This window comes from Pseudomonas sp. Y24-6 (assembly GCF_020295325.1).
Lineage (GTDB): Bacteria > Pseudomonadota > Gammaproteobacteria > Pseudomonadales > Pseudomonadaceae > Aquipseudomonas > Aquipseudomonas gregormendelii.
Genome location: NZ_JACBXG010000001.1, coordinates 566,933 through 680,429, shown reverse-complemented (window position 1 = coordinate 680,429; position 113,497 = coordinate 566,933). Strand labels below are relative to the sequence as shown.

Genomic DNA, 113,497 nt, shown 5'->3' with positions numbered 1-113,497 from the left:
GTGAAAATCGAACTGCCCAAGGTCGCCAGCGAAGCACTGGCCAATGACAGCCGGCAGCAGATCCTCACCCTGTCGGTGAAAGCCGAGGGCGGTTACTACTGGAATCTTGGCGGCGAACTCGACACCCGCAACCAGACCGACAGTGCGGTGAGCCTTGCAGACATGCAGGCCAAGGTAGCGCAGGTGGTCGCTGAGCGGCGAGACACCCAGGTCTACATTCGCGCCGACAAGGACGCCGGCTACGGCAGCGTGGTCGCGGCGATGGCGGCGTTGCAACAGGGTGGGGTCAGTAACCTGGGACTGGTAACCGAGGCCCCGCAATGACGGCGATGACCTTGCACAGGCCTTACCTGGCGGCTGCGCCGGTCGATCGCAGCGGGCTGTGGCGCAATGGCCTGGCTGCGAGCCTTGCGGTCGGGTTGCACGTGATCGTGCTGGGGTTGCTGGTGCGGGGTTGGGTGGCCGAGATGGCTCCGGCCGAGCAGCCGGCGGTCTTGCGTACCCAACTGGTGATCCTGGCGCCGACGCCCGAGGCACCTGCGCTTCAGGCACCGATACCGTCACCCATACCGGTGCCTGCCGTGGTGCAACCGCTTGAGCCTGTGGCCGCGACGCCGGCGCCGAGCAAGCCGGCTGTCGACCCGCAGGTCCAGGTGCAGAAGTTGCAGCAGGCGGCCTTGGCTCGCAAGCGGGTCGAAGAGAAAAAGCGTGAGCTCCAAGTCGAGCAAAACCGTGAGCGCCTGGAGTCGCAAAACCGCGCTCGCGAAGTCGAACAGCAGCGCCTGGCGCAACAGCAATCACAGCAGGCCGAACAGGCGCGCCTGAGTGCCGAGCGAGGCCGTCAACAGGCGGCTGCCCAGGCCGCTGCCGACACTCGTCAGTACCTGCCATTGAGCAAGGAAGCGCCCGACTATCCACAACGCGCGCTGGATAAGAACCTGGAGGGCGATTGCACGGTGGAGTACACAGTCAATCCGCAGGGCAAGGTCGAGAATCCGAAGGTGCTTGAGGGTTGTCACCCGATGTTCATGCGACCGTCTCTGGCCGCTGCCGATACATTTCGTTATCAGCCGCGGATGATTGATGGCAAGGCGGTGTCGGTGCCGGCAGTGCGCAATACCTTTCACTATCGAATCAAGTAACTCTTTTTATTCCAAAAAGGCATAGATAGATAATTATATATTCCTTTTAATGTTGTTCCGCTCGGTGCACTTTGGGGGCCTGCACATGTGTGCCAGCCAACAAGACTCAGACAGGAAGCCTTAACATGACCATCAAAGCGATCAACGTGCGGAACCAGTTCAAGGGTGTCATCAAGGAAATCGTCCAGGGCGAAGTGGTCTCCGAGATTGATGTGCAGACGGCGTCCGGGATTGTCACCTCGGTGATTACCACCCGCTCGGTGCGGGACCTGGAGTTGCGGGTGGGGAGTGAGGTAATTGCCTTTGTTAAATCGACTGAGGTTTCGATCGCGAAGCTTTGATGAGCGCTTCCCGAGGATCTGCCCCACCTGTTTTGACGGTGAAACTATCCCGCTGTTAGAGGTGAAATTGTGGGAGCAAGCCTTGCTCCCACAAGGTGCAGCCAATCAGCCAATCAGCCAATCGGCCAATCGGCCAATCACTGATCCTTCTCGCAGTTCACCATCCACGCCACTCCAAACCGATCCTGCAACATGCCAAACCGTGCCGCCCAGAACGTCGGTTCCAGCGGCATTTGCACGCTGCCATCTTCGGCCAATGCACTGAACACCCGCTCGGCCTCTGCAATGCTGTCGACGTTCAGCGATATCGAACAGCCGGCCATGTCATCCGTGGGTCGATCCGGGGTGGTGTCCGAGCCCATGATGGCCTGGTCACCTATCGACAGGCGGGTGTGGATGATCAGGTTGTGCAGGTCGGCGGGGACGTTTTCGCGGGCGGGGCTTTCACCGAAAGTCATCATGACGTCGATGCTGCCGTTTAACGCCTGGGCGTAGAACGTGAAGGCGGCTTTGCAGTCGCCGTTGAAGATGAGATAGGGATTGATTTTCATGATTCAGCTCCCGGTCATTGAAGATGATTGACCCGGGTAGCAAAGCGCTAAATCGCGGCGATTGCCGAGGTTTTTTTAGATGTTTTTTCTATGGATGTAGCCAGGCTTATCGCCTCACTCGAGCGACGCGGTGCCAGCAGCCTTTCGATGGCGCCGCTGACCATGTTCTCCAGCAGCTCGTCGCGCTCGGTTTCGTCCAGCGGGTGATGAGTCAACCAGGTGGGGGCGCTGTTGAGCAGCGAGGCGATGGCATGCCCGGCGGCGAGCAGGCCCTGCTCGCTAAAGCGCGAGCGCACCCCAAGCATTTTCAGCAGTTTGCGCTCGTACTGCTCGCGCAGCTGCTGCACTCGCACTTGCTGCTCATCGTTAAGGCAACCGCTGTCGCGCTCTACCAGGCGAAAATGCCAAGGCATGTCCTCATGCAGATTCAGGTGGGCGCGGATCAGGCTGTTGAGGCGCTCGCGCTTGGCCGGAGCCTTCTGTTCGACGCGGCCCAGGGTAGCCAGCAGCTCTTCATAGAATTCCTCGATCAGATCGAGGAGCAAGTGCTGCTTGCTCGGATAATGGTGATACAGCGAGCCCGGGGCGAGCCCCAGGCAGGTGGCGAGTTCACGCATGCCGACCTGGCCGAAACCCTTGCTGGCAAACAGCTCCAGCACCTTGTCCCGGTATTCGGCAAAACGTGAACAGCGCTCAGGCATAGGCATGGAAGCCACGCCCCGTTTTACGTCCCAGGTAGCCGGCGGCGACCATTTCCTTTAGCAGTGGAGCAGGGCGGTATTTGCTGTCGTTAAATCCATCGTAGAAGGCTTCGAGAATTGCCAGCACGGTGTCCAGGCCGATCAGGTCTGCCAATGCCAGAGGGCCGATCGGTTGGTTGCAGCCCAGGCGCATGCCGGCGTCGATGTCCTCGACGCTGGCCAGGCCCTCCTGGAACACCAGGATCGCTTCGTTGATCATGGGCACCAGGATCCGGTTCACCACAAAACCCGGGCGGTTGCCGGCAGTGATCGCGGTCTTGCCCAGGGTAGTCGCCATCTCCAGCGCGAGAGCGTGGGTCGCGTCGCTGGTTTGCAGGCCGCGGATCACCTCGATCAAGCCCATCACTGGCACCGGGTTGAAGAAGTGCAGGCCGATGAAACGCTCGGGCTGACTGACACTGGCGGCCAGTTGAGTGATGGACAGCGACGACGTGTTGGAAGCGATCACGCATTCGCTGCCCACTTGTGCGGCGATCTGTTGCAGCACCCGCAGTTTCAGTTCGAGATTTTCGGTCGCCGCCTCGATCACCAGCTGCACGGCCTGCAGGCTGCTGTAGTCAGTGCTGGTGCGGATCCGGGCAAGGGTCGCGAGCTTTTGTGCTTCGCTCAGCATTTCCTTGGCCACCTGCCGATCGAGGTTCTTGCCCACCGTCGCCAGCGCTTTTTGCAGCGCGCTCTCGCTGATGTCGAGCAAGATCACATCGAAACCGGCCTGAGCACACACCTGGGCGATGCCATTGCCCATGGTGCCCGCGCCGATTACGCCAATATTTTGCAGATCCATGTTCCAGTCCTTGCGCTCAAAACCTTGCGATACCTTGGCCGTCGAGGCGGCCAAAAGCGTACTATTGGCCCCGAGTCTAGAGCGGGCAGGGCAGTTGTCCTATGCCGCAACTGTTCAACGCAACTGGTGTTTTTTGCCATTCGAATACTGGGGAGTGAAGCGTTCACATGCGGGAAAAGGATTCGGTCGCCGCCTACTTTGTGCAAGCCATGGTCCAGGAGCTGGGCGCCGATCCGTTGCGTCGCGAAGCGCTGCTGCTACAGGCCGGCATCGACCCGTTGCTGGTGCGGCAGCCCACAGCGCGAGTGCCTGCCAGCGCGTTTGCCGCGCTATGGCTGATCCTGATCCGCGAGCTCGATGATGAATTTTTCCTGCTCGACTCCCATGGCATGCCGCCGGGTGCGTTCGCCCTGATCTGTCGGGCATTGATCCAGGAACCCGACCTGCACAAGGCGATGCGCCAGTGCCTGGCCAACTTCGGCCTGTTCCTGCGCGATTTTCGCGGCACGCTGACCGTACGTGGCAAGCGTGCGGTCATTAGCCTGGAATCCCGGGCGAAGAACCCTGAAGTCAGTCGATTTGGCGAGGAGACCTTCCTGGTGCTGATGATCAGTCTGTTGTGCTGGCTCGGTGGCCGGCGCATTCCGATCGACCGTGCCGACTTTCGCCATGCCCGGGTAGCCCTCAGCGATGACCGACTGCTCTGGGGGCCCAACCTGACACTGGGGGCCGAGCGCACCGAGATCGAGTTCGCCAGCCATTACCTGCGCCTGCCTGTGGTCCAGGACCTGGCCTCGCTGAAGGTGTTCCTGCGCACGGCGCCGCAGTGGCTGGTGATCCGCTTCCGCAATCAGCATGGCCTGGCCTCGCAAGTGCACCAGCGCCTGCGCAACAGCCCATACAGCGACTGGCCGACCCTGCAGGCTTTTGCCCTTGAACAGCACCTGAGCCCCAGCACCTTTCGCCGCAAGCTGGAGCGCGAAGGCTGCTCGTACCAGGAAATCAAGGACGAAGTACGGCGTGGCGTGGCGTTCGAGCAGTTGCGCGAAAGCCGTGCAAGCATCGGCGACATCGCCGAGCGCCTGGGTTTCCAGGAGCCGAGCGCGTTTCATCGGGCGTTCAAGAAGTGGACCGGGGAGAGCCCGGGCAAGTACCGGTCGCGTTTCCAGGGGGCATTGGCGAAAGATCTGACGGACGCTTCTGATTAAGCTCGGCCCCGATGTTTTCCTGCGTTTGGGCCTGTACAGTCGTTGTACCTGCCCCCATGGAACTGGAGCCTGTCGACGTGACCGATATCGAAAACATTCCCCCGCGTACTGCCACCCCCGATCGTTTCAAACAGTTGAGCCAGTGCCTGCTGTGGCTCAACGAGCGCGCCTGGCCGCTGACCGTGGGCATTCTGCTGATGGCCGGGGTGTACCTGTACCAATACATCCAGGAAGAAAAAATCCCGCTGAGCATCACCTCGTCGGCGGTCATCACGGCGTTGCCGGTGATGTCGGCGATTCTGATCTTCATCATTTCGATTCTGCTGGCGTTTGTATTGCTGCCGATCTTTGTACTGTTTCATCGATTCAATGATTCGCAGCGGCGCCTGAGTGACGAGCTCACCCTCGGCCCGGCCACCGCGCAACAGCGCAAGCGCCACAAGCGCATGCTGGGACGTTGGGCGGCCAGCCTGGTGGTACTCGGGACGTTCTGCGCGTTGCTGAGCGTGATCGGTTCCCAGGTGTCTGCCACCTGGTACTGGACCCTGCTGGCGGTCGTGGGCACGGTGCTGACCATTGCCGCCTACTACTGGTTGATGACATTGGGTATCGACGGCCCCATGTCGATGGACTTCCGATTTGCCTGCCTGATGTCGGCCTTCGTGCAGATGGGCGTGATTCTTAATGTCACCATCGTGGCGATCGACATCGCCGGCCGCTATGTGAGCAATCTGTGGTGGATGGTGCCGTTGATGCTGGTGGAGTTGCTGGTGCTGTGGATCATCCAGCTGCTGGGCGCCCTGTTCGTAGTGAAGATGCGCAGCCACGACAACCCCCTTGCCATGGTGGCGTGCGCGGTGATGGTGCTGGTCATGGTGCTGGGATTTTACCCTGCCTCGGGCGCCAGGCTCGGCGGCTTCGCCTTCCAGGTGTCCGCCTCCGGCGCACGCAATTGCACGGTGCTGAATTTCGGCGCCGAGAGCAAAGGCTTCGAGTCGATCACCGATCCCGACAGGCCCGGTTTCAGTCGCCCGCTGCGGGTCATTGCCGAAGCGGATGGCACTTACTTCGTGCGGTTGTGGAAGTCCGATACCAAGGCGGTGCAGTTTGTCCCACGGGCGGGTCTGGTGGGCGTGGACGTCTGTCCGCGTGAAAAGGTAAAAACTGCGGCTGTTGCAGTGACCGCCCCGACCCCTGGCTGAAGTAACATGGCGCACTCACGCCATCACTACGCCGGGTCCAGCACCGCATGCCAGTTGCCCTGAATCGCGTCACCTCCTTGCTCGACCAGGCCCGACGCGCCTTGCTTCTGGTCTGGGGTACCTCCCGCGCACTGTTTATCGGCCTGGTGATCGCCACCCTGATCGCCGGCATACTGCCGGCGCTTGCCGCCTGGCTGGGCCAGCGCATTGTCGATGCGGTGGTCTTCGCCATGCAGTTGCATGCCCAGCAGGGCAGTGCACCCTTGTGGCCAGTGGTGCGTTACGTGTTGTTCGAGGCGGGTGTGCTCGCCCTGTTGTCCGCGACCCAGCGGGCGCTGTCGGTCCAGCAGTCGCTGTTGCGGGTGCAGTTGGGGCAGAAGGTCAACACGATGATCCTGGAGAAAGCCCAGACCCTGTCCCTGGTGCAATTCGAAAACTCCGAGTTCTACGACAAGCTGGTGCGCGTGCGACGCGAGGCGTCCACCCGGCCGCTCGCGCTGGTGATGAAGTCGCTGGGGCTGATCCAGAATCTGATCATGCTGATCAGCTTCGGCGTGCTGCTGGTGCATTTCTCGCCGTGGGCCCTGGCGCTGCTGGTGGTGGGGGCGTTGCCGGTGTTTTTTGCCGAGGCGCATTTTTCCGGGGATGCTTTCCGGTTATTCACCCGTCGCGCGCCGGAAAGTCGCCAGCAGAATTACATCGAGACCCTGCTGTCCCACGAGGCCTACATCAAGGAGGTCAAGCTGTTCGGCTTCGCACCCCTGCTGTTGCAGCGCTATCGCGACACGTTCGCCCGTCTTTACGCCGAGGACCGGCGCCTGACTCTGCGCCGGGATGGCTGGGGTTTTGTCCTTGGATTGTTGGGTACCGCGGCGTTTTACCTGGCCTACGCCTGGGTGGTGGTCGACACCGTTCACGGCAGCATCACCCTGGGCCAGATGACCATGTACCTGGTGTTGTTCAAGCAGGGGCAGTCGGCGGTGAGCAGCAGCCTCAGCGCCATCAGTGGCCTTTACGAGGACGGCCTGTACCTGTCGAGCCTTTACGAATACCTGGGCGAACCGGTGGTGGCCGATAGTGGTCATTTGACCGAGGGCGTGGCGCCGGGCGATGGCTTGCGCTTCGAGAATGTCGGTTTTCGCTATCCCGGGGCGAGTCGCGCGGCCCTGGAAGGCATCGACCTGCACCTGGTGCCGGGCCACAGCGTCGCGCTGGTAGGGGAAAACGGTTCAGGCAAGACCACGCTGATCAAGCTGCTGACCCGTCTGTATCGCCCGGACCAGGGGCGCATCCTGCTCGACGGCAGCGATCTGCAAGCGTGGGAAGAACAGGCACTGCGACGGCGCATCGGGGTCATTTTCCAGGACTACATCCGCTACCAGTTCACCGTGGGAGAAAACATCGGGGTGGGCGATACCCGGGCCTTCAACGATGAACCGCGTTGGCAGGCAGCCGCCACTGAAGGCATGGCCGCGCCGTTCATCGAACAGCTGGACCGCGGTTATGCGACGCAACTGGGGCGCTGGTTTGCCGGGGGGCAGGAACTGTCCGGCGGGCAGTGGCAGAAAATCGCCTTGTCCCGCGCCTACATGCGCCGCGACGCCGATATCCTGATCCTCGACGAGCCGACCTCGGCACTCGACCCTGCAGCGGAAGCAGCGGTGTTCCAGCACTTCAGCGAACACACCGAAGGGCGCATGACCCTGCTGATTTCCCACCGGTTTTCCAGCGTGCGCAATGCCGACCACATCATCGTGCTCGAACAGGGGCGGATACTCGAACGCGGCGATCACACCAGCCTGGTGGCGGCCGAAGGATGCTATGCGCAGCTCTTCCAGCTGCAGGCCCAGGGTTACCGCTGAGCCTCAGGAATCGTGTGCAGCCCGGCCGGCGGCAGGGCCGGCTACCTGCGCTGGAGTGGTTTTCATCAGGCTTTCCAGCGCCTGGCGGTACTGCGCACGGCCCAGGCTCATGCTGTTGTTATGCGTGCCACCGGGGATCAGCAGCAGGCGCTTGGGTTCATTGGCGGCGTTGAACAGCTGCTGGCTGAAGCGCGACGGCATGAGCGGGTCGGCCAGGCCGTGAACCACCAGCAACGGCATGTCGATGTCGACGATCTTGTCGATTGAATCGAATTTCTGCGACAGCAGCCAGCGCACGGGCAACCACTTCACCGGCAAGTTGTTATCGGCCACCTGGGCCACCGCATCCCCCAGTGACGTGAAGGTGGACTCGATCACCAGGCCACGCACAGGCACCGGGTCGCGGTTCTTTTTTGCCTGGGCAGCCAGGTCGGCAGCCAGGTCAACGGCCACCGCACCACCCAGGGAATGCCCGTAGATCAGGCGCTTGCTGGCGTCGGGCTGCATCGCCGTGAAACGCTCCCATGCCGCACGTGCATCTTCGTAGACACTGGCTTCAGAAGGCAGGTCGCCCTTGCTCTGGCCAAAGCCGCGGTAGTCGATGGCCAGCACCGAATAGCCCATGGCGCGCAGTTGCTCGATGCGAAATGCCTGGCCGGTCAGGTTCCAGCGCACACCGTGCAGGTACAGGATTGACGGCGCATCGCGGCGCGCCGCCGGCCACCACCAGGCATGCAGGGATTGCCCGGCCTTGAAACCGGAGGGCTTGATGTCAAACTCCTGAACGTCCTTGGGCAGGCCCCGGTACCAACCGGCGGTCCCCGGTTCGATGCGAAACAGCAACTCGCGCTCCTTGTGCTGGAGCACCCCGCAACCCACCGGCAAGCCGACAATCAGCGCAGCCATGCACATCAGCGAGAGCCAACGGCGGCGCAGCAGGGGGAGGAGGGAAGAGCGCATAACGGTCGTTCACCATCAAAAAAACTGAAGTTCGGGTTTTAACAGATGCGTGGCGCAGGCGGGAAAAATATCGACAGCCGTCAACTGCCCATACATGCCTGCAGGAGCGAGCTTGCTCCTGCAGAGTGAACCTGTGTTGATGCGCGGTTGGAGTATCAATCCACCTGCAACACGATCTTGCCAATGTGATCACCAGCCTCCATCCGTGCATGCGCCTGGGATGCGTCGGCCAGTGCGAAGACCTTGTCGATCATCGGCACGCACCGACCGGCGGACAATACCGGCCAGACGTATTCGCGCAACTGTTCGGCAATCGAGGCCTTTTCCTCGCGGGTGCGCGAACGCATCAGCGAGCCGGTGATGGTTGCGCGCTTGCCGAGGATCGCCATCAGGTCGACTTCATTGGCTTTGGCGCCTCCCAGGAAACCCAGCATCACCAGGCGACCGTCCATGCCCAGTGCCGCGATGTTCTGGTTCAGGTATGAGCCGCCCATGATATCGAGAATCACATTCACGCCTTTGCCGGCAGTCTTGTCCTGAATCACCTGGACGAAGTCCTGGTCACGATAGTTGATCGCCTCGGCGCCCAGCTGGCGTATCGCCGCGCATTTGTCCTCGCTCCCCGCCGTGGCGAACGCCTTGACCCCGAACTCGCGACACAGCATGAGGGCGGTGGTGCCGATCCCGCTGGTGCCGCCATGAATCAGCGCCCGCTGGCCCTTGCTGGCGCCACCGATGTCGAACAGGTTGGCCCACACCGTGAAAAACGTTTCCGGGACGGCGGCCGCGTGAATCCAGTCCATGCCGTCGGGAATTGGCAGGGTCTGGCTGGCCGGCGCCACACAATATTGGGCATAGCCGCCGCCATTGGTCAGGGCGCAGACCCTGTCACCGACGATGAACTCGTTGACCCCTGCGCCGATCGCGACCACTTCTCCCGCCACTTCCAGGCCAGGAATGGGGCTCATTCCAGGCTTCATCGGGTACTTGCCTGTGCGTTGAATGACATCGGGACGGTTGACCCCGGCGGCGTGAACGCGGATCAGCACTTCGCCGGCGGCCGCCACAGGCAGCGCTTCCTGACGCGGCTGCAAGACCTCGGGGCCGCCGGGCTGGGTGATTTCAATGAGGGTCATGGTCTGTGGCAGGGGCATGGCAGTGGCCTGTTTTTAAGGATGTAATGGATAAGACCATTTTTTTCGCAGTTTTACTGTAGGGGCTGTCGTGAGAAACGAGGCTGCGATCTTTTGACCCTATTGCCATTACGGCATCTGCGGCAATTCCTGCGCCCGCAAATCAAACACCAGCACCTCAGCATCCACACCATTGCTCAACATCAACACCTGCTCATTACGCACCCGCACCCCATCGCCCTCCTGCAACCGCAGGCCATTAAGCTCGACACTGCCGCTCGCCACATGCACGTAGGCATAGCGGTTGGCTGCAAGCTCCAGGGTGGCGCTTTCCTCGCCGTCGATCAGTGCCGCGTACACCCGCGCATCCTGGCGCACCTTCAGCGAGCCGTTGCTACCGTCCGGCGAAATGATCAGTTGCAGGCGCCCGCGTTTTTTCTGCGTACTGAAGTGCTCCTGTTGGTAGCGTGGTTTGGCCCCGGCGACATCGGGCACGATCCAGATTTGCAGAAAGTGCACCGGGCGGGTGCTTGAGTGGTTGTACTCACTGTGTGCAACACCACTGCCCGCGCTCATCAATTGCACGTCCCCGGGACGAATCACCGAGCCGGTGCCCAGAGTGTCCTTGTGCTCCAGTGCGCCTTCGAGCACATAGGAGAAAATCTCCATGTCGCGGTGCGGGTGCTGGCCGAAACCTTTCCCGGCCGCCACGCGGTCATCGTTGATCACCAGCAGGTCGGAAAATCCCTGCTCTTTCGGGTTGCGGTAGCTGGCAAACGAAAAGGTGTGGAACGACTTCAACCAACCGTGATTGGCCATGCCGCGATCAGTGGCTTTGCGAAGGGTCAGCATGATGAATTCTCCTGGAGGGACGGTGATTCGTCCGAGTGAGGAGAAGGTTAATGGTTACTGCTTGATGCAATAAGTAGATGAAAATTGAAATACTGTCACTTCCAGGTTGACAGTAATGTGCGGATGATCACCTTTTCCCGCCCGACATCCAGGCGGAACCTGGTCATAATGCCCAGCACCTTAGACCCAACTCTGTAGGAGCAAGCTTCGCTCCTGCAGGGGAAGGTGTGTCTCTACATGACCCCAGTGATATTGATCCCATGAAAACCGTGGCAATGGTGCTGTTCCCCGATTTCCTCCTGCTCGACATGGCCGGCCCCATGGAGGTGTTTTCCATCGCCAATCGTTATCTGGCAGCCGAGCACGCCTACGTACTCACCACCATCGGCACCGAAACCGGCCCGCTGCGTGCGTCCAACGGTGTCAGCCTCAGCACCGATCTGCACATCGACCAGGCCTCTGACAGCTATGACCTGCTGCTGGTCCCCGGCGGCCCCGGCGCCTACAACGAAAGGCACCCCTCGTTACTCGCCTGGCTGCCGGCCGCGACAGCCCGGGCCGGCCAGTACGGCTCGATCTGTACAGGTGCCTTCGTGCTTGGCCATGCGGGCCTGCTCGACGGCTATCGGGTGACCACCCACTGGCACTACACCGAGCGGCTGATCAAGGGCTTCCCCAAGGCGACGGTCGAGACCGATCGGATCTACGTGCTGGACCGCAATCTCATCACCTCCGGTGGCGTGACGGCCGGTATCGACCTGGCGCTTTCGGTGGTTGCCGCCGACCACGGCAAGAAAGTCGCCCAGGACGTGGCCAAGGTGTTGCTGGTGGTGATGAAGCGCCAGGGTGGGCAGGCACAATTCAGTCCTTTGATGGCCGCCGTGGCGCCGCAGGAAACGGCCATCACCCGGGTGCAGAACCATGTGCTGGAACACCTCGACCAGCCTTTCAGCATTGATGGCATGGCCAGCCTGGCGGCCATGAGCCCGCGGCATTTCGCCAGGGTGTTCGCCCGGGAAGTGGGCATGACGCCCATGGAGTTCCTCCAGCGTGCGCGCATCGATCACGCGAGAAACCTGTTGGAAACCAGTGACTTGCCACTCAAGACCATCGCCTTCAAAAGTGGTTTCGGCAGCGTGCGGCACATGCGGTTTCTGTTCAGTGAAAAGCTCGGCCTGACCCCCACTCAGTACCGCGAGCAGTTCAGCTGAGGCTGATTGTCCGTCCCGCGCACCCGGATGGCCGTGACACTCCCATCGCCGCAGTTGTGCTGTCACCAATGCCTGCCAAGATAGATGAGAACTCATTGCACTGGAGATGCGGGAATCCGCAGGGTCGGGTTTCCGCATGTAAACGGCATGAACAGTCTCAGAGATTTGCACAGCGATACGGTGCTGCACTTCGGGCCCTATGCCTTCTACCTGCAACAACGCCTGATCCTGGACGGCGAGGTGGCGCTGCGCATGGGCGGTCGCGCCCTGGACCTCCTGCAGCTACTGGTCGAGCAAGCGGGCACAGTGGTGAGCAAAGAGCAGTTGATCGCCCGGGTGTGGCCCACTTCGGTGGTCGAGGAAATCAACCTGCGGGTGCACATTGCCGCCTTGCGCCGGGCCCTGGGCGATGGGCAGAACGGCCTGCGCTACATCATCAATGTTCCCCAGAAGGGCTACTGTTTTGTCGCGCCAGTGGTGCAGGGGCCGGCGAGCACGCTAGTTGCCCTTGAAACTTGCCTGCCACCCCAGCACAACTTGCCCGCCCGGCTGACCCCGGTAACCGGCCGGGACTCGGTGGTCGGCAGCCTGGTGCGGCAGTTGCCGGTCCGGCGTCAGCTGACGCTGGTCGGCCCCGGCGGCATTGGCAAGACCACGGTCGCGCTGCGGGTCGCCGAACTGTTGTTGCAGCACTATCGGGACGGCGTGTGGCGGGTGGATTTTTCCACCCTCGATGATCCGACGCGAGTGGTCGATCATGTGCTGCGAAGCCTTGGTCTGGAAGTTGACTCGACCCTCGAGGCGCTAAAGGCGCGGCATGCCCTGCTGGTGCTGGATAACTGCGAGCACGTGCTCGAACGCTGTCGTCACCTGGTCGAGGCGCTGCTACGGGGCGCACCACGGTTATCGATCCTGGTCACCAGTCGCGAACCCCTGCAGGCCGCCGGTGAAACCGTCCAGCGCGTGGCACCACTGGTCGTTCCACCGGTGTCCGCGTTGCACAGCGTCGAGCAGGTGATGGGCTATTCGGCGGTGCAGTTGTTTGTCAGCCGGGCGCGGGCGCGTCAGCAAGGTTTTGCCCTGCGCGAACAAGACCTCAAGGCCTTGCGTGAAATCTGTCGCCGCCTGGATGGTTTGCCCCTGGCCATTGAACTCGCTGCGGCGCAAATCGATGCCTTGGCGTTGGTGGGATTGCAGGCCCAGCTCGACAATTGCTTCCAGCTGTTGACCCAGGGCCGGCGTACTGCGGTGCCGCGCCACCAGACCCTCAAGGCGGCTCTGGACTGGAGTTACGACAAGCTCAGCAACCGCGAGCAGACGGTGCTGCAGCGCCTGGCCGTGTTCAAGATGTCGTTCACCCTGGAGGCGGCCATCGGCGTGATCAGCTGCGCGGTGCTGCGTCCCGCGCAATTGCTGACGCTGCTGGAGGGGCTGGTGGCCAAATCGCTGCTGTCGCTGGAACAGGTCAACGGCAGCGCGCGGTATCGCTTGCTGCACACTACTCGCCGCTATGCGCTGGATAAGCTTTCGCACAGCGGTTGCCTGCACCTGTTCGAGGTGCGCTACGGCCATCACATCCGCCGCGCCCGGCGTGAGTCAGGCGTGCTGGAGGTTGTCGAGTAGACGTCGCGCTTTTTGCAGGTCCGGTGTGGCGAAGCCCTCGGTGAAACGCGCGTAAACGGGCGCGAGCAGTTCCTGCGCCTGCAGCGGTCGTCCCAGACGCAGCCAGAGTTGCGCCAGGGCGGTGGCGCTGCGCAGTTCCCAGGCCAGGGCGCCCTGGTTGCTCGCCACATTCAGCGCCCTGATCAGTAGCGCCTCGACCTCGCGCGCCGCTTCGTCTGAATCATTGACCGCCAGCAAGGTACCGGCCCTGGCGCGCATGATTTCCGCCGTACACCAACCGGCCATCCCTGTCTCCGCCCGCAGCACCAATGCTTCATCGATCAGCCCGGCATCCAGCGTGAGCATGATCTCCCGGATCAACCCGGAACCTGCCGGCGCGCCGGTCGGTGCTGTGTCGGGGGCGATCACCTGCGCATACTCGCGCGCCCAGTTGTAGAACAGCAGCACCGAGTGTTTCTGCGCTTGCTGCAGCAGCAGTTGCAACAGTTCACGGGCGCTGCAGGTATCGCCGTTGTAGTGCGCGATCAGGCAGCCTGCTAGTGCCAGGGTGTAGCAGATCGACGTGCCGTGGTTGATCTGCAGCGCTACGTCCAGCGCCTGCCGGGCCGTACGCCAGGCTTGTTCGGGCTGACCCTGGACCCAGAGGATGCGTGCCAGAATCGTCAGCGCCGCCACGCTCTGATCGTATTGCACGCCAAAACCATGAGTGAAACGGTTGAGGTGCCCGCTCTGTGCCATGCGCTGGATCACCTCTTCGGCGTTCACCCGGGCCATGCGCTGATTGCCCACGAAGTGCAGGGCGAGCACCCGCAGGCGGTGCGCGCTCAAGTCCAGCAGCGGGTCACCGTGGCGGCCGAGGCGGTCGAATTGCTGGCTTTGCTCCAGGGCCATCTGATAATTGCCGCAACTGAGGTTGACCGCCATGTACCCCGACACCGCGCGCAATTCCCCGGCCACGTCATTGCTCGCCCTGGCCAGGTTCCTGGCGCTGACGAACGCTTCGATGGTCTCGGCAGTGCCGCCCTGGGTGTGATAGCAGGAACTGCCGAGTGCCAGGTTGAGGCTCATCTTCAGTTGCGGGCAGGGCTGCGGTTCTACGTCGAGCAATGCCAGCGCCTTGCGCACGTAGGCGCCGTGTTCCTTGAGCAGTGACAGCTCCTGCCACAGCGGCGTGGAAGCCGCCGCCAGGGTGATCGCCAGCGTCTGCGGGCCGGCGGCATGCAACCCCCAATCGAGGGCGCAGCGGATGTCCGCCAGGCTGCGGGCATAGCGCTCGATCCACCGGCTGGTCGGAACCAACTCCCAGTCGGTCCTGGCCTGTTGCATCAGGGCCAGGCACCGTGCGCCGTGCCGGGCGCGGGTGTCCAGCAGATCACCGGCCTGTTCGAGTTTTTCCAGGGCATAGCCGCGGGTGAGATCGAGCAGGCGGTAGAACACCTCTTCGTCGCCGACTTCCACGTTGAGCAATGACTTGGCCACCAGTTGAGTGATCGAAGCAAACACTTCATCGGGCTCGATGTGTTCGCCCACGATCACCGCTGCGGCTGAGGCCAGGGTGAAGCCGCCGCGAAATACGCCGAGTCGCCGCAGGCACACCTGCTCGCAGGGGCTTAACAGTTCAAAGCTCCAGTCCAGGGTGGCGCGCAAGGTCTGATGGCGGGCCAGGCTCAGGTCACTGCCGTGGGCCAGCAGGCGAAAACTGCCCTGCAGCTGGGTCAGCAGGCCGCTCAAGCCAAAGCGGCCAACCTGCGCCGCTGCCAGTTCAATGGCCAGCGGGATGCCGTCGAGTCGGTGGCAGATATCGACCAGCACCGGCAATTGCGCATCGTGCAGCTCGAAACTGTCGTGGCTGGCCATGGCCCGTTCGACGAACAGTTGCAGCGCGGAAAAGCTCAGCGCCTGGGCGCGGTCCAGCACCGTGGAGGGCGGCGGGCAGTCCAGCGACTCCAGGCGCTGCACGAACTCGCCCTCGGCCCGCAGGCCCTCGCGGCTGGTGGCCAGGATGTGCACGTTGGGCGCACCACGCAGAATGTTTTCGCAGAGCAGGGCAACGGCGTCGACCAGGTGTTCGCAGTTGTCGATCACCAACAGCATCTGCCGCTCCCTCAGGAAGTTCACCAGGCTGCCCATTGGCTCGGTGTCGTGCACTGACAGGTCGAGCAGGGTGGCCAGGTGCGTGGTGATCATCGAAGGGTCGTTTATCGGCGCCAGGTCCAGCAGGCGAATACCATCGCGGTATTGCCCGATCAATTGCTCGGCGACGCGCAGGGCGACGGTGGTCTTGCCGATGCCGCCGGGGCCGACGAGGGTGATAAAACGCTGGCGCGACAGGTGTGTCACCAGGCGCTCGACCAGGGCTTGGCGACCGATCAGGCGGGTGCGCCGCACGGGCAGGTTGTGGCGGCTGCGTTCGACTGCGGCAGGCGCCGGATGTGGCTCGAAGGCCTGCATCGAATAGGGCGCGACAAAGCTATAGCCGCGCTGCGCAACCGTGATGATGTAGCGCTGCCCGGTCTGGCCGTCGCCCAGGGCTTTGCGCAACGCAGCCATATGGACCCGCAGGTTGATGTCTTCCACCACGCTGTCGGGCCACACTCCGGCGATCAACACCTGCTTGCTGACCACATTGCCGGCGTGTTGCAGCAGGATCAACAGGATATCCAGGGCGCGCCGGCCCAGCCGCAACGGCTGGTCGCCCTCCAGCACCAGGCGCTGGCCGGGGTAGATCCGGTAGGGGCCGAAATGGATGGCCAGTTCGGGGGAAAGGGTCACGCGCTCACTCCTGCTTGCGTGCGTCTGGTACGCAGTTTGCGAGCATATTCCAGAGGTTTGCGCGTCAACGCAACGGTACGCCGGGCGAGCCCGCTTTGCGGTGCAGAATTAACGGCGTTTAACTCGACGCCATCGCGATTCGATTCGGACACTCTATGGCGTGGCCGAGACTCGCAACGAGCGGCTCAACGCTGACAGACCGGCATTGCTCCAGGCTTGAGGCTGGTCGGGGAACGCACCATCCGGCATCGCCACGCGAACGGATTGATGCCTTCGCTGCGGGTGAAGATATGGCAAAAATGCGCCTGGTCGCAGAAGCCGCATTCCAGGCTGATTTGCGTCAGTGTCATGTCGGTGCTCTGGATCAGTTGCTTGGCGCGGGCGAGGCGTTGCTGGCGAATCCAGTCCTGGGGTGATAGACCGGTGCTGCACTTGAACGCCCGGGAGAAATGGCTGCGCGACAGGGCGCATGCACGCGCCAGGTCGGCGACTTCGACGGTCTCGCTCAAACGGTCCAGGATCAACTGCTTGGCCAGGCTTTCACGCCACGGGATCAGGCCACCAGTCTTCTTCTTGCGCGGTTCGACGACGGGCGCGCAGGCGATAGTTTGCTGAGATTGAGCCATAAGCAATATCCGGGTTGGTACACCGCATTCTTGGACGGGAGGCTCTGCGTGGCGAGTTAATCGTTGTTAATTGCGTGTTAACACCAGGCAGCCTGGAATAAAATCAGCCACAATCGGGTGTTCACCCTTGAGGGAATCGCGACCCATGAACCGAAACGATCTGCGCCGAGTCGATATGAACCTGCTGGTGATTTTCGAGGCCTTGATGTTCGAAAAGAACCTCACTCGCGTCGCTGAAAAACTGTTCATGGGACAGCCGGCAGTGAGTGCCGCACTGGGACGGTTGCGTGACCTGTTTGACGATCCGTTGTTGCTGCGCAACGGCCGGAGCATGGAACCCACTGCCCGCGCACTGGCGATTCTCAAGGAGTTGCAACCGGCGATGGACACCATCTCTGGCGCGGTCAGCCGGGCCAAGGAGTTCGATCCGGCGAGCAGCTGCGATGTGTTTCGCATCGGCCTGTCGGACGATGCCGAGTTTGGCCTGTTTCCATCACTGCTGACGCGCCTTCGCGAGGAGGCGCCAGGCATCATCGTGGTGGTACGTCGGGCGAATTACCTGTTGATGCCGGCGCTCCTGGCCTCAGGTGAAATCTCCGTCGGGGTCAGCTACACCACGGATCTGCCGGCCAACGCCAAGCGCAAGACCCTGCGCGATATTCCCTGCAAAGTGCTGCGTGCAGACAAGCGACCAGGCGCGCTGACCCTGGATGAGTACTGCGAGCGGCCGCATGCCATGGTCTCGTTTTCCGGGGACCTGAGCGGCAACATTGACCTGGACCTGGCCAAGATTGGCCGCAATCGTCGGGTGGTCCTTGGCGTGCCGCAATTCAGCGGCTTGCGCGCCTTGCTGGCCGGTACCGAGATGATTGCAACCGTTCCGGATTACGCGGCCTGCGCACTGGTCGAAGGCTGCGCCCTGCGCGCCGAGGACCCGCCATTCCCGATCGAGGCGGCGCAGCTCTCCATGGCCTGGAGCGGGGTGCACGACAACGATCCGGCAGAACGCTGGCTGCGCTCGCGGATCAGCGACTTCATGTCACGGCCGCTTCCAATAGAGGCATAACTACCCCTGAAATCTTCGCGTGGCGAGATCAGGAAGCCAGAACAGCACATACATCCAATTCCCTGCACAAATCTCCCGGCACTATTCTCTTATTGCCGGCCAGAACGTCTGGCGCTCAATGATCGATTGTGCGGAGCGTTACGCCATGTCTGAACCCACCACACGTCACACCCCCGTGCGCGGCTTTGAAGAAGTCGTGACCCTGGTGATCAAACACCGGGTGAAGGCCGGTTTTGAAGTGCCCTACGAAACCTGGTTGCGCAACATCGTCACCATCGCCGGACAGCAGGATGGGCATCTGGGCGTGGACGTGATGCGCGGCAAGAACGCCGGTCTTGACCTGTACACCTGCGTGCTGCGCTTCTGCTCCACCGAAGCCATGCAGCGCTGGCTCGATTCGCCGCAACGGCTGGCGCTGGTCAACGAAGCCACGCCCATGCTGGCAGACGGTGACCAGACCGAGGTCAACCCGGTCAACGAATTCTGGTTCACCCAGGCCGACGCCGCCTCACCACCACCGCCACGCTGGAAGCAGGCCGTGGTGACGTTGCTGGTCATTCTGCCGCACACCCTGCTGGTGCCATTGATCTGGGGGCCACTGCTGCAACTCCACCCCTTGCTCTCCAACTACGTGGTGGCCACGTTCCTGATCACCCTCACCATCGTCGTCTCGGTGGTGTACCTGTTCATGCCGATGGCGACGCGGCTGTTCGCGCCCTGGCTGTCTCCCACCTCCGAGCCCAAGGAAAACCCATGAACGCCGATCTGATTCTGTTCAACGGCCAATTTCATACCGTCGACCGGGAGAACCCGGGCGCCAGTGCCGTGGCCATCGGCGAAGGCCGTTTCATCGCCGTTGGCACCGATGCCCAGGCCATGGCCCTGCGCGGTGCACACACCCAGGTCATCGACCTCAAGGGCCGCTGCGTCATACCGGGGCTCAACGACTCGCACCTGCACCTGATTCGTGGTGGCCTGAACTACAACCTCGAGTTGCGCTGGGAAGGCGTGCCCTCGGTGGCCGATGCCCTGCGCATGCTCAAGGAGCAGGCGGACCGCACGCCGACCCCGCAGTGGGTCCGGGTGGTGGGCGGCTGGAACGAATTCCAGTTCGCCGAAAAGCGCATGCCGACCCTGGAAGAACTCAACCAGGCGGCGCCGGACACGCCAGTGTTCGTGCTGCACCTGTACGACCGCGCCTTGCTCAACCGTGCCGCCCTGCGAGTGGCCGGCTACACCCGCAACACGCCGAATCCGCCAGGTGGCGAGATTGTCCGGGATGCCAACGGTGAGCCGACCGGCATGCTGGTGGCGCGTCCCAATGCGATGATCCTCTACTCGACCCTGGCCAAGGGGCCGAAGCTGCCGCTGGAGTATCAGGTCAACTCCACTCGCCAGTTCATGCGCGAACTCAACCGCCTTGGCCTGACCAGCGCGATCGATGCCGGCGGTGGTTTCCAGAACTACCCGGACGACTATCAGGTGATCGAGCAGTTGGCGAAAGATCAGCAACTGACCATCCGCATCGCCTACAACCTGTTCACCCAGAAACCCAAGGAAGAACTCACCGACTTCAAGAACTGGACCAGCAGCGTGACCCTGCACCAGGGCGACGACTTCCTGCGACACAACGGCGCCGGCGAGATGCTGGTGTTCTCGGCAGCCGACTTCGAGGACTTTCTCGAGCCGCGCCCGGACCTGCCGCAGACCATGGAAGATGAACTCGAGCCGGTGGTACGCCACCTGGTCGAGCAACGCTGGCCGTTTCGTCTGCACGCCACCTACAACGAATCCATCAGCCGCATGCTCGACGTGTTCGAGAAGGTCAACCGCGACATTCCATTCAACGGCTTGCCATGGTTCTTCGATCACGCCGAAACGATTACCCCGCACAACATCGAGCGGGTGAGGGCGCTGGGCGGTGGTATTGCGATTCAGGATCGCATGGCCTTTCAGGGCGAGTACTTCGTCGAGCGTTACGGCGCCAAGGCCGCCGAAGCCACGCCGCCGATCAAACGCATGCTCGCTGAAGGCGTACCTGTCGGCGCCGGCACCGACGCGACGCGGGTGTCCAGCTACAACCCCTGGACCTCGTTGTACTGGATGGTCAGCGGTCGCACCGTCGGTGGTCTGGCGTTGCACAGCGAAGGCCTCTCCCGGCAGACCGCGCTCGAACTGTTCACCCATGGCAGCGCCTGGTTCTCCTCCGAGCAGGGCAAGAAAGGCATGATCAAGGTCGGCCAACTGGCTGACCTGGCCGCCCTGAGTGCGGATTTTTTCAGCGTTGATGAAGAAGCCATCAAGTGGATCGAGTCGGTGTTGACCGTGGTCGGCGGCAAGGTGGTGTATGCCGCCGGTGACTTTGAAAAACTTGGCCCGGCGAAAGTGCCGGTGCTGCCCGACTGGTCTCCGGTGGTGAAGGTCCCCGGCCACTGGCGCCCGACCTCGCCGATCCAGGCCCAGGTGCATCACTGCAGCGGACCCTGTGGCGTGCATGCCCATAGCCACGACCGGGCGCGTTTGTCGAACGCTCCGGTGAGTGATTTTGCCGGCTTCTGGGGCGCCTTCGGCTGCTCGTGTTTCGCGTTCTGACGACTGTCCACGCTGCGCCGAATTCCCCTTCGGCGCGGCACGTAATGCCCATCCAACGAGGAGTTTCACATGAGCAATGTTCCCTACAAGCGCCTGAACAAAGATGACGCCGTGGTGCTGCTGGTCGACCACCAGACCGGTCTGATCTCGCTGGTCCAGGATTTCTCGCCGAACGAGTTCAAGAACAACGTGCTGGCCCTGGGCGACGTGGCCAAGTTCTTCAAGCTGCCGACCATCCTCACCACCAGTTTTGAAAACGGCCCGAACGGTCCGATGGTTCCAGAGCTCAAGGAGCAATTTCCGGACGCGCCGTACATTCCTCGTCCTGGCCAGATCAATGCGTGGGATAACGAAGACTTCGTCAAGGCGGTCAAGGCCACCGGGCGCAAGCAACTGATCATTGCCGGCGTCGTGACCGATGTTTGCGTGACTTTCCCGACGCTCTCGGCGCTGGCGGAAGGTTTCGAAGTGTTTGTGGTGACCGACGCTTCCGGCACTTTCAATGAAACCGTCCAGCAAGCCGCCTGGGCCCGCATGGCTGCCGCTGGCGCGCAACTGGTCAACTGGTTCTCGGTGGCCTGTGAGCTGCAGGGGGACTGGCGCAACGACATGGAAGGCCTGGCCAACCTGCTGTCGCCGCGCATTCCCAACTACCGCAACCTGATGAACAGCTATTCGGTGCTGAGCTCGAAGTAAGCATTTTCGGCCAACACCGATAGCCTGTGGGAGCGGGCAACCCCGCTTCCACTGTGCCTTGCGTCAGCCTTGACGTTTTTGCAACCACCCCAGGAACCCGCCTTTACGGATCGGCTCCGGCTTGGCCATCAGCGCCAACCGGCTGTTCTGCTGGCGCACCGCTTGCAATTTGTTCAACGCCCGACCCACTTCCACACGCGCCTCCATGCATTGGCGGGCCAGGGATTTGTCGATCCGGTAAATGATGCACGAGGTCAATGTGGTGAACGTGGCCTGGGACGGTGAGTCCGTGAGGATGCTCTGCTCGCCCATCACCTCGCTCGGGCCCATGCGCCCGGCTTCGGTGTGTCCACTGCCATCGGGTACGCTGGCACTGACGACACCGGTGGCAATCACCATCAGGCTGTCCGGCACATCGCCCAGTTCCAGTACCACCTGACCTGCGGCGTATTGCTGCGCAACCATCGAGCGCGCCATTTCGTCGCGTTCCGCGTCACTCAGGGACCGGAAGACTTTGACTTCATCCAGCAACGCCCGGGCCCGGGTAGTGGGTTCGATCACGCCGTCGAGCTGACGGGAAATCCCCGCCGCCTCAAGGTGTCGATGAGCCAGGTCGAACAGTTGGTTGCGCACCTCACTCTTCTTGCCCAACTCGGCAATGAAGCCGCTGGCGACGTACTCCGACATGGATTCGCCAGCTTCCTTGAGCACGGCTTTCGGCGCCGGATTGAGCAGCAGGCTGCTGCTGCCTTGCAGGGTGCGATCCAGGGCATCCAGCACGCGGCGCGGACGGATGTGATTGGGCACCTGGAGGCTGATCGACACCCCGTGCATGTTGCTCGGCCGGCTCAGGTTGACGATTTTCGCCTTCGCCGCCACCGAGTTAGGCACTACCGCCGTGCTGCCAGCACTGGTCAACAGGTGGGTGGCGCGCCAGTCGATATCGAGCACCTTGCCTTCCACGCCGTCGATCATGATCCAGTCATCCACCTGATAGGGTTTGGTGGTGTTGAGCACGATCCCGGAGAACACATCGCTCAAGGTGCTTTGCAATGCCAGGCCGACTACGATTGCCACCACCCCGGAAGTCGCCAACAAGCCTTTCACCGGCAGCTCCAGCACATAACCCGCCGCTGCGACGATGGCGATCAGGAACACCAGGGCGCCAATCACGTCCTGCAGCAACCGTCCGCTGTGGCCGATGCGCCGCACCAGCACCAGGCCGATGACCTCGGTCAGCACGCGCGCCGCATACAGCCACCAGAGAATACCCAGGGCCGTTGCGCCCAACTGCAGCACGCTATCGTCGGCAAACAACGGGGCCTGCAACGGGCTGACACCGGCATTGATGATCAGCGCGCTGAACCCCATGAACAGCCCCAGGCGCACCCCGACACGCACCACGCGATGCTTGAATGGCGCGATGTGCCAGAGCAGGGTGTCGATGACCAGCAGCAAGGCACTCAAGGACAACAGGTGGGCGAGGACAAAGGACATGGAGAACCCCGGAAGGCTGGAGTGATAATGCAAAATTGCTCTTCGTAGGCGCCGGCAAGCCGGGCGCCTAAGAAAAACGCAGAAGGTACATCCTCAATTCAGATGAGTCTTCAATTCCAGCGCCGCCTGCCGCACCGCCGCTTGCACCTCCGGGATCTGGCTCAGCGGGTTCAACAGCCCGAAGTCATGAATCATCCCGTTGTACCGCACCGCCGTGACCGGCACCCCGGCCGCGTCCAGGTGACGGGCGTAGGCTTCACCTTCATCGCGCAGCACGTCGAACTCGGCGGTCTGTACCAGCGCGGCCGGCAAACCCTTGAGCTGTTCGGCGCTGGCCTGCAATGGCGAGGCGTGGATCTGCGCGCGCTCAGCGGGGTTGGTGGTGTAGCTGTCCCAGAACCAGTTCATCATGCCCTTGGTCAGGAAGTGGCCCTCGGCAAATTGCTGGTACGAGCCGCTGTCGAAAGCGGCGTTGGTCACTGGCCACATCAGCAACTGGAAGCGCAGGGCCGGTGCTTTCTGTTCTTTTGCCATCAAGGCCACGACCGCCGCCATGTTGCCGCCGACGCTGTTGCCAGCCACGGCGAGGCGTTTGCCGTCGACGCCGATGTCCTTGCCGTGCTCGGCGACCCAGCGGGTGGCAGCGTAGGCCTGGTTGATCGCGGTCGGGTAGTGCGCTTCCGGGGACGGCGTGTAGTCGACATAGACCGCAACGGCACCGGAGCCCACCACGAGATCGCGGATCAGTCGCTGGTGAGTTGGATAATCCCCCAAAACCCAACCGCCACCGTGGAAGAACATGAACACCGGCAACTCACCTTTAAGCTTTTCCGGACGGACGATTTTCAGGTTGATGGTCTGCCCGTCCACCTTGATCGCCCGGTCGCTGACGGCGATACCCGATACATCGACCTTCACCGAATTCTGTGCGCCGCTCAGAACTGCCCGGGCATCCTTGGGGCTCAACTGTTCGAGCGGCTTGCCGCCACCTGCCGCGAGGGCTTCGAGAAAGGCCTGGGTGTTGTGTTCAACGCCCGGGCTGCCCGCGGCGAAGGCATTACCGACGGCGAGGGCGAGGAGGGAAGCGGTCAGGGATTGGGTGACGATGTTCATGAAGTAATTCCTTTTCGTTGGGAGGTACGGTCCGTAGGAGCTGCCGAAGGCTGCGATCTTTTGATCCTGGTTTTCACGACCCAGAATCAAAAGATCGCAGCCTCCGGCAGCGCCTGCATGTCCGGGGTGAGCACAGATTAATAGGATGTCAAAAAGGGAAAAAGCGGCTATAAAGTGTTTGACTGTCAACCAGGAAGTGACAATGAACCCTTTCGAAGATATGCGCATTTTCTGCCAGGTCATGGACTCCGGCAGCTTCACGGCTGCAGCCGATCAATTGGGCTTGTCCAAGCAGTTCGTCAGCCGCCGGTTGATGCAGCTGGAAGAGCGCCTGGGCGTACGGTTGCTCAACCGTTCCACCCGGCGCCTGGATGTCACGCCCCTGGGGCAGAGTTACTACGAGTCGGCCCTGCGCCTGTTGGGTGAGGTCGAGCAGGTGGAGCAGGGCATTGCCGGCCAGACCACGGAGCCACGGGGCACTATCCGCGTGAGTGCGCCCTTGTCTTTTGCACTGGCGCACCTGGGGTGTTTGCTGCCACTGTTCCTGCAGCGCTACCGCGAGGTCACGGTCGAGGTGGACCTGAGTGACCGGCCCGTGGACCTGCTTGGTGAGGGCTACGACCTGGCGCTGCGCATCGGGACACTGGAAGACTCGACGCTGATTGCCCGGCGTATCGCCTCGATCCGGCGCGTATATTGCGCCAGCCCGGCGTACCTTGAGGAGCGCGGCACGCCGCTCAGGCCGGAGGAGTTGCACGCCCATGATTGCCTGCCTTACGGCCACGGTCGCCAGGTGCAATGGCGCTTCGAGGGGCCGGGCAAGCCGTTGTCGGTGAATGTCACCGGGCGCATGCGGGTCAATAACGGGGAGTTGCTCAGGGATGCGGCGATTGCCGGGATGGGGATCACCTATCTGCCGACGTTTATCGTCGGTGCTGCGTTGCGGGAGGGCAGGCTGGTGCCGGTGCTGGATGAATTCCGTCCCGAGCCTTTGACGTTGTCGGCGGTGTATCCGCAGCATCGCCAGGGGTCGAGGCCGGTGCAGGCGTTGATCGAGTTTTTGCGCGAGCGATTGGATAGCGCCGAGGAGGTTGTCTAGAGGGGTGCGTTGATCTTATTTTCCTGTAGGGCAAACAAGATCAACGGATTGCGGGATCGTTTCGGGAGGACGCGGTCATTCAGGTTTCCCGCGTCATCGTTGACGACCATCGCGAGCAGGCTCGCTCCCACAGGGGGAGGGTGGGTGTCAGGATCGTTTGTCGTCGCCTGGCTCGCCGCCGACGTGCACGCCATGGTCGTCACCGACTTCGCCGGCGCGGTGCACGCCATGGTCGTCGCCTACTTCGCCGGCGCGGTGTACGCCGTGGTCGTCACCTGGCTCGTCATGGGTGCCACTGCGTCCGGACGAGGATGACGCGGAATTGCCGGAATGGCCCGAACCATGGTCGCTGCCGCTGTGGCCGCTGCCACTGTTTCCGCCGCTGCCGCTGCCGCTGCCGCCATGACTGCCGCCGTTGCCGCCGCCATTGCCGCCACTGCTGCCGCCGCCGTGACCACCACCATTACCACCGCCACTGCCGCCGCCACCACCATTACCGCCACCGCCACCGCCACCGCCACCGCCGCCACCGCTGCCCCCGCCGCCACCACTTCCTCCGCCACCACCACCATCCTTAGCCTGAGCGCTGGACATCCCGGACAATCCATCGGGAACCAGTACAGTAGATGCCGACAGAACTGCGCCAATAGCCACTGCGAGCAAAAGCTTCTTCATGTGCATATCGATCTCCGTCTTGTTGTGGATGTATCAGTGAATACTCGAGGCCAGTTCGAAGATGGGGATGTACATCAGGATCACGATCACCCCGATCAACAGGCCAATGAACGTCATGAGCAGCGGTTCGAACAGCCGTACAAACCATTCGATCCAGCGGCTGATCTCTTCGTCATAAAAGTCGGCGCTGCGTTCCATCATCTGTCCGAGGTTGCCGGACTGTTCGCCTGCACGCAGCAAGCGCAGGGACACGGGTGTCACCAGGTGATTGAGTTCCAGTGCAGCGGACAGTGATTGACCTTCGCGAACCCGTTCGCAGGCCTGGTCCAGGCGCACGCGGGAGGGCACGGTGAGCAGGCCGCGGACCATGCCCATGGCGGTGACCAGCGGGATACCGCCCTGCAGCAGAATGCCCAGGGAGCGGTAGAAGCGCGCCAGCTCGTACATGAAAATCCGTTGATGCACCGCCGGCAGCCGTTCGATCACCCGATCAACGCCACGACGAAAGGCCGGCTGGCGCTGGAGAAAGGCGAGGGCGACGACGATGGCCACCAGGGCGCCGAAAAATTCACCCTGATGCGCATGCAGGAACATCCCGCAACTCATCAGCACCTGGGACAACCACGGCAGGTTCGACCCCAGCCCCTCGAACACCAGGCTGAAACGCGGTACCACGTAGCCCATCAGGAACAACACCACGCCACCTCCTACCACCAGCAACAGCATCGGGTAGATCGAAGCGCTGACGATCTTCTGGCGAACTTCGTCCATGCGCTGGCGATAGCTGACATACCGACCCAGCGCATCACCCACTGCGCCGGTCTTCTCGCTGGACTGTACCAAGGCGACGTAGAGAGGCGGGAAAACCCCTGACAACTGGCCCAATGCCTGGGAGAAGGATTTGCCCTCGTACAGCAAGCGCACCAGCTCGCTCAAGGTTTTGCGGGCCTGGGGCGCGTTTTCTTTTTCCGCCAGGCTCTCCAGTGCATCGATCAGCGGCAGGCCGGCATTGAGCAGCGTGGTCAGTTCCTGGCTGAACAACACCAGGTTGAAGGTTTCGCGTTTGTGCAGGCGCAGCGCTTGCCAGCGCCGGTCGGCCTGCAGGCTGACGACGCGCAAGCCCTGGTCCTCGACCATGCGCCGCGCCTCGCTGTCGCCCTGGGCCTCGACGGTCACTGACACGACGCCGGCCTTGCCCACTGCCTTGAGATGAAACCGCATGGTCGCCACTCCCGTCATTGCCAACTGGTGACTTCGGCGTTTTCGCCTTCGCCGCCGGGTTGGCCGTCCTTTCCCATGGACAGCAGGTCGTACTCGCCGTTTTCCCCGGGGTAGCGGTAGTTGTAATTACGTCCCCACGGATCCTGGGGCAGTTTTTTCTGCAGGTAGGGGCCGGTCCAGCGGGTTTCATCGCTGGGCGCGGTGACCAGCGCCTGCAAGCCTTGTTCGGTCGAGGGGTAATGCCCGACTTCCAGGCGGTACAAGTCCAGCGCCTTGCCCAGGCCTTCGATCTGCGCCTTGGCCACTTTCACTTCCGAGCGGCCGAGCTGGGCAAAGTACTTCGGCGCGACGATGCCGGCCAACAGGCCTAGCACCACCAGCACCACCAGCAATTCGAGCAGGGTGAACCCGCGCTGAGCTCGCGGGGTATAGCTACGCGCAATACAGCACTGACGCTGATTCATGATGACCTCACACATAGACGGAAGGGTCGCGCGAAAGCCTTATGCAATTGCCATGCACACGCTCGGTCATTGCCCTGCAACCCCCGCATTACGGGGCTTTGCAGTTACGGCACGGTGCTTGCGTACGGCTGGTTCACGACTTGTCATTGGGGCATTACCCCCATTTTTCGGGGCAGGTCAGGGGAGGTACCAATGATCAAGTCATTCACTGCGGGACTGCTGGGCGGGCTGTTGCTGGCCGGGTTTGCGCACGCCGATGTGTTCATTTCCGTCGACGCCAAGGGCAGCTACGTCCTGTCCAATGTCCACCGTCCCGGCCGCCACTATGAACGGGTGATTCGTGAGGCTGAGGTGGCGCAGGTCAGCCTTGACCAGCAGCCGCAGATGATTGCCGCGCGGCCCTACGCCGAGTTGGTGTCGGCAGCGGCCACGGCCAACCAGTTACCGGCGGCGCTGTTGCATGCGGTGATCCAGGCCGAGTCCAGCTACAACTCCGGCGCCACCTCACCCAAAGGCGCGGGGGGGTTGATGCAGTTGATGCCCGACACCGCCCGGGAGCTGGGGGTCAAGGATGTCTACGACCCCAAGGCGAACATTCAGGGCGGGGCCAAATACCTCAAGCGCCTGATGACCCTGTTTGACAACGACATCGCCCTCGCCGTGGCGGCCTACAACGCCGGGCCACAGGCGGTGATCAGCCGTGGCGGAGTGATTCCGCCATTCGCCGAAACCCAGCGCTATGTGCCCAGCGTCCTGCGCCAATACCGGCGTCTGCAGGGCCTGGCCGTGGATGCTCCGCTGTGATTGGGGGATTCCCCAATTGTGGGGAAAACCGACAGGCATTGGTTAACCCGCAAACCGGGGAATGGGTGGGGGATTTCCCCCGACTTATCAAATCGTCCGTATAACCTTCTGAAAAATAACAAAAAGTTTTATGGCATGGCGATTGCTGAAGTGATTTTTGACGAGACGTATTCCCAATGAGCACCCCACCGAGGTCCGTGATCATGACCGGCAAACCCAACGCTCATCACCTGCTTAATCTGCTGCTGTTTCTGGTGCCGATGTTCGGCCTGGAAACGGCCCAGGCCGCGTTGCGCTGCGAGCGCAATCTGGTGGCAAACGTCGTGGCGCTGGACCAGCCGCTGATGTTCAACCGACTCGGCGCACAGAACGTCAACGGCATGATGTTCGCCCTGCGTCGCGATGTGGTCGACGATCACAACAGGTCACTGGCCCAGGGTGGCACAGCGGTGCCGGGCAAGGTCTCGCTGCGGCCCGACAAGCGTCCGCGGCCCCTGGTGCTGCGCGTGGCAGCCGGTGATTGCCTGACCATCAACCTGCAGAACCTGCTGGCTTATCAAGCCAACCCCGGCAGTCATGACGGCGGGGAGGAAGAACAAGGGGAAATCGAAGGCGAAGTTGAAATCGGTGCAGTCGATGACTTCAAGGTCGACGAGCAGGTCACGGACCGCCATGTCGGCTTCCAGGTCAACGGCATGCAGGCGGTTAACAGCATCGACGACATTTCCTCCTATACCGGCCGCAATGCCAACACCCTGGTCGCCCCCGGCGCAAGCCGCTCCTATACCTTGTATGCCGAACGCGAAGGCGCTTTCGCCGCCAGCAGCCGTGGCGCCACCTTCGGTGGTGAAGGCGCTGCCGGTAACGTCGCCAATGGCCTGTTCGGCGAAGTGGTGGTAGTGCCCAAGGGCGGCCGCACCTATCGCAACACCGTGACTGAAGAAGAGATGCGCCTGGCCAGCACCGGGCGCACACCGACCGGACAACCGATCGTTGATTACCAGGCACGCTACCCGCAGCGCGAGCCGTGGATCCGTGAAGGCAAGGCCGGCACGCCGATTATCAATATGGTCGACGGCAACGAAATCATCTCCAGCGAGAGTGACGCGATCGTCATGGGCAGCAACGCCGACGGCAGCTTCCCGCCTTCGACCTACCCCCTGGAAGCCATTGGCAAACGCAACCCGGCGCTGCCCAACCGGCTGGAACCGTTCCGCGATTTCGCCTCGCAGTTCCAGGATGAAACCGCGGCCACCCAGGCATTCCCCGCCTACTGGGCAGACCCGGTGATGGCCCACGTGCTGGAACCGACCCGCGATTCGTTCATGATCAACTATGGCTCCGGCGGCATGGGTGCCGAAGTGGTCGCCAACCGCCTCGGCGTCGGGCCGATGCACGATTGTCTGTCCTGCGCCTACGAAGAGTTCTTCCTCAGCTCGCACACCGTTGGCGACGTGGCGATGCTGGTGGATGTGCCGGCCAACGCTGGCCTGGAAAACATTCGTCCCGGGGAAACCCCGCGCGCCGACCAGATTGGGGTCAAGGCCACCATGGCGCTGTACCCGTCTGAGCCGTCCAACGTTAACCACAGCTACATTGGCGACTTCGTGAAATTCCGCAACACCCACAACGGTCACGAGCAGCACATTTTCCACCTGCACGGGCACCAGTGGCTGTTCAACCCCAATGACGACAACTCCGACTACGTGGATGCCCAGGGCATTGGCCCGGGCGCCGGCTACACCTATGAAATCGCCAACGGTGGCTCGGGCAACCGCAACCGCGTGGCCGGCGATGCGATCTATCACTGCCACTTCTACCCGCACTTCGCCCAGGGCATGTGGGCCATGTGGCGGGTGCATGACGTGTTTGAAGAAGGCACCAAACTCGAAGTCTCGCAACAAGGCGACGACGGTTACCACAGCGAGCCCTATGCCCTGCGTAGCGGTAAACCCGCGGCGGGTGCCCGGGCCCTGCCTGATGGCGAGATCATCGCCGGTACCCCGATTCCAGCGGTAGTGCCGCTGCCCGGCAAGGCTATGGCGCCGATGCCGGGCAAGGTCGCGGTCGTGCCTAAAATCGGTGAAACCCTGGTGGCCGGTCACGACGATGACGATGACGAAGACGACGATGATGACCACCAAGGTGGCACCGGTGGTGCTCAGGCCATCGGTTCGCTGGCCCTGGTGGATCGCAGCGAAGCCAACCGCAATGCCGATGGCAGCCTGAAAAACCCTGGCTATCCATTCTGGATCGGCGGCATGGAAACATCGGTCGGCCAACGCCCACCGACCCCGCCCCTGGACATGCTCGATGCAGCCAAGGCCCAGGCCTTGAAAACCAGCGGCAACGCCCTGTGGGCCAACCTCGATCCGGCGCAATCCGGCGGCTGGGATGGCGGCCTGGGCCGGCACTCGCTGGACGGCTTCTCTGCGGGCGGTGAAGCGAACACCATTACCACCTCGCTGGATTTCTCCAAGGAAGTGACCCGCGCCAAACCCATCTACATGCCGGAAGAGGGCACTGAGGTGGAACAGGCAGCGATGGCCTTCCATGCCAAGAAAGACCACCCAAGCTACGCGTTGCTGCCCGGCAACCAGATCGTGGCACGGGCCTTCCGCACCAATGGCGCCTTGCCCATTGCCGGCGCGCCTTATTACGAACCCTGCATGGATGACCGGCAGAAACGCCTGACCAGCAGCGCCGGTACTGGCGAGTTTGCCAGCGGCGAGCGTATCGACGGCATGTCCTACACCGGTTCATCGACCTTCACTGCCGACCGTCCAAGGGTCTACAAAGCCGCGAATATCCAGTTCGATGCGGTGTACAACAAGGTCGGTTACCACTTCCCGCAAGCGCGCATTCTGGCCCTGTGGGAAGACGCCTGGCCGGTGATCACCAAGCAGCGCCCACCAGAACCGCTGGTAATGCGCATGAACACGTTCGACTGCGTGCAGTACCAACAAACCAACCTGGTGCCGGCCACCTATGAGATGGACGATTATCAGGTGCGCACCCCAACCGACGTGATCGGCCAGCATATCCACCTGCCGAAATGGGACCTGACGGCGGCCGACGGCTCGGCCAACGGCTGGAACTACGAAGATGGCGTGCTCTCCCCAGGCGCCGTGCAAGAGCGTATCCACGCCATTCGCGAGTTCAACCAGTGCCTTGGCGCTGATCCGCGTGACGGCACGCCGGCCTGCCCGAAAGCCAAGAACCATCCGTTCTTCGGTCAATACGGTCGGGCGGACTGGGTCGGGGCACGGACGGCAATGCAGCGCTGGTTCGTCGATCCGGTGGTCAATACCAAAGGCGTCGACCGTGGCCTGGGGACCATCTTCACCCACGACCACCTCGGCCCATCGACTCACCAACAGATTGGCCTGTACGCCACCGTGCTGGCTGAACCTGCCGGCTCCACCTGGTTCCACGCCGAGACCGGCGAGCAGCTGTACAGCGGCGCGCGGCAAGACGGCGGACCGACTTCGTGGCAAGCGGTGGTGTCCACCGGTGACCTGGACGGCGACGGCAAGAACGACAGCTTCCGCGAGTTCTTCCTTGAGTACAGCGACTTCCAGCACGCCTATGAAGCCGGTGTGTACGTGGGCGCGGGCCCCAATGGCGTGCCCAACCCGACGGCGTTCCCGGCCACTGCGGACAGCTTCCGCTACGCCATCAACCCGCCTGTGCGCAACAACGCCAGCAACCTGCTGGATGGCATCATCGAAGTGCAGGGCGGCATGGTCCCAGGCTGCCCGACCCGGCCGTGCCCGCAGGCTATCTCGGTGGATGACCCGGGCATGTTCGTCGTCAATTATCGCAACGAGCCATTGGCGTTGCGGGTGTATGACCCGAACAAACTCGGCCCTGACGGCAAGCGCGGCATGCAGGCGGACGGCCTGGGGGGCGACCTCGCGTACGCCATGCAAAGCCGTACCGACCGTGCCATCGCTGCGATGAACCTGGCGCCCAACCTGGTCACCTCGGCGACCGGCCCAACCGGCGGCACCACGCTGTTCCCACCGCACATCAACCGTGGCGGCGCCGAACCTGGCGACCCGTTCACCCCGATGCTGCGCACCTATACCGGTGACAACGTACGGCTGCGCCTGCATGCCGGCGGCCATGAGGAGGAGCACAACGTGACCCTGCACGGGGTGAAATGGCTGCAGAGCGGTTCCGGCTTCGGCATGAGCTCCAACTCCGGCTGGCGCGCCTCGCAAATGGTCGGCATCTCCGAGCAGATGGGTTTCAACGCACCGGTCTCGATGCTCTCCAGTTCGGCGGCGACCACGGGTGACTACCTGTACTCCATGGATGCCTCCATCGAGGGTTACTGGAACGGTATCTGGGGTGTGATGCGCAACTACACGGCCCAGCGCAGCGACCTGTTCGCGCTGCCGAACAACCCTAAACCGGCGGGCATGCGCAACACCGTGGCGTACGAGGGTTCGTGCCCACGGATCAGCGCCAACCCTAGCGGCATCGGCACCCGGCCGACCGTGCAGCGCAACTATGAAGTGGTCGCGGCGCTGGCCAATGACATCCTGCGCAACCCGTTGAACCTGACCATCGGCGATCCTGCCGGTCTCGGCCAGCACGTCGGCGGCCCGTTGAATCCGGCGGGCGGCACCCTGGTGTTCAACTCGCGGACGGTCAACATCCCGCAGGTCACGGTGACCGATCCTGAAGATGGCGAAACCATCACCATCGGTGGGCAAAGCGGGCCGCTGCATGACCCGACCGCCATCCTGTACGTGCGCAAGTCCGACCTCGACCCGAACACCGGCAAGCTCAAACCCGGCGTACCGGTAGAGCCGCTGGTATTGCGTGCGGCGGCGGGTGACTGCATCAACGTCACCCTGGAAAACCGCCTGCCGCTGGTCATGCCCGACCTGACCCAGACTGCTGCGGTGCAAGGCCTGGTCAAGCGTGATCGCAACAGTGGCCAGGGCTCGACCATCTTCAGCAACAATCTGATCCGGCCGTCCAGCCATGTGGGCCTGCATGCCCAGCTGCTGGCGTACGACATCACCAAGTCCGACGGCGTCAACGTCGGCGCCAACCCGATCCAGACCGTGCCACCACGGGTCGGCAATACCGGCGCCTACCCGACTCGTACCTACCAGTACTACGCCGGGCACCTGGAGCGTGAGGGCAAGCCGGTGACACAACTGGGCCGCAGTGTCGACAACATCAACGCTACGGCGGTGGAGTTCGGCGGCCTGAACATCACCCCGGCGGACGTGATCAAGCAAGGGCAGAAAGGCCTGGGTGGGGCAATGTCCATCCTGCCGATCGGCGCGACCTGGGTCGAAGACGCCCGCAAGACCAACGCCACGGTCACGGCGCCAGGGCAGGCGGTATACCGCGACTTCGCGATGGTCTGGCAGAAAGCCTTGAACATGCGCTGGGCCAACGGCCGGCCGGTGGAAGGCATTGCGGCCGAAGGGTTCGGGGTGCCGAACGATCCGCAGGACAACTCGAGCATGGCCATCAACTACAAGGCCGAGCCGCTGTGGTTCCGCTTCGGACTGGCGCCGGATGCACCCTTCGGTCACGCCGGTGGTGCCGGCTACGGTGACGTACCTAACGCGCACATGGCCTATAGCAATGCGTTGATCGGCGGCGATCCACAGACACCAGTGCTCTATGCAAAACCGGGGCAACCGTTCCGTACGCACATCCTGTTGCCGACCGGTGGCAGCCGTGGCACGACCTTCCAGCTGGACGGTCACGTGTGGTCTGTCAACCCGTTCCAGTCGGAGAAGAGCGACACCGGTGGCTACCCGACGGGCACCCCGGGCGTGGGTTCGGTGCGGTTCGGCTACAACCCGATGTCGATGTACATCGGCGCCCGGGAAAGCATCCTGCCGGCCGCGCACTTCAGCTTCATGCACCCAAGTGCCGGGGGCAGCAATGCGATACCGGGTGACTACCTGTACCGCGACTACGGCGCCTACGGCAATACCTCCGGCTTGTGGGGATTGCTGCGGGTGACCAACGAAGCGGAACCGGCGCCGCCAGCCCAGTAGGAGCGAGCTTGCTCGCGATGGAGTCATGGGCCACACCCTCAACACCAGGGTGGGCCCACAGGGCAAAAGCACCGAGCAGAAGCAAGAGCGACAGTGCACAGGCAGGCACAGATCTGTAAGGGGAGAGGGGAATGAACAGGAACATCAAGGTCATCGCAGGTGCGTTGGTTGTCGGGGTGGCGCTGATCTGGCTGGGGGTGTGGAAGACCATGCCGCCAGACATGCTCAGCCAGATCGCACTGCCAAATACCTGGTCTGCCAACGCCAGTTCGCCCGCCAGGGCGGCTCAGCCCGCCAGCCAGAATCCGGTCGCGGCGAGCACTGCTGACGACGGCCAGCAGATCCTCGAACGTGACGGCGTGTCGGTGGCAATGCAGGTTCGCCCCTTGGCCGCAGACGGTGTGCTGCGCGAAGGTGAATTTGCCGACGTGCGATTCCGGATCACCGACAGCGCTTCCGGCCAACCCCTGGCCGGCGTGGCACCGGGGGCCTGGCTCGACCCGGAAACCGTGGCGGCGGACCAGGCCCAGGGCCGTGAACGCAGCTGCAAGTCCCGGGTCGGGGTGTTCCTAAAATCGAGCATCGGCGCACGGCCCTTGCTTGACCTCAACAGCTACTTCCTGCTGGTGATGAACCGCGATGCCAGCGTCATGGTGGTCGATCCCTCGGTCTCGGTGGGAGGCATCACCAGCACCATGGCGCGCATCGACATCAAGCAACCCCCGATGGACTGGGTCACCCCGAAGGACAACAAACGAGTGTTCGTCTCGATGCCCACGGCCGGCGAAGTCGCCGTGATCGACAGCGAGCAATTCAAGGTGATCGACTCGGTTGCCGCCGGCAGCAACCCGGTGCGCGTGGCGCTGCAGCCCGACGAACGCCTGCTGTGGGTTGGCAACAACGCCAAGAGCGCCGAGGCGTCCGGCGTGACGGTGATCGACGCACGCAGCCTCAAGCCGCTCAAGCACCTGGCCACCGGCGCCGGGCACCACGAAATCGCCTTCAGCAAGGACAGCCGCCAGGCTTTCGTCAGCAACCGCGATGACGGCACCGTGAGCATCATCGATATCGCCACCCTGACCCTCAGCAAGCAGCTCAAGACCGGTTCGCACCCGTTGTCCGTGGCCTACTCGCCGTTGTCCCAGGCGGTGTATGTCGCCGACGGCAAGGACGGCACTGTCACGGTCATCGACAGCGCCAGCCTGGCCGTGCGCCGGGTGATCCAGCTCAAGCAGGGCCTGGGCCCGATGGGGTTCAGCAGCGATGGACGCTTCGCCATCGTACTCAATACCCTGGAGAACCAGGCCTCGGTGATCGACGCCGCGACCAACTCCCTGATCCATGACCTGGACGTTTCCGCCGAACCGTTCCAGGTGGTGTTCACCAAGGCCTACGCCTACATTCGCGGCCTGGCCTCGGCCAAGGTCACCATGATCAACCTGGCTTCCCTGGGCGAGGGTCGCAAGCCGATCACCCAGGGTTTCGAAGCCGGCCCCCAGGCTCCGCGCCTGGCGGGGGACCTGCCACTGGCGTCGAGCCTGGCGGTGTCGCGCGATGACAACGCAGTGTTCGTGGTCAACCCGGTGGACAACACCACCTATTTCTACGCCGAAGGCATGAACGCGCCGATGTCCGGCTACCCCAATCGCGGGCAAGTGGCGCGGGCTGCGCTGGTGATCAATCGCAGCTTGCGCGAGGACGAGCCCGGGCTTTACAGCGCGCGCATCAAACTGCCGGTGGCGGGGCGTTTCGACGTGGCCTTCCTGCTCAACCAGCCGAACATCATTCACTGCTTCACCGCGCAGGTGGAACCCAACGACAAGGTTGCCCTGCACGCGGGCGTGCCCAAAGTGGAATTCATGCTCGATAAATCCACCGCCGACCTGGGCGCTCCCTACGTCGTGCGCTTTCGCATCGTCCAGGGCAAGCAGAAAGTCGAGCGCAGCGGGGTCAAGGACGTGAGGGTGCGCTACTTCCGCGCGCCGTCATCGAAGACCCAGACCTTAGCGGCGCTGGAAGTGGGCAACGGCGTGTACGAAGCACCGGTGACCCTCGACCAGAGCGGCGCCTGGTACCTGCACGTGCGTGCGGCGTCCCTTGGCGCGAGTTTCGACGACAAGACCTTTGCCAGCGTCCGGGTGGTCCCGGGCGCTGCACACTGAAGAGGATATGGACATGAATCGATTCGCACCCTGCGCAATGCTGACGCTGTGCCTGCTTGCTGCCGGCATCAGCCAGGCCATGGCCCATTCGGCGGATGAACATGCCGGCCATGACATGCCCGCCAAAAGTGCTACCTCCGAAAGCGCCCAGGTGAAGTTCGCCGACGTTGCTCTGGTGGACCAGACGGGCAAAGCAGTGCGCCTGGAACAAGACCTGGTGAGCAACAAGATCGTGGTCATGAGTTTCATCTACACCAGCTGCACCACGGTCTGCCCGGTGGTGTCCTCGATCATGGGCAAGGTACAGAAGCAACTCGGCGCGCGGGTCGGCACCGAGGTGCAGCTGGTGTCGATCAGCATCGACCCGCAACGCGACGATGCCAAGCGGCTGAATGAATACGCCCGCTCGTTCCAGAACGGCCCCGGCTGGAGCTGGCTCACCGGCTCTACCCAGTCGGTCGCTGAAACCCTCAAGGGCCTGGGCACGTTCAACGGCGACTTGAAAAGCCATGCGCCGCTGATTCTGGTGGGCGATGGCAACAGCCGGCACTGGACCCGCTACTACGGTTTCACCGACCCGGCCGTGCTCACCCGCGAAGTGGAAAAACTCAGCGGCGAACGCAATGCCCACGCCAAACACACCGCCATTGCCATGGAGCAGCACCCATGAGGACTTTCGACCGTATCGCCTTGAGCCTGTGCCTGGGCCTCTTCAGCTCGCTGGCGCTTGCCCATGAGGGCCACCAGGAACCCGCACCTGCCACGCCCGCCACGCCCGCCGCGCAACCGGCCAGCGGCACGCGCGACGCCAAAACCTGGTTCACCGACACCCCGTTGCAGGACCAGAATGGCCAGACCCTGCGGTTCTACAGCGACGCGCTGCAAAACCGGGTGGTGCTGCTCAACGTGATTTTCACCAGTTGCAATGATGCCTGTCCGCTGATCACCCAAAAACTCAAGGAAGTTCGCGAAGTCCTGGGCGACAAGGCCGAGGGCATCACCTTTATCTCCCTTACCAGTGATCCGCTGCGGGACACCCCGGCGGTACTCAAGGCTTACACCTTGAAACAAGGGGTAGAAGACCCCCACTGGCTTTTTCTAACGGGCGACAAGGCCCAGATGGACCTGGTACTGGGGCGCATCGGCCAGATCGTGCCGACCCCGGAACAGCACTCCACGCAACTGATCGTCGGTGACGTGGCCAACAAGCGCTGGAGCAAGATTCGTCCCGATGCCCCGGCCGCCGCCATTGCCCAGCGCTTGCAGTTGCTGACAATGCCCCTGGTCGGCCGTTGAGCGCGCGCCATGAAAACCTCCCTCGTCCTCGGCCTGCTGCTCCTGTGCGGTCTGCACCTCGGCGCCCAGGCGCTGCCGCTGACCCCCAGCGAAAGCGCCGGTAAACGGCTGTATCGCGAGGGGCTGTCGGCCAGTGGCGAGCCCATCATGGCGCGGGTCGGTGCGGCGGGCATGCTACTGCCCGCCACCAGCCTGCCTTGCGCCAATTGCCATGGCGCCGACGGCGTGGGACGACCCGAAGGCGGGGTGCGACCGCCGGATTTGAGTTGGCCGCGGCTCAGCAGCACCTATGGCCAGCAACAGGTCAACGGCCGCGACTACCCGGCCTATACCGACGCCAGCCTGGCCAAAGCCATTCAGGAAGGCCGCGATCCCGGCGACAATCGACTCGACCCGGCGATGCCCAGGTTTGTCCTGTCGATGAACGATCAGCGCAACCTCACCGCCTATCTCAAGCGCGTGGCCGAAGACCGCGACCCTGGCCTCGACCCGGCCACCGTGCACCTGGGTACGCTGTTGCCAGCTTCCGGGCCGTTGGGCGAGGAGGGGGCCACGGTGGCGGCGGTGCTCAAGGGCAGCGTGGCGCGTATCAACGAAGCCGGTGGTATCCACGGCCGGCAGCTGCGCCTGACCATTCTCGACCCGGGGCCGGACCGCGCCAGTGCCGCGCAGGCGCTGGACCGCCTGATTGACCAGGAACAGGTATTCGCCCTGATCGCGCCCCTGGTGCCGGCACTGGACGCAGACCTGGCCACTCGTCTGGAACGCGCCGGCGTGCCGCTGATCGGTCCCTTGTCTCTGCTGGGAACAGTCCAGGCGAGCCGGCAGATTTTCGAGCCCTTGCCGGGCTTGCGCGAGCAACTGATCGCCTTGGCCGACTACGCCACCGAACAGCTCAAAGTGCTGCAGGGGCCCACGCTGATCACCTACCCGGACGAAGCCGGCCAGCGCCTGGCGGCCCAGAACCTGAGCCGGTATCTGCAGGATCACGCCTGGCAGAAAGTACGCCTGCAAGCCTACGACCCGGCCAGCGAAGAAGTGCCGCTAGGCTCGCGTTCGGTGTTTTACCTGGGCAGCGGGGCCGGTTTCAGTCGCCTGGCCGAGCGCCTGCAAGTGGCCGGGCAGGTGCCGTATCTGTTTGCCACCTCGAATCAGGTGGCGGGGGACCTGCTGCAGGTGCCCAGTGGTTTTTCCCGGCGAGTGTTCCTGGCGTATCCGTTTGTGCCCAGTGACTGGACCGTTGCTGGCCGCCTGGCCCTGACGCAGGTGCGCGCCAACCAGGGCCTGGGCGGCCAGCACGCGGTGCTGCAAGTGGGCGCCTACAGCTCGATGCTGCTGCTCAGCGAGGGCCTGAAACAGGCCGGGCGCGACACCAGCCGCGAGAAGCTGGTCGACGCCCTCGAAGGCCTGCACGACTTCGATACCGGGCTGACGCCCTTGATCAGCTTTGGCCCTGGCCGCCGCCTGGGCCTGAGCGGCGCCCATGTGGTGACCGTGGATCTGCCTGACCAGCGTTTCTACCTGGTAGCGCCCTATAGACCGATAGCAGCGATGCCCTGAACGGAGGCTCATCATGAAACTCAACACCTGGTTGCTCCTGCTGACCCTGTCGGTGCCGGTGAGTTACGCCAGCACCGGCCCGATCGCGGCGCGGGTCAATGGCGAGGAAATATCCGAATTTCGCCTGGAACGCTATTTCGCCGAGTTCCTCGAGGACCAGGGCCGGGCTTTGGGCAGCATTCGCAATCCCAAGGCCTACAAGCAACTGCGGCAAAAGGCCCTGGACGCCTTGATCGACAAGGAATTGCTGTGGCAAGAAGCCGTCAAGCGCGGCGTGGTGATCAGCGATGCACAGGTGCAGGGCCAGGTCGACCAGGCTCGCCAGGCCATCGGCGGCCCCGAGGTGTTCGCCCGGCGCCTGAACGATGCCGGTTTTGACGAAGCCAGCTTCATCGAGTACACCCGGCGTGACATGGCGGCGCAGCAGGTATTTGCCGAACTGACCAAGGTGGCCGAGCCCGACGAGAAAGCGGTGCGGGCTTTTTACGAGGAACACCGCAGCGAAATGGGCCGGCCCGAGGAAGTACAGGCGCGGCATATCCTGGTGAAGGTCCCTGAAGGCGCAGATACCGCGACAATTGAAGCAGCGCGTCTACGCTTGGTAGACATGCGGTTGAAAATCGTTAACGGTGCCGAATTTGCCAGTATTGCCAAAAGTGCTTCAGAGGATGCTTCCGCCAGCAGCGGCGGGGACCTGGGATATTTCCCCAAGGGCCGCATGTTCCCTGAATTCGAAGCGACAGCCTTTGCCATGGCACCGGGTGACCTCAGCGAGCCGGTACGCACTCCGGTGGGCTGGCACCTCATTTATTTACAGAACCGTAGCGAGCCCGCCGATGTCTCAGAAGAACAGGGACTGGAAATGGTCAGGGCTTACCTTGCTCGACAGCAACAGGTGGCCATTCGTGGCGAAGTGCTTGCGCAGCTGCGGTCGAGCAATCGAATTGAACGGATTGACGACGATTGAAGTTTGTTCCCCAATAGTGGGGAAAAGCTTCAGGGTGAATCCGTGCACTTGCCCCGGCTTTGGGGGGCACTTGGCGGTGGTGTGCTCGGACAAAAAAGGTTTTTCATGAATATCAACTACATGCAGTGGTGAAAACATCCGCGCCGAGTCTGGCATGAAGTGTGCGTTAGCCTGATTGAGGCGGCACTCTGCCAGGTTCGAGATTCGGACCTGCGGTTACAAGGAGTCCACCTTGCTAAACAAAGTACTGGTTGTTGAAGACGAACAGCTCCTTGCACAAAACCTCCAGGATTACCTGCAGGCGCAAGGGCTGGAAGTCCGGATAGCACACGAAGGTGCCAAAGCCATCGGCGAAGCCGCTGATTTTGCCCCCGATGTGATGGTGTTCGATTACCGCTTGCCCGATATGGAAGGTTTTGACGTTCTCGAACAAGTCCGCCAGAACAGGAATTGTCATTGTGTACTGATTACAGGGCACCCAACCGCTGAAGTCTGTGAGCGGGCCCGGCAACTTGGAGTCAGTCACATCCTGTTCAAGCCGTTTCCTTTGGCGGAGCTGGCCCGGGCCGTTTGTGACCTTCTGGGGATGGAGCGCCGAACGAACACTGCTACAGGATTCGTCGAACGACGCCAGAGCAGGACCGAAAGTTTCCCGCTGCAATTGTACGACGGAAGCTGGGTGCTGGTGGATCGCCGAAGAAACTCGAACTCCATGGCACCAGACGACGAACAATTGCTCACCGGGGAGTAATGACGCGACAAGTCGTTCCGGACCCCCCGTAACTGCTCGCCGCGTCGACAGGGCTCAAAGCCCCCGGCGTTGGAGAGCATGCCATGGACCGTCTATCCCTAGCCGTAGAACCGGCGCTGTTGGACACCGTACCGTCGCGTTTTTCCAGTGAACAACTGGCCCAGGCCCGCTCCCGCGCGGCCACTTCCGGCGAACGGGTGCTGGAAGCACTTGGGGTGTTGTGTGAACTGGCCCCCATGCCCTTCATCGAATGCCTGGGCACTACCCTGCATTACCCGGTGCTCGACACCGACACGCTGTTCAAGGCCACCCCGGTATTCGACCGGGTCACCCTGGCCCAATGCCTCAAGCGCGAATTTATCCTGCTGCGTCACGAAGAGACGGTCATTGGCGTGTTCGCCGACCCCTTCGACAGCGCGCGCCTGGCCTGGATCGACGACTGCCTGCACGGCGCGCCGTTGTACCTGGTGCACGCCGACGATCTCAAGGCCTACCTGGCCCGCCACGAGGAAAGCTTTCACGCGGTTGAATCGCTCAATGCCCAGGCCGACTCAGGGGTGGAAATCGACAAGCTGCAAAGCCTGTCCCTGACCAGCATCAGCGAGGACGCCAGTGTCGTGGTCAAGCTGGTCAACTCGACCCTCTACGACGCGCTGAAGATGCACGCCAGCGACATCCACCTGGGCACCACCGGCAGCGGCCTGGTGATCAAGTACCGCATCGACGGCGTGCTCAACAATATCAGCAAGATCCAGGGCACCGAGTTCGCCGAGCAGGTGCTCTCGCGGGTCAAGGTCATGGCCGAACTGGACATCGGCGAAAAACGCGTGCCCCAGGATGGCCGTTTCAAGATCGGTATCAGCGGGCGGCAGATCGACTTCCGTGTGTCCATCATGCCCAGCATCTTTGGCGAGGACGCGGTGCTGCGGGTACTGGACAAACAGGACCTGGCCGACAAGGTCAGTGGCGTGCAGTTGCAGGCTCTGGGCTTTGAAGACGAAACCCTGCGCCAACTGCGCCGCCTGGCGTCCGAACCCTACGGCATGGTGCTGGTGACCGGCCCGACTGGCAGCGGCAAGACCACCACGCTCTACGCCATGATCACCGAGATCAACCACGGCGTGGACAAGATCATCACCATCGAAGACCCGGTGGAGTACCAACTGCCGGGTGTGCTGCAGATTCCTGTGAACGAGAAGAAGGGCCTGACCTTCGCCCGGGGGCTGCGCTCGATCCTGCGCCACGACCCGGACAAGATCATGGTCGGTGAGATCCGTGACCCGGACACCGCGCAGATTGCCGTGCAATCGGCACTCACCGGGCACCTGGTGTTCACCACCATCCACGCCAACAACGTGTTCGACGTGATTGGCCGTTTCACCCAGATGGAAATCGACCCCTACAGCCTGGTTTCGGCGCTCAACGCGGTGCTGGCGCAACGGCTGATCCGCCTGGTCTGCGCCAGCTGCAGCGCGCCGCATTTCCCCACTGATGACGAGTTGCACCTCTCGGGGCTCGACCCGCAACAGGTGACCGATTTCCACTTCGTGCACGGCAAGGGCTGCGGCCACTGCCGGGGCACCGGGTATCGCGGGCGTACCGCGATCGCAGAGCTGCTGCACCTGGACGACGAGCTGCGGCAGATGATCGTCGAGCGCCAGCCGATTTCGAAAATCAAGGCCCATGCCTGCAAACGTGGCTTGCGCCTGCTGCGCGAGTCGGCCCTGGAACTGGTGCAGGAAGGGCGGACCACGCTCGAGGAGATCAATCGTGTCACTTTTGTCTCGTGATCGTTTTGTCGCCGTACTCGGCGCCAGTGGCGTTGGCCTGGGCCGGCGCCAGGGCAGCGACACCCTGTGGCTGGGCAGCGTCGGTTTCATCGACGAAGGCTTCCATGCCTGGGCCGTCGCCCTGGAAACCCTCGACCGCCTGCTGGGCGAACATGCCGCTGCCGGTGCGCAGTTGAGCGTGGTCGTGTCGGGGCACTTCAGCCGCTTCTGCCTGGTGCCGTGGAGCGATCAGATCAACAGCCCCGAGGAACTGCGTGGCTTCGCCCAACTGTGCTTCGAAGACCTTTACGGTGTGCCGACGCAGCCCTGGAACCTGGTGTTGTCGGCCGAGCCTGCGGGTTACGACCGCATCGCTGCCGCGCTGCCGCAGGACCTGCTCGAGCGCCTGCGGACGCTGGCCAGCGCCCGGGGCCTGAAGCTGCGCTCGGTGCAGCCCTACCTGATGGCCGCTTTCAATCACTTCGATTCGAGCTTCGACGCCGGCGATTTTCTCTTCGTGGTCGCCGAGCCGGTGCGCAGCGTGTTGCTGGTGGCGCGGGAAGGGCGTTGGGCTTCGGTGCGTTCGGTGGGCAGCAGTGACAGCGATGCCGCACTGGCGGCGCTGATCGGTCGTGAAAGCCAGCTGCAAGCCTCCACCAGCGACCGCCCGCTGAATGTTTACCTGCATGCGCCGGCACGCATCGATTCGCACCCCGAGGTGCCGGGTGTTCACCTGCGCACCCTTGAAGAGGACCGGACAGCCGTACGCGACAGCCTGTACGTCATGTCCCGGGCGGTGGCCTGACATGCGCGCCCTGATGCTCGACTTCCAGCCGCGTCGCCGTTCCGGTCCCTTGGGCTGGAGCCTGCTGGCCGCCGGCGTGGTGCTGGCGCTGACTTGCTTGGCGCTCGGCCAGCACGTCAGCGACCAATCCAGCCAGCAGCAAGGTCACCTGCAAACGGCTCAGCGGGTACTGACCGGCGACACCGGTACCAAGCTCAGCCTGACCCCGGCGCAAATCCGCGAACAGGCGCAGAACCTGGCCGAAATGCGCAAGGTCTCGCAGCAGTTGCGCCGCCCCTGGGAGCACCTGTTCGCCACCCTGGAAAGTATGCCCCGGGACAACATTGCCCTGCTGACCCTGACCCCCGACGCTCGCAAGGGCCAGGTGCGCATCAGCGCTGAAGCGCGGGACCTGGAAGCGATGCTCGACTTCCACAGGCGCCTCGAAGCCAGCGACGAGCTGTCCGATGTGTCGCTGCTGAGCCACGAAATCGTCGCCAACGTGCCGGAGCATCCGGTGCAATTCAACCTGTCGGCTACCTGGGAGATCGGCGATGCAAATCCCTAGATTGATCGTCCACGAATACCTGCAAGGCCTCGGTGTGCCCGGGCTTGCCGGTATTGCCCTGGTGCTGCTGGCGCTGGTGTATGGCCTGGCAGGTTTGCTGCCGGACTGGCAGTCGCTGCAACAGCTCAGCCAGCAGACCCGGGAAGCCGGCGAATACCTGGCCAAGGTTGAAGAGGGCAGCGTGGCTGCGCCAGTGGTGCCGCAGCGCCAGCTCGATGACTTCCGCAGCAAGTTGCCGTCACAGCCCCAGGCAACGGTTGCCATCGACAAGATCTACGCCCTGGCCGCCCAGGAACGTATCACCCTGGCCCGCGGTGAATACTCCCTGGGCATCGATCCCAAGACCCACCTGGCGCGTTACCAGATCCTCCTGCCGGTTCGCGGCAGCTATCCGCAACTGCGGCGCTTCCTGCACGCCTTGCTCGGCCAACTACCGGCCGTGGTGGTCGAGGACGTGGAGTTCCAGCGCAAGAAGATCGCCGACACCGACCTCACCGGGCGGATCCGCATGACCCTTTACCTGTCGAGGTCGTGATGAAAAGTCAACGCGTAGTGGGCTGGCTGGCATTCCTCGGGGTTGCCGCAGCGCTCACCTGGGGGGGCGAGTTCTTCCAGTCGACAGAGGAGGGCGATGACACCGTCGCTGTCGTAGGCAGCCCGGCCAAAGCCAGGGTTAGCGGCGGCTTGCCGGCTGCCCCCGCTGCTGGCAAACCCGCGCAGATCAAGGACCTGAGCCCGGCCGGCGACCTGTTCGCCGCCCGCAGCTGGAAAGCGGCGCCGACCCTCGCCGTCGTCACCGAACAACCCGTCAACGTCACCCCGGTGGTGCAAGCCCCTAGCGCACCGCCCATGCCTTTCCAGTTCGTGGGCAGGCTGGATGACCGTACCGATCTGCAGGTATTTCTGCAGAACGGCGAAAAAATATACGTCGTGCGCAAAGGGGACGTGATCGACGAAACGTGGCGGATCGAGGGCATTTCCGATGTGGAACTGAGCTTCGTTTACCTGCCTTTGCATTTGTCTCAGACGCTGTCTGTGGGGAGCACGCAATGAACCGATCCCGTTTGCTGATAAGCCTTGTCTGCCTGTGTGCAGGATTGGCCGCGTGCAGTTCCGCGCAGGTAGCCAAGCAGGAGGCGTCCGACCTCATTGAGTCGGGACAGTACGAAGCCGGCCTGGCCCGAATCGAGGAAGGCCTGCGCGAAAATCCTCGTGATACCGAGCTGCACCTGGCCTTGAACAGCAGCCGCGCCCGGGCGGTGACGGCGCTGCTGACCCAGGCCGACATGGACCGCGCCCAGCGTGATTTTGCCTCCGCCCGCATGGGCTATGGCCGGGTACTGACCATCGAGCCGAACAACCGGCGCGCCCAGGAATCCCTGAGCCAGCTTGAACACATGCGCAGCCAGGATGAAAAACTCGAGCTGGCCCGGGGCGACCTGCGCCGTGGCGACATCTACGCCGCCGACCGCCAGGTCAAGCAGATACTCGAGCTGGACCCGAAAAATGAAGGCGCCCTGGAGCTGCAAAGCAGCATCCGCCTGGTGCAGAGCCGTAACGTCGTGCAGTACCCGCAGCTGCGCACTCGCCTCGATCGGCCGGTGACCCTGGAGTTTCGCGATGCCAACCTCAAGACCATCTTCGAAGTGCTGTCCCAGGTCGCCGGGCTGAATTTCATCTTCGACAAGGACCTGCGCCCGGACATGAAAGCCACCATCTTCGTGCGTGACGTGCGCATCGAAGACGCCGTGGCACTGCTGCTGCAACAGAACCAGCTGCACCAAAAAGTGGTGAACGAAAACACCCTGCTGATCTACCCCGACTCGCCGCAGAAGCTCAAGGACTATCAAGAGCTGGTGATGCGCACTTTCTACCTGACCAGCATCGATGCCAACACCGCGCTGAATATGATCAAGACCATGCTCAAGACCCGCGATGTATTTGTCGACGAACGCCTCAACACCCTTACCATGCGCGACAGCGAAGACGCGATTCGCATGGCGGAAAAACTCCTGCAATCGCAAGACCAGTCCAACCCCGAAGTGGTGCTGGAAGTGGAAGTCATGGAGGTCGCTCGCCAGCGCATCCTCGATCTCGGCCTGCAGTGGCCCAATACCTTTGGCGTGCTCACCAGTGACGGCCAGGCGGTGTCGGTGCTCGACCAGCTCAGGGGCATCAACTCCAGCCGGATCTCGATTTCGCCTTCGCCCCAAGCCAAGATCAACGCCCAGGACAAGGACATCAATACCCTGGCCAGCCCGGTGATTCGGGTCAGCAACCGCGAGCAGGCACGCATCCACATTGGCCAGCGCGTGCCGATCATCAGCGCCACTTCGGTGCCTTCGACCCAGGGCCCGGTGATCACCGAAAGCGTGACCTACCTGGATGTCGGTCTCAAGCTCGAAGTCCAGCCCATCGTGCACCTGAACAACGAGGTGGCGATCAAAATCGCCCTGGAGGTCAGCAACGCGACCCCGCTGGAACCGACCCGCCAGGGCACCATCCCGGTTCAGGTTGACACCCGTAATGCCCAGACCACCTTGCGCCTGCACGACGGCGAAACGCAGATCCTCGCCGGGCTGGTGCGCAATGACCATGGCAGCAACGGCAACAAAATCCCCGGCCTTGGCGATATTCCAGGCCTGGGCCGGTTGTTCGGCAGCAACCGCGACGACGTCAGCAAATCGGAACTGGTGCTGTCCATCACCCCGCGCATCGTGCGCAACCTGCCATACCAGAGCCCCTCGGACATGGAGTTCCCTACCGGCACCGAAACCAGCATGCACATCCAGGCCCCGGACCGCTCGATGGACACCGCGATCCGCACCGAAACCATGGGCACGCCGGTGGTCGCCACCCGTGTCGTCGTCGAGAAGCCTTGATCATGAACGCCTCGCAACGCGGTTTTACCCTGATCGAAGTCGTGGTGACGCTGGCCCTGATCGGCCTGCTGGCCGGCATGGCCGCGCCGTTGACCGAGACCGTGGTGCGCCGGGGCAAAGAGCAGGACCTACGCACCGCGCTGTACCAGATTCGCGATGCCATCGATGCCTACAAGCGCGCATTCGATGCCGGCTACATCGAGAAGTCGCTGAACAGCAGCGGCTACCCACCGAAACTGCAAGTGCTGGTGGAAGGCGTGCGCGATGTGCGCAGCGCCAAGGGTGCCAAGTTCTACTTTTTACGGCGCATTCCTCACGATCCGCTGGCGTCGGTCAAGCGTGACGACGAAGGCGGTTGGGGTTTGCGCACCTATGACAGTTCGGCCCAGAACCCGCGTGAGGGGGTGGACGTCTTTGACGTCTATTCCCAGGCTCGCGGCAAGGGGCTCAACGGCGTCGCCTATAGGGAGTGGTGAATCATGCGTCGGCAAAAGGGATTTACCCTGCTGGAACTGATGGTGGTCATGGCAATCATCGCAACCCTGATGACCATTGCCTTGCCCCGTTATTTCAACAGCCTGGAAACATCGAAAGAGACCACCCTGCGCCAGAGCCTGTCGGCGATGCGTGAGGCGCTGGACCACTATTACGGCGACACCGGGCGTTATCCCGACTCCATCGAGCAACTGGTCGAGCAGCGTTACCTGCGCAACCCGCCGATGGACCCGATCGCCGAGCGCAAGGATGCCTGGGTCATGGTCGCGCCGCCGGAGGGTGTGGCGGGCGGTGTTGCCGATATCAAGAGTGGAGCCACAGGGAGGGCGCGTGATGGCAGCCTTTATTCCGAGTGGTAGGCCGTCCGCAGAGGGCGGTTTCACCTACCTGGGCGTGTTGTTCCTGATCATGGTCATGGGCATGGGCCTGGCCAGCGCAGGCGAGCTTTGGTCCACCGCATCGCGGCGTGACCGCGAGAAACAGCTGCTCTGGGTCGGTACCCAATATGCCCAGGCGCTGCGCAGCTATTACCGCAGTTCGCCTGGCCTGGCGCAGTACCCCAAGGAGCTCGAAGACCTGCTGGACGACCAGCGTTTTCCAACGCCCAGGCACCATATCCGCCAGCTCTATCCTGATCCCATCGGTGGCGGTGAGTGGAGCCTGCAACGGGGCTTTGATGGACGCATCACCGGCCTCAACAGCCCGTCTACCGACAAGCCGCTCAAGCAGGTGGATTTCCCCAGCCAGTGGTCGGACTTCACCGGCATGGCCAGTTACAAGGACTGGCAGTTTGTCGCCGAGAAAGCCTTCCTCGATGGCGCGTCGGGTCCGGCCAACGGTCAGTCCAGCGCACCCGGGGCGTTGCAGCCATGAACCGCCAATGGCTGGCCGCCATGGCCCTGGTGCTGGTGCTGCCGTTCGCCTCGGCCGGGGAAGAGGACGAAATGATGGGCTTCATCGTCGATGACACGATCTCGCACATCGGCCACGAATTTTACTACTCGTTCAGTGAACGCCTGCGAGCGACCAGCCCGATGGATTTCAACCTGGTGGTACGCGAACGACCTTCGGCACGCTGGGGCAGCCTGGTGACCGTGGAATACCAACAGAGACTGGTTTACCGGCGCTTTCTACCGCCGAACACCGTGGAGCTCAAGGACGAGGCTTATGACGCCGCCGACTGGGTTCGCGGACAGATTGTCCAGCGCAAGCTGGAAGCCTTGTTGCAAGACACCACGGACCTTGAGAGGGACGAATTATGAAGACGACATTGTTTTCGCAGCGCAGCGGCCTCGCGTGGGCAGGCATGTGGCTGCTCGGGATCACCAGTTGTGGTGTGGTCCAGGCCACTGAGCTGGTGTACACGCCGGTCAACCCCTCGTTCGGCGGCAACCCGTTGAACGGCACCTGGCTGCTCAACAACGCCCAGGCGCAGAACGACTACGACGACCCGGACCTCAAGGATCGCACCGCGATCGCCGGCACCTCGGCCCTCGAGCGCTTCAGCAGCCAGTTGCAATCGCGCCTGCTGGGGCAGTTGCTGGACAACATCTCCACCGGCAACGCGGGGAGCCTGTCCACCGACGCTTTTATCGTCAACGTCATCGACGACTCGGGCGCACTGACCATTGAAGTGACGGACCGAGCGACCGGCGAAATTTCGGAAATCCTGGTGAACGGCCTGGCTCCTTGAGCCAAGGACTGATGGGGAGTAACGGACATGAAAAAAATAATTGTGCTAGGGATGCTGTTGGCAGCCTTGCAGGGTTGCAGCCTGCGCGAGCCGATGCCGGCCGAGCAGGACAGCGAAACCCCGACCCTGACGCCCAGGGCGTCAACCTACTACGACTTGATCAAGCTACCGCGTCCCAAGGGCCGCTTGATGGCCGTGGTCTACGGTTTTCGCGACCAGACCGGGCAGTACAAACCCACCCCGGCCAGCTCATTTTCCACCAGCGTGACCCAGGGCGCGGCGAGCATGCTGATGGACGCCATGCAAGCCAGCGGCTGGTTTGTGGTGCTGGAGCGTGAAGGGCTGCAGAACCTGCTGACCGAACGCAAGATCATTCGCGCTTCGCAAAAGAAACCGAACACGCCGATGAATATCCAGGCGGAACTGCCGCCTTTGCAGGCGGCGAACATGATGCTCGAAGGCGGCATCATCGCCTATGACACCAATGTGCGCAGCGGCGGGGAAGGGGCCCGTTACCTGGGCATCGACATCTCCCGCGAGTATCGGGTCGACCAGGTCACCGTCAACCTGCGGGCGGTGGACGTGCGCAGCGGCCAGGTCCTGGCCAACGTGATGACCAGCAAGACCATCTACTCCGTGGCCCGCAGCGCCGGCGTGTTCAAGTTCATCGAGTTCAAGAAACTGCTCGAGGCCGAAGTGGGCTACACCACCAACGAGCCGGCGCAGTTGTGCGTGTTGTCGGCCATCGAATCGGCGGTCGGTCACCTGTTGTCCCAAGGCATTGAACGCAAAATGTGGCAGGTCGCCGGCGACAACTCGGCACCGCCACAGAATGAAACCATGGAACGCTACCTGTCGCAGAACCGCGTAGTGCCGGAAGGCGAGGAAGAATAACCGGGCGGTCCCAGTCTTCCCTGATCCCACAGGGACTTGCAGTGCACAGGCGACTCCTGCGAGACCAAACTGTAGGAGCTGCCTGTAGGAGCTGCCGAGTGAAACGAGGCTGCGATCTTTTGATCCTGGTGGTGGCTAAACCAGATCAAAAGATCGCAGCCTCGTTTCACTTGGCAGCTCCTACATCGAGACAGGGTTCGAGACCAGCAGCTCTGCCAGTACCCTAACCCTCCGATACTCAAGCGCATCGCCCAAACCCTGTGGTGCCTGAGGGCGAAGAAGCATAAGCGGGTGATCCCGGCCTTCCTTGCTCCCACGGGGATTTGCAATGCACACGCGACCCCTAAGCCACCAAACTGTAGGAGCTGCCAAGTGAAACGAGGCTGCGATCTTTTGATCTTGGTAGTGGCTCAACCAGATCAAAAGATCGCAGCCTCGTTTCACTCGTCAGCTCCTACGGTCAGCTCCTACGGTCAGTTCCTACAGAATGGTCTGCACCCCAAAGTCCTGATTGATGTCCAACATCTCGGGGGGCCGACCAGAACCGCGCAAGCAAAAAAAACCGCGACCTTCAGGCCGCGGTTTTGGTACCCCCCCTATCAGTTATTGCTGCAACACAGTCGCCTGGTTAGCCCCGCCAAACTGCTGCACCGTCGCCATCTGCGACACGCCGCTCTGATCAACATTGGCAATGTTCCCGGTCCCGCCCTGGGTCACATATGCCACGTTCATGCTGTCGGCCTGTTTGACGGTGATCTGGTTGTCACTGCCATACATCTGCGTGGTGAACGCCTGGTTGCCGCTGCCCGACTGGTCGAACTCGCTGCTGTTGCCGGTGCCGGTGGAGGAACCCTGGATCAGGTTGGTGGTGCCGCGCTGGTCGGCGATGAGAATGTTGTCGGTGCCGTTCTGGTCGAAGTACAGCTCGTTGTAGGACTCGGCCTGGCTGACCGTGGTCTTGTTGCCCAGGCCGCTCTGGTTGGTGGTCATGATGTGGCCGGCGCCGGTCTGGGTGAAGTTGGCGATGTTGGCAGTGCCGGTCTGGTTGACGGTGGCGCGCTGGTTGGTGCCGAACTGGCCACCAGATTGTGGGCCTTTCCAGTTGCTGGCGTAGACCTTGTTCTCATTACCCACCGAGCTGGCATTGAGCACATGGCTGTCGCCGCTCTGGTAGGTAAAGTGGATGTTGTTGGTACCCTGTTGGTACAGCGCCAGGGTCGAACCGATAGATTCGAACTGGTCGGCGTAGAGTGCGTTGAGGTCGCCGACTTGCACGACCTGGGCGTAGTTGTTTTGCCCAAAGCTCTGGTCGACGATCGCTTCGTTGGCCTGCCCGTATTGATCGACGATAACCTGGCTGGCGGCTTGACCGAACTGCCAGACTTCACTGCCGTTCATGTCGCCGAACTGGCTGATGGTCACTGTGCCGCCAACGCCGCTGCGCTGATCACCGTAGGCGTAGTTGTCGCCGCCGTTCTGGTTGATCGCAATTTGGCCCCCCGAGTGACCGACCTGTTCTGCGGTGCCATAGTTGGCGGTGCCGTACTGCACCACGGTGGCGACATTCGCATCGCCCACTTCCATCTGTTCGATGTAAGCCACGTTGCTGTCACCGTTTTGAAAGGTCTGGCCCGAGGCGCCTTGCTGGCTGTCCTGGTAAATGAACGAAAAGTTGCCGTTACCCTGTTGCTGTTGCAGCGCTTCGTTGCCGGTCAAGCCAACAGACTGGCTGGCATGGGTGTTGTTGAACGTACCCACCTGCCGTTGCACGATGGTGCTGCCGTCCTCGAACAGTTGCTCGGCATAGCCGGCGTTGTAATCACCGACCTGATTCTGGTCGATGCTACTGCTTGCAGTGTCCTGCACCGCCATCGCGTCGTTACCCTGGCCGAACTGCTGCTCGGTTGCGGTGCTGAACGGGGCCTGGGTCTGCTTCACATTGGCGATGTTGGCATCACCGAATTGTTTCTGGGTCGAGATACTGTCGTCGGCCATGGCCTGGGCACTGACAATGACCAGGATGGCGGCGGTGAGGGGCGTCAGTTTGAACATGATGAAACCTCCGGGTAGTGCAGTGCTTTAGCGATATTGTTTGACCGAAACGCTCATGCCATTGCCCGACTGGGTGACGGCGCTGGAAAGCCCCGTGCCGGCCTGGTCTATGGTGGCGTCGTTGTTGTTGCCGTTCTGGGAGATCTGCGCGCGGTTGTGGCTACCGGTCTGGGTGATGCCGGCGTTATTGCCCGAACCTTGCTGGGTGATCAGGGCCATCAGGTCGTTACCTTGCTGAAGAATGAACGCCTCCTGATTGCTGCCCGACTGGACGATGCTACCGAGCAACGACTGGCCGTTCTGTTGCAGCAGCGCGACGTTGGCCTGGCCGTTCTGGTCGATCAGTGCCTGTTGGCCAACCGGCGGTGGCATCTCGCCGAGGTCGGTGGCGGGGGCCAGGTCGTCGTTGTCCATCAGGTCGTCGGCGCGCGCGCCAGCGCCACTGCAGAGCAGAAGCAGGCAGAGCAGGGCGGCGGTCGACGTTTTCATGGCGTTGTCCTGTGAGAAGAGGCTGGCCCCGTCAACTCCTGGAGTTGACGGGGCGAGGGCTCAGTTCGCCGTTACCGACACCGTACGCACGGTGCCCTGGGACGAGGTGATGGTGGCTGTCGGGTTCGCCGACGGGATCACCGTGGTGCTGTTGCTGACCGTCAACCGCCAGCGACCGGTCACTGGCACCGTGGTGGTACCCAGGGTCACCAGGCCCGTCGGGGTGCTGACCCGGACGGTGATGGTGTTGCCGGTGATCACCGAGCTGGTGCCGGCAAAGTCCCAGGTGAAGCGGTTGTTGGAGCGTGCCGACACCGTGGCCGTGGTCACTGTGAAGTTCTCCGCAGCAGGCCGTGGCGAGACTTGCACGGTGACCGTCGCCGGGGCCGCTGACACAGCACCGAAGCTGTCCCGGACGGTGTAGGTGAAGGTCGTGGTGAAAGCCGTGGTCACGGTGGCCGGTGGGGTGTAGGTCAGTACCGTGCCGTTGCTGCTGACACTGCCGCGACCCGCCGGTGGTTGGCTGAAGCTGGCGACTGCCAGGGGCAGGTTGCCTTCCGGATCGGTATCGTTGGCCAGCACGCTGATCGGTACCGCCACGCCCAGGGTTGCAATGGCATCGTTGACGGCCACCGGTGCCTGGTTAGGTGCCACGGTGATGGTCACGGTCGCCGGAGCGGTCGAGGCCAGGCCTTTGATGTCTTGCGCCTTGTAGGTGAAGGTGGTGGTCAGCGGAGCGTTGACCACCGCCGGTGGGGTGTAGACCACTGCAGTCGTGCCGCTCAATGCCACGGTGCCCTGTCCCGCAGCCGGTTGGGTCAACGCGGTGATGCTCAGCGGCACGTCGCCATCGGGGTCACTGTCGTTGGTCAGCAGGTTGAGGGTGATGGGTACGCCGAAGCTGGTGCTGCCGCTGTCGGCGACGGCCAGTGGAGGCTGGTTTTCGCCGGTGTTCGGCGCGCTGCCAACTACCACTACTGGCTCGGTGTCACTGCCGCCGGCGGCGGATTTTACCGTCACGGAAGCGGGGGGCTGGGTCAGATCGGCTATGGTGATTTTCTGCAGGGTGCCGGATTTCGACAGGCGTCCGTAGCCTTGCGCGACCATGTCCGGAATGGCCACTTCATCGGTGGAGGTGGCCTCGATCAGCAGGCTGTGGTTAGACCAGTTGTAGCGTGCGGTCTGGATTTTCACCACGTCTGTGAGCTTGCTCGATACGGCTGTCGGCCGGGTAGTGCCTGCCGGATTGGAAGCGGTGACCACTATGACCGCAGGCACCGGCCCAATAGCCTGGCGCTGACCGAAGAATAGCCCGGTGTTGTCCCCAAGCAGGGTGGTCTGGCAGGGCGAAAGCGGTGGTCCGGGAACCAGCGCCACGCTTTCACGGAAGCACAGGGACGAACCGCTGCCGGCCTTGGCGAACACTTCGACGCGCACGTTGCTGCTACCACCCGAGGTGGTGCGCCGGTAAGTCGCGCGGTCCACCTCGACCGGGGTTTGCGCACGGGCGTCAAGGACCTTGCCGGCCACTGTGAAGAGGTTGGTCTGGATGGTGCCCGCAGGCCCGGTGACCCGCAGGAAGTTGGTGTTGTTCGGGCTGCCGGTGACCTGCTCGGTGAGGTTCGGGTCGCCGACGAAGGTTTCCACGCCACCAGTGTCCGGGTTCACCTCGGTATAGGGGCCGTTGATGCTGCGCAGGAAGGGGCCGATGGCGCCATTCACCGCACCGGTGAAATTGCCCGGTGCGCCGATGCCGATGTCGCGGGTGATGTTGATCGCACGACGGCCAGGTGCCGTCACGTTGACCGTTTCCACACCATACGGGTGGGTGATGGTGTAGACACCGGCCGTGGGAATGTTCACCCGAATGCGAATCCGCGCAAAGCTTTGCTGGTCGCCATCGATCGGGTTCTCTGAAGCGAATGCCGCTTCGATCCCGGCCACGTAGGCATCTACGCCATAGCCGGCGCCGTTATCGGGGATGGCCGTCTCGGCAAGAAACCAGAAGGCTTCCGGTGGCCAGTTGTCCGGGAACACCATGGGTTGGGTGTCATCGTAAATACCCGGTTCCGGCAGCAGGGTGCACATGTAGGCCGGCGGTACCGAGGCCGGCACCCGCGAGCTGGCGGCCCGGGACTGGCACAGTTCCATCGAGAGTTGATTGTTGTCCTGATACCACATGGGGAATTTCCCCGTGGCAAAGGTATAAGGGCCCGGGTCGACGGCGGCGAGTTGCGCGAACGCGCTGCCGGACAGCGATAGAGTCAGTCCCAGGGCGTTGAGCGCCAGGCGTGGCCAATTGTTCATGATGCCTCCTGATGAGGATCTGGGCATGTGAGCGTTCATTGCACGATGACCACTTCTTCGGTGTCGCTGCCGCCATTGGATGACGTCACACGAACCCGGGACGGTGGAATCGGCGAGATACCGGTGGCCAGGGTTTTCACCGCGCCTTCGCCGCTGAGGGCGCCGATGGCTGCACCACTGCCTGACGTTGCCGTGAGCACTGGCGGCGAGGTTTCATCGCTGGTGGAGGCCACGAGGGTCAGCTGCCCGGAACTCAGGCTGTACTCGGCCCGCTGGATCACCACCAGGTCGGTCAGAGCCATGGGCAGGGTGGTCGGCGTGCTGCTGGGAATGGCCAGGTGGTTGTCGGCGGTCACTTGCAAGGTGGTCGGCAAGGTCGGGTTGGCCGACGACTGCGCGTACCAGTTGCCGGTGGTGTCGGCTTCACTCAGGTTCAGGACCGGGGTACTGCTGGAGAGGGTCACGCTCGCCGGTGGCGGTGGCGCCATTACGAACACGTCCTGCTGGGCCACTGGCGCGCTTTCACCGGCGGTGCGTGAGTAGGTACTCCGCTGGGCGATCATGGGCGTGGGGCGAACCACGGTGGATAATTTGCCCGAGATTGAAAACAGCGTAGTGCGAAGGTCCAGGCCGTTAGGGCCTTCGATGCGCACGAAGTTGGTGTTAAACGGGCTGCCGGTCACGGCTTCCGTGAGGTTGGGGTCGCCGACGAACTGTTCGGCGCTGCCGGTCAGCGGGTTGGTCTCGGAGTAGGGGCCGTTGACGCTGCGCAGGAAAGGCCCGACATCGCCCTTGAGGGCGCCGTCATAGGTTTTCGGCGTGCCGATGCCGATGTCCCGGGTCATGTTGATCGCGCGCCGCCCGGGGGTGTCGATGTTGAACACATCGACACCATAGGGGTGGGTGATCACGTAGGTGCCGGCGACGGGCACGTCGACGCGAATCCTTACCCGGGCAAAGCTGACCTGATCGCCTTCCACCGGTTCTTCGGCGGCGAAGGCCGCTTCAATGGCGGTGCCAAATGCCAGGTCAATCCCGCGTGCGGCGTCGACGATTGCCGCGTCGGCAGTAAACCAGAAGGCTTCGTCGGGGAAGTTAGTGGGGAAGACGATTGGCTGCGCGTCATCGAAAACCCCGGGAGTCGGCAGCAGGTTGCACATGTAGGTCGGCGCGCCGGGTGCGCCTGGAACCCGCGAACTTACCGCCTTGGACAGGCACAGGTCGAGGGTCCGACCGTGCGTGTCCTGATACCAGGCGGCGAAGCCACCGTTGCCAGGTAGATAGGGTCCGGGATCGACTGCAAACAGCGCCGCCTGGGCGACGCCTTGAGCCAGAGCACTGACGACCAGGGCGGCCGCCGTTTTGGACAGTAAAGGGTGCATGAGTATTCCCTCTATTGGAGACCTGTCCCTTGGGGATGGGTCAGTTGAGAGGGGTTTCGGCAACTTCCGTACCAGAAAGCGAAAATGCCCCGCACAGGCCCGGCGCACGGGCGTGCAGGTGAGAGAGGGTGGCGTCTTGAGTGAAACACCATCGGGCCCCAGCCCCCAGAGTTGGGGGTAGATGGGGGCGGCGGGGAATGGGGGGCAGCCACCCCCGGGATCGGGCAAAGATCGGCGGGTGGGCTATAACCCTATAGGGGAACTCGTGCGGAACACTATCCATGGCCAGGTCGACTCAAACACTCGCGTCCCATCAGGGCGATGTTCGCCTGGGCTCGCGCAAGCAGCCGTTCAACCTGTTGCGCTGGTTTTCGCTGATCAGCATGGCGGTCATCGGCACGGTGGCGATCGCCCTGGGGGCAGTGTCGACCCGCTTCGTGATTACCGAAAGCGTACAGCGTGACGCCTTGCTGACCTCGCAGTTCATCCAGGCAATCGCTTCTGCCGAAGTGCGCCACGTGTCCATCCCGCATGTGCGGACCATGGGCGAGCTGCTTGACCCGCGCCAGGACCGCAATTTTTCCGACGTCGACCCCTTGGCCCGGGCCAAGGCCCGCGGCGAATTCCTCGACCATATCGAGCACCTGCCGGACGTGATTCTGGCCAACATCTATGCCCCCGACCGCACGGTGATCTGGTCGACCAACCCGTCCCTGATGGGCACCACCATCCACACCGATGATGACCTGGACCAGGCCTTCAATTCCAGAATCCCCGTGTCCGCCAGTTATCACGAAGTGGACAAGAGCCGCATGGAGCAGAAGTTCGTCACTCCCCCGGAATACATTTTCATAGAGAATTACATTCCGTTGTTCGATGCCGACGGCGACAAGGTCACGGCGATGGTCGAGATCTACAAGGAGCCCAAGGACCTGATTGATCGCATGCAGCGTGGCCTGGTGCTGATCTGGCTGGCCACGGCCCTGGGCGGCGGGCTGATTTACCTGGGGCTGTACTGGATCGTGCGGCGCGCGGCGAATTTGCTGGCGACCCAGCAGAAGCAGTTGATCACCAATGAAACCTTTGTGGCCCTGGGCGAAATGTCCTCTGCGGTTGCCCACAGCTTGCGCAACCCCCTGGCGACCATACGTTCCAGCGCCGAGCTGGCCCTGGAGTTCGACACTGGCGCGGCGCACAAGAACATCAACGACATTATCGGCCAGGTCGACCGCATGTCGAAGTGGGTGCGCGAGTTGCTGCAATCGTTGCGCCCGCTGAGCGAAGAAGCGGAACCGGTGAACCTGGTAGCGGCGTTGCACGACAGCCTGATGGCGTTCGAGCAGCAGATCGCCAAGGGCGAAATCAATGTCGTGTTCGAGCCCACCCAGACGCCGATGGTGCGCAGCCAGCAGGTGCAACTGAACCAGATCCTCAACAGCCTCGTGTCCAATGCCCTGGAAGCCATGGACAAGGGGGGCACCCTGATCGTGCGGCTGGAGCCGGGCGATGCCCGTAGCGTCAGCGTGGTGATCAGCGACACTGGCAAGGGCATGAACGCCGAACAACGCACCATGGCCTTCCGCCCGTTCTTCACCACCAAGCAGGGCGGACTTGGCGTCGGGCTGGTGTTGGTAAAGCGGATAATGGAGCGTTTTGGCGGCTCGGTGCAGCTGGAAAGTCGCGAAGGCGAGGGCACTTGCGTGCGCCTGTGGTTCAAGCTGATTCCCTGAAACTGGGGATGAACTTTCCCCGCTAGCGGGTGTCATTCCCCAGTCACTTCGATCAGTCATGGCACATTGATGTTGTTAAGCCATTGTATTGAATGGCGTTAATTCTTTTGTATTAATCTGTTACAAGTCTGGCGAGCTCCTTGCAATTCCACCAGTACCCCTTCTGACTGTGAGGCGGCTGGTGATGAACAGGCAATCGACACACCCCTTCAAACGAATCTGCAAGTGGTTCACGCCCGTGGGCATCCTCCTGATGACCCTGGCTGCATCTTCCTTGCGTGCCAGCCCGATCGACGACGAGCGACAGCCCGAACCCTCGGACCCTTCGGCTTATTACGACGAACCCGAGGACAAGGTCGGCGCCTTGAATGCGATCCTCACCATGCCGGAGGCCAACGAGGATTCCTTCGATTTGCCCGATGGCGTCAAAGGCAGTCGCGACACGCCGCGTCAGGAAAACATCCTGCCGCCAACGGTGCAGACCAGTTTCAATTACCCCACGAATGGCAAGCCCAGCCCACTGTTTGGCGCCCAGCCATTTACCCAGCAACTGGTGTTGTTCGAAGAGTTCGGCCCGGAAAAGCTCGACCCGACCACACCGGCGTCGCCCCTGCCGTTTCCGCCCGTGGCGATCGGCCCGGCGCCGCAACAGGACCCCACCAGTGCGGCGCGCAGTGCACCTCCGGGCGCCGCGCTCGATGCTTTCCTGCGTCAGCCGGGGCTGACACCTTTCCCCAGTCAGTTCTCCAACGTGGTGGACCGCAACCCCTGGCAGGCGCAGATCGAATATTTCCTCAACCGGCATATCGGCTCGTCGGCAGAAGGGCGCCCGCCTGGAAAGGGCTGGTCCCACCAGCGCTGGAACGAGTTCTACCCGCAACTGGCCTACAAGACCGTGCAGACCGGTGCCCGGGTCAATGGCGGGCTGCGTGACAGCCGGCAGATGCATGGTTATGCCCTGGGCGAGTTCGGCCCCGGCGGGCTCTACCACAACGTGGCCGGCGTCCCGGCTACCGACGGCACCGCCAAGGGCGTCGACCCGCGCTTTCATCCGAACATGCCGGTGCAAAACCACAATTCGGTCTGGACCTTCGACGGCACCCTGCCGCCCAAGTTGTTGATGGTGCGCTACGGCCAGCCCGTCCTGATGCGGCACTACAACGGCCTGCCCATCGACCCGGCGGCCAACATGGGCTTCGGCCTGCATACCATCAGCACCCACGAACACAACGGCCACGCGCCAGCGGAAAGCGATGGCTATGCCAATGCGTTCTTCTTCCCTGGCCAGTACTACGACTATCGCTGGCCGATCCAGTTGGCCGGCTATGACAGCATCAACACCGATGCCCAGGATCCGCGCGCGGCGTTCCCCTGCTCGCCGGGCGAGACCCTCTGGACCAACGACCTGACCCCCAGCCGCAAGACCTGCGACCACGGCACGATCAAGATCCGTGGCGACTGGCGCGAAACCATGAGTACCCACTGGTTTCACGACCACATGCTCGATTTCACCGCGCAGAACGTCTACAAGGGCAACGCGGCGATGATGAACTACTACAGTGCCCTGGACCGCGGCAACGAGTCGGTCAACGACGGCGTCAACCTGCGCTTGCCCAGCGGCAGCGCCTTGCCGTGGGGCAATCGCGACTACGACGTCAACCTGGTGATCGCCGACAAGGCCTGGGATCAGTCCGGCCAGTTGTGGTTCAACCCGTTCAACACCGACGGCTTTCTTGGCGACCAGATCCTGGTCAACTGGCAGTGGAAACCCACCCTTGATGTACGCGCCCGCAGCTATCGCTTGCGCATCCTCAATGGCTCGGTGTCGCGTTACTTCAAGCTGGCCATCGTGCGCGAAATCAAGGGCAGCAGCGGCGAGTTCCAGGGGCCGAAAAACTCCGGGGTATCCTACAGCCGGGTGCCGTTCCACATGATCGCCAACGACGGCAACATCATGGAGCACAGCGTGCCCTTCGACGGCAGCATGGACCTGGATGCCGACGGCGATAAACAGAACCACAATGCGATCCTGCCGACCCAGGGCATCGCCGAACGCTTCGATATCATCGTCAACTTCGCGAAAAACGGCATCAAGCCAGGGGACAAGCTGTTCGTGGTCAACCTGCTGGCCCACGACGACGGCAAGGGGCCGAAAGAGCCAATCCCCCTTGGCGATGTGCTGTCGGAAAAATACCTCGCGGTGCTCAAGCAATCGAGCAAGGGGCCGCAATGGGACAAGGGTGACCCGGGGGTCGGCAAAGTCCTCCAGCTCAACGTCAAGGCCTACACCGGCCAGGACCTGGCCATGGATCCGGCAGCCTACGAGCCGGCCAAGCCGGGCAAGGCCGAAGGCATGGTGATGATCCCGCTGAAGATCCATCGTGACAACGCCGCCGACAAGCTGCTGCTCGCCCAGGCCCGTCACCGCACCTTCACCTATGGCCGCTCGGATGGCACCGATGCCGCGCCCTGGACGGTCAAGACCGATGGCGGTTTCGGCTACCACATGGACCCGCGGCGCCTGAATACCTCGATTCAGCTTAAAACCGGACCCACCGACGCCGGAGTCAGCGGTTTCGGCACCCTGGAAGTGTGGAACATCAAGGCCGGCGGCAAGGGCTGGAGCCACCCGGTGCACGTGCACTTCGAGGAAGGGATCATTCTCAGTCGCGGCGGCAAGGCGCCACCGGAATGGGAAAAATGGGCGCGCAAGGACGTGTACCGGATCGGCTCGGAAAACGACGGCCTGGACAGCGTGGAGTTTGCGATCAACTTCCGTGAGTTCGGCGGCACCTACATGGAGCATTGTCACAACACCCAGCACGAAGACAACTCCATGCTGCTGCGCTGGGACCTGGAAAAACCCGGGCAATTGCAGCTGATGCCAACGCCACTGCCAAGCTGGGACGGGGTGCGCTATGTGAACTCCGCCGCACTGCCAACCTTCCGCACCGGCGACGGTTTCGGACCGCAAGTGACGGTGAAAAAATGAACCGCCTACCGGTCGACCGGCCACTGCACACGCCGCGCTCCCGTGCCCTGTCCATGCACCTGGTGCTGCTGCTGGTGACCTGCGTGCTGGCTGGCCGGTTGCTGCTGGCACACGAGGCGGAGTCTGCGGCGAATGGCTCGGTGACGCCCTGGGGCGGCGATTATTTCCCCAACACCCAGCTGACCAACCAGGACGGTCAACAGGTGCATTTCTTCGACGACCTGATCAAGGGCAAGGTGGTGGTGATCAACTTCATTTTCACCTCGTGCAGCGACTCCTGCCCGCTGGAAACTGCGCGCCTGCGTCAGGTGCAGACGCTGTTGGGGGATCGGGTAGGCAAGGACATCTTCTTCTATTCGATCAGCATCGATCCGCTAAGCGACACACCTGCCGTGCTCAAGGCCTACGCGCAACGCTTCAAGGTCGGGCCAGGCTGGCAATTTCTGACCGGTGAATTCGACGATGTCACCGAGCTTAGACACAAGCTCGGGCTGTTCATCGAAGGCGTCGACAACGGTCGTAACAAGGACCACAACCTTAGCCTGATCGTCGGCAACCAGGAAACCGGCCGCTCGATGAAGGCCTCGCCCTTTGAAAATCCGTGGATCCTCGCCGATCAACTGGCCAATACCTTGCAGAACTGGAAGCAGCCGAGCATTGAACAAAGTTATGCCGACGCCCCGCAGATCCGCCCGCCGAGCACCGGCGAAGAACTGTTTCGCACCCGCTGTGCTTCGTGTCACAGCCTTGGCCCGCAGGATGGCCAGGGCATTGGCATGCGCAGCATCGGGCCGGACCTGATCGGCGTGACCCGCCAGCGCGACCCGGCCTGGTTGAGTCGCTGGATTCGTGAGCCGGACCGGATGCTGGCGGAGGGGGACCCGATCGCGACGGCGCTGTTCGAACGCTTCGAAAAGATCCCGATGCCCAACCTGCGGCTGGATGAAAGCTCGGCCCAGGCGGTGATTGATTTTCTGACGCAAGAGACCGAACGCCAGCAGGCGCTGGCGGCACATACACAATAGCGGCGATTTACCATCATTGGGCCGTCGGAGGCGTTGATTGCCACCTACACTGATTGGGAACGCGCCCCTGTATTCCGGGATAGGCCCATGCACAGACCACAACAATTAAAAGCATCTGCGCCGCCTTTGGCCGCAATGCGGGAGGGCTGGCCTGGTCAGTTCAATCTGCTGCGTTGGTTTTCCGTGGGCAGCTTCGTCATCATCGCCGCCGTGGCCCTGGGCCTGGGTTATATCTCCACGCGTTTTGTGGTCGAGGAGAGCATCGAGCGTGACTCCATGCTGACTGCGCAATTCATCCAGGCCATCGGTGACGCTGAAATCCGCCATGCCTCGATCAATCCGCGCCGCACCATGGGCGAGATGCTTGACCCGCGTGATGACAACGCTTATCCGGACGTAGACCCCGCGACACGCGCGGCGGCCCGGGTTGAGTTTCTCGACCACGTGGAGCACTTGCCGGACATCCTGCTGGCCCACGTCTTTGCACTGGATCGCACGGTGGTGTGGTCGACCAACCCCGACCTGATCGGTGAGCGCATTACCGGTGACGAAGAACTGGACGAATCCTTCACGATGAAGGAGGCGGTATCCACCAGCTATCACGAGGTCGATGATGAGCGTCCCGAGCAGCGGTTCCTGCGCGAGCCGGCTTATCTGTTCGTCGAGAACTACATCCCGATGTTCAACGCCGACAGGAGCAAGGTCATTGCCATGGTGGAAATCTACAAGGAGCCCGTAGACCTGGTAGCGCGCATCCAGCGAGGCTTCAAGGCCATCTGGCTGGCCACTGCACTGGGCGGCGCGGCCATCTACCTGGGCTTGTTCTGGATCGTGCGGCGCGCTGCCAGGCTGCTGCAGGCCCAGCAGAAATTGTTGATCGCCAACGAGACCTTCGTAGCCCTGGGGGAGATGTCATCAGCAGTGGCGCATAGCTTGCGCAATCCCCTGGCGAACATCCGCTCCAGCGCTGAACTGGCCCAGGACATTGCCAGCCAGAACGCTCAGAAAAACATAAGCGACATCATCAGCCAGGTCGATCGCATGTCGCGCTGGGTTCGCGAATTGCTGGTGTCCTTGCGCCCGGCCAATGATGATTCCGAAGCCGTGGACCTGTTGCTCGCCGTCGAGGACACGCTGAACGCCTTTGAACCGTTGATCCGCCGCTCGAACGTCGAGGTGCGCTTCACTCCACGCTTGATCGAACCGGTCGTCAGTCAGCGGGTGCTGCTCACGCAGATTCTCAATAGCCTATTTGCCAATGCCCTGGAGGCCATGCCCAAGGGCGGCGTGCTGACGATCGGCCTCGATTCGTCGCAGCCGGGGCAGGTGAGCCTGACGTTGAGCGATACCGGCAAAGGCATGACCGCGCAACAGCAGCAGATGGTCTTCAAGCCGTTTTTCACCACCAAGCAAGGCGGTTTGGGCGTGGGTCTGGCCCTGGTCAAAAGAATAATGGAGCGTTTCGAAGGCTCGGTCGAACTGACCAGTCGGGAGCTGGAAGGAACCCGCGTATGTCTCAACTTCAAAGTGGCAACGGGAGGGGAATATGGAGCACAGCATACTGCTGGTCGAGGATGACGAACTTCTTGCCGAGAATATTCAGACCTACCTGGAGCGCAAAGACTTCGAGGTCACGGTCTGCCACTCGGCGGAAGATGCACTGGAGCAATTGCGCACGTTTGCGCCTGATGTGGTACTGACCGACAACTCGTTGCCGGGCATGAGCGGTCACGACCTGATCCAGAAGCTGCGCGTCAGCGCGCCGGATCTGAAAGTGATCATGATGACCGGCTACGGCAACGTCGAAGACGCCGTGGTGGCGATGAAAGAGGGCGCCTTCCACTACGTCACCAAGCCGGTGGCCCTGCCGGAGCTCAAGCTGCTGCTGGACAAGGCCCTGGCCACTGATCGAATGGAGCGCACGCTGTCGTTTTATCAGGAGCGTGAAGCACAGAAGTCCGGCGTGCAGGCGTTGATCGGCGAGTCGGCACCCATGCAATACCTCAAGGGCACCATCGCCCAACTGCTCGACGCCGAGCGGCGCATGGCCAACACCGACTTGCCGCCGGTCCTGGTGGAGGGCGAGACCGGCACCGGCAAGGAACTGGTGGCCAGGGCGCTGCATTTCGACGGGCCGCGCAGCAAAGGTCCGTTCATTGAGTTCAACTGCGCCTCGATTCCATCGAACCTGGTGGAGTCGGAGTTGTTTGGCCACGAGAAGGGCGCCTTCACCGATGCCAAGGACCGCCGGGTCGGATTGGTCGAAGCCGCCGATGGCGGCACCCTGTTCCTCGATGAAGTGGGCGAGATGGACCTGCTGCTGCAAGCCAAGCTGCTTAAACTGCTGGAAGACCGGACCATCCGCCGGGTCGGGTCGGTGAAGGAGCGCAAGGTCGACCTGCGGGTGATCAGCGCCACCAACTGCAACCTGGAACAGATGGTGCAGCAAGGCAAGTTCCGCCGCGACTTGTTCTTCCGCCTGCGGATCATCTCGATCAAGGTGCCGCGGCTTTATGCCCGCGGCGAAGACATCCTGCTCCTGGCCCGGCATTTCCTGGCGGCCCACGGCAAGCGCTATGGCAAGCCGAACCTGCATTTCAGCGATCAGGCCGAAGAACTGCTGCTCAGCTACAGCTGGCCGGGCAACGTGCGCGAGCTGCGCAACATGCTCGAACAGACCGTGCTGCTGGCCCAGAGCGATACCATCGCAGCCCATCAGTTGAACGTGTGCCTGAGCCTGGTGGACGATCCACCCATTATCCAGGAGGCGCAACACCACGAGCCGCGGCCGGTCTACAACGGCACGGAGTCGATGAACCTTCCGGAGGTCGAGCGTGACATGGTGCGCAAGATGCTCGACAAGACCGACTGGAACGTCACCAAGTCAGCGCGCCTGCTGGGCTTGAGCCGCGACATGCTGCGCTACCGCATCGAAAAGCTCGGCCTCTCGCGTCCGGACAAGCGCCAGTGGTAGCCGGGCTACAACGCCGGGCCCTGGCGACTCAGGCAGGCGAGCAGGCACGTGGGGTCGAGGACTTCTTCGTTGACGTACACCCCGCGCTGCGCGTCATAGGAGCGGATGAACACCCGTACGCTGGCGTCCGCGATGGTCGGCAGGCGCGAGTCGGTAAACTCCTGCCGGCTGGCTATCGGGATGAAGTCCTGCGGCGAAGTCGAGATGTATGACCCCGGCGGCACGGTGCTGATGGACGGAGGCGAGGGGTGGGCGAAGGGCTGGTCCGCGCCGTAGTAGATGAACTCGCTGTTGTAGGTCTGCGTCTGCATCGGACTGTCATCGGCCTGGGCGCCGTTGGCACCGAGCAGGCATACAGCGAGCGACATCATCAGCTTGGTGTTTTGCATGGCATCACCTGATTTTTCGGTAATTTCCCCAAGGTCGTTAACTATAGACCTTGCGCAGGGGGCACACGTTCACCGCCAGGAGATCCCCCTCGCAGGGGCGAGCTCTGCTCGCGCTTAGGCCATTGAAGTCAGCGAGTTTGCCCCTTACAAGAATCCAACAATCTCCCAATGGGTTTTCCTGCACCTCTCACCTAGACTCCTTCCCCGGTCAATCAAGACCAGATCTCTGGAGCCTGCAATGGAAATGCCGACCAAGGAAACAGCCATCGCCAGCAACCGCGAGGCCTGGAACGACTCCGCCCGCCATCATCGGGACAATCCTGAATGGCCGGCGCTGCTCAGTGCTGTAGAACGCAATGATTTCAGCTGCCTTGACACCACCTTGCACACCCTGCTGGAGCAAGTCGGCGTCGCAGGAAAAGACCTCGTGCAAGTGGGCTGCAACAACGGCCGGGAAAGCCTCTCGCTGTTTGCCCTTGGTGCCCGTAGCGTGGTGGGTATCGATCAATCGGCCGCTTTCCTCGATCAGGCGCGGGAACTGGGGGCGCGCTCGCCCCATCCTGCGCAGTTCATCGAAGCCGACATCCATCACCTCCCAAGCGATCTCCACAACCGTTTCGATGTGGCGCTGGTCACTATTGGCGTATTGAACTGGATGCCGGACATTGGCGAGTTCTTCCGCCATGTGGCCCGCATCCTCAAAACCGGTGGCGCGCTGGTGATCTACGAAACCCACCCGTTTCTGGAGATGTTCGACCCCGAGGCGAGCGATCCGTACCGCCTGGACAGCTCCTACTTTCGCAGCGAACCATTCGTGCAAACCCAACCGATTGTCTATGCCGGCAAGGTCGAGCAGCAGTCCGCAGCGTCATACTGGTTCATTCATACCCTGGGCGACATCTTTACCGGCGCCCTCGATGCAGGTTTGGCGATCAGTCATTTCAAGGAGTATCCACACTCCAATCGCGAAGAACTGTACGACCGCTATGAGCAGCAGAGCGCCCAGTTGCCCATGTGTTTCACCTGGGTGGCGGTGAAAACCTGATTGAGAAAGATGGGGCAATCCGTATCCTGTGCAGCCTGCATAGTGCTCGTCTGATCAGGAGTGAAAATGAACAACGCCGCTGGAATCACGGTTGCCTTGTTGCTCAGTGGTGCATTGTTCACCGCGCAGGCCCATGGTGCGGGTGATGTGGAGGCAGGGCAGAAGCTGTTTGGCCGTATCTGCGGCGGCTGCCATCAGGTCGGAGAGTCCGCCCGGGCGTCTTTCGGCCCGCAGCTCAATCAGATTTTCGGCCGGATGTCCGGCAGCACCACGGATTACCAGTATTCCGATGCGATGAAATCAGCCGGTATCACCTGGACCACGCAAACGCTCACCGCGTACCTCGAAGCACCGAAAAAGGTGGTGCCCGGGACCCGAATGATCTTCTGGGGGCTCAGCGATCCGGATAAAGTCGCGGATGTGCTGGCCTACCTGCAGACGTTCCAGGACGGCCAATGACCAGACAGAAAAAACCCGGCTGCTGAGGCCGGGTTATGTCGGGTGCTGCCGTTAACACTTCACTCATGCGTTGCGACTCTCGATCAGGCGATCGGAGCCACCTTCGGCTACACGGCGTTCCAGCAGACGATCGGAGCCACCTTCGGCTACGCGGCGTTCCAGCAGACGATCAGAGCCACCTTCGGCTATGCGGCGTTCCAGCAGGCGATCGGAGCCACCTTCGGCTATACGACGTTCCAGCAGACGATCGGAGCCACCTTCGGCCACACGGCGTTCCAGCAGACGATCGGAGCCGCCTTCGGCTACACGACTTTCAATCAGGCGATCCGACCCGCCTTCAGCGACGACGGGCTGGGCGGAAGTGGCGGCGAAAGCGTTAACTGCAAAAACCGAGAAGGCGATGCTGAGAAGGACCTGGCGTTTCATGATGGTGTGCTCCGGGGTGTTATTGGTTGGTATGGAGCTGATGTTACGCCGGAGATTTTTTATGAGAACTTCATTGAGTTGATGGTGACTATCGACGCCAGCAATGGCTGCCAATCGCCCATCACTGGGCAGTGATACACAGATCACCCGTCGCCCGGATCAATGCCTGTCCATGCAGAGCGTCCTTGATCAGGCCGGACCGGGCGGTGGCTAGCCACAGGGGGCAGTCGGGGTCGGTACGATAGCGGGCGAACGTGGCGTACTCGGTCAACAGTCGGACTTGCAGCTGATCCAGGCGCGGCCTGACCTGCGTGGAAAGGTCTGGCCTCGGCGTATCGGGTGCCTTGCCAGCCGCTTGCCACTGCGCAAGCAAACCGTACTGCACCAGCTTGCTGGCCTCAATCTGCGCGGCAATCAACTCCGCGACCTCGTCCGGGTCGAGTTTGCGTTCCAGCGCCTGTTTCCTGGCATTGGCAATGACTTGCGCTTCCCGCGCACTGTCTTGCGTCGGCTGGCGCGTATCCCATTTGCTCAGCGCCACCTGATCGGCAATGCTCAGCCGCTCATACATCGTCACCAGCAATGGTCGCAAACTGTCGGGCGCCGGGGCGGGCACGGCCGCCTGCGCTCCACACATGAACAAACCGAGCATCGCAGCAGGCAACAGCTTTGGCAGGGACGGGCACAAGCGCATTGGCAAAAACCTCATGGGTACAGTGGTCACTACTCAATAAGTATGTAACACAGGTGTGCCGGTGGTCATAAGTGTCAAATTGCCTGGTTTGCCCACAAAAAAACCCGGCTGCTGAGGCCGGGCTTTCGGTGAGTGTTGATCCAGAGCGATTCTTCATGCAGCGCGGTACTTGATCAAGCGGTCCGAGCCGCCTTCGGCTACACGACGTTCCAGCAGACGATCCGAGCCGCCTTCGGCCACACGACGTTCCAGCAGACGGTCCGAGCCGCCTTCGGCTACACGACGTTCCAGCAGACGATCCGAGCCGCCTTCGGCCACACGACGTTCCAGCAGACGGTCCGAGCCGCCTTCGGCTACACGACGTTCCAGCAGACGATCCGAGCCGCCTTCGGCCACACGACGTTCCAGCAGACGGTCCGAGCCGCCTTCGGCTACACGACGTTCCAGCAGACGATCCGAGCCGCCTTCGGCTACGCGACGTTCCAGCAGACGGTCCGAGCCGCCTTCGGCCACACGACGTTCCAGCAGACGGTCCGAGCCGCCTTCGGCTACACGCCGTTCCAGCAGACGCTCCGCGCCGCCTTCGGCTACACGCCGTTCCAGCAGACGCTCCGCGCCGCCTTCGGCTACACGCCGTTCCAGCAGACGCTCCGCGCCGCCTTCGGCTACACGCCGTTCCAGCAGACGCTCCGCGCCGCCTTCGGCTACACGCCGTTCCAGCAGACGCTCCGCGCCGCCTTCGGCTACACGACGTTCCAGCAGACGATCCGAGCCGCCTTCAGCGACGACGGGCTGCGCGGAAGTGGCGGCGAAAGCGTTAGCTGCAAAAACCGAGAATGCAATGCTGAGAAGGACTTGGCGTTTCATGAGAGTGTGCTCCGGGGTGTTATTGGTTGGTATGGATGCGATGTTACGCCCCAGGATTTTTATGAGAACTTCATTGAGTTGATGGTGACTATCGACGCCAGCGATGGAGCAAACGTATGTTTCCAGGCTGCCTGATCCAAATGGCGACAGGGACCTGGTCGCCACTGAGTGGCAGTTGTTGAAACGCAAGGTGTGGTCGCACAGGGCAAACGCGCAGCCTTTGTTTCCCTTGTCCCCGACCCTGGGGCTATCCTTGAGTACTCACCCTGCGCAGTCGAGACGGACCTCCCTTTCATGTCAACCCAGCCCCTTTGGAAAACCTACCTGCTGTTCCTCGCGCCCATGGTGCTGTCCAATTTCCTGCAGTCCATGTCGGGCACCATCAACAGTATCTACATTGGCCAGATGCTCGGCACCCAAGCCCTTGCTGCGGTCTCAGGGATGTTCCCGATCGTGTTCTTTTTCATTGCGCTGGTAATCGGCCTCGGCGCAGGGGCCGGGGTGCTGATCGGTCAGGCCTGGGGGGCGCGCGAGGCGCACATGGTCAAGGCCATTGCCGGTACGACGTTACTGCTGGGGGCGATGATTGGCCTGACGGCTGCAGTGCTGGGCAGTGTATTTGCGCGGACGGCGCTGCAAGGGCTGGGCACGCCGCCCGACGTACTGGACGACGCCGTTGCCTATGCCCACGTGATGATGTGGATCATGCCGTCGTTGCTGGTGTACGTGCTGTTTACCCAATTGCTGCGCGGTGTCAGCGATACGATGTCGCCTCTGGTGGCATTGCTGGTATCCACCTGCATTGGCCTGGCGCTGACGCCGGCATTGATTCGAGGCTGGCTGGGGTTGCCGCCAATGGGGATTCAGAGCGCAGCGTATGCCGGACTGGCGGGTAACCTGGCGGCAATGGGGTGGCTGGCGTGGCGATTGATCGCCAGGCGCCACCCGTTGGCACCCGACCGGGAGATGTTCGCGGCGATGCGCCTGGACCGGGTGATACTCGGTAAAGTGCTGCGCATCGGCTTGCCCACGGGCTTGCAGATGGTGGTGCTGTCGTTGTCGGAACTGGTGATCCTGGCGCTGGTGAACCAGCACGGCTCCCAGGCGACGGCGGCATATGGTGCGGTGACGCAGATCGTCAATTACGTGCAGTTTCCGGCGCTGTCGATCGCCATCACCGCCTCGATTCTCGGCGCCCAGGCGATCGGCGCCGGGCGCCTGGAACGCATGGGACCGATCCTGCGCACAGGGCTGTGGATCAACGTAGGCCTGACCGGTGGCCTGGTATTGCTGGGTTACCTGTTGTCGCACTGGTTGCTGGGACTGTTCCTCACGGACGACTCGACCCGGGCGATGGCCGAACACCTGCTGCACATCATGCTCTGGAGCCTGTTGATCTTTGGTTTCCAGGCGATCATCGGCGGCATCATGCGCGCCAGCGGCACGGTGCTGGTGCCGATGGCGATCTCGATCGTCTGCGTGCTGCTGGTGCAATTGCCCGTGGCCTATGCACTGGATACGCAGTTTGGTTTGCAAGGGGTGTGGATGGCGTTTCCGGTGGCGTACCTGGCCATGCTGGCGCTGCAGACGGCGTATTACCGATTCGTCTGGCTGCACCGCCGGATCGAGCGGCTGGTTTAGAAATACATGACGCGGTGATGTGCGTTGGGCGGTAGTAGCTTTAGTGAATGTCAGGGCGTCATCGCTGGCAAGCCAGGCTCCCACAGGGGCCAAGGCGTTCGCGGGGTTGGGCTCGGCACCGATCTGTGGGAGCCCGGCTTGCCGGCGATGGCGATCTCGCGGGCGTCATCGCTGGCAAGCCAGGCTTGGGCAACAGTGGAACAACGCGCGTTTCTTTGCTTTAGTCCATCTACCGCATTCGGCCTTGCAATCGGCAAACCTGGCCCCGACCGGAGAATCACATGACCCGCCGATTCCCGTGTTCCATCGCGTTAGCGATGACTTTTATCATGGGGGCGGTGCCTTGCACACAAGCCGCCGAATACACCCGCGTGAACCCTGCGGCGAGCAAAATCAGCTTCACCTTCAACCAGATGGGCTCCGAGGTCTACGGAACGTTCGGCAGGTTCGAAGCCAGCTTCGAGTTCGACACCGCCAACCCCACGGCAGCCCGCACCCGACTGGTCATCGACATGGCGAGCATCGACGCCGGCAGCAGCGACGCCAACCTCGAACTGCAGAAACCGGCCTGGTTCAACACCCCGGAATATCCCCAGGGCGTATTCGAATCGACCCGGGTCACGGACCTGGGCAACAACCGCTATGCCGTGATCGGCAATCTTACAATCAGGGGCCTGACCCGAGAGGTGCAAGTCCAGGTCGAGTTGAAACCGGAAAGTGGCATCGGCCTGTTCAATGGCGAGTTCGTTCTGGACCGCGACCTGTTCCGGATCGGCGAAGGGGAGTGGGCTGACACCGTCGTTTCCAAGGACATCGACATCAAGTTTCGGGTCGTGGCGCCCGAACACTGAGAGCCTGCCCGGGATCTGGCTGATGACGGCAACCATGCTGGCGCATTGCTGGTAACGCTGCGCAGGGTGCGCCTGGTCAGGTCCTGTACCGCAACGCCTCCAACAGCAAAGCAAACGCCGGGGATGCCTGGCGTCGGCTCGGGTAGTAGAGATGGAACCCGGCAAACCAGGGGCTCCAGTCTTCCAGCACGTGCACCAGTCGCCCGGCTGCAACGTGCGGCGCTATCAGGTCTTCGGGAATGTAGCTCAGGCCAAATCCGTCCAGCGCGGCGTCCAGCAACTGGTACACCCCATTGAACGTGACCTGGCCCGATACGCGTACGTTGAGGCTTTCGTGATCCTTTTTGAATTCCCAGGCATACAGGCCGCCATGGGTGGGCAGGCGCAGGTTGTTGCATTGGTGGCCGGTGAGATCGCGCGGTGTCTGCGGAACCTCGCGGTTGGCAAAGTAGGCTGGCGAGCCCACTACCGCCATGCGCATGTCCGGCCCGATTCGGGTGGCGATCATGCCCTGGGCGACATCTTCGCCCAGGCGCACGCCGGCATCAAAACCCTGGGCGGCGATGTCGACGAAGCCATAGTCGCAGCAGACTTCCACCGAAATGTCCGGGTACTTTGCCAGGAAGGGCTTGAGCACCGGCCACAGAATGCAGGCCAGGGCATGGTCCATGGCGTTGATGCGGATATTGCCCGCCGGTGTGTCGCGCAGGTCACTCAGCGCCGCCAGTTCAATCTCTATCTCCTCGAAACGCGGGCCGACCTTTTCCAGCAGGCGCTGGCCGGCCTCGGTGGGAGAGACGCTGCGTGTCGTGCGGGTCAGCAAACGCAGGCCCAGGCGCGCTTCCAGGCCGCGAATGGTGTGGCTCAGCGCCGATTGGGAAACGCCCAGCTTGCCGGCCGCCTTGGTAAAGCTGCGCTCCCTGGCCACTGCCAGGAAGGCGAGCAGATCATTCGCATTTTCCCGCAACATTCATGAGCCCCTCTCATAGGTCTTACCTGATTCTAGCGACTAATCATTGGAGTGCGCAGCCGGTAGATTGAAGATGAATTTAAACGTTTATCGAGGACAGCCATGAAGCACCTTGCAGCCACCGCGCTCTCGCTCTCGCTACTGGTCTTTGATTCCCGGGCTCAGGAGGCTCCCATGCTCACAGTTACCCCTAACGGCTCCCAACCTTCGGCCAAAGGTCCGGCCGATTTTTTTACCGGCACCGTGCGTGTCGATGCGCCGTTTAAGGGCACCGTGCCGGCGGCGGTCAGCGGCGCCACCGTGACCTTCGAACCCGGAGCGCGCACGGCCTGGCATACCCATCCGCTGGGGCAGACGTTGATTGTCACTGCGGGTAGCGGCTGGGTACAGGAGGCCGGCAAACCGGCGCAATCGATCAAGCCCGGTGACACGGTGTGGATTCCTCCCCATGTGAAGCATTGGCATGGGGCGACGGCAAAAACGGCCATGACGCACATTGCCATTGCTGAAGTGCAGGATGGCAAGGTGGTGGAGTGGATGGAGCAGGTGAGCGGGCAGGAGTATCCGCAGTAGCGGGAGCAGGATTTGATGATCCTGTGGGAGAAACCTCCCACAGGGAAGCCGTCAGAGCATGGGCGGTAACTGGTCGAGGATTTTGTCCAGGGTGATGGGGTATTCGCGCACTCGTGCCCCGGTTGCGTTGTAGATCGCGTTCGCCACCGCAGCACTGACCCCGCACAGCCCCAACTCGCCGACACCCTTGGCTTTCATGGGGGAGGACATCGGGTCCATTTCATCGAGGAAAATCACCTCCTGGTGCGGGATGTCGGCATGTACCGGTACCTCGTAGCCGGCCAGATCGTGGTTAACGAAAAACCCCGCGCGCTTGTCCACCGCCAGCTCTTCCATCAATGCCGCGCCGACCCCCATGGTCATCGCGCCGATCACCTGGCTGCGCGCCGATGTCGGGTTGAGGATGCGTCCCGCCGCGCACACGGCGAGCATGCGCCGCACGCGGGTTTCGCCGGTGGCGCTGTCCACTGCGACCTCGACAAAGTGTGCACCGAAGGTCGATTGCTGGTACTGCTTGCTCAGCCCGGCAAACTCTATCGAATCCTCGGCGACGATTTCACTGGCTTGGGCGGCGCTGCCCAGTGGCACGCTTTTGCCGGCGAAGCGCACTTCGCCATCGGCAAAGACCGCTTCATCCGGGTTCATATTCAGGCGCTGCGCGACCGCTTCGCGCAGTTTCACGCACGCGGCGTAGACCCCGGCGGTGGAGCAGTTGGCACCGAACTGACCACCTGAACCGGCAGACACCGGAAAACTCGAGTCGCCCAGCAGCACCACCACTTTGTCCAGCGGCACGCCCATCATCTCTGCGGCTGTCTGGCCAATGATCGTGTAGCTGCCGGTGCCGATGTCGGTCATGTCGGTTTCCACCGTCACCACACCCTGGTCATTCAGGCGCACCCGTGCCCCGGACTTCACCAGGTTGTTATTGCGAAACGCCACACCTACGCCCATGCCGATCAGCCAGCGCCCCTCACGCTGTGTGCCGGGTTGTGCATGGCGTTTGCTCCAGCCGAACTTCGCCGCACCCGTACGCAGGCATTCAATCAGTTGGCGGGTCGAGTAGGGGCGCTTGGGATTGATCGGATCGACCTGGGTGTCGTTGCGCACACGAAATTCCACCGGGTCGAGCTTGAGTTTCTCGGCCATCTCGTCCATGGCGATTTCCAACGCCATCAGGCCGGGCGTTTCGCCAGGCGCGCGCATCGCATTGCCTTCGGGCAGGTCAAGGGTCGACAGGCGCATGCTCACCAGGCGATTTTCGCCCGCGTACAGCAGTTTGCTCGGCTGCGCGGCGCGCTCGACCTTGCCACCGGGCAAGTCGCCGGACCAGCCTTCGTGGCCCATGGCGGTGATCTTGCCGTCGGCGGTGGCGCCAATGCGGATGCGCTGGATGGTCGCCGGGCGGTGCGTGGAATTGTTGAACATCATTGGCCGCGCCAACGCCACTTTTACCGGCCGGCCAGACAGGCGCGCACCCAATGCTGCAAGCACTGCGTCGGCGCGGATGAACAGTTTGCCGCCGAATCCGCCGCCAATGTAGGGCGATATCAGCCGCACCTTTTCCTTGGGCACCCCGAGGGTGGTGGCCAGGTCGGTGACGGACCAGTCGATCATCTGGTTGGAAGTCCACAGCGTCAGCTGATCGCCCTGCCATGAGGCCATTGACGCAAACGGCTCCATCATCGCGTGGGCCTGATCCGGCGTGGTGTAGGTCTGGTCCAGCTGTACCGGTGCGGCGGCGAAGGCTGCGGCGAAATCACCGTGGCTGACGTCAGCCATCTGGTCCTTGGCCTCTACCGCCGACTCGCGGCTGCGGGCGAGATCGAAGGCGCCCTCAGTGGGCACATAGTGCACCTTGACCCGCTCGGCGGCAGCGCGCGCCTGTTCGAAGGTTTCTGCCACGACCAGGGCGATCGCCTGGTGATAGTGCTGGATATCTGGCCCGGCGAGCAGCTTGGCAGTGTTGTACTTGCCCTGGCCCAGCTTGCCGGCATTTTCTGCGGTGACGATGGCGATCACCCCGGGCGCGGCTTGCGCGTCCGTCAGATCCATCGAGGCAATGCGGCCTTTGGCGATGCCCGAGCCAACGGCCACCCCGTAGGCCTGATTCGGCACGGCGGTATGGTGTTCGTAGGCATAGGGTGCAAGACCGGTGGACTTGAGGGGGCCTTCGATCCGGGGAGTAGGCTTGCCAACCACTTTCATCTGGTCGATGGGGTTGGTTGTGGCGGGGGTGTCGAATTTCATGCTTGGGCCCTCGCTTGCGCCATCACCGAGGCGAGCGTGCGCTCGACCAGTGTCAGCTTGAACGCGTTGTCATGCGTCGGGGTGGCGCCTGCGAGCAGCTTTGCACTAACGGCTGCGGCGCCTTGGTTCATCGATGCCTCGGCCGCTTCGACACGCCAGGGTTTATGCGCCACGCCGCCGAGGGCGATGCGGCCGGAGCCGTCCGGCTGGATTACTACGGCCACCGAGACCAGGGCAAAGGCATAGGAGGCCCGGTCGCGCACCTTCTGGTAAATGTGCGTTCCGCCCAGCGGCGCCGGCAGGGTCACGGCGGTGATCAGTTCGTGGGCGGCGAGGGCGGTTTCGATGTTTGGCATGTTGCCCGGCAGACGATGGAAGTCCGCAATCGGAATGACCCGCGTGCTGCCGTCGGGGCGCACGGTTTCGACCTGTGCATCGAGGGCGCGCATGGCCACTGCCATGTCGCTGGGGTGTGTGGCAATACAGGCGTCGCTGACGCCGATGACACCCAGCGGGCGACTGAAGCCGCCGATGGCCGCGCAACCGCTGCCGGGCTGGCGCTTATTGCACGCTTGATGAGTGTCGTAGAAGTACGGGCAGCGAGTACGTTGCAGCAGGTTGCCAGCCGTGGTCGCCATGTTGCGCAACTGGCCGGAGGCCCCGGCGAGCAGGGCGCGGGACAGCAAGCCATAGTCCTGGCGGACCCGCGAATCGGCAGCCAGGTCGGTGTTGCGCACCAGCGCGCCGATTCTCAGGCCGCCTTCGGGAGTGGCTTCGATGCGGTCCAGGGCCAGGCCGTTGACGTCGATCAGGTGGGTTGGGGTTTCGATGTCAAGTTTCATCAGGTCCAGCAGGTTGGTACCGCCGGCGATGAACCTTGAGCCGTCAACCTGGGCGGCCAGCGCGGCAGCTTCGGCAGGGGACTTGGCGCGTAGATAGGTAAAGGGCCTCATGCGCTGGCCTGCGCGACTTCGCTGATGGCGTCGATGATGTTGGAGTACGCGCCGCAGCGGCAGATATTGCCGCTCATGCGCTCCTGGAATTCACTGGCGATCAACTGGGGCGCGGCGGTAAGACTCGCGCTGACGTGGCTGGGAATGCCGTCGCGGATTTCTCCGAGCACCGCCACCGCCGAACAGATCTGCCCGGGGGTGCAGTAACCGCATTGGTAGCCGTCATGCTTGATGAACGCGGCCTGCATCGGGTGCAGTTGGTCCGGCGTGCCAAGACCCTCGATGGTGGTGATGTTCGAACCCTCGTGCATCACCGCCAGGGTCAGGCACGAATTGACGCGCCGACCATCGGCAAGCACCGTGCACGCGCCGCACTGGCCGTGGTCGCAGCCTTTTTTGGTGCCGGTGAGCAAAAGGTGTTCGCGCAATGCATCGAGCAATGTGGTGCGCGTATCGAGGTCAAGGTTGCGTAACTGGCCGTTGACCGTCAGCGACACCGTCGCCTGGATCGGTCGCGCCGCATTGGCGGCGCTGGCCTGGGCACTGATGAAAGGGGGCAACGCCAATGCCGTGGCCGAGACAGCGCCAACAATCAGGAATTTTCGTCGGGATATCGAAAGCGGGTCACGGTCGTCCATTGGTTCGATTCCTGTCATTGATTCGGCGTGGCCGATGATCGTCTGAAAGACTGACCGCCATAGTGGCAGAATGTTTTTGCGTATATCGGCTATAGACTTATGCGTGGGGCTCATGAATTCGCCGCTTCGTCCTTCGGCGGTCACCCGATGCGCACTCTGCGCGTTATCATTACTGCTTCGAGCACCAGCCAGACCCAGAGCCGCACATGCCCCAGATCACCCATTTCAAAACCCCATGCCCAGAGCATCTGACCAGTCAGATTCTGCAGTTGGTCGTCGACAACCTCACTGACATCAGCATGGTCGCGATCCCGCCGAGCAACCTGCTTTACAACGTTTATCAATATGCGATTGGCTATGAAGTGCATCTGTATCTGGAGGCGTTGAACGGCACCAAGGGGGTTGCCGTGGAGTTGCTGGTGGCCACTGATGAGGACGACCCGGAGCAGGTCGTTGGTTTCCTGTTATACCTGCCGATCCAGGACGATCCCGATGCCTGTGGCGTCGCGTACATGGCGGTGCAGGCGGATCATCGACGGCAGGGGATCGCCCGGCGGATGTTGCGCGAGATGGTGGGGCGTTATCCCCACGCCGAACTGACGTGCGCCGTGGCCAAGGTGCCCTGGTTCGAATCGATGGGTTTCCAGGTCGTGGGCGTGCGCGGCACCCAGGTGCTCATGAACACCCGTGACCACAGCAGCGACGGGCTCATGGGATTATTGGACGTAGGGCCCATCTACAGCTCGCTGGAGGTTCGGCAGATTCATACTTACCTGCTGCAAAAGCATGGCAAGCGGGCGATGGTCGATGCCGAAAAACAGCGCGATCGGCACCTGGATCAGCTCACCCACAAAGCCCACGAGTTCGTTCGCGGGCGGGGTAACGGCGCTATTTAGCCGCGGGCAGCTTGAGGTGCGCGCACAGGCCGCCGCCTTCTCGATTGCTCAGGGTCAAGGACCCGCCCAGCGCCAGCGCCAGCTGCTGGGCGATCGCCAGGCCCAGGCCCGTCCCGCCGGTGCTGCGGTTACGCGAGTTTTCCACTCGATAGAAGGGCTCCAGCACTTGGGCCAGTTCTTCCTCGGCGATACCGGGGCCGCGATCCATCACCTTGATCGACAGGCTGCCATCGGCCTGTGTCGCGACGTGCAACTGCGCTGCGCCGGCGAACTTGAGGGCGTTGTCGGTCAGGTTGACCACTACCCGGCGCAGCGCATGGGGCCGGGTGTCGATCACCGCGTCGGTCTTGCCTTCCAGGGACACATCCTTGCCCATGTCCTGATAGTCGAACACCAGGCTGTCGAGGAACGAATCGAGGTGGGTCCGGCAGACTTCCTCGGTGGCGCCGTGCACGCTGCGTGCATAGGCCACGCCCTCGCGCACCAGGTGCTCGATCTCGCCGAGGTCGCTCCACAGCTTGTCCTTCTCGCTGGAGTCGTCCATGAATTCGGCGCGCAGTTTCATCCGGGTGATGGGGGTTTGCAGGTCATGGGAAATCGCCGCCAGCAGTTGCATGCGTTCTTTGAGGTACGCCGCAATTCGCGCCTGCATCGCGTTGAACGCCTTGGCCGCATGGGCGACTTCGGTAGGACCTTTCTCGTCCAGGTGCACCGGTCGCGCATTGGGGTCGAGGGTTTCTACGGCTTGGGCGAGGCGGGTGAGGGGGCGGATGGCGATCCTCACGGCCAGCCAGGTGCACAGGATCAACAGCGCCAGTTGCCCCAGCAGCACCGCAGGCAGCCACGGCGACAAGGGCGCCATTGCCGGACGAACGTCGATGGTCATTGGACTGCCATCGGCCAGTTTCAGGTGCACCTGGAAATGCTTTCGCTCCCCCGGAATGTCGGTGTAGGTCATCGGGTAGTCCTTGCCGATGGCTTCCTTGATCGAGGTCATCGCCATCGGCGAATCAGTCATGGGCACCCCGGCAGTTCCTTCGTTGAGCAGGTAGCCGTAGTTGGGCCGATTCAGCTGTTGCAGCCAGCTGGCCCGCTCATTGGCAGGCAGGCGGTCGAGGATCGCGATTGAGGTCGACACGTCGGTTTCCAGATTGCCGAGCATGGTGTTTTTCGCGCTTTCGTAGCGCTCGTAATACTGCACGCCGAAGGACAGCGCCTGCGCCAGGATCAGCCCGACCAGGAAAATCAGTGAAAGACGCGAGGCGAGGGTGCGTGGCCAGCGCAGCGAGAAATTCATGAGGGTGCCCCGATGACTTCCACCGCCAGGGAGAATACGTAGCCCTCGCTGCGCACGGTCTTGATGTACGCCGGCTCCCGGGCATCGTCCAGCAGGCGCTGGCGCAAACGGCTGACCAGCAGATCGATGGAACGGTCGAACAGGTCGGCGTCGCGACCCTGAGTCAGGTTCAGCAGCTGGTCGCGGTTGAGCACGCGCTGCGGATGGTCGAGGAACACCCGCAGCAAACGGTACTCGGCGCCACTGAGCGCAACCATGGTGCCGTCTTCGTCCAGCAGGTGCCTGGCCGAGGTGTCCAGGCGCCAGCGCCCGAAGGCCAGCAGGCGCCCGCTTTCGGTAACCACCAGGTTCGGCGGCAGCATTCGTGTGCGGCGCAGCACGGCGCTGATGCGCGCGAGCAGTTCCCGGGCGGCGAAGGGTTTGACCAGGTAATCATCGGCGCCCATTTCCAGGCCAATGATACGGTCGGTCTCGTCACTGCGGGCGGTGAGCATCAATACCGGGGTGGCCTTGTGCTTGCCGGCGCGAAGTTCGCGGCACAGCAGCAGGCCATCGTCCCCCGGCATCATGATGTCCAGGACGATGAGGTCCACTGGCGTGGATTCGAGAAAGGCGCGCATTTGTCGGCCGTCGGCGACCACCGTGGTGCGCAGCCCGTTCTTTTTCAGGTAATTGCCGACCAGCTCGCGAATCTCGCGGTCATCGTCAACGATGAGAATGTGATCAACGTGTTCCATGGGGCCGGGCCTCTGTAAACGGGGGATGTCGCGCAGTCTATCGAGCCTTCGCGCGCGTGACTCCTGCCCTTTGTATTGCAGTGTATCTGGCCTTGAGGCGGACACACGCAGACTCAAAAACCGTGTTTTTTCCGGGTTTTGTATCGCTGTGTATCGGGAGGCGGTTCTGATACGTAGCGATTAACCCGCGCCTGTTTCCGACACAGAGGGGATACCTGACGGGCTTCTAATGAGCTCCATCGAGGCAACCCAAACCGCCTCGGCTCAATACCACGATTGACCCATTGAAGCCTTGAGGAAACCGCCATGAACACCAAAGCCGTCTACGCCGCCTGCCTGTTTGCCGCGCTGAATATCTGCACCTTGTCGGCCCGTGCCGAAGCCACGGTCAAGCCTGAAACCTACACCTACGGCACGCATCTGGACATCAGGAAAGTCATTTCGATGAAACAGGACGCCACGCCGACTTGCGGAATTATCAACGCCGAGCTGACCTACCTCGATTCCCAGGGCGACACCAAGGTCCTGGACTACCGCAAATTTGCTGACGGCTGCAACGACGACAACTGAGTCGCCTGATTGCCTATTACTGATTTTACGAGGATCCGCATCATGAAAAACCTGACCCGTTATCTGACCGCAGTGGCTTTTTCCGTAGCCGGCGCGGCTGCCCATGCCAATGCTGCGGTGGAGCAGAGTAGCTGCGCCGGTAGCACTTGTTTTCAACTGACCCCTGTGGAGCACGAGGGTGCAAGCCCGCTGCTGGCCGAAGATGGCTCCAGCCGCACGCCGCAGGGGCAGTTGCTGGATACCCAGACGGCCTGAACCCAAACACCAATCCCCAATCCCCAATCCCCTGTAGGAGCGAGCTCGCTCGCGATGGTCTAGTGGACACCGTGGGGTGCCAGGCGCCCCGCGTAGTCGTTAAAGACCATCGCGAGCAAGCTCGCTCCTACAGGGGGCATGAGCCGCTCATTATTCAGGTGATCCCATGTTAATCATCGCTTTCCTGGGCGGTATCCTCACCGTCCTCAGCCCGTGCATCCTCCCGGTCGTGCCGTTCCTGTTCGCCGGCGTTGAACGCAGCCGCACCTCGATCCTGCTGACCCTCGGCGGCATGGTCCTGACCTTCGCCCTGATCTCAAGCCTGGCGGTGGTCAGCAGCGAGTGGGTGATACAGGCCAGTAACACCGGCCGCCACGTGGCATTGGTGGTGATGGCACTGTTTGCACTGTCGCTGATTTCCGCGCGCATCGGCGGTTGGCTGGCGCGGCCTTTCGTGCTGCTGGGCAATCGCCTCGATCCCGACACGCGCAAAATGTCCGGCCCCGCAGGCTCGATCATGATCGGCGTGGCCACCGGCCTGCTCTGGGCACCCTGCGCCGGGCCGATTCTCGGGGTGATCCTCACTGGCGCCATGCTGCAAGGCGCGAATGCCGGCACCAGCCTGCTGCTGGTGGCTTATGGGCTGGGCAGCGCGCTGTCGCTGGGTACCCTGATTTTCGCCGGTCGTGGCCTGGTAAACCGTCTCAAAGCATCGATACCGGTCACCGGCTGGTTGCGTCGCGGTGCTGGCGTGGCAGTGCTGGCCGCTGCAGCAGTGATCTCCACCGGTGCCGACAAGACACTGCTGGCTGGCACGTCGTCCGAAGGCATCAGCAGCGTTGAGAAGGGGGTTCTGGAAACCGTGCCAAAAGTGCTGGATTACTTCGTCAGCAAGGTCAAGGCCGATACCATGGACAACGCCCAGGGCGCCATGCCATCGCTGGCCGGTGCGGTCCAATGGCTCAACTCCCCGGAACTCAGCGGCGAATCGCTTAAAGGCAAGGTGGTGCTGGTGGATTTCTGGACCTTCGACTGCATCAACTGCCAGCGCACCTTGCCGTACGTGAAAGACTGGGCGAAGAAGTATGAGAAAGATGGCCTGGTGGCGATCGGCGTACATACGCCTGAGTACGGTTTCGAACGCATCATCGATAACGTCCGGGATCAGGTGAAGAAGCTCGGCATCACCTACCCGGTGGCCATCGACAACAACTACGCGATCTGGCGCAATTTCGACAACCAGTACTGGCCCGCGCATTACTTGGTCGATGCCAAGGGGCAGGTGCGCTACACCCATTTTGGCGAAGGCGCCTACGACGCGCAGGAGCAGATGATTCAGCAACTGCTGGAGGAGGCCAAGGCGCCCGGAGCCTGATCGGGGCCATTGCCTGACAAGCTGAACCCTGTAGGAGCTGCCGAAGGCTGCGATCTTTTGATCTTTTGCAATTGTGATCCCGCAGAAAATCAAAAGATCGCAGCCTTCGGCAGCTTCTACAGGGTGGGTCTCGCCGGCGGGCAATAGTTCAGATCTCACAGCCGCTGCTGCACAGTCCCTGCCTGGCAGCGGCGCCAGGCCGCAGGCGGTGAGCCGAACTCGCGCCGGAATGCGCGGCTGAAGGCGGTGTCCGTCTGGTACCCGACTTCCTCGGCAATGCGCGTCAGTGAACTGTTGCTGCGGCTCAGCAGATTGGCCGCCAGCAGCATTCGCCATTGCGTCAGGTATTGCATCGGCGAGCTGCCGACCAATTGCTGGAAACGCTCGGCCAGCACCGACCTTGAGGTGCCGGCGGTGCGGGCCAGCTCCTCCAGGGTCCAGGCGTTCGCAGGGCTTTTGTGCAGGGCGTTCAGGGCGGCGCCGACAATCCGGTCGCCAACTCCCGCCAGCCATCCTGTGCGGCCCTCACCGTGTTCGTTCATGTACAAGCGCAGCACTTCGATGAACAGCACTTCGGCCAGTTTCGCCAGCACGCCTTCGCCTCCGGGCCTGGGGGAGCGGGCTTCGGTCAGCGCGTAACGCACCGAGGACTCGAGCCATAGCCCGGCGTCCGAGCCGCGAACATTGACCCGCACGATGGCGGGCAAACCGGTCAAGAGCATGCCCGCCAGCCGCGTATCACACGCCAGATAACCGCACACCAGGCGTGTGACGACGCCGCCTCCGCCATAGCTCAGTTGCCGTGGACGACGCGCCAGCACTGCGTCCAGGCGCGCTCCTGTAGCAGGGGGCAGGCCCGGGCTCGAGCACATGCGATGGGCATCGCCCTGGGGAAATACCACCACATCGCCCGCGGTCAGCAGCAACGGCGGATCGTCACCGAGTTCGACGTAGCACTCGCCTTCGGTAATCAGATGAAAGATGACCACCCGTTCGGCACCGGGTTCCAGAAAGGGCGCGGCCGAGTCGGCGCTCGGGGATTGGTAGCACCAGGGGGCGGTAAACCTGGCATTGATAAAAATCGCGCCGATCAGGCGGACGACGCGCAGGGTCTGGGACAGGGCGTCCATGGGGATTTACCCGTGCAGGCGGGGGCCCTTCAAGTGTGGCCCGATCGCAAGGCAATGGAAAAACTCCGGACGATCGGACAGGCCTGGCCGACGATCGGACAGGACGCCGCCCTGCAGCGGGGCGATAGTTTGCCTGCAGGGCACAAGACCCTGTCCCCATAACAAGAATGAGAGGTTGTCATGCCTAAGTTCGTCATTGAACGGGAGATAGCAGGTGCAGGAGCACTGTCGGAGCGGGATTTGAAAGCAGCGGCGCAAAAGTCTTGCCGGACCTTGCGCGATTTGCCCCAGGTGCAGTGGCAGGAAAGCTACGTCACAGGTGACAAACTCTATTGCGTGTATATCGCACCGGATGAACAGCAGATCCAGGAACACGCCCGGCTGAGCGGTTTTCCGGCTAACCGGATTTCCCAGGTCATGCACGTCATCGATCCCACCACGGCTGAGTAAGCTGGCTGCGTTCCTACCCGCAATGGAGCGGAATTCATGAGTACACCCATTGATCTCACTGCCTTGAAGAACCGTCAGATGGCCGCCTGGGCCAGTGGCGACTACGCCGTGATCGGCACCACCTTGCAGATCGTCGGCGAGCAGTTGGCCGAGGCCTGCGACCTGCTGTGCGATGAGCGCGTGCTGGACGTGGCTGCCGGAAACGGCAATGCCACGCTCGCGGCCGCACGGCGCGGTTGCCTCGTCACTTCCACCGACTATGTGGCCGCATTGCTGGAACGCGGCGAGGACCGCTCGCGGGCAGAGCGCCTGCAAGTCACCTTTCAGGTCGCCGATGCCGAAGCATTGCCCTTTGAAGATGCGAGTTTTGATGCGGTGCTGTCGACCTTCGGTGTGATGTTCACCCCCGATCAATCGAAAGCCGCTGCAGAGCTGGCCCGGGTGTGTCGCCCCGGAGGTCGTATCGGCCTGGCCAACTGGACGCCCGAAGGCTTCGTCGGCCAGGTGTTCAAGACCTTGGGCAAGCACATGCCGCCGCCGCCGGGGGCGCAACCGCCTTCGCAGTGGGGCACCGAGGCCTGGCTGCATACACACTTCGACGAGCGCAATTTCCTGGTCCAGGTCAGCCGCCGGACCTTCAACTTCCGCTATCGCTCGGCGGCCCATTTCATTGACACGTTTCGCAGCTGGTACGGTCCGGTGCACAAGGCATTCGCCGCGCTCCCTCCCGATGGCGCCACGGCGCTGGAAGCAGACCTGACCGAGTTGCTCAACCGGATGAACAGGGCGGGCGAGAAATCGCTGGTGGTGCCGAGCGAGTACCTGGAGGTGGTCATCACCCGGCGCTGAACCCCGGGCAGGAACTGCCCCAGGCAGCGATTCTTTGATCTTGAGGCAAAAAAGTCAGGATCAAGAGATCGCAGCCTGCGGCAGCTCCTAGGGTAGCGTGATCATTTGAAAGTTTATTTGTGCCGCGATCCATCAAACCACTCCAGCGCCGTGCGCCAGATGCAAATGCCCAGGAAGTAAGCCGACATCAGCAACCAAAGCCCCATCACCAGCGGGTTGATCACCGGATGGTTGACCACCAGTGACAAGCTGCACAACAACCAGATGGCCGTCACGGCAATGTTGATCGGCATGAATTTACGCACGCGAAACGGGTGCAGGAATTTCATGCGGGTGACGGTCAGCAGCGCCAGGGCGATCACCGTAAGAAAGGTGATCCATGGCGAAGGCGCAATAATATACAGGCACAGCGCCACCACGTTCCACGCTGCGGGAAAGCCCTGGAAGTAGTTGTCCTTGCTCTTCATATTGACGTTGCAAAAACAGAACAGCGAGGACACCAGGATCAGCGATACCGTCAGCAGCAGCGTGTACTCCGGCAGCGGAATGTAGCGATAGATGAACAGCGCCGGGATGAATACATAGGTCAGGTAGTCAATGACCAGGTCGAGGATCGAACCATCGAAGCTGGGCAGCACCGACTGCACGTTGACCTTGCGCGCCAATGCGCCATCCAGGCCATCGACGATCAGCGCGACGCCGAGCCACAGCAGGCAACTGGTCGGCTGGTTATCCAGCAGGGCGAGGGTCGCGAGGAAGGCGGTGACCACGCCGGTGGCGGTAAAACCATGGGCGCCCCATGCTTTGAGCCTGGCGATGTGTAGGGTCGATATCACGGGGGCGTTCTCCAAAAAGTGAAGCAAGCCAGTCATCACCCTCGAGAGTGAGGGCGGCGGCAAACCGGTTCGGGTTGCAGGTATCGACCGAAAATCCGCGAATAAGGTTCACCGTCAGTAAATCTTAGCTGCGTCGCGGGAAAATACATCGGCTAAATCCACGCCGCTGTTGCCCTGATGTAGGCAGCCAGACGGTGGTGGCAGATTGGCCCGCAAGGACTATCGTTTCCTGACCGAAATACATCCCTTAATAAGGACGACGTCATGAACACCAGCGATCTGCTCGAACAACTGCTCCGTGGCCAAGCCTCGCAGCAAACGGGTGCCGCTTCCCCCAAGGGCGGCATCGGCGGTGATCTTGGCGGGTTGCTGGGTGGCCTGTTGGGTGGCGGTCGCGCCGGTTCCAGCTTGGGCGGCAGTGGCTTGGGCGGGTTGCTCGGTGGCCTGCTTGGCGGTGGTTCGTCCCTGGGCGGCGCGAGCCAGAACCGATCCGGACGCAGTGGTGCCATGAATTACGCGGCCCTGGCCTCGCTCGGCATGATGGCCTTCCAGGCTTATCAGGCCTGGCAGCGCAATCAGGCGTCATCTGCCTCGCAGCAAGCGCCACAGACCGTGAACCTGCTGGCCGGACCGGAAGTCGAGGAACACAGCCACGCTATCTTGCGCGCGCTGATCGCAGCGGCCAAGGCCGATGGCCGGATCGACCCTGCCGAGCACGAGATGATCAGTACAGAAATCGGCCGGCACACCGACGACCCGCAACTGCAATTATGGCTGGACAACGAAGTATCCCGGCCTCTGGATGCTGCCGACGTGGCACAGTCGGCCACGGACCCTGGCATTGCTGCCGAAATGTACCTGGCCAGCGTGATGCTGGTGGACGACCAGCAGGATGCCGAGCGCGCGTATCTCGACGAACTGGCAGCCGCATTGAGCATAGATCCACAGCTGCAAGTGCATCTGGAACAGCAGGCCAAGGGCACTGCATAAGCCATCACGCAAACCCGAATGAGCAGGGTTTGCTGGCGATCACGAGGCAGCGGTCTATCTGGCCGGCCCCATCGCGAGCAAGCTCGCTCCTACAGGGGGCTTGTTTACTCCAGGCCCTGGCCGTCTGTCCGGCCATTTTTAACCTCGATTGAATTTTCTCCCAGGCTCATCGCTCTGCTGCAGTAGAGACGTGTTGATTCAGCGTCCTGCCACTGGCCATAGACCGAGAGATGCGCCCATGACTGCCCTGACAAGACTTGAATCCCGGCCTGCCCACGCAGAGTCGATCCCGGCCGCCGGTAGCCTGAAAAATACCTATGCCCAACTGCTGCTCAACGTCGATGACGCGCAGCGCAAATCCCTGGCGCGGATGTTCCTGGTCGAGCAACTTCAACAGGCCCAAGACCTGCCTGAGGAGATGCCCCGGGACCTGTCTGCCTTGCCAGGGTTTGTGGAACAGCACTGCGCGCAGGTAGCGCGCCAGTACGCCGATTATCTGCAACAACGCAAGGATGGCGGCCCACGTCAGTTTTTCAGCAACAAGGCCCATGCGCTGTTCTTCCTGCAGGCTGTCGGACCGACCAAACTGGTGGACGGCGCATGGTTATATGGCTTGTTGAGCCACTGGCGTGACCCGCGGTTCGACGGGCTGATCTGCACCTACTTGGAAGAATTGGGCGACGGCAATCCGGCGCAGAATCACGTTGTGATCTATCGCAAGCTCCTGGCCGAACATGGCCTGGATGACGCCTGCGCGCTGCCCGACGAGCGATACCTGCAAGGCGCGATTCAGCTGGCGCTGGGCGAGTGCAGCGATGACTTCATGCCTGAAGTCATCGGCTACAACCTCGGTTATGAACAACTGCCGTTGCACCTGCTGATCAGCGCCTATGAACTGAGCGAACTGGGCATAGATCCCTACTATTTCACGCTCCATGTCACCATCGATAACGCCAGCACCGGCCACGCGCAAAAAGCCGTGCAGTCGGTGCTGCAGCTGATGCCGCTGGAAGGCGACCGCGAAGAGTTCCTGAGTCGGGTTGCTGCTGGCTATCGACTGAACGATCTGGGGCAGGGCAGTCGCGCGATTATTGAGTCGTTCGACCTTGAGCAAGAGCTGCTGGGCATGCTCGAACGCAAGCGTCCGTTCGGCCAGCACATGCATTCGGACTATTGCCGTTTCGAGGGCAAGACGGTCAATCAGTGGTTGTCTTCACCCGAGCAATTGCCCGGTTTCCTCAGTGCCATGGAAAACAAGGGCTGGATCAAGCGTCACCAGGATCCGCAGGGCAGCCGGTTCTGGCAGATGATTGTGGGCGATGGTGCGGCGATGTTCGGTGTGTTCAGCCCTTATGAGAAACAATTGCTGCATGACTGGATCGCTGGAGACTGGGCGCCCGAGCGGGCCAGGCCGGCACATCGGCGTGTAGTCAGTGCCGCCCGGGTTCCCGAGCTGCCGATCAGTGACCCTGACGTGCAGACGCTGCAAGCTTCCCTCGCGGGGCTGGATCCCCATGCACAGATGTCCGTGTTGATCCCGTGGCTGTCAGCCCATCGTCACTCGCACCCGGCGGGATTGCTCGCCACGCGGCACTACATCGAACTCAAATCCAGCCTGCGCTAGGGAGCTGCACATGAATCAGGAAGAACGACTGGACGCCGACGAACTGGCTCTATTACAGCTGGGAAGACGCTTGCAGGCGGACGGCTATCGTTTTGTCACGCCCACGCCGCTGACCCACCAGCGGGTACTCGACCGCGACGCCACACGCCCGGCAAAAAACCTGCGAGACGTCTACGGCTGGTCGCGGACATTCGAGTCCGGGCTGCTGCCTGCCGATGAACAGCGCCAGCTGCAGCAGGCTGGGGTCCTGCAGGACAGCCACGGGCGGCTGAAAAGTCGCGTGCGCTGGTCGAGCCTCGACGATTTGCTCTTTGCGCACTCGGGCTTTCCCACTGAAGCGGCTGATTCGGTATTTTTTGGGCCGGACAGTTATCGCTTTGCGCAGCTGATCCACAGCCACCTGCAGCAGAGCTTTGCGCCGATTCGCCGTGCCGTGGATATTGGTTGCGGCGCTGGCGTCGGTGCAATCGTGATTGCCCGGGCGCGCCGTGAAGCGCAAGTGCTGGCGGTCGATATCAACCCGGCGGCATTGCGCCTGACCACGGTCAATGCCGCCCTGGCCGAGGTGGCCAATATCACAGTGGAGATCAGCGACGTGCTGCAGGACGTCGACGGCCAGTTTGATCTCATAGTCGCCAATCCGCCGTACATGGCCGACCCCGGTGAGCGCGCCTACCGCCATGGCGGTGGTGAGTTCGGCGAGCAGTTGTCGGTGCGCATCGTCGAACAGGCGCTCAATCGCCTGGCAGCCGGGGGCTCGCTGGTACTGTACACGGGGGTGGCCATGGTCGAGGGGCGTGATCCATTCCTTGAGGCCTTGTCACCGCGCCTGGCCTCGCCACTGTTCGCGTGGACTTACCGCGAGATCGATCCCGATGTGTTTGGCGAGGAACTCTTGACTCCGGGTTATCAGCGGGTCGAGCGGATTGCAGTGGTAGCGTTGATCGTCACGCGCATCGGCCCCGGCATCGGGGGCAGCGTTGCAACGGCATCAGGGGAGTGAGCCATGACCCGGAACCTCGACGATTACAACCGCATGCGCGACTTTTCCGCGACTTCCGAGCCGGCGGCGAAACGACCAGGTAAGAAAAAGGCCAAAAACCACGCCTTGCAGTTCTGCATCCAGAAGCATGACGCTTCGCGCCTGCACTATGATTTCCGCCTGGAGCTCGACGGAGCCCTGAAGAGCTGGGCGGTTCCCAAGGGGCCGTCCCTGGATCCCAAGGTCAAGCGCCTGGCGGTGCATGTCGAGGATCACCCGATCGATTACGCGACCTTCGAGGGCAGTATTCCCGAGGGGTATTACGGGGCCGGTGATGTGATCGTCTGGGATCGCGGGGTGTGGATACCCCAGGAGGATCCGGCCCAAGCCTACGCCAAGGGCAAGCTCAAGTTCGAACTGCAGGGCGAGAAGCTCAGCGGGCTGTGGAACCTGGTGCGCACGCACATGCCGGGTAAACAGGAGCAGTGGTTCCTGATCAAGCATCAGGACAGCGCGGCCAAGCCCGAGAGCGATTACGACGTGGTCGTCGCCGCGCCCGACAGCGTGCTCAGCGACCGCACCATCCTGCCGAAAAAGGCCAAGACCGCCGCCAAACCCAAGCCCGTCAAAAAGCCCGCATCCAAGGTCGCCCCTGAAGGCCAGTCGGCCAAGCTGACCGGCGCTCACAAGGCCAAGCTCCCGGAGCTGATCAAGCCGGAACTGGCAACCTTGGTCGAAAAAGCCCCGGATGGCGAATGGAGCTATGAGATCAAGTTCGACGGCTATCGAATCATGGCGCGTATCGACCATGGCCAGGTCAAGCTCTTCACTCGCAACGGCCATGACTGGACACACAAACTGCCGGCGCAAGCCAAGGCGCTGACCGACCTGGACCTCGAGTCGGCCTGGCTCGACGGTGAGATGGTGGTAGCCAACGAGCAGGGAGTTCCAGATTTCCAGGCCCTGCAAAATGCCTTCGAAGAGGGCAGCAGTGGCAACATCCTTTACTACCTTTTCGACATGCCATACCTCAACGGCGTCGACCTGCGTGAAGTGCCGGTGGAAGAACGTCGGGTGGCACTGGCGACGGTCCTCAGAACTCACGAAGATCCCTTGCTGCGGTTTTCCGACTCATTCGGCGAAGCGCCGGATGCCCTGCTCACCAGCGCTTGCCAGATGCAGATGGAAGGCCTGATCGGCAAGCGCCTGGGCTCGCCTTATGTGTCGCGGCGCAGTGGTGACTGGATCAAGCTCAAGTGCAAGCATCGGCAGGAATTCGTGGTGGTGGGTTACACCGATCCAAAGGGCTCGCGCAGTGCCTTCGGCGCTTTGTTGTTGGGCTTGCATGATCGCGACAGCGGCAAATTGCGCTATGCCGGCAAGGTGGGCACCGGGTTCAACGAAACGACACTGAAGAGCATCTACGCGCAGCTGCTGCCGTTGAAGGCGAAGAAAGCCTCGGTGGCTAACCCGCCCTCGGGGTTCGATGCCAAGGGTGTGCACTGGCTCAAGCCGGTGTTGCTGGCGGAAATCGCCTTTGCCGAAATGACCAAGGACGGCTCTGTGCGCCACGCGGTGTTCCATGGCTTGCGTGACGACAAGCCGGCCAAAGACATCACTGAGGAGCGCCCAGCCGTGGTGAAAAAAAGCGCTGCATCGGCGCCTGCTGCCGAGAAATCTGCTACCAGGAAACCTTCAGCCAAAAAGCCTGCCGGCAAAAAAGCCGCCGCAGAACAAGCCAGCCCGGCACCATCCCAGGCGGGGCTTGCTGCAGGCAAGGTACGTATTACGCATCCGGACCGGGTGATCGATGCCAGCAGTGGCACCACCAAGATGCAACTGGCTGAGTATTACGCCCGAGTCGCCGAATTCATCCTGCCCGAACTGAAGGGTCGCCCGGTCGCCCTGGTGCGTGCTCCGGATGGCATCGCCGGCGAGCTGTTCTTCCAGAAAAACGCCGAGCGCCTCGCGATCCCGGGCATCACTACCCTCGACAAGGACATTACCGGGCAGCCGGTGATGATGATCAACAACGCCGAAGCGCTGATCGGTGCCGTGCAGATGAGCACGGTGGAACTGCATACCTGGAATGCCACGTCCGACAAGCTGGACAAGCCTGACCGATTCATCCTCGACCTCGACCCCGACCCGGCGCTGCCTTGGAAAAGCATGGTCGAGGCGACTCAGCTGACCCTGTCGGTGCTGGATGAACTGGGGCTTAAGGCTTTCCTCAAGACCAGTGGTGGCAAAGGTATTCATGTGGTGGTGCCGCTGACCCGCAAACTTGGCTGGGATGAGGTGAAAGAATTCAGTCACGCGATTGTCAGCCACATGGCGAAACTGCTGCCCGAACGCTTTTCTGCGGTCTCCGGACCGAAAAACCGCGTCGGTCGGATATTCATCGACTACCTGCGCAACGGCCTCGGCGCCACGACGATCTGCTCCTATGCGGTGCGCACCCGTGAAGGGCTGCCGGTGTCGGTGCCGATTTTCAGGGAGGAGGTAGAAGAGCTGAAGGGCGGTAATCAATGGAATGTGCACAACGTGCATGAACGCCTTGCCGAGGTCGGCCATGAGCCCTGGGCAGACCTGAAAAAAACCCGCCAGACCATCACCGCCGATATGCGCCGTCGTGTTGGAATGAAAAAATAGGCCCCACTAGGGGTTAATTGCGGGCTTCAGAGTTTGCTGGAATTGCCCTTGATCTGCGTTTCAGGCATCTCTGAGCAGGTCATTGGCATTGAGCAATTCATAAGCCACTTCAGGATGCTTCTCCAACCCGCGCCGAATGGCCGCCGGGATCGATGCACGGGTCTTGCGGCACAAGCCGGGCAGTTCGGCGATCGAAATGGCGATGCCGCGCATGGTCCGGACTTCGTTGAAGCCTGGCGCAATGTCAACGCGGATACCCAGTTGTTCGTGCATGCGTCGCTGCAAGCGCTCCAGGTCACCAAGGCTCTGCAGGTTCTCCAGACGCTCGAGCAGACGTTTTTCTTCCGCACGGGTCAGCAGCAGGATGCGCACGTCTGCGCCCGGGGTTTCCAACAGCGGATCGCGCCCGCAATCGCAGGCGCCGGGAGGGCAGGGTTGGCGGAACGCGGGCATGTTGGTCATGGTGGTCAATCATAGCAGCCCAATCGGCTGCCGAAACTACCTTCAACCCCACACCGAAACAATGCCGCGCACAAATCCCGCGCCCGACGAGGCCCCTTGTGGGGCCCCACAAAACCTGTGGGAGCGGGGCTCGCCCGCGATAGCGGTGTGTCGGGCAATACAGTCATTGCCTGACCCACCACGACACCGAGCACACCTCTCACCCCCCAGAGGCTTACCTCACTTCAACACCAACAACCGTGATACGCCGTCCTCGGTTTCAATACCGTGCGTATCATGGGTGAAGCCCGGGAAGGACTTGTCGAAGTTCTCCAGCGCCTTCAGATATGCCAGCAATGGCCCATCCGCAGGTCCTGCGTTCTCGCCCGGCATCAGCAGCGGAATACCCGGTGGATAAGGCACGATCCCGGTTGCGACAATGCGGCCGGCAGCTTCTTCCAGGGTCACCAGTTCGACTTCGTTCCTCACCAGCTTCTCGTAGGCTTCCACCGGGCTGAACTCGGCTTGCGGCAGCATGCCGAAGGCCTGGGCCATGGTGGAAGTGGTCTTGTTCTCTTTCATGGCGGCGAAAATCTCGTCGGCCAGGTTCTTCAGGCCCATGCCGGCATAGCGCTGCTGGTTCGCGGCCAACAAGTCCGGCAGGCACAGTTCGAGCTCCACGTTCTCGTCGTAGTCACGCTTGAAGTCGAGCAGGGCGTTGACCAGCGTGCCCCATTTGCCTTTGGTGATACCGATGGAGAACAGGAACAGGATGGTGAAGTCAGTGGTTTTTTCCACCACGATGCCCTGGCGACCGAGGTACGCCGTCAGCACGCATGCGGGAATACCGGATTCCAGCAAATTGCCATCGTCGCCCATGCCCGGGCTCAGCACCGACACCTTGATCGGGTCGAGCATGCAGTAGCCGTCTTCGATGTCGCCAAAGCCGTGCCACACCTCGTTCGGGTGCAGGACCCAGCAGTTCGGCTCGCTTTTGAGCAGTACCGGGTCGACTTCGTGGAACGGCACCGCCGCTGCGCCGACTTGCACGGTCGGAGGCTGCCAGCAGGTGAAGAACCACTGGTCATCGCTCGCCATCTCATGGTGCATGCGCGAGATGACCTGGCGGAAGCTGATCGCTTCTTCGATGGATTCAGTGGTGAGGATTTGCCCGCTGGGCGCTTCCATCATCGCCGAGCTGACGTCGCATGAGGCCATGATCGCGTAGTTCGGCGAGGTTGAGGCGTGCATCATGTACGATTCGTTGAAGCGTGCATGGGGGATCGGATTACGGCCGTTACGCACGTGAATCATCGACGCCTGGGACAGTGCGGCCAGCAGTTTGTGGGTCGATTGGGTGGCGAACACGGTCGGCCGGGATTCGTCGTGATCCTCAGGGGCGCCATGCATGGCGAAGCGTTCGCGGTACAGCGGGTTGAACCGCGCATAGCCGTACCAGGCCTCGTCGAAATGCAGACGATCGACGCTTTCCCCCAGCAATTTCTCGACTCGGGTGACGTTGTAGGTCAGGCCATCGTAGGTAGAGTTGGTGACGATGGCGTGGACGGGCGTCGGATCGATGCCTTCCTTGACCAGTGGGTTGTTGGCAATTGCCGCCTTGACGCCCTCGGCGCTCAACGTCTGCGGGAGGATGGGGCCAATGATGCCGTAGCGGTTGCGGGTCGGCACCAGGTAGGTCGGAATGGCCCCCGACAGTGTCATCGCGTGTTCAGCCGACTTGTGGCAATTGCGGTCGCACAGGGCAATCTGATCGCGGGTGACGCTCGCCATCAGAATGACGCGGTTGGACATCGAGGAGCCGTTGGTCACGTAATAGGTGCGGTGGGCACCGAAGACTTTGGCGGCGTAGCGCTCGCCCTGGCCGATCGGGCCGCTGTGATCGAGCAGCGAACCGAGCTCACCGACCGAAATCGACAGGTCGGAGCGCAGCAGGTTCTCCCCGAAGAACTCGTAGAAAGCGCGTCCCGCAGTGCTTTTCAGGAAGGCGGTGCCACCGGCATGGCCTGGGGTGTGCCACGAGTATTCATAGGATCGGGAGAACTTGACGAGTGCACCGAACATCGGCGGCAGCGCAGCCTGACGGTAGCGCTCGATGGCCGCCATGATGCGGCCGCTGAGGAAACGACTGGTGTCTTCCGGTAGCCAGATGAAGTCATCGGCGTGCTGCATCACCACCAGCGGAATGCTCGAGGCGGTACTGCGGTCGCTGATCAGGAATACCGGCACCCGAGTGTTGCGTTCGCGCAGGGTGGTCAGCAGCTTGATGCATTCCTGATGGCCTTCACTCTCGTCCATCTCCCAGCTGAGCAATACGCACTGGATGGCCGAGTCCGAACGCAGGATCGACGTCGCGTCGCTCAGGCTTTCCGACATCAGCACGCTGATGGAGCGTTGTTCCACGTCATGGATCAGTTGATCCAGGGCACGACCGAAGACGGTGCGTTTGTCCGGGGGAGCGCCCACGACCAGCGTGAGCATTCCCAGTGAGTGCTTATATTCCGTCATGATCTAACCTCCACAGGTACAGCTTTCAAATGATTCACCGGCACCGGTTCGCCCGTAATGTGCTGGGCGCTGACCGTCTGTGTCGGCACGCTATTGTTGTGCGCTTCGAGCGCGATGAGGCGGTTGTTGACGAAGCTGAACAGGGTGTAGCCGAAGATCGTCGCAACGCCGCCGAGCATGAGTGCCTGCTCGCCGGAGCTGTACAACGCCAGATAGCTGTAGGCCGTGGCAATCCAGGCAATGATGTTGGTGGCCAGTGCCTTGCCTGCGGGTACGTTGGAAACCTTCTGGATCGTCATCAAGGCCGCCATGGACAGGATGTACGGCACCAGGTTGGTGACCACCGCCAGGTTGACGAGGATGTCGAACTGCTTGCTCAGGTCGGGGCTGATGGTCAATAGACCGATCGCTGTCTGCAGCGCCAGCAGGATCAACATGCCCACGATCGGCGTGCCGGTCTTGGTGGCCTTGGCGAAGATCGGCAGGAAGTAGCCGGTGTCAGCCGAGCTTTTGAACACCTGGGCAATGGTGAACTGCCAGCCCAGCAAAGAGCCGATGCAAGCGAGGATCATGGTCCCCATCACGATGTCACCAATCATCGGGGTGAACATCTTGGCAAACACCAGCCCGAAAGGTGCGGTGGAGGAGGCGAGTTCCGGGTTGTCGACGATGCCGGCGATGACGTTGGTCGAGACGATGTAGATCACCGCCGCCCCAAGCGTGCCGCCCAGAACCGCGATCGGGACGTTTTTCTCCGGGTTTTCCACGGCGTCGGTGTTGGCACACGCCGACTCCAGGCCCAGGAAAGCCCACAACGTGATCGCCACCGAAGCCCCCGCTGCTTCCAGATAGCCCATGTTGTGCGGGTTCCATCCCGCCGCGTAGACGCTGCTGTCGAACCAGAACCAGCCGATCGTGGACACCAGTACCACAGGTGCGATCACGCCCCAGACAGTGACCGAACCGATTTTGCCGGTGATCCGTGCGCCGCCGAAGTTGGCGAACGTGGTGATCCACAGCAACGCAATGGTCGCCAGGCCTACTTGCAGCGAATCCAGTTTGACGTCGAACAGCGTCTGTATATAGCCGACCGCCGTAATGCTGATCGCCACGTTGGCAATCAACAGCGAGACGCCGTAGGTGTAGTTGGTCAGGTAGTTGCCGGGCTTGCCGAAGGTGTATTCAGCGTAGCCGCCCATACCGCCCGTTTTGCGGCTAAGCATCCCACAGCGCGCGAAGGCGTAAGCCAGTGCCAGGGAACCGGTGGCTGTTATCAGCCAGGAGAGGATAGAAATTCCGCCGACTTCGGCGAGTTTGGTTGGCAACAATATGATGCCGGACCCCAACATGTTGACGGCTGTCAACATTGTCAGTTGCCCTACCGTCATTTTCTTTGCGACTGACATTCCGTTGCCTCACTTTAGAACATTGGGAGTATTAGCTATAGCTAACAAAATGGATGTTGCAAGAAATGTCTTGCCTTTATCAAGAATTATTCTCATGTAGCGGTAAGGCATTTTACTGGCCCCGAACACTGTGGGATTTGATCAGAATCAATTTAATTTCAGATTGTTAGGATCGAATCTACATGCGCAGTGTGATGATCGCGTTAATGTCGTGCGGGCTGGCCAGTGTGGCGACGATGGCCGAAGCCAGGGAACTGAAGACGAATGATCGTTACATGTGCAGCTGGGGCGCGGGGACGGCCGCTAAAGCCCAGGAGTTGAAGCTGGCGGGAGTGTCGCTGTACGCAGCGCGGCAGAAGCTGCAGACCTACAAATTCACCAAGCCGTGGATGCGCATGATGGCTATGGGCATCACCGAACAGATCTACGACAGCCCCTCGCGGATCAAGCCGGCGGCAATCCGCCAGGGCTTTTATGAGGATTGTGTGCGGTACAAGCTGGCACGTCGGTAAACACTCTGGAATTCCATGCGTTCCCCGTAGGCGCTGCCGCAGGCTGCGATCTTTTGATCCTGGAAAATCAAAAGATCGCAGCCTCGTTTCACTCGGCAGCTCCTACACGGTCAGGGTTGTGCAGGGCATTTGTGCAGCACATCGGACTCTACGGGTTCTCCATTCCCGGACCCCTATCCTCAACCGTCTCCTATACTGACCCGTCCAGCAGTTTCCCAACCCTTCACCTCGAGGAGAACGCACATGACCATTCGTATTGGCGACGAAGCACCGGATTTCACCGTCGAGAGCACCGAGGGCACGCTGCATTTCCATGAATGGATTGGCGATCAGTGGGCCATCCTGTTTTCCCACCCCAAGGACTTCACCCCGGTGTGCACCACTGAACTTGGCTACATGGCCGGGCTCAAGCCCGAGTTCGACAAGCGCAACACCAAGATCGTCGGGCTCAGCGTTGACCCGGTGGGCAACCATCAAAGCTGGGCCAAGGACATCGAGGAAACCCAGGGCCACGCGGTCAATTACCCCATGATTGGCGACGAGAACCTGGTGGTGGCCAAGCTCTACGACATGATCCACCCCAATGCCAGTGGCGGCGCGCGCACGGCCGTGGACAACGCCACCGTGCGCTCGGTGTTCATCATCGGCCCGGACAAGAAGATCAAGGCCATGCTGATCTACCCAATGAGCGCCGGGCGCAACTTCGATGAAGTGCTGCGACTGCTCGATGCCATCCAGCTCAATGCCAAACACACCGTGGCCACTCCGGTGAACTGGCGCCCGGGCGAGGACGTGATCATCCCGACTTCGGTTTCCGATGAGGACGCGAAGAAGAAGTACCCGGACGGTTTTAAAACGGTAAAACCCTATTTGCGCACAGTGGCGCAACCGAAATAGCTCAGTTGCCCATCCCGTCTTCAATCGCGATGCCTTGTGCCCGCATCGCCTTGATCAGCTCGGCGCGGGTGCCGGGAAAATTGAGCATGGTGGCTGCCCGCAGCCGGGTGACTTCCTCGGTGCTGTACGGTTGATAGTTGGCCGGCATGCTAGTGCCGGCCATGCCATCTTCGCGCAACAGCCAGTTGAGCAAGTCGGCCAGTTGCGCGTTGTTCAGCGCCGACTGTGACATGCCCGGCACTCGCACGAGAAACTCGCGCCCGCCCGGCACCTTGAGAAAATTGCCGACGAACCCGGTCATGCGTGGCGTGTCGTTGGCCGGGGAGCCCATGCCATTGCCCAGGTGACACCCGGCGCATTGCAGCTGGTAGTTCACGCCAACGCTGTAGCCCGCGTCGGCGATGGGTTTTTGTGGTGCTTCATTACCCGGTGCATGGCGCTGCGCCGGGTTGGGGATGGCCCGCGCATGAACGAGCGGGGCGGTCATGGCGCAGACCAGACCGAAGATGAGCAACCTGTGCATTAACAACACCTCTGCGAAAAAGCCGTCGATTACCTGAGCAACCAACGGCTTGTGTGCACTAGACAGCGACGCCGCGGATGATCGAAACCGTGCAGTGGTAGATGTGCGATTTGGCGGCCAGGCACCAGTTCACGTCGTTGTTGTTGAACGGGCGGTAGGCCGGCTCTTCACTGTCGTTACGGGTGCAGGCACATTGCGCGCAGCTTTGTTTGCCGCAGCAATCGTTGTACGAAATGATGTAGTCCTTGTTGTCGGCCGGGTTGCGGCAGGTGCCGATCCAGGTCACCTGCGAGGCTTCGGTGCCCGGCGGGCAGGAGGTTACCGAGCCGCCGCAGCAGCTGCACAGGAAACCGTCGATGGAGCAGTAGCGCCAGTAGTCGCAGCTGTTCGGGTCACCGGGGTCTCCGGCTTTCGGGTTATCGGCGGCCAGCGCCTTGCTGGTGCGATCCAGTGGCAGCAGCAGGGGCAGTGCGGCACCGGCGACCATCAGCGAGCCCATTCGCGCCAGCAGTTTGCGTCGCGAGGTCGTATCGGCGACTCGACGGGATGAACGCTCAAACAACAGATCCAGCAATTTCATAACAGTCTCCCTGCCTAATCAGTGGCTATGGCCATGGCTGTGGTCATGCGCATGGGGGTGCGGCTGGCTGTTCAGGTATTCCTGCAGCGTTGCGCTTTTCAGGTGCTCGACTTCGAACAGGCTGTCCAGGTGCTCTCGGGAATTGACCAGGCCCTTGGCGCGGAGAGTGCCAGCCTTGTCGATCAAAGCGGCGTAGGGCAGCTTGCCGATCTGGTAGGTCATGCCCACTTCCGGGCCGACTACGTAGGTCACGTCGTCGAGCTTGTGTTCGCGGATCAGCGTTTGCTGAGCGTCCATGTCGCCATCGCTGATGAACACCACGTCGAGGCGATCGGCCTGTTCCCGGGCAATCGACTTGATTGCCGGCAGCAGCGACTTGCAGATCGGGCAGGTCGGCGACAGGAAGAACAGCAGCTGGGATTTTTCGCCGGCGTAGCCGAAGTTCACCGGGCGACCCTTGCGGTCGGATGCGGTCACTTGCGGCGCGGGCTCGTTCACGGCCACGCCTTTATCGACCATCAGTGCGCCAGCCGGTGCGATGCGCCCGTGCAGCACGCCAATTTGACGCACCAGGCCCATTACGGCGAACGCCAGGGCCAGCAGCAAAATCCAGAGCAACGCATTTGAAACGATTAAGCCGTCCATTGATCACCTACCAATCAGTTTGAGCAGAAGAGGGGAGTTCGCCAGCAAGCCATCGGCTGCGGCGTAAATCAGCAGCGCCACGGCGCTGGCGGCGATGGTCACAAAGCCGTCGAATAGATTCAGGTCACGGGCCAGCGGCACCACGCTTGCGAGTAACGCCAGGGCGATCAGCACGCTGTTGCGCAGCAGCAGGATCGGGCGCAACGGCTGCACCTGGTCAGGCCCGGCACAGCCGCAGTCGATGTCCCGCCGGCCACGCCGCAGGTTGATGCCGATGGCGGCGGCGTACAGAGTGATCAGGCCAGCGGCGGTCAGCGCTGCCCATGAGCGACTGACGGGAACCAGCAGCGCGAAGGCAATCGTCAGTTCCAGCAGCGGCATTACCCGTGCACCGGGTCGCACCAGGGCCTCAGGCAGCAACTGATAGTCCGCCAGTTGTTTGGCAAACCGTGCCGGCGCGCGCAACTTGTGGGTCGCGGCGCTGGCCAGCAGCACGGCGATGGCCAGGGCGCTGGCGATAATGAAAATCGGATCAATGTGCATGGTCGGGCCTCGTCAGTAGCTCATGACCTGTGTCGCGGTTTTCGCGACTTTGGCCATGCTGCCGGTGAGCTTGTTGGTCTTGAGGTCGAAAATCTGCAAGCCGCCTTCCACGTCGGTGCCGAGCAACAGCGGGTTGTCGTCGCCGGTGGCCTGCATGCTCCACACGGGCACCGGCGCTTCCAGGGTCGCGACTTTCTTTTGGGTTTTCAGATCAAAGGCCCAGATCAGCGGGCTCGGGTCTTCCCACTTCATCGGTTCGTGGGCGTCGTGCATCAGCACATACAAGCGGTTCAATTTTGGTGCCACCGCCATCAGCTGCCAGCCACCGGGGGCCCAGCCGGCTTTCTTTTCTTCGTCGCTGCTGAGCGACCAGGCCGGCAGGATTTTTGGCGCATCGGCGGCGAAATCCACCGGGCGTATGGTGCCGGTGGTCGTGGTGAAGTAGTAGGTATCGCCCACATTCACGGCGCGTTCCACGAGCTTTTCTGCGTTGGGGTCGAAGAATGGCGTGCGGCTGCGGGCGGTTTCCACGCCCTGATCATTCAGGGTGACTACCTGCAGGCTGCCATCGCCGCACAGTGAGGCGAAACGACGATTGCCGACCGGATAGTTGAGCACGCACCCGGGGATGGCGATCTCCGAAGTGACGGCCTTGGCCTGGGTATCGACCACCGTCACGGAGGTCGACGGGGTGAAGTTGTAGACGTAGACGAAGCGATCATCGGCACTGGTTTTCAGGCCGTAGCGCTGGGTCAGCGACTCGGCGCGTTTGGTCGGTATCAGCAATTCCCAGGCCGGCGACAGGGTCGAGCTGTCCCAGGCGGTCAGCACATCGGTGCGGGTACCACGGGTGCCGCGGGAGTAGAAGATGTCGGCGCTGTAGAGGGTCTTCTGGTCGTGGCTGAGCGTCGAGGGCGCGGCGAAGCCGGTGGGCACCATGCCGAGGATGCGTTTTTTGTCGGGGTCGACCACGGTGACGCGGCCCGTCACGAAACTTTCGAATTCGACATCGACGATGAACGTACGGTGGGCTTCCGGTGGAAAGGCCAGAACGGTCTGGCCGATCGTGTCAGCGGGCAGGTCCGCGCTGGCATTGTTCAAACCGAGTACTAGCAGGCTCAGACTCAGCGCTGACTGTACGGTGATCCTGGTGGCTCGCATTAGGGGCAACTCCCTGAATTATTGTTCACGCGAATCGCGGGTGCAGACGCAGATTTTTGCAGTTCAATTCTGCCTTGCCGGGCAATGCGGAGAATTGCTGTGGCTGCCAAGTGGTTGTGTGTCTGTGCCATTGATTGGCAAATGCCGACAGAACACGTAAAAATCCCTCGGGCAGCGGTGATTGCTGGCGTTTCCACTCGTCTGGTAGTCGCGCTTGACCCCTAAACAATGCTGGTACGACGATGCTGGAGCCTGAAGAATGGCGAGCCTGTGGCAGGCAAGGGAAGGGGGCGGCCAGTTGCGAACATTCGCCGAACCGCTCGACGAAGCGGTCGAAAAATAAAAAAAACACGTGAGGCTTTGCAGTGATGATGAGTTCTTCGACGGTTCGCAATGAGGCGTTCGAACAATGGTTGAGCCAGGTCAACCAAGCCTGCGGGCGATTTGACGCGCGGGTGCTGGACAGCGATTTTTATGGCGAGCTGGCGGAGTTTCGCAGTGGCGCCATCAACCTCAGTGTCGTCGACATGGCACACGTGCACCTGTATCGCACCAGCAAGGACGTTAGCGTTAGCAGTGACGGGCATTATTACGCCGTGTTCCAGATGCGCGGCAGTTCGCAGCTGGAGCAGGGCGACAATCGTACCCGCCTGGGCCTGGGCGATATCGCCCTGATCGACGCTTGCCGGCCCAGTGACATGACCTACCATGAAGACTCCCGGCAATTGTCATTGATCCTGCCGCGCCAGGTGGTGGAGCGGGGCTCGCACTTCAGTGGTCTGAGCTGCGCCACGCGCATCGCGGCGGGCACGCCACTGGCGGCAATGGCCAATAGGCTGGTGCTGGAAACCCGCCAGCAGGAAGGCCTGGACATGCAGGAAAGCGAGGCGGTCCTGGATGCGCTGGCCAGCTTGTTGTTGCCGGGTATCAGCGCCCGCGACAGTGGCGGCGATGCCCACGAGCGGCAGTTTCGCAAGATCATCGCCTACATCGACGAGCACATCAGCACCGAAGGGCTGTGCCCGGAGACGATCGCTCAAGACGTGGGAATTTCGGTGCGTGGGTTGTACCGGATGTTCTCCAAGCGCGGCTTGGTAGTGGCGCAATACATCAAGCACCGCCGGCTGGATTTCTGCGCGCAAAACCTGCGTGAAAGCCATGGCGAACAGAAACTTTCGGCGCTGTGCTACGCCTGGGGGTTCTCGGATTCCAGCTACTTTTCCTCGGCGTTCAAGGCGCGTTTCGGCGTATCCCCGGGGGCTTATCGCAAGCGATATAGCCAGGCTTGAGCGCGCGGCGACTCAAGCGGTAGGAACGACACCCATCCCCTGTAGGAGCGGCCGCAGGCTGCGATCTTTTGATCTTTCAGGGTCAAAAGATCGCAGGCTTTTGTGTTCGTTCAGGTCAGAAGCCCATCGCAAACACCACCTGGCTATACAGATTCCTGTCATTGCTCCCTAACTGCGTACCACCTTGCTCAGCGCTCTTGTCCGGCTGATACAGCCCCACCAACGGCATCACCGTCAGGTGGTCGTTGACGTGCCATTCGGCATACAGGTCGATTTCATGGCCGTCGGTATTGCCGAGGTTACGGTCGATGGTGTCGTAGTTGAAATACATCGCACCAACACTCAGGTTATCCAGAGGCGCGACTTTCAGCGTCACGTTCTGGATTCGTGAATTGCTATTGAATGGACCCGCATAGTTACCGGCCACTTCCCCCTGGAACCAGGTGCCAAAACCACGACTGAAACCATAGAACAGCGTGTCGTAACCCTCCGAGAAACGGCTGTAGCGGTAGCTGACGTTCGGGGTCCAGGGCGCGTCGGCGAAGGTCCAGCCCGCTTCCAGGTACCAGGCATCTTCGCTGGCGGTGTGAGGTTTGTCCTGTTTGGCGTATTCCCCGGAGAGGAACAGGTCGGGTACTCCGGCATTACCTTGAGCGCGCAGGCTGTAAGTTTTCATGCCGTCACGCTCGAGTTGCAGGGGTGACGCGTATTGCTCGTCGACATCGGTGGAGTCGATGTAGGTCAGGCCCACAGTGCCAGCCTCACTGACGTGCTCGAGGGTGCCGACGTACATCTCGGTTTTCGCTTGCGCGCGGTTGTTCGATTTCAGCCACATCAGATCGCTGCGCCAACCTTCCTTGCCACCCAGGCGCAATACGGCGGTCTGATCGAAAGCTTTGCGTGCGGCCAGCCAGTAGGCGCCCCCGCGGTTAAACTCTCCGTCGGCCAGGCCCTTGCCGATGTTCAGGGCGTCGCCATTGATCAGGAAACCATCGCCAACCACGATGTTCTGCCGGCCGAACGACAGGTCGACACCATCCTCTCCCAGCACTTCGAACACCTTGCCCGAGCGCCAGCCGAGGTAGGCGTCTTCGAACTTGGTGGTGCGCTCGGAACCATCACTGAAGCCGGCGGCATCGCCGTCACCCCAGGTGCCGGAACTGAGCAGGTTTGCCGCGCCATAAGCGGTGCCTTCGCCGGCCAGGCCTTGGTCGAAGCTCAGGCCATATTTGATATAACCCTCGCGCCACGATGAGGAGCCCTGACCAAGGCGGCCGGCAAGCGCATAGTTTTCCTGGCTGTGGAATATGCCAAAGACCGCTTCCAGGGTCGCGTTCAGATGGGTGTCGTCATCGGCATACAGCTCATGGGCGCCGGCATTGCCTGTGCTGATCAGCAGCGCGAGCGTCGAAAGGAGAAGCAAGGGGGACTTGGGCATCGTGTGGCATCCGTTCTTGTTCTTGAACGCAGGGTTGCGGTCTTTTTCGATACTACGGCGGCGACTATCCGAGGCCTTTTGTGTGGTTGCCAAAGAGTTGGCTGTGCATGCCAGAAATCCCGGTTTGGCAGCCCCGCCAATACGACTGGCACGCAGGGCAAATCCTCCAGGCCAGCGACCATCGACAATCCGTTCCAACCTCCCGGTGCACCCGCATCGGTATTTTCAGTGTGGGTGCTCGGCAATTGCGAGCACGCGGATATCAAGGTGCTTTTTCTATGTTCAGCTCGCTGCGATGGCTACTTGTCGGTCTGCTTTCATACACCTTGGCCAGCACCGCGCTGGCCGCAGACTGCGCGCCGGACCAGGGCCACGGCGCCCAGGTGTTCGCCAATGAATGCGCGGTCTGCCATTCGGTGACCAAGGGCCTGACAGGGATGATGGGCCCCAACCTCGCAGGCGTGATCGGACGCAAATCCGGTTCCCTCGAAGGCTTCAACTATTCCCAGGCCATGCGCAGTAAAGACATCGACTGGCAAGCCGGGAACATCGAGCAATTGATCGCTCAGCCCCAGGCGTTCGTGCCGGGAACCTACATGCCCTACATGGGCCTCGCTTCTGCGGACGATCGCCAGGCGGTCGTGTGCTACCTCAAAGAACAACAATAATCGGCCGGTGTACGCGCCGGACAATTCGTCTGAATAAGAGGCAACTTATGAGCAACGTTGAAATTCTGCCCCAGGTGGCTGCATTCCTTGAGCGCCGGCATGGCTGTTTTATCGATGGCCAGTGGGTGTTCGCCGAAGGACAAAGCATTGCCGTGGTCAACCCGGCCACCGGGCAGACGCTGTGCGAGACCCTCGATGCGCCGCTGCAAATCGTCGAGCAGGCCGTGCAGTCGTCCCACGCCGCGTTCAAATCCGGGGTGTGGTCGGGCCTGCGTCCGGCGGATCGCGAGCGCATCCTGCTAAACTTTACCCGCCTGGTCGAAGCGCACGCCGAAGAGCTGGCCCAGCTGGAAACCCTGAGCCAGGGCAAGTCGATCAACATGGCCCGCGCACTGGATCTGAACGCGACCGTAGAGTTCATGCGCTACATGTCCGGCTGGGCCACCAAGATCGAAGGGCAGACTTTCGACGTGTCGATCCCGCTGCCACCGGGTGCCAAATTCACCGCGTTCACCAAGCGCGAGCCGGTGGGTGTCGTGGTGGGCATCGTGCCGTGGAACTTCCCGCTGCTGATCGCCGCCTGGAAGCTGATGCCCGCGCTGGCCACCGGTTGCACGGTGATCATCAAGCCGGCCATGGAAACCCCGTTGACCGCCATGCGCCTGGCAGAGCTGGCGCTGGAGGCTGGTATTCCCGCCGGTGTGTTCAACGTCGTAACCGGTGGCGGCGTCTCGGTGGGCGGCGTGCTGACGGCGCATCCGCTGGTGAGCAAAGTCTCGTTTACCGGGTCCACGGGCGTGGGCAAGAGCGTGGGTGTGGCGTGCATGGCGAACATGACGCGCTTTGCCCTGGAATTGGGAGGCAAGAACCCGATGATTGTGCTCGCCGATGCCGACATCGACAAAGCCATTCAGGGCGCGATCCTTGGTGGCCTGCTGAACAACGGCCAGGTCTGCGCCGCCGCCTCACGTTTCTATGTGCATCGCTCGATCCACGACCGCTTCGTTGAAGGCCTCGCGGCAGCGGTGTCTGCCATGCCGATAGGCGCCGGCATGAACTGCAACGCGGCGATCAACCCGCTGGTGTCGCGCAAGCAGCAGCAAGGCGTGCTCAAGCACATCGAACTGGCTCGCCAGGAAGGTGCACGGGTGGTGTGCGGCGGGGAGTTGCTCGAGGGCGAGGGCTTCTACGTGCAGCCGACGATCCTGGCCGATATCAACCACGGCATGACCGTGAGCAGGGAAGAAGTGTTCGGCCCGGTGCTGGGCATCATGCCCTTCGACGATGAAGACGCCGTCATCGCCCTGGCCAACGACAACCGCTACGGCCTGGCCGCCAGCCTTTGGACCAACGACCTGGGCAAAGCGATGAACCTGGTCCCGCGCATCGAAGCCGGCACCGTGTGGGTCAACGCCCACGTACTGCTCGACCCGGCAATGCCGTTCGGCGGGGTCAAGCAATCCGGCATGGGCCGCGAGTTCGGACGCGCGGTGATCGAGGCCTATACCGAGTTGAAATCGGTGTGTATTGCGCATTGATCCTGGCTGCGCTTGCCGACGAAAACATTAGGTGTCGGCATTGCGCTCTGGGCGCGCAGGTATAGAAGGGGTCACTGCGGCCATTGCTCAAGCAGAATCGAGACAAACTTCTCCGCCGCGGGGGAGAGTGATGCGCCTCTGCGGTACACCAGCCCCAAAGAGCGGTTCACCACCGGTTCAATGAGGGGAATGCTGACCAGCGTTGGATGATCGTCCGCTGGCATTGCCAGGCTCGGCATTGCCGACACCCCAAGCCCGGCTTCCACCAGGCCCAATGAAGTCGAGAGATGCTGCACTTCATAGAACCATTGCGGACGCCAGCTCAAACCGGATAGAGCGTGATCCAGCAACATACGGTTGCCGCTGAGGCGGCCCACGCCGATCAGCCGATACTCACTGAGCTCCGACCAGGTGACTGAACTGCGTTCGGCCAGTTCGTGGTCGCGTCGGCACGCCAGCACAAAGGGCTCGTTCACCAGCGGCACGAACTCGATATCCGGATGCTGGCCGCTCATCATGTTGATGCCAAAGTCGGCTTCGCCGCGCAGTACCGCTTCCAGGCCTTCGTTCGCGCTCAGGTCGAGCAGGCGAATGCGGATTTTGGGGTAGCGTTCGTTATAGAGGCGAATCACCGAAGGCAGGAAGTAAAAGGCGGCGGTGGGGATGCAGGCGAGCGTCACCCGGCCGATCTGCCGTTCTGCCAACTCCCTGATGTTGAGAATCGAGTCGTCGAAGTCATCCAGCAGTCGACGCGCCTTGGGCAGAAAATCACGCCCGACGCTGGTGAGGCTGACCTTGCGCGTGGTGCGATCCAGTAACGCCGTCCCCAGACCCTCTTCCAGCTTCTTGATCCGCCGGCTCAGTGCGGGTTGAGACAGGTGCAAGGCATCAGCGGCTTCATGAAAGCTGCCAAGTTCGGCGATTTTTACGAATGATCTGATGTCTTGAAGCTCATATTCCATAAATTCCCCTTAAAAATACCTCGGCGAAAAGTGCTATTTTCGCTCGTTCAACTCTTTCGTCAAACGCAATAATAGCTCGAATCTTTGCATTGGAAACACCAGTGCTTCCCTGTCACTCTTGTTTGCAAGACATCAATCGCCCTGATTAATCAATAAGAGTCAGTAGCCATGCAACGAATTCCTTGTGTACTGATGCGCGGTGGTACCTCAAAGGGCCCCGTATTCCTGGCCTGGGACCTGCCCGTGTCCATTGAACAGCGTGACGAACTGCTGCTCGCCTTGATGGGCTCCGGTCACGAACTGGAGATTGACGGCATTGGCGGCGGCAGCCCGCAGACCAGCAAGGTCGCTATTGTCAGTCCGTCGCTGCATCCCGATGCCGATGTGGATTACCTGTTCGTGCAGGTCATGGTGTCCTCGCGTCGCGTGGACACGGCCCCCAACTGCGGGAACATGCTCTGCGCGGTCGGGCCATTCGCTATCGAGCAAGGCCTGGTCAAGGCCAGCCAAACGATGACCAGCGTGCGCATCCGCAACCTCAATACCGGGACCTTCGTCACCTCTGAAGTGCAAACGCCCCAGGGCAAGGTCAGCTATGAAGGGGACACCGAAATCGATGGAGTGCCAGGCAGCGCAGCCCCGGTTCAATTGACCTTCCTCGACGCGGCTGGGTGCAAGACCGGCAAGCTCTTTCCCACCGGCAACACCCAGGATGTGTTCGACGACATTCCGGTGACCTGCATCGACATGGCCATGCCGATGGTGCTCATCGAGGCACGCCACCTGGGCAAGCGCGGCGATGAAACCCCGGCAGAGCTGGACGCCGACAAGAAATTCCTGCGTCGCCTGGAGGCCTTGCGCCTGCGTGCAGGTGCCGCGATGGGTCTGGGCGACGTGAAGGGCATGGTCATTCCCAAGCCGGTGCTGGTATCGCCGGCCAAGGCCGGCGGCACCCTGCAGGTGCGTTACTTCATGCCGCACAGCTGTCATCGCTCGCTGGCCATCACGGGTTCCATTGGCCTGGCGACCGCTTGTGTCAGTCAAGGCAGTATCGTTGCCCAAATGCTCGGCGATACCGCCACCGCGCGCTTGCAACACGTGCGGATCGAACACCCCGGCGGCGGTATCGACGTGGTCTTGTCGTACACCGGCGAGAACGGTGAAACCATCCGCGCCTCTGTCGTGCGTACTGCCCGACGCCTGTTTTCCGGCTTTGTGTATGCACCGGTTTCACAGCGACTCGCGGGCTAGATCCCTGATCGCAGGCTGCGTCGTCTGGTAGGCTCAGGTTGCCTGCCTTGCCGTCGGCCTTATCACCTATAACAACAAGAGAATTGCCCTATGCTCGCCTTACTCGGCTTGGCCATGGTGGTCGTGTTCACCTTCCTGATCATGACCAAACGCCTGTCACCCATCGTCGCCTTGACGGTTGTTCCGATTGTCTTTGCAGTGATCGGTGGTTTCGGCGGAACCACAGGGAAAATGATGCTCGACGGCCTGAAAATGGTCGCTCCCTCCGCTGCGCTGTTGTTGTTCGCGATCCTGTTTTTCGGCCTGATGATCGACTCCGGATTGTTCGACCCGCTGATCCGCAAGATCCTCAAGCGGGTCAATGGCGACCCGATGAAGATCGCCGTGGGTACGGCGTTGCTCTCGTTGACCGTGGCACTGGATGGTGACGGCACGACCACCTACATGATCACCTGCGCTGCCATGTTGCCGCTGTACAAGCGCATCGGCATGAATCCGATGATCCTCGGGATCGTGGCCATGTTGTCGCTGAGCATCATGAGTGGCATGAGCCCTTGGGGCGGCCCGGCCACACGAGCCATCGCGGCACTGGGCCTGGATGCAGGGGAGTACTTCATTCCGTTGCTGCCGACTATGGTGGGTGGTGCGGCGTGGGTGGTGTTTACCGCTTTCCTGCTGGGCCGTTCCGAACGCAAGCGTATCGGTAATGTGCACTTGAGCAGCGGTGGCGGTAATTGCTATATCGAGGCGATCCTCGGCGATACGCCGCACAAACGACCGAAGCTGGCTTACGTCAACCTGCTGCTGGTCATCGTGGTTATGGCGGCGCTGGTGATGGGCGTGATGCACTCGGCGATTCTGTTTCTGATCGGCTTTGTACTTGCCCTGATGATCAATTACCCGCAACTGGACATCCAGAAAGAACGCATCCTCGCCCATTCCGGCAACGCCATGACTGTAGTGCTGTTGGTGTTTGCGGCCGGGATTTTCGCCGGGATCTTCTCCGGCACCAAGATGGTCGACGCCTTGGCGCAGACCCTGGTGGATTGGATTCCGCCGGCATGGGGGCATCTGTTCCCGCTGGTCGTGGCCATTACCAGCATGCCCTTGACCTTCGTCCTGTCTAATGACGCCTATTACTTTGGCGTGGTTCCGATCCTCGCCAACGCCGCAGCTGCTTACGGTATCAGCCCCCTGGAAATAGCCCGGGCATCGATCCTCGGCCAGCCGGTGCATCTGATGAGTCCACTGGTGGCATCCACTTTGCTGTTAATGGGCATGATCGACCGCGACATCGGTGACTTCCAGAAAGCCGCCTTCAAGTGGGCGGTGCTGACTTCCCTGGTTGTCACAGCGTTGGCGCTGTTGACCGGTGCACTGACCCTGTTCGTCTGATCGCCTTTCCCCCTGAAAACTGTTCCCGTGCCCTGAAGAGGGCGCGCGGATCAGTGCATCGGCCAATAACAATAATGAGTATTGAACATGAGCAAATTCCTGACCTGCGGGGCCGTTGCTGTTCTCTTGAACGCTGTACCTTCGGCCAGTGCCTGGGCGGCGGGATTGATCGAAGACAGCAAATTGAAGCTGCAATTACGCAACGTGTACTTCAACGAAAATTTTCGTGATGAAAACGGCCTGAGCGCCCGCGCGGCGCAGACTGCCAAGAGCGAGCGTACTGAATGGGCGCAGGGTTTCCTGCTCGATTACCAGTCCGGCTTTACCCAGGGCACGCTGGGCTTTGGCGTGGATGCGCTGGGCCTCGTCGGCGTCAAACTGGACTCCGGCAAAGGTCGTAGCGGCACGGGTCTGCTGCCGGTACACGACGACGGACGTGCGGCGGATGAGTTCGCAAGCCTGGGGGTGGCGGGCAAAGTCCGGCTGGCGAAAACCGTGGTCAAGCAGGGTTCTTTGTTGCCCAGGACACCGGTGGTGATCTACAACGATGCGCGCCTGTTGCCACAGACGTATCAAGGCACCCAGTTCACCAGTAACGACATCGCCAACCTGACACTCACTGGCGGTCATCTGGATCAGTTCAAGCTCAGGGATTCGTCGGACAGTCGCTCGATTATTCCCGATGGCTTTACTGGCAAGGGTTCGGATTTTTCCTATGCAGGTGGCGACTACAAGCTGGGCAAGAACATTCGCCTGGGGTACTTCTACGGCGAACTGCAGGACTTCTATCGTCAGCAGTTCGCGGCAGTCCAGCATGATCTGACCCTGGGTGCTGGCGTGCTGACCAGCGACCTGCGCTACTTCCACAGCGTGGACGCCGGAACGGGGCGGGGTGGCGTCATCGATAACGATATGCTCAGCGGCCAGTTGACCTACTCGTTGACAGGGCACAGTTTCGGCGGCGGGTATCAGGTACTCAGTGGCGACGCAGGGTTGCCCTACATCAGCGGCGCGACCGTCTATTCGTTCAGCAATGTCGGGATCGGCAAGTTTATCGAAGAAGACGAGAAGACCTGGATGCTCAGCTACGCCTACGACTTCGCCCGGGCCGGCGTGCCGGGCCTGACGTTTTCCACGCGCTATCTGAGTGGCGACAATGGCAAATCCGGGGACGCGCGGTTGCATGAGTGGGAGCGGGATGCCGAGTTGGCGTATGTGCTGCAGGACGGCGCATTCAAGGGTTTGGGGATCAGGTTGCGCAACTATGTGTATCGCTCGGATTATGCGCGGGGGCGGGACAGTAATCGGGTCTATGTCACCTACGATGTTGCGGTGTGGTAGAGGTGGCGATTAATCGGTGGGAGTTATCGCGAGCAAGCTTTGCTCCCACAGGCCAGGCCAGGGCATGGCAAGGAATTTGAGTCAGTCGCCGTATGTCGGCACCCGGGAACCGCTATCCACACCAGACGCCCAACCAGAAACAACCGTTGGAGTCTGGCCATGAACGACGATCGAAAGCAGCAAGCAATGGCGGCCTGGTACCAACTGCTCAAGGAGCCGTTGATTCGCATGGATTGTGAGGAGCAGTACGATGAGCTCCTCAAGGCCGCTGACGAGATGGAACGTGCCGGTCTGATCAACAGCAACGAATGGCGTCAGCTGGTGCGCGAGGCCGGTTTGGCGTTTGCCCAGGCGACCGAGGGCATCGGTAACGGCACCTAGCTTTCGGGGTTCGCGATTTCCCCCTCGGCCTGCTGGGCAAACCACTCTAGGATCAGCCCACAGGCCGGATGCGCGCTCGCTGAGGGTTGCAGGGTCAGCGCATACACGCCCTTTGTCTTCAGCGCCTTACCGAAGGGAATCACCAACACGCCTCGATCTACCGACTCGCCCGCCAGGGTCAGGTCTGTCATCGCCACGCCCAGCCCGCGTGCAGCCGCATCCAGTGCCAGTTCATCCAGGTTGAAAGGAATGTGCCGGTAGCGCTCCAGCGGTCCACCGCCGTTGGCTGCCAACCATTTTACCCAGTCATGACGGTCCGAGGAGCGATGCAGCAAGGTGCAATGCACCAGGTCTTCGACTGCTCGCAGCGCGTCCGCCAGCCCCGGCGCGCAGACGGGCACAAGCGCTTCCTCGAACAGCGTCATGGACTGTGGATCATTCGATGGTTGCGCCAGATAGAGGATGTAGGCGTCGCTGTCGACGGCTGGCTCCACCACCTCAGTTGCCACAGTCTCGATCGACAGCAAAACCTCGGGATGAGATCGATAGAACTCGCTCAGCCTGGGCAGCAACCAGCGCACCGCCAGGGATACGTGCATGCGAATGCGAAACGGACGCTCCCTGGGTGCCAGCCGTTCCTCCAGGGCTTTGAGTTGCTCAAGGATGCTGCGGGCACTGGTTAGCACCTGCTCGCCCTCGGGCGTGAGACTCAGGCTGCGACTGGTGCGCACGAACAACGCGACACCGAAGTGACTCTCCAGCTGCTGAATTTGCCGACTCACAGCGCTTTGAGTCAGGCACAGCTTCGATGCGGCCTGAGTGAAGCTGCCGGAGTCGGCAACTTCCACCAGCGCCTGCATTGCTTGCAGCGACGGGACGTGACGAAGCTTATCCATGCGTTTTCCGAATACTTCGATGATTTTATAACGTTGGTTTTATCACTGTTGGCGCTCTAAATTCCAGTCTTGGCCGAGGTTTCTCATGCGTTCAACGCATGGGAAAGGGCAATGCCCACGGCGGGATAACGGTGGATCGAGGTGATGCATGACCAATGAATGTGGCTGGATTGCGCAGGCGGGCAGCTCGCCCGTGCGCGGTTCCCTGAAGGGTACCGAGAAGGCTGACTGGCTGATTATCGGGGCTGGGATTACCGGGTTGAACGCCGCCCACACCCTCGCGCAGATGCACCCTCAGGCCCGCATCGTGATCGTTGATCGCCAGCGTGCGGCGCAGGGCGCTTCGGCGCGCAACTCAGGGTTTGCCGTGGCCCACGAACATCCAGGCACCGATGAGTTGTTGGGCAGCAAGGGTTTTGCCGATTATCAGGTGGACACCGAGATCTCCCGGGTTGCCAGCCTCGAGGTGCGCCAGCGAATCGCCCGGCATGGCATCGAATGCGATTTTCGCGACGATGGTTACTTTTTTGCGGTGAGCGATCCCGGCAAGTTGACCCAGGTCGAGGACAAGCTGCAAACCCTGCGCGCGGTGGGTGCTTCGGCGCATTTTCTACAAGGCGAGGCGCTGTATCACCAGTTGGGTACCCGGCATTACCAGGCGGCTATCTGGTGCGGCAATGGCAACGCGTTGTTGCAGCCGGCGAAATACGTCAAGGGCTTGCTGGATGCGTTGCCCGCCAGCGTCACCCTCTACGAAAACACCGACATCACCGGTCTGGAGCGCCTGAGTCAGGGGCGCGTGCGCGCCAATGGCGTTGCCGGCCGAATTGAAGCGCAGCAAGTGCTGGTATGCCTGAATGCATTCATCTCGCGTTCGGGCATCGACGACAGCGCAACGTTTGCGATGGAGCTCAGCGCGAGCCTCACCCGGCAGCTGACTGACGCCGAGTACCAGGCAATCGGCGCGGTCGAGCCCTGGGGCGTGCTGTCCACTCGGCCGCTGGGCGCCACCGTGCGCTTGACCCCGGACCGCCGGGTGATGATCCGCAACACGGCGGAATACCGGTTGCGGGATTTATCCGCCAGCGAGCTGCGAGTGCGCCGTGAACATCATGTGCTGGGTTTGCAGCGGCGTTTCCCATTCCTCGGCGCCCAGGACATCCAGTACACCTGGACCGGACATTTGAGCGCATCGCGCAGCGGCCAGCCTTACTTCGCCAAGGTCGAGGAGGGTGTTTATGCGGTGGCCGGCTGCAATGGTTCCGGTGTGGCACGCGGCACTTTGTGGGGGCGGTTGCTGGCTGAAATGTCCTCTGGCGTCGATTCGCCAGTCCTGCAATCGGTGATGCGCCGAGCCCAACCCGGCTGGCTGCCACCCAAACCGTTGCTGGATATCGGTGCCATGCTGCGCATGCGTGTGGAGTCAATCAGGGCCAGAACTGAAATCTAGAACATCCGTCGATCAACCAAGAACAACAACTCAGCACACACGGTGACAGAAAATGCGCATCAACAACCTTACCCTGATGGTCATGCTCGCCTCGTTCCCGGCAGCCAGTTACGCGGATGAAGTGGTCAATATCTCCAACTGGAACGGCTACATCGCCGATGACACCCTGACTACTTTTACCAAGGAAACC

Annotated in this window: 103 protein-coding genes and 2 pseudogenes (2 of these 105 cut by a window edge); 64 read left to right on the top strand and 41 right to left on the bottom strand. The window is 61.9% G+C overall.

The window, feature by feature from the left end; translation table 11 throughout:
• The 3 genes from tolR to HYI44_RS03180 all read left to right on the top strand — a co-directional run.
• On the top strand, window positions 1–324 hold the 3' portion of the coding sequence (gene tolR, locus HYI44_RS03190; protein ID WP_225568739.1) for a protein TolR. It extends 123 nt beyond the left edge of the window; only the last 324 of its 447 coding nucleotides appear in the window; its start codon lies beyond the left edge, outside the window; its stop codon occupies window positions 322–324.
• Entirely contained in the window at window positions 321–1,142 is an 822-nt protein-coding gene (locus HYI44_RS03185) for an energy transducer TonB (protein ID WP_225568738.1), read from the top strand. The genes tolR and HYI44_RS03185 overlap by 4 nt, the downstream gene beginning before the upstream one ends.
• A 125-nt stretch (window positions 1,143–1,267) precedes the next feature.
• Entirely contained in the window at window positions 1,268–1,483 is a 216-nt protein-coding gene (locus tag HYI44_RS03180; protein WP_045061257.1) for a TOBE domain-containing protein, read from the top strand.
• 137 nt (window positions 1,484–1,620) lie between these two features.
• On the opposite strand, the gene HYI44_RS03175 is transcribed toward HYI44_RS03180, so the two are convergent.
• Genes HYI44_RS03175 through HYI44_RS03165 form a run of 3 tightly spaced genes read right to left on the bottom strand, consistent with a single transcriptional unit; the run spans window position 1,621 to window position 3,579 of the window.
• A complete protein-coding gene (locus tag HYI44_RS03175) occupies window positions 1,621–2,034 on the bottom strand; it encodes a VOC family protein (protein WP_122838427.1) in 414 nt (137 codons plus the stop codon).
• A gap of 47 nt (window positions 2,035–2,081) precedes the next feature.
• Window positions 2,082–2,741 carry a TetR/AcrR family transcriptional regulator gene (locus tag HYI44_RS03170; protein WP_122838428.1) on the bottom strand — a complete coding sequence of 220 codons (660 nt, stop codon included), beginning with the start codon at window positions 2,739–2,741 and terminating at the stop codon, window positions 2,082–2,084.
• Window positions 2,728–3,579 carry a 3-hydroxybutyryl-CoA dehydrogenase gene (locus tag HYI44_RS03165; RefSeq protein ID WP_225568737.1) on the bottom strand — a complete coding sequence of 284 codons (852 nt, stop codon included), beginning with the start codon at window positions 3,577–3,579 and terminating at the stop codon, window positions 2,728–2,730. Before HYI44_RS03165 ends, HYI44_RS03170 begins: the two co-directional genes overlap by 14 nt.
• A gap of 167 nt (window positions 3,580–3,746) precedes the next feature.
• Here HYI44_RS03165 and HYI44_RS03160 point away from each other — a divergent pair, with 167 nt between their 5' ends.
• From HYI44_RS03160 to HYI44_RS03150, 3 genes are all read left to right on the top strand, one after another.
• On the top strand, window positions 3,747–4,787 hold the full coding sequence (locus HYI44_RS03160) for an AraC family transcriptional regulator (RefSeq protein WP_225568736.1): 1,041 nt from the start codon (window positions 3,747–3,749) through the stop codon (window positions 4,785–4,787).
• A gap of 77 nt (window positions 4,788–4,864) precedes the next feature.
• Window positions 4,865–5,989: a hypothetical protein gene (locus tag HYI44_RS03155; protein WP_201146845.1), complete on the top strand. Its 1,125-nt coding sequence runs from the start codon at window positions 4,865–4,867 to the stop codon at window positions 5,987–5,989.
• Window positions 5,990–6,036: 47 nt separating this feature from the next.
• The gene (locus tag HYI44_RS03150) at window positions 6,037–7,851 is read left to right on the top strand and encodes an ABC transporter ATP-binding protein (protein WP_225568735.1); all 1,815 of its coding nucleotides are present in this window, start codon (window positions 6,037–6,039) and stop codon (window positions 7,849–7,851) included.
• A gap of 3 nt (window positions 7,852–7,854) precedes the next feature.
• On the opposite strand, the gene HYI44_RS03145 is transcribed toward HYI44_RS03150, so the two are convergent.
• The 3 genes from HYI44_RS03145 to HYI44_RS03135 all read right to left on the bottom strand — a co-directional run bounded on the left by HYI44_RS03145 (window position 7,855) and on the right by HYI44_RS03135 (window position 10,796).
• Window positions 7,855–8,811: an alpha/beta hydrolase gene (locus HYI44_RS03145; protein WP_225568734.1), complete on the bottom strand. Its 957-nt coding sequence runs from the start codon at window positions 8,809–8,811 to the stop codon at window positions 7,855–7,857.
• 155 nt (window positions 8,812–8,966) lie between these two features.
• On the bottom strand, window positions 8,967–9,965 hold the full coding sequence (locus tag HYI44_RS03140; RefSeq protein ID WP_122838434.1) for an NAD(P)H-quinone oxidoreductase: 999 nt from the start codon (window positions 9,963–9,965) through the stop codon (window positions 8,967–8,969).
• A gap of 108 nt (window positions 9,966–10,073) precedes the next feature.
• Window positions 10,074–10,796 carry a pirin family protein gene (locus tag HYI44_RS03135; protein ID WP_122838435.1) on the bottom strand — a complete coding sequence of 241 codons (723 nt, stop codon included), beginning with the start codon at window positions 10,794–10,796 and terminating at the stop codon, window positions 10,074–10,076.
• A gap of 260 nt (window positions 10,797–11,056) precedes the next feature.
• On the opposite strand from HYI44_RS03135, the gene HYI44_RS03130 reads away from it, so the two are divergent.
• The gene (locus HYI44_RS03130) at window positions 11,057–12,007 is read left to right on the top strand and encodes a GlxA family transcriptional regulator (RefSeq protein WP_225568733.1); all 951 of its coding nucleotides are present in this window, start codon (window positions 11,057–11,059) and stop codon (window positions 12,005–12,007) included.
• A 147-nt stretch (window positions 12,008–12,154) separates the two neighbouring features.
• On the top strand, window positions 12,155–13,630 hold the full coding sequence (locus HYI44_RS03125) for an ATP-binding protein (protein ID WP_225568732.1): 1,476 nt from the start codon (window positions 12,155–12,157) through the stop codon (window positions 13,628–13,630).
• Here HYI44_RS03125 and HYI44_RS03120 read toward each other — a convergent pair.
• Both HYI44_RS03120 and HYI44_RS03115 read right to left on the bottom strand, forming a co-directional pair.
• Window positions 13,604–16,402, bottom strand: coding sequence for an ATP-binding protein (locus HYI44_RS03120; RefSeq protein ID WP_225568731.1), 2,799 nt, complete (start codon window positions 16,400–16,402; stop codon window positions 13,604–13,606). The two genes, HYI44_RS03125 and HYI44_RS03120, sit on opposite strands and share 27 nt — an antisense overlap.
• 185 nt (window positions 16,403–16,587) lie before the next feature.
• Window positions 16,588–17,028, bottom strand: a complete 441-nt coding sequence (locus tag HYI44_RS03115; RefSeq protein WP_122838439.1) for a helix-turn-helix domain-containing protein — start codon at window positions 17,026–17,028, stop codon at window positions 16,588–16,590.
• A 145-nt stretch (window positions 17,029–17,173) separates the two neighbouring features.
• Between HYI44_RS03115 and HYI44_RS03110 the strand changes: the two genes are divergently transcribed.
• The 4 genes from HYI44_RS03110 (at window position 17,174) to ycaC (ending at window position 21,382) form a co-directional block, all read left to right on the top strand.
• Window positions 17,174–18,094 carry a LysR substrate-binding domain-containing protein gene (locus HYI44_RS03110; RefSeq protein ID WP_045061270.1) on the top strand — a complete coding sequence of 307 codons (921 nt, stop codon included), beginning with the start codon at window positions 17,174–17,176 and terminating at the stop codon, window positions 18,092–18,094.
• Between the two features lie 145 nt (window positions 18,095–18,239).
• A complete protein-coding gene (locus tag HYI44_RS03105; protein ID WP_122838637.1) occupies window positions 18,240–18,851 on the top strand; it encodes an antibiotic biosynthesis monooxygenase in 612 nt (203 codons plus the stop codon).
• Window positions 18,848–20,686, top strand: a complete 1,839-nt coding sequence (locus HYI44_RS03100) for an amidohydrolase (protein ID WP_225568730.1) — start codon at window positions 18,848–18,850, stop codon at window positions 20,684–20,686. The genes HYI44_RS03105 and HYI44_RS03100 overlap by 4 nt, the downstream gene beginning before the upstream one ends.
• A gap of 69 nt (window positions 20,687–20,755) precedes the next feature.
• Window positions 20,756–21,382 carry an isochorismate family cysteine hydrolase YcaC gene (gene ycaC, locus HYI44_RS03095; protein ID WP_045061273.1) on the top strand — a complete coding sequence of 209 codons (627 nt, stop codon included), beginning with the start codon at window positions 20,756–20,758 and terminating at the stop codon, window positions 21,380–21,382.
• Between the two features lie 63 nt (window positions 21,383–21,445).
• On the opposite strand, the gene HYI44_RS03090 is transcribed toward ycaC, so the two are convergent.
• Both HYI44_RS03090 and HYI44_RS03085 read right to left on the bottom strand, forming a co-directional pair.
• Entirely contained in the window at window positions 21,446–22,879 is a 1,434-nt protein-coding gene (locus HYI44_RS03090; RefSeq protein ID WP_225568729.1) for a mechanosensitive ion channel family protein, read from the bottom strand.
• Between the two features lie 93 nt (window positions 22,880–22,972).
• Window positions 22,973–23,992: an alpha/beta hydrolase gene (locus HYI44_RS03085; RefSeq protein ID WP_225568728.1), complete on the bottom strand. Its 1,020-nt coding sequence runs from the start codon at window positions 23,990–23,992 to the stop codon at window positions 22,973–22,975.
• 202 nt (window positions 23,993–24,194) lie between these two features.
• On the opposite strand from HYI44_RS03085, the gene HYI44_RS03080 reads away from it, so the two are divergent.
• Entirely contained in the window at window positions 24,195–25,091 is an 897-nt protein-coding gene (locus HYI44_RS03080; protein WP_122838443.1) for a LysR family transcriptional regulator, read from the top strand.
• A 147-nt stretch (window positions 25,092–25,238) separates the two neighbouring features.
• On the opposite strand, the gene HYI44_RS03075 is transcribed toward HYI44_RS03080, so the two are convergent.
• Genes HYI44_RS03075 through gspG form a run of 3 tightly spaced genes read right to left on the bottom strand, consistent with a single transcriptional unit; the run spans window position 25,239 to window position 27,451 of the window.
• A complete protein-coding gene (locus HYI44_RS03075) occupies window positions 25,239–25,772 on the bottom strand; it encodes a hypothetical protein (RefSeq protein ID WP_225568727.1) in 534 nt (177 codons plus the stop codon).
• A 27-nt stretch (window positions 25,773–25,799) separates the two neighbouring features.
• On the bottom strand, window positions 25,800–26,987 hold the full coding sequence (locus HYI44_RS03070) for a type II secretion system F family protein (RefSeq protein WP_225568726.1): 1,188 nt from the start codon (window positions 26,985–26,987) through the stop codon (window positions 25,800–25,802).
• A gap of 14 nt (window positions 26,988–27,001) precedes the next feature.
• On the bottom strand, window positions 27,002–27,451 hold the full coding sequence (gene gspG / locus HYI44_RS03065) for a type II secretion system major pseudopilin GspG (RefSeq protein ID WP_122838638.1): 450 nt from the start codon (window positions 27,449–27,451) through the stop codon (window positions 27,002–27,004).
• Window positions 27,452–27,643: 192 nt separating this feature from the next.
• On the opposite strand from gspG, the gene HYI44_RS03060 reads away from it, so the two are divergent.
• The 20 genes from HYI44_RS03060 (at window position 27,644) to HYI44_RS02965 (ending at window position 50,114) form a co-directional block, all read left to right on the top strand.
• Window positions 27,644–28,255 carry a lytic transglycosylase domain-containing protein gene (locus HYI44_RS03060; RefSeq protein ID WP_263868176.1) on the top strand — a complete coding sequence of 204 codons (612 nt, stop codon included), beginning with the start codon at window positions 27,644–27,646 and terminating at the stop codon, window positions 28,253–28,255.
• A gap of 203 nt (window positions 28,256–28,458) precedes the next feature.
• Complete coding sequence (gene mnxG / locus HYI44_RS03055; RefSeq protein WP_225568725.1) at window positions 28,459–34,293, top strand: manganese-oxidizing multicopper oxidase MnxG; 5,835 nt, start codon at window positions 28,459–28,461, stop codon at window positions 34,291–34,293.
• 131 nt (window positions 34,294–34,424) lie between these two features.
• The gene (locus tag HYI44_RS03050) at window positions 34,425–36,455 is read left to right on the top strand and encodes a YncE family protein (protein ID WP_225568724.1); all 2,031 of its coding nucleotides are present in this window, start codon (window positions 34,425–34,427) and stop codon (window positions 36,453–36,455) included.
• Between the two features lie 13 nt (window positions 36,456–36,468).
• Complete coding sequence (locus HYI44_RS03045) at window positions 36,469–37,125, top strand: SCO family protein (protein WP_122838640.1); 657 nt, start codon at window positions 36,469–36,471, stop codon at window positions 37,123–37,125.
• Window positions 37,122–37,751 (top strand): SCO family protein, encoded by a 630-nt coding sequence (locus HYI44_RS03040; RefSeq protein ID WP_122838448.1) that lies wholly within the window; start codon window positions 37,122–37,124, stop codon window positions 37,749–37,751. Before HYI44_RS03045 ends, HYI44_RS03040 begins: the two co-directional genes overlap by 4 nt.
• A gap of 9 nt (window positions 37,752–37,760) precedes the next feature.
• Window positions 37,761–39,311: an ABC transporter substrate-binding protein gene (locus tag HYI44_RS03035; protein WP_225568723.1), complete on the top strand. Its 1,551-nt coding sequence runs from the start codon at window positions 37,761–37,763 to the stop codon at window positions 39,309–39,311.
• Between the two features lie 13 nt (window positions 39,312–39,324).
• Window positions 39,325–40,278 carry a peptidylprolyl isomerase gene (locus HYI44_RS03030; protein WP_201149764.1) on the top strand — a complete coding sequence of 318 codons (954 nt, stop codon included), beginning with the start codon at window positions 39,325–39,327 and terminating at the stop codon, window positions 40,276–40,278.
• A 232-nt stretch (window positions 40,279–40,510) separates the two neighbouring features.
• Window positions 40,511–41,029 (top strand): response regulator, encoded by a 519-nt coding sequence (locus HYI44_RS03025; RefSeq protein WP_122838451.1) that lies wholly within the window; start codon window positions 40,511–40,513, stop codon window positions 41,027–41,029.
• A gap of 83 nt (window positions 41,030–41,112) precedes the next feature.
• Entirely contained in the window at window positions 41,113–42,819 is a 1,707-nt protein-coding gene (locus HYI44_RS03020; protein WP_045058822.1) for a GspE/PulE family protein, read from the top strand.
• Entirely contained in the window at window positions 42,800–43,603 is an 804-nt protein-coding gene (locus HYI44_RS03015) for a hypothetical protein (protein ID WP_225568722.1), read from the top strand. The genes HYI44_RS03020 and HYI44_RS03015 overlap by 20 nt, the downstream gene beginning before the upstream one ends.
• 1 nt (window position 43,604) lies before the next feature.
• Window positions 43,605–44,150: a PilN domain-containing protein gene (locus HYI44_RS03010; protein ID WP_122838453.1), complete on the top strand. Its 546-nt coding sequence runs from the start codon at window positions 43,605–43,607 to the stop codon at window positions 44,148–44,150.
• Window positions 44,137–44,685, top strand: a complete 549-nt coding sequence (locus HYI44_RS03005; protein WP_045058819.1) for a GspMb/PilO family protein — start codon at window positions 44,137–44,139, stop codon at window positions 44,683–44,685. Before HYI44_RS03010 ends, HYI44_RS03005 begins: the two co-directional genes overlap by 14 nt.
• Window positions 44,685–45,203, top strand: coding sequence for a hypothetical protein (locus HYI44_RS03000; protein WP_225568721.1), 519 nt, complete (start codon window positions 44,685–44,687; stop codon window positions 45,201–45,203). The genes HYI44_RS03005 and HYI44_RS03000 overlap by 1 nt, the downstream gene beginning before the upstream one ends.
• Complete coding sequence (locus HYI44_RS02995; protein ID WP_045058817.1) at window positions 45,200–47,032, top strand: type II secretion system protein GspD; 1,833 nt, start codon at window positions 45,200–45,202, stop codon at window positions 47,030–47,032. Before HYI44_RS03000 ends, HYI44_RS02995 begins: the two co-directional genes overlap by 4 nt.
• Before the next feature lie 2 nt (window positions 47,033–47,034).
• Window positions 47,035–47,508 (top strand): type II secretion system protein, encoded by a 474-nt coding sequence (locus HYI44_RS02990; RefSeq protein WP_225568720.1) that lies wholly within the window; start codon window positions 47,035–47,037, stop codon window positions 47,506–47,508.
• Between the two features lie 3 nt (window positions 47,509–47,511).
• Window positions 47,512–47,886 (top strand): type II secretion system protein, encoded by a 375-nt coding sequence (locus tag HYI44_RS02985; RefSeq protein WP_122838457.1) that lies wholly within the window; start codon window positions 47,512–47,514, stop codon window positions 47,884–47,886.
• Window positions 47,861–48,400 carry a type II secretion system protein gene (locus HYI44_RS02980; RefSeq protein ID WP_225568719.1) on the top strand — a complete coding sequence of 180 codons (540 nt, stop codon included), beginning with the start codon at window positions 47,861–47,863 and terminating at the stop codon, window positions 48,398–48,400. The genes HYI44_RS02985 and HYI44_RS02980 overlap by 26 nt, the downstream gene beginning before the upstream one ends.
• Window positions 48,397–48,789, top strand: coding sequence for a curli production assembly/transport protein CsgE (csgE, locus tag HYI44_RS02975; RefSeq protein ID WP_045058813.1), 393 nt, complete (start codon window positions 48,397–48,399; stop codon window positions 48,787–48,789). Before HYI44_RS02980 ends, csgE begins: the two co-directional genes overlap by 4 nt.
• Entirely contained in the window at window positions 48,786–49,220 is a 435-nt protein-coding gene (locus HYI44_RS02970; RefSeq protein WP_045058812.1) for a curli assembly protein CsgF, read from the top strand. The genes csgE and HYI44_RS02970 overlap by 4 nt, the downstream gene beginning before the upstream one ends.
• Before the next feature lie 27 nt (window positions 49,221–49,247).
• On the top strand, window positions 49,248–50,114 hold the full coding sequence (locus HYI44_RS02965; protein ID WP_225568718.1) for a CsgG/HfaB family protein: 867 nt from the start codon (window positions 49,248–49,250) through the stop codon (window positions 50,112–50,114).
• Window positions 50,115–50,717: 603 nt separating this feature from the next.
• Here HYI44_RS02965 and HYI44_RS02960 read toward each other — a convergent pair.
• The 4 genes from HYI44_RS02960 to HYI44_RS02945 are packed head-to-tail and all read right to left on the bottom strand — an operon-like array spanning window position 50,718 to window position 56,344.
• Entirely contained in the window at window positions 50,718–52,166 is a 1,449-nt protein-coding gene (locus tag HYI44_RS02960) for a curlin (protein WP_225568717.1), read from the bottom strand.
• Window positions 52,167–52,193: 27 nt separating this feature from the next.
• Window positions 52,194–52,655 carry a curlin gene (locus HYI44_RS02955; RefSeq protein ID WP_225568716.1) on the bottom strand — a complete coding sequence of 154 codons (462 nt, stop codon included), beginning with the start codon at window positions 52,653–52,655 and terminating at the stop codon, window positions 52,194–52,196.
• A gap of 60 nt (window positions 52,656–52,715) precedes the next feature.
• On the bottom strand, window positions 52,716–54,962 hold the full coding sequence (locus HYI44_RS02950; RefSeq protein WP_225568715.1) for an Ig-like domain-containing protein: 2,247 nt from the start codon (window positions 54,960–54,962) through the stop codon (window positions 52,716–52,718).
• Window positions 54,963–54,997: 35 nt separating this feature from the next.
• Entirely contained in the window at window positions 54,998–56,344 is a 1,347-nt protein-coding gene (locus HYI44_RS02945; protein WP_122838462.1) for a hypothetical protein, read from the bottom strand.
• A 281-nt stretch (window positions 56,345–56,625) separates the two neighbouring features.
• Between HYI44_RS02945 and HYI44_RS02940 the strand changes: the two genes are divergently transcribed.
• The 5 genes from HYI44_RS02940 to HYI44_RS02920 all read left to right on the top strand — a co-directional run bounded on the left by HYI44_RS02940 (window position 56,626) and on the right by HYI44_RS02920 (window position 65,065).
• Entirely contained in the window at window positions 56,626–58,074 is a 1,449-nt protein-coding gene (locus tag HYI44_RS02940) for an ATP-binding protein (protein ID WP_225568714.1), read from the top strand.
• A gap of 253 nt (window positions 58,075–58,327) precedes the next feature.
• On the top strand, window positions 58,328–61,066 hold the full coding sequence (locus tag HYI44_RS02935; protein WP_412548473.1) for a multicopper oxidase domain-containing protein: 2,739 nt from the start codon (window positions 58,328–58,330) through the stop codon (window positions 61,064–61,066).
• Window positions 61,063–62,091: an SCO family protein gene (locus HYI44_RS02930; protein ID WP_225568712.1), complete on the top strand. Its 1,029-nt coding sequence runs from the start codon at window positions 61,063–61,065 to the stop codon at window positions 62,089–62,091. Before HYI44_RS02935 ends, HYI44_RS02930 begins: the two co-directional genes overlap by 4 nt.
• 87 nt (window positions 62,092–62,178) lie before the next feature.
• Window positions 62,179–63,669 (top strand): ATP-binding protein, encoded by a 1,491-nt coding sequence (locus HYI44_RS02925; RefSeq protein WP_225568711.1) that lies wholly within the window; start codon window positions 62,179–62,181, stop codon window positions 63,667–63,669.
• Window positions 63,638–65,065, top strand: coding sequence for a sigma-54-dependent transcriptional regulator (locus HYI44_RS02920; protein WP_122838467.1), 1,428 nt, complete (start codon window positions 63,638–63,640; stop codon window positions 65,063–65,065). The genes HYI44_RS02925 and HYI44_RS02920 overlap by 32 nt, the downstream gene beginning before the upstream one ends.
• A 5-nt stretch (window positions 65,066–65,070) precedes the next feature.
• On the opposite strand, the gene HYI44_RS02915 is transcribed toward HYI44_RS02920, so the two are convergent.
• The gene (locus HYI44_RS02915) at window positions 65,071–65,454 is read right to left on the bottom strand and encodes a hypothetical protein (RefSeq protein ID WP_201149782.1); all 384 of its coding nucleotides are present in this window, start codon (window positions 65,452–65,454) and stop codon (window positions 65,071–65,073) included.
• A 238-nt stretch (window positions 65,455–65,692) separates the two neighbouring features.
• On the opposite strand from HYI44_RS02915, the gene HYI44_RS02910 reads away from it, so the two are divergent.
• Window positions 65,693–66,499, top strand: a complete 807-nt coding sequence (locus tag HYI44_RS02910) for a class I SAM-dependent methyltransferase (protein ID WP_225568710.1) — start codon at window positions 65,693–65,695, stop codon at window positions 66,497–66,499.
• A 66-nt stretch (window positions 66,500–66,565) separates the two neighbouring features.
• Window positions 66,566–66,958, top strand: coding sequence for a c-type cytochrome (locus HYI44_RS02905; protein WP_122838470.1), 393 nt, complete (start codon window positions 66,566–66,568; stop codon window positions 66,956–66,958).
• A gap of 66 nt (window positions 66,959–67,024) precedes the next feature.
• On the opposite strand, the pseudogene HYI44_RS29345 reads toward HYI44_RS02905, so the two are convergent.
• The 3 genes and pseudogenes from HYI44_RS29345 to HYI44_RS02890 all read right to left on the bottom strand — a co-directional run.
• Window positions 67,025–67,384, bottom strand: a pseudogene (locus HYI44_RS29345) (phage infection protein); the annotation flags it as partial.
• Between the two features lie 121 nt (window positions 67,385–67,505).
• Complete coding sequence (locus HYI44_RS02895; protein WP_122838472.1) at window positions 67,506–68,078, bottom strand: chorismate mutase; 573 nt, start codon at window positions 68,076–68,078, stop codon at window positions 67,506–67,508.
• 396 nt (window positions 68,079–68,474) lie between these two features.
• Window positions 68,475–68,945 (bottom strand): annotated as a pseudogene (locus tag HYI44_RS02890) (phage infection protein); the annotation flags it as partial.
• Window positions 68,946–69,239: 294 nt separating this feature from the next.
• Between HYI44_RS02890 and HYI44_RS02885 the strand changes: the two are divergent.
• Complete coding sequence (locus tag HYI44_RS02885) at window positions 69,240–70,586, top strand: MATE family efflux transporter (RefSeq protein ID WP_225568707.1); 1,347 nt, start codon at window positions 69,240–69,242, stop codon at window positions 70,584–70,586.
• Window positions 70,587–70,867: 281 nt separating this feature from the next.
• On the top strand, window positions 70,868–71,437 hold the full coding sequence (locus tag HYI44_RS02880; protein ID WP_225568706.1) for a YceI family protein: 570 nt from the start codon (window positions 70,868–70,870) through the stop codon (window positions 71,435–71,437).
• Between the two features lie 76 nt (window positions 71,438–71,513).
• Here HYI44_RS02880 and HYI44_RS02875 read toward each other — a convergent pair whose 3' ends face one another.
• Complete coding sequence (locus HYI44_RS02875; RefSeq protein ID WP_225568705.1) at window positions 71,514–72,407, bottom strand: LysR family transcriptional regulator; 894 nt, start codon at window positions 72,405–72,407, stop codon at window positions 71,514–71,516.
• A gap of 102 nt (window positions 72,408–72,509) precedes the next feature.
• Between HYI44_RS02875 and HYI44_RS02870 the strand changes: the two genes are divergently transcribed.
• Window positions 72,510–72,980 carry a cupin domain-containing protein gene (locus tag HYI44_RS02870; protein ID WP_225568704.1) on the top strand — a complete coding sequence of 157 codons (471 nt, stop codon included), beginning with the start codon at window positions 72,510–72,512 and terminating at the stop codon, window positions 72,978–72,980.
• Window positions 72,981–73,031: 51 nt separating this feature from the next.
• Here the strand turns inward: HYI44_RS02870 and paoC are convergent, their stop codons facing one another.
• The 3 genes from paoC to paoA are packed head-to-tail and all read right to left on the bottom strand — an operon-like array spanning window position 73,032 to window position 76,821.
• Entirely contained in the window at window positions 73,032–75,230 is a 2,199-nt protein-coding gene (gene paoC, locus HYI44_RS02865) for an aldehyde oxidoreductase molybdenum-binding subunit PaoC (RefSeq protein ID WP_225568703.1), read from the bottom strand.
• Complete coding sequence (locus HYI44_RS02860) at window positions 75,227–76,183, bottom strand: FAD binding domain-containing protein (protein ID WP_225568702.1); 957 nt, start codon at window positions 76,181–76,183, stop codon at window positions 75,227–75,229. Before HYI44_RS02860 ends, paoC begins: the two co-directional genes overlap by 4 nt.
• Entirely contained in the window at window positions 76,180–76,821 is a 642-nt protein-coding gene (gene paoA, locus HYI44_RS02855; RefSeq protein WP_122838480.1) for an aldehyde dehydrogenase iron-sulfur subunit PaoA, read from the bottom strand. Before paoA ends, HYI44_RS02860 begins: the two co-directional genes overlap by 4 nt.
• Window positions 76,822–77,027: 206 nt before the next feature.
• Between paoA and HYI44_RS02850 the strand changes: the two genes are divergently transcribed.
• Window positions 77,028–77,717, top strand: a complete 690-nt coding sequence (locus HYI44_RS02850; RefSeq protein WP_225568701.1) for a GNAT family N-acetyltransferase — start codon at window positions 77,028–77,030, stop codon at window positions 77,715–77,717.
• On the opposite strand, the gene HYI44_RS02845 is transcribed toward HYI44_RS02850, so the two are convergent.
• Together HYI44_RS02845 and HYI44_RS02840 are read right to left on the bottom strand one after the other, a co-directional pair.
• Complete coding sequence (locus tag HYI44_RS02845) at window positions 77,710–79,014, bottom strand: ATP-binding protein (protein ID WP_225568700.1); 1,305 nt, start codon at window positions 79,012–79,014, stop codon at window positions 77,710–77,712. The two genes, HYI44_RS02850 and HYI44_RS02845, sit on opposite strands and share 8 nt — an antisense overlap.
• Window positions 79,011–79,751: a response regulator gene (locus tag HYI44_RS02840; protein ID WP_045059010.1), complete on the bottom strand. Its 741-nt coding sequence runs from the start codon at window positions 79,749–79,751 to the stop codon at window positions 79,011–79,013. Before HYI44_RS02840 ends, HYI44_RS02845 begins: the two co-directional genes overlap by 4 nt.
• A 306-nt stretch (window positions 79,752–80,057) precedes the next feature.
• Here HYI44_RS02840 and HYI44_RS02835 point away from each other — a divergent pair, with 306 nt between their 5' ends.
• The 3 genes from HYI44_RS02835 to HYI44_RS02825 all read left to right on the top strand — a co-directional run bounded on the left by HYI44_RS02835 (window position 80,058) and on the right by HYI44_RS02825 (window position 81,951).
• Window positions 80,058–80,321 (top strand): DUF2790 domain-containing protein, encoded by a 264-nt coding sequence (locus tag HYI44_RS02835; RefSeq protein WP_225568699.1) that lies wholly within the window; start codon window positions 80,058–80,060, stop codon window positions 80,319–80,321.
• Window positions 80,322–80,363: 42 nt separating this feature from the next.
• The gene (locus tag HYI44_RS02830) at window positions 80,364–80,576 is read left to right on the top strand and encodes a hypothetical protein (RefSeq protein WP_225568698.1); all 213 of its coding nucleotides are present in this window, start codon (window positions 80,364–80,366) and stop codon (window positions 80,574–80,576) included.
• A 166-nt stretch (window positions 80,577–80,742) separates the two neighbouring features.
• Window positions 80,743–81,951, top strand: a complete 1,209-nt coding sequence (locus HYI44_RS02825; RefSeq protein WP_225568697.1) for a cytochrome c biogenesis protein DipZ — start codon at window positions 80,743–80,745, stop codon at window positions 81,949–81,951.
• Window positions 81,952–82,106: 155 nt separating this feature from the next.
• Here HYI44_RS02825 and HYI44_RS02820 read toward each other — a convergent pair whose 3' ends face one another.
• On the bottom strand, window positions 82,107–83,081 hold the full coding sequence (locus tag HYI44_RS02820) for an AraC family transcriptional regulator (protein ID WP_122838487.1): 975 nt from the start codon (window positions 83,079–83,081) through the stop codon (window positions 82,107–82,109).
• Between the two features lie 180 nt (window positions 83,082–83,261).
• On the opposite strand from HYI44_RS02820, the gene HYI44_RS02815 reads away from it, so the two are divergent.
• Entirely contained in the window at window positions 83,262–83,531 is a 270-nt protein-coding gene (locus HYI44_RS02815) for a DUF4242 domain-containing protein (RefSeq protein WP_122838488.1), read from the top strand.
• 36 nt (window positions 83,532–83,567) lie between these two features.
• Window positions 83,568–84,380, top strand: a complete 813-nt coding sequence (locus HYI44_RS02810; protein ID WP_122838489.1) for a class I SAM-dependent methyltransferase — start codon at window positions 83,568–83,570, stop codon at window positions 84,378–84,380.
• A gap of 113 nt (window positions 84,381–84,493) precedes the next feature.
• Here HYI44_RS02810 and pcsA read toward each other — a convergent pair whose 3' ends face one another.
• Complete coding sequence (gene pcsA / locus HYI44_RS02805) at window positions 84,494–85,216, bottom strand: phosphatidylcholine synthase (protein WP_122838642.1); 723 nt, start codon at window positions 85,214–85,216, stop codon at window positions 84,494–84,496.
• Window positions 85,217–85,480: 264 nt separating this feature from the next.
• On the opposite strand from pcsA, the gene HYI44_RS02800 reads away from it, so the two are divergent.
• The 4 genes from HYI44_RS02800 (at window position 85,481) to ligD (ending at window position 91,464) form a co-directional block, all read left to right on the top strand.
• The gene (locus tag HYI44_RS02800; RefSeq protein WP_225568696.1) at window positions 85,481–86,206 is read left to right on the top strand and encodes a tellurite resistance TerB family protein; all 726 of its coding nucleotides are present in this window, start codon (window positions 85,481–85,483) and stop codon (window positions 86,204–86,206) included.
• Between the two features lie 238 nt (window positions 86,207–86,444).
• Window positions 86,445–87,830, top strand: a complete 1,386-nt coding sequence (locus HYI44_RS02795) for an iron-containing redox enzyme family protein (RefSeq protein WP_225568695.1) — start codon at window positions 86,445–86,447, stop codon at window positions 87,828–87,830.
• 10 nt (window positions 87,831–87,840) lie between these two features.
• Window positions 87,841–88,833, top strand: a complete 993-nt coding sequence (locus tag HYI44_RS02790) for a methyltransferase (protein WP_225568694.1) — start codon at window positions 87,841–87,843, stop codon at window positions 88,831–88,833.
• Between the two features lie 3 nt (window positions 88,834–88,836).
• Window positions 88,837–91,464, top strand: coding sequence for a DNA ligase D (gene ligD, locus HYI44_RS02785; protein WP_225568693.1), 2,628 nt, complete (start codon window positions 88,837–88,839; stop codon window positions 91,462–91,464).
• A gap of 60 nt (window positions 91,465–91,524) precedes the next feature.
• Here ligD and HYI44_RS02780 read toward each other — a convergent pair whose 3' ends face one another.
• The 3 genes from HYI44_RS02780 to potE form a co-directional block, all read right to left on the bottom strand.
• Entirely contained in the window at window positions 91,525–91,926 is a 402-nt protein-coding gene (locus HYI44_RS02780) for a hypothetical protein (RefSeq protein WP_045059020.1), read from the bottom strand.
• A gap of 219 nt (window positions 91,927–92,145) precedes the next feature.
• Entirely contained in the window at window positions 92,146–94,431 is a 2,286-nt protein-coding gene (locus HYI44_RS02775) for an Orn/Lys/Arg decarboxylase N-terminal domain-containing protein (protein WP_122838494.1), read from the bottom strand.
• A complete protein-coding gene (gene potE, locus HYI44_RS02770) occupies window positions 94,428–95,837 on the bottom strand; it encodes a putrescine-ornithine antiporter (protein ID WP_225568692.1) in 1,410 nt (469 codons plus the stop codon). Before potE ends, HYI44_RS02775 begins: the two co-directional genes overlap by 4 nt.
• Before the next feature lie 182 nt (window positions 95,838–96,019).
• Between potE and HYI44_RS02765 the strand changes: the two genes are divergently transcribed.
• Window positions 96,020–96,349, top strand: a complete 330-nt coding sequence (locus HYI44_RS02765; RefSeq protein WP_225568691.1) for a hypothetical protein — start codon at window positions 96,020–96,022, stop codon at window positions 96,347–96,349.
• Window positions 96,350–96,592: 243 nt separating this feature from the next.
• Entirely contained in the window at window positions 96,593–97,246 is a 654-nt protein-coding gene (locus tag HYI44_RS02760; RefSeq protein WP_045059024.1) for a peroxiredoxin, read from the top strand.
• Between the two features lies 1 nt (window position 97,247).
• On the opposite strand, the gene HYI44_RS02755 is transcribed toward HYI44_RS02760, so the two are convergent.
• The 6 genes from HYI44_RS02755 to HYI44_RS02730 are packed head-to-tail and all read right to left on the bottom strand — an operon-like array spanning window position 97,248 to window position 101,092.
• The gene (locus tag HYI44_RS02755) at window positions 97,248–97,769 is read right to left on the bottom strand and encodes a cytochrome c (RefSeq protein ID WP_225568690.1); all 522 of its coding nucleotides are present in this window, start codon (window positions 97,767–97,769) and stop codon (window positions 97,248–97,250) included.
• A gap of 58 nt (window positions 97,770–97,827) precedes the next feature.
• A complete protein-coding gene (locus tag HYI44_RS02750) occupies window positions 97,828–98,349 on the bottom strand; it encodes a methylamine dehydrogenase light chain (protein WP_122838498.1) in 522 nt (173 codons plus the stop codon).
• Window positions 98,350–98,367: 18 nt separating this feature from the next.
• Window positions 98,368–98,994, bottom strand: a complete 627-nt coding sequence (gene mauD / locus HYI44_RS02745) for a methylamine dehydrogenase accessory protein MauD (RefSeq protein WP_225568689.1) — start codon at window positions 98,992–98,994, stop codon at window positions 98,368–98,370.
• Window positions 98,995–98,997: 3 nt separating this feature from the next.
• A complete protein-coding gene (locus HYI44_RS02740) occupies window positions 98,998–99,537 on the bottom strand; it encodes a MauE/DoxX family redox-associated membrane protein (protein ID WP_225568688.1) in 540 nt (179 codons plus the stop codon).
• A gap of 12 nt (window positions 99,538–99,549) precedes the next feature.
• A complete protein-coding gene (locus HYI44_RS02735) occupies window positions 99,550–100,698 on the bottom strand; it encodes an amine dehydrogenase large subunit (protein ID WP_201147236.1) in 1,149 nt (382 codons plus the stop codon).
• 25 nt (window positions 100,699–100,723) lie between these two features.
• Window positions 100,724–101,092: a hypothetical protein gene (locus HYI44_RS02730; RefSeq protein ID WP_225568687.1), complete on the bottom strand. Its 369-nt coding sequence runs from the start codon at window positions 101,090–101,092 to the stop codon at window positions 100,724–100,726.
• Here HYI44_RS02730 and feaR point away from each other — a divergent pair.
• Window positions 101,067–101,987 (top strand): transcriptional regulator FeaR, encoded by a 921-nt coding sequence (gene feaR / locus HYI44_RS02725; protein WP_225568686.1) that lies wholly within the window; start codon window positions 101,067–101,069, stop codon window positions 101,985–101,987. The genes HYI44_RS02730 and feaR overlap by 26 nt on opposite strands.
• A gap of 115 nt (window positions 101,988–102,102) precedes the next feature.
• Here feaR and HYI44_RS02720 read toward each other — a convergent pair whose 3' ends face one another.
• Window positions 102,103–103,425, bottom strand: a complete 1,323-nt coding sequence (locus HYI44_RS02720; RefSeq protein ID WP_225568685.1) for an alginate export family protein — start codon at window positions 103,423–103,425, stop codon at window positions 102,103–102,105.
• Window positions 103,426–103,703: 278 nt separating this feature from the next.
• On the opposite strand from HYI44_RS02720, the gene HYI44_RS02715 reads away from it, so the two are divergent.
• Both HYI44_RS02715 and HYI44_RS02710 read left to right on the top strand, forming a co-directional pair.
• Window positions 103,704–104,093, top strand: a complete 390-nt coding sequence (locus tag HYI44_RS02715) for a c-type cytochrome (protein WP_122838504.1) — start codon at window positions 103,704–103,706, stop codon at window positions 104,091–104,093.
• Between the two features lie 47 nt (window positions 104,094–104,140).
• Complete coding sequence (locus HYI44_RS02710; RefSeq protein WP_225568684.1) at window positions 104,141–105,631, top strand: aldehyde dehydrogenase family protein; 1,491 nt, start codon at window positions 104,141–104,143, stop codon at window positions 105,629–105,631.
• Window positions 105,632–105,702: 71 nt separating this feature from the next.
• Here the strand turns inward: HYI44_RS02710 and HYI44_RS02705 are convergent, their stop codons facing one another.
• Complete coding sequence (locus tag HYI44_RS02705) at window positions 105,703–106,593, bottom strand: LysR family transcriptional regulator (RefSeq protein WP_225568683.1); 891 nt, start codon at window positions 106,591–106,593, stop codon at window positions 105,703–105,705.
• Between the two features lie 168 nt (window positions 106,594–106,761).
• Here HYI44_RS02705 and HYI44_RS02700 point away from each other — a divergent pair, with 168 nt between their 5' ends.
• The 4 genes from HYI44_RS02700 to HYI44_RS02685 all read left to right on the top strand — a co-directional run bounded on the left by HYI44_RS02700 (window position 106,762) and on the right by HYI44_RS02685 (window position 110,961).
• Entirely contained in the window at window positions 106,762–107,844 is a 1,083-nt protein-coding gene (locus tag HYI44_RS02700; RefSeq protein ID WP_122838507.1) for a 4-oxalomesaconate tautomerase, read from the top strand.
• Window positions 107,845–107,934: 90 nt separating this feature from the next.
• A complete protein-coding gene (locus tag HYI44_RS02695; RefSeq protein WP_122838508.1) occupies window positions 107,935–109,239 on the top strand; it encodes a CitMHS family transporter in 1,305 nt (434 codons plus the stop codon).
• An 87-nt stretch (window positions 109,240–109,326) separates the two neighbouring features.
• Window positions 109,327–110,580, top strand: a complete 1,254-nt coding sequence (locus tag HYI44_RS02690) for an OprD family porin (protein WP_225568682.1) — start codon at window positions 109,327–109,329, stop codon at window positions 110,578–110,580.
• A 159-nt stretch (window positions 110,581–110,739) separates the two neighbouring features.
• On the top strand, window positions 110,740–110,961 hold the full coding sequence (locus HYI44_RS02685; protein WP_122838510.1) for a hypothetical protein: 222 nt from the start codon (window positions 110,740–110,742) through the stop codon (window positions 110,959–110,961).
• On the opposite strand, the gene HYI44_RS02680 is transcribed toward HYI44_RS02685, so the two are convergent.
• Complete coding sequence (locus tag HYI44_RS02680) at window positions 110,958–111,857, bottom strand: LysR family transcriptional regulator (protein ID WP_225568681.1); 900 nt, start codon at window positions 111,855–111,857, stop codon at window positions 110,958–110,960. The two genes, HYI44_RS02685 and HYI44_RS02680, sit on opposite strands and share 4 nt — an antisense overlap.
• 148 nt (window positions 111,858–112,005) lie before the next feature.
• Between HYI44_RS02680 and HYI44_RS02675 the strand changes: the two genes are divergently transcribed.
• Both HYI44_RS02675 and HYI44_RS02670 read left to right on the top strand, forming a co-directional pair.
• Window positions 112,006–113,307 carry an NAD(P)/FAD-dependent oxidoreductase gene (locus HYI44_RS02675; RefSeq protein WP_225568680.1) on the top strand — a complete coding sequence of 434 codons (1,302 nt, stop codon included), beginning with the start codon at window positions 112,006–112,008 and terminating at the stop codon, window positions 113,305–113,307.
• 52 nt (window positions 113,308–113,359) lie between these two features.
• A protein-coding gene (locus tag HYI44_RS02670; RefSeq protein WP_225568679.1) for a polyamine ABC transporter substrate-binding protein crosses the window boundary here: on the top strand, window positions 113,360–113,497 show its 5' end (the start). It continues 951 nt past the right edge of the window; the window shows 138 of its 1,089 coding nt (coding positions 1–138); the start codon lies at window positions 113,360–113,362; its stop codon lies beyond the right edge, outside the window.

Excerpts from the sequence above, each read along its gene's own strand:
- HYI44_RS02950 (WP_225568715.1), bottom strand. The coding sequence starts at position 54,962 with ATGAACAATTGGCCACGCCTGGCGCTCAACGCCCTGGGACTGACTCTA.
- HYI44_RS02850 (WP_225568701.1), top strand. The coding sequence starts at position 77,028 with ATGCCCCAGATCACCCATTTCAAAACCCCATGCCCAGAGCATCTGACC.
- HYI44_RS02940 (WP_225568714.1), top strand. The coding sequence starts at position 56,626 with ATGGCCAGGTCGACTCAAACACTCGCGTCCCATCAGGGCGATGTTCGC.
- HYI44_RS02750 (WP_122838498.1), bottom strand. The coding sequence starts at position 98,349 with ATGAAATTGCTGGATCTGTTGTTTGAGCGTTCATCCCGTCGAGTCGCC.
- HYI44_RS02990 (WP_225568720.1), top strand. The coding sequence starts at position 47,035 with ATGAACGCCTCGCAACGCGGTTTTACCCTGATCGAAGTCGTGGTGACG.
- HYI44_RS02815 (WP_122838488.1), top strand. The coding sequence starts at position 83,262 with ATGCCTAAGTTCGTCATTGAACGGGAGATAGCAGGTGCAGGAGCACTG.
- HYI44_RS03130 (WP_225568733.1), top strand. The coding sequence starts at position 11,057 with ATGAAAACCGTGGCAATGGTGCTGTTCCCCGATTTCCTCCTGCTCGAC.
- HYI44_RS03185 (WP_225568738.1), top strand. The coding sequence starts at position 321 with ATGACGGCGATGACCTTGCACAGGCCTTACCTGGCGGCTGCGCCGGTC.
- potE (WP_225568692.1), bottom strand. The coding sequence starts at position 95,837 with ATGTCAGTCGCAAAGAAAATGACGGTAGGGCAACTGACAATGTTGACA.
- HYI44_RS03005 (WP_045058819.1), top strand. The coding sequence starts at position 44,137 with ATGCAAATCCCTAGATTGATCGTCCACGAATACCTGCAAGGCCTCGGT.
- HYI44_RS03165 (WP_225568737.1), bottom strand. The coding sequence starts at position 3,579 with ATGGATCTGCAAAATATTGGCGTAATCGGCGCGGGCACCATGGGCAAT.
- HYI44_RS03170 (WP_122838428.1), bottom strand. The coding sequence starts at position 2,741 with ATGCCTATGCCTGAGCGCTGTTCACGTTTTGCCGAATACCGGGACAAG.
- HYI44_RS03105 (WP_122838637.1), top strand. The coding sequence starts at position 18,240 with ATGTCTGAACCCACCACACGTCACACCCCCGTGCGCGGCTTTGAAGAA.
- HYI44_RS02920 (WP_122838467.1), top strand. The coding sequence starts at position 63,638 with ATGGAGCACAGCATACTGCTGGTCGAGGATGACGAACTTCTTGCCGAG.
- HYI44_RS03160 (WP_225568736.1), top strand. The coding sequence starts at position 3,747 with ATGCGGGAAAAGGATTCGGTCGCCGCCTACTTTGTGCAAGCCATGGTC.
- HYI44_RS02935 (WP_412548473.1), top strand. The coding sequence starts at position 58,328 with ATGACCCTGGCTGCATCTTCCTTGCGTGCCAGCCCGATCGACGACGAG.
- HYI44_RS02895 (WP_122838472.1), bottom strand. The coding sequence starts at position 68,078 with ATGCGCTTGTGCCCGTCCCTGCCAAAGCTGTTGCCTGCTGCGATGCTC.
- HYI44_RS02810 (WP_122838489.1), top strand. The coding sequence starts at position 83,568 with ATGAGTACACCCATTGATCTCACTGCCTTGAAGAACCGTCAGATGGCC.
- HYI44_RS03000 (WP_225568721.1), top strand. The coding sequence starts at position 44,685 with ATGAAAAGTCAACGCGTAGTGGGCTGGCTGGCATTCCTCGGGGTTGCC.
- HYI44_RS02675 (WP_225568680.1), top strand. The coding sequence starts at position 112,006 with ATGACCAATGAATGTGGCTGGATTGCGCAGGCGGGCAGCTCGCCCGTG.
- HYI44_RS02760 (WP_045059024.1), top strand. The coding sequence starts at position 96,593 with ATGACCATTCGTATTGGCGACGAAGCACCGGATTTCACCGTCGAGAGC.
- csgE (WP_045058813.1), top strand. The coding sequence starts at position 48,397 with ATGAACCGCCAATGGCTGGCCGCCATGGCCCTGGTGCTGGTGCTGCCG.
- HYI44_RS02965 (WP_225568718.1), top strand. The coding sequence starts at position 49,248 with ATGAAAAAAATAATTGTGCTAGGGATGCTGTTGGCAGCCTTGCAGGGT.
- HYI44_RS02685 (WP_122838510.1), top strand. The coding sequence starts at position 110,740 with ATGAACGACGATCGAAAGCAGCAAGCAATGGCGGCCTGGTACCAACTG.
- paoC (WP_225568703.1), bottom strand. The coding sequence starts at position 75,230 with ATGAAATTCGACACCCCCGCCACAACCAACCCCATCGACCAGATGAAA.
- HYI44_RS02690 (WP_225568682.1), top strand. The coding sequence starts at position 109,327 with ATGAGCAAATTCCTGACCTGCGGGGCCGTTGCTGTTCTCTTGAACGCT.
- HYI44_RS02860 (WP_225568702.1), bottom strand. The coding sequence starts at position 76,183 with ATGAGGCCCTTTACCTATCTACGCGCCAAGTCCCCTGCCGAAGCTGCC.
- HYI44_RS02840 (WP_045059010.1), bottom strand. The coding sequence starts at position 79,751 with ATGGAACACGTTGATCACATTCTCATCGTTGACGATGACCGCGAGATT.
- HYI44_RS02870 (WP_225568704.1), top strand. The coding sequence starts at position 72,510 with ATGAAGCACCTTGCAGCCACCGCGCTCTCGCTCTCGCTACTGGTCTTT.
- HYI44_RS02845 (WP_225568700.1), bottom strand. The coding sequence starts at position 79,014 with ATGAATTTCTCGCTGCGCTGGCCACGCACCCTCGCCTCGCGTCTTTCA.
- gspG (WP_122838638.1), bottom strand. The coding sequence starts at position 27,451 with ATGAATCAGCGTCAGTGCTGTATTGCGCGTAGCTATACCCCGCGAGCT.
- HYI44_RS02735 (WP_201147236.1), bottom strand. The coding sequence starts at position 100,698 with ATGCGAGCCACCAGGATCACCGTACAGTCAGCGCTGAGTCTGAGCCTG.
- HYI44_RS02715 (WP_122838504.1), top strand. The coding sequence starts at position 103,704 with ATGTTCAGCTCGCTGCGATGGCTACTTGTCGGTCTGCTTTCATACACC.
- HYI44_RS02910 (WP_225568710.1), top strand. The coding sequence starts at position 65,693 with ATGGAAATGCCGACCAAGGAAACAGCCATCGCCAGCAACCGCGAGGCC.
- HYI44_RS02710 (WP_225568684.1), top strand. The coding sequence starts at position 104,141 with ATGAGCAACGTTGAAATTCTGCCCCAGGTGGCTGCATTCCTTGAGCGC.
- HYI44_RS02885 (WP_225568707.1), top strand. The coding sequence starts at position 69,240 with ATGTCAACCCAGCCCCTTTGGAAAACCTACCTGCTGTTCCTCGCGCCC.
- HYI44_RS02930 (WP_225568712.1), top strand. The coding sequence starts at position 61,063 with ATGAACCGCCTACCGGTCGACCGGCCACTGCACACGCCGCGCTCCCGT.
- HYI44_RS03050 (WP_225568724.1), top strand. The coding sequence starts at position 34,425 with ATGAACAGGAACATCAAGGTCATCGCAGGTGCGTTGGTTGTCGGGGTG.
- HYI44_RS03090 (WP_225568729.1), bottom strand. The coding sequence starts at position 22,879 with ATGTCCTTTGTCCTCGCCCACCTGTTGTCCTTGAGTGCCTTGCTGCTG.
- ycaC (WP_045061273.1), top strand. The coding sequence starts at position 20,756 with ATGAGCAATGTTCCCTACAAGCGCCTGAACAAAGATGACGCCGTGGTG.
- HYI44_RS02970 (WP_045058812.1), top strand. The coding sequence starts at position 48,786 with ATGAAGACGACATTGTTTTCGCAGCGCAGCGGCCTCGCGTGGGCAGGC.
- HYI44_RS02915 (WP_201149782.1), bottom strand. The coding sequence starts at position 65,454 with ATGCAAAACACCAAGCTGATGATGTCGCTCGCTGTATGCCTGCTCGGT.
- HYI44_RS03010 (WP_122838453.1), top strand. The coding sequence starts at position 43,605 with ATGCGCGCCCTGATGCTCGACTTCCAGCCGCGTCGCCGTTCCGGTCCC.
- HYI44_RS02800 (WP_225568696.1), top strand. The coding sequence starts at position 85,481 with ATGAACACCAGCGATCTGCTCGAACAACTGCTCCGTGGCCAAGCCTCG.
- HYI44_RS02905 (WP_122838470.1), top strand. The coding sequence starts at position 66,566 with ATGAACAACGCCGCTGGAATCACGGTTGCCTTGTTGCTCAGTGGTGCA.
- paoA (WP_122838480.1), bottom strand. The coding sequence starts at position 76,821 with ATGGACGACCGTGACCCGCTTTCGATATCCCGACGAAAATTCCTGATT.
- HYI44_RS02925 (WP_225568711.1), top strand. The coding sequence starts at position 62,179 with ATGCACAGACCACAACAATTAAAAGCATCTGCGCCGCCTTTGGCCGCA.
- HYI44_RS02945 (WP_122838462.1), bottom strand. The coding sequence starts at position 56,344 with ATGCACCCTTTACTGTCCAAAACGGCGGCCGCCCTGGTCGTCAGTGCT.
- HYI44_RS03070 (WP_225568726.1), bottom strand. The coding sequence starts at position 26,987 with ATGCGGTTTCATCTCAAGGCAGTGGGCAAGGCCGGCGTCGTGTCAGTG.
- HYI44_RS03110 (WP_045061270.1), top strand. The coding sequence starts at position 17,174 with ATGAACCGAAACGATCTGCGCCGAGTCGATATGAACCTGCTGGTGATT.
- HYI44_RS02825 (WP_225568697.1), top strand. The coding sequence starts at position 80,743 with ATGTTAATCATCGCTTTCCTGGGCGGTATCCTCACCGTCCTCAGCCCG.
- HYI44_RS03030 (WP_201149764.1), top strand. The coding sequence starts at position 39,325 with ATGAAACTCAACACCTGGTTGCTCCTGCTGACCCTGTCGGTGCCGGTG.
- HYI44_RS02790 (WP_225568694.1), top strand. The coding sequence starts at position 87,841 with ATGAATCAGGAAGAACGACTGGACGCCGACGAACTGGCTCTATTACAG.
- HYI44_RS02740 (WP_225568688.1), bottom strand. The coding sequence starts at position 99,537 with ATGCACATTGATCCGATTTTCATTATCGCCAGCGCCCTGGCCATCGCC.
- ligD (WP_225568693.1), top strand. The coding sequence starts at position 88,837 with ATGACCCGGAACCTCGACGATTACAACCGCATGCGCGACTTTTCCGCG.
- HYI44_RS02985 (WP_122838457.1), top strand. The coding sequence starts at position 47,512 with ATGCGTCGGCAAAAGGGATTTACCCTGCTGGAACTGATGGTGGTCATG.
- HYI44_RS03140 (WP_122838434.1), bottom strand. The coding sequence starts at position 9,965 with ATGCCCCTGCCACAGACCATGACCCTCATTGAAATCACCCAGCCCGGC.
- HYI44_RS03020 (WP_045058822.1), top strand. The coding sequence starts at position 41,113 with ATGGACCGTCTATCCCTAGCCGTAGAACCGGCGCTGTTGGACACCGTA.
- HYI44_RS02955 (WP_225568716.1), bottom strand. The coding sequence starts at position 52,655 with ATGAAAACGTCGACCGCCGCCCTGCTCTGCCTGCTTCTGCTCTGCAGT.
- HYI44_RS03085 (WP_225568728.1), bottom strand. The coding sequence starts at position 23,992 with ATGAACATCGTCACCCAATCCCTGACCGCTTCCCTCCTCGCCCTCGCC.
- HYI44_RS03145 (WP_225568734.1), bottom strand. The coding sequence starts at position 8,811 with ATGCGCTCTTCCCTCCTCCCCCTGCTGCGCCGCCGTTGGCTCTCGCTG.
- HYI44_RS02700 (WP_122838507.1), top strand. The coding sequence starts at position 106,762 with ATGCAACGAATTCCTTGTGTACTGATGCGCGGTGGTACCTCAAAGGGC.
- HYI44_RS03115 (WP_122838439.1), bottom strand. The coding sequence starts at position 17,028 with ATGGCTCAATCTCAGCAAACTATCGCCTGCGCGCCCGTCGTCGAACCG.
- HYI44_RS02830 (WP_225568698.1), top strand. The coding sequence starts at position 80,364 with ATGAAAAACCTGACCCGTTATCTGACCGCAGTGGCTTTTTCCGTAGCC.
- HYI44_RS02780 (WP_045059020.1), bottom strand. The coding sequence starts at position 91,926 with ATGACCAACATGCCCGCGTTCCGCCAACCCTGCCCTCCCGGCGCCTGC.
- HYI44_RS02720 (WP_225568685.1), bottom strand. The coding sequence starts at position 103,425 with ATGCCCAAGTCCCCCTTGCTTCTCCTTTCGACGCTCGCGCTGCTGATC.
- HYI44_RS02875 (WP_225568705.1), bottom strand. The coding sequence starts at position 72,407 with ATGTTGCGGGAAAATGCGAATGATCTGCTCGCCTTCCTGGCAGTGGCC.
- HYI44_RS03075 (WP_225568727.1), bottom strand. The coding sequence starts at position 25,772 with ATGCACATGAAGAAGCTTTTGCTCGCAGTGGCTATTGGCGCAGTTCTG.
- HYI44_RS03150 (WP_225568735.1), top strand. The coding sequence starts at position 6,037 with ATGCCAGTTGCCCTGAATCGCGTCACCTCCTTGCTCGACCAGGCCCGA.
- HYI44_RS02680 (WP_225568681.1), bottom strand. The coding sequence starts at position 111,857 with ATGGATAAGCTTCGTCACGTCCCGTCGCTGCAAGCAATGCAGGCGCTG.
- HYI44_RS02695 (WP_122838508.1), top strand. The coding sequence starts at position 107,935 with ATGCTCGCCTTACTCGGCTTGGCCATGGTGGTCGTGTTCACCTTCCTG.
- HYI44_RS02765 (WP_225568691.1), top strand. The coding sequence starts at position 96,020 with ATGCGCAGTGTGATGATCGCGTTAATGTCGTGCGGGCTGGCCAGTGTG.
- HYI44_RS02980 (WP_225568719.1), top strand. The coding sequence starts at position 47,861 with ATGGCAGCCTTTATTCCGAGTGGTAGGCCGTCCGCAGAGGGCGGTTTC.
- HYI44_RS03040 (WP_122838448.1), top strand. The coding sequence starts at position 37,122 with ATGAGGACTTTCGACCGTATCGCCTTGAGCCTGTGCCTGGGCCTCTTC.
- feaR (WP_225568686.1), top strand. The coding sequence starts at position 101,067 with ATGATGAGTTCTTCGACGGTTCGCAATGAGGCGTTCGAACAATGGTTG.
- HYI44_RS02835 (WP_225568699.1), top strand. The coding sequence starts at position 80,058 with ATGAACACCAAAGCCGTCTACGCCGCCTGCCTGTTTGCCGCGCTGAAT.
- HYI44_RS03035 (WP_225568723.1), top strand. The coding sequence starts at position 37,761 with ATGAAAACCTCCCTCGTCCTCGGCCTGCTGCTCCTGTGCGGTCTGCAC.
- HYI44_RS03060 (WP_263868176.1), top strand. The coding sequence starts at position 27,644 with ATGATCAAGTCATTCACTGCGGGACTGCTGGGCGGGCTGTTGCTGGCC.
- HYI44_RS02880 (WP_225568706.1), top strand. The coding sequence starts at position 70,868 with ATGACCCGCCGATTCCCGTGTTCCATCGCGTTAGCGATGACTTTTATC.
- HYI44_RS02795 (WP_225568695.1), top strand. The coding sequence starts at position 86,445 with ATGACTGCCCTGACAAGACTTGAATCCCGGCCTGCCCACGCAGAGTCG.
- HYI44_RS03135 (WP_122838435.1), bottom strand. The coding sequence starts at position 10,796 with ATGCTGACCCTTCGCAAAGCCACTGATCGCGGCATGGCCAATCACGGT.
- HYI44_RS02705 (WP_225568683.1), bottom strand. The coding sequence starts at position 106,593 with ATGGAATATGAGCTTCAAGACATCAGATCATTCGTAAAAATCGCCGAA.
- HYI44_RS02960 (WP_225568717.1), bottom strand. The coding sequence starts at position 52,166 with ATGTTCAAACTGACGCCCCTCACCGCCGCCATCCTGGTCATTGTCAGT.
- HYI44_RS03100 (WP_225568730.1), top strand. The coding sequence starts at position 18,848 with ATGAACGCCGATCTGATTCTGTTCAACGGCCAATTTCATACCGTCGAC.
- HYI44_RS02820 (WP_122838487.1), bottom strand. The coding sequence starts at position 83,081 with ATGGACGCCCTGTCCCAGACCCTGCGCGTCGTCCGCCTGATCGGCGCG.
- mnxG (WP_225568725.1), top strand. The coding sequence starts at position 28,459 with ATGACCGGCAAACCCAACGCTCATCACCTGCTTAATCTGCTGCTGTTT.
- HYI44_RS03175 (WP_122838427.1), bottom strand. The coding sequence starts at position 2,034 with ATGAAAATCAATCCCTATCTCATCTTCAACGGCGACTGCAAAGCCGCC.
- HYI44_RS02755 (WP_225568690.1), bottom strand. The coding sequence starts at position 97,769 with ATGCACAGGTTGCTCATCTTCGGTCTGGTCTGCGCCATGACCGCCCCG.
- HYI44_RS03125 (WP_225568732.1), top strand. The coding sequence starts at position 12,155 with ATGAACAGTCTCAGAGATTTGCACAGCGATACGGTGCTGCACTTCGGG.
- HYI44_RS02995 (WP_045058817.1), top strand. The coding sequence starts at position 45,200 with ATGAACCGATCCCGTTTGCTGATAAGCCTTGTCTGCCTGTGTGCAGGA.
- HYI44_RS02775 (WP_122838494.1), bottom strand. The coding sequence starts at position 94,431 with ATGACGGAATATAAGCACTCACTGGGAATGCTCACGCTGGTCGTGGGC.
- HYI44_RS03180 (WP_045061257.1), top strand. The coding sequence starts at position 1,268 with ATGACCATCAAAGCGATCAACGTGCGGAACCAGTTCAAGGGTGTCATC.
- mauD (WP_225568689.1), bottom strand. The coding sequence starts at position 98,994 with ATGGACGGCTTAATCGTTTCAAATGCGTTGCTCTGGATTTTGCTGCTG.
- HYI44_RS03080 (WP_122838443.1), top strand. The coding sequence starts at position 24,195 with ATGAACCCTTTCGAAGATATGCGCATTTTCTGCCAGGTCATGGACTCC.
- HYI44_RS03045 (WP_122838640.1), top strand. The coding sequence starts at position 36,469 with ATGAATCGATTCGCACCCTGCGCAATGCTGACGCTGTGCCTGCTTGCT.